At 41.9% G+C, this 113721-nt stretch carries 124 protein-coding genes (2 of these 124 only partly in view); 87 read left to right on the forward strand and 37 right to left on the reverse strand.

The window, feature by feature from the left end:
• From SNR28_RS10305 to SNR28_RS10405, 21 genes are all read left to right on the forward strand, one after another.
• Positions 1–348 carry the 3' end of an O-antigen polymerase gene (locus SNR28_RS10305; RefSeq protein ID WP_375752249.1) on the forward strand. Its footprint begins 846 nt before the window's first position, so 348 of the gene's 1194 nt are visible here — the last part of the coding sequence; its start codon lies beyond the left edge, outside the window; the stop codon is at positions 346–348.
• 8 nt (positions 349–356) lie between these two features.
• The gene (locus tag SNR28_RS10310) at positions 357–1490 is read left to right on the forward strand and encodes a glycosyltransferase (protein ID WP_375752250.1); all 1134 of its coding nucleotides are present in this window, start codon (positions 357–359) and stop codon (positions 1488–1490) included.
• A gap of 3 nt (positions 1491–1493) precedes the next feature.
• Positions 1494–2753: a hypothetical protein gene (locus tag SNR28_RS10315; RefSeq protein WP_375752251.1), complete on the forward strand. Its 1260-nt coding sequence runs from the start codon at positions 1494–1496 to the stop codon at positions 2751–2753.
• Entirely contained in the window at positions 2754–3614 is an 861-nt protein-coding gene (locus SNR28_RS10320) for an AAC(3) family N-acetyltransferase (protein ID WP_375752252.1), read from the forward strand.
• On the forward strand, positions 3611–4684 hold the full coding sequence (wecB, locus tag SNR28_RS10325; protein WP_375752253.1) for a non-hydrolyzing UDP-N-acetylglucosamine 2-epimerase: 1074 nt from the start codon (positions 3611–3613) through the stop codon (positions 4682–4684). The genes SNR28_RS10320 and wecB overlap by 4 nt, the downstream gene beginning before the upstream one ends.
• A 19-nt stretch (positions 4685–4703) precedes the next feature.
• Positions 4704–5339, forward strand: a complete 636-nt coding sequence (locus SNR28_RS10330; RefSeq protein ID WP_375752254.1) for a PIG-L deacetylase family protein — start codon at positions 4704–4706, stop codon at positions 5337–5339.
• A complete protein-coding gene (locus SNR28_RS10335) occupies positions 5327–6580 on the forward strand; it encodes a phenylacetate--CoA ligase family protein (protein ID WP_375752255.1) in 1254 nt (417 codons plus the stop codon). Before SNR28_RS10330 ends, SNR28_RS10335 begins: the two co-directional genes overlap by 13 nt.
• The gene (locus SNR28_RS10340) at positions 6568–7527 is read left to right on the forward strand and encodes a DapH/DapD/GlmU-related protein (protein WP_375752257.1); all 960 of its coding nucleotides are present in this window, start codon (positions 6568–6570) and stop codon (positions 7525–7527) included. The genes SNR28_RS10335 and SNR28_RS10340 overlap by 13 nt, the downstream gene beginning before the upstream one ends.
• An 11-nt stretch (positions 7528–7538) precedes the next feature.
• Positions 7539–8627 carry a hypothetical protein gene (locus SNR28_RS10345; RefSeq protein ID WP_375752258.1) on the forward strand — a complete coding sequence of 363 codons (1089 nt, stop codon included), beginning with the start codon at positions 7539–7541 and terminating at the stop codon, positions 8625–8627.
• A gap of 11 nt (positions 8628–8638) precedes the next feature.
• Positions 8639–9856, forward strand: a complete 1218-nt coding sequence (locus SNR28_RS10350) for a glycosyltransferase family 4 protein (RefSeq protein WP_375752259.1) — start codon at positions 8639–8641, stop codon at positions 9854–9856.
• A 17-nt stretch (positions 9857–9873) separates the two neighbouring features.
• The gene (locus SNR28_RS10355; RefSeq protein WP_375752260.1) at positions 9874–10470 is read left to right on the forward strand and encodes a sugar transferase; all 597 of its coding nucleotides are present in this window, start codon (positions 9874–9876) and stop codon (positions 10468–10470) included.
• A complete protein-coding gene (locus SNR28_RS10360; RefSeq protein ID WP_375752261.1) occupies positions 10463–11083 on the forward strand; it encodes an acetyltransferase in 621 nt (206 codons plus the stop codon). Before SNR28_RS10355 ends, SNR28_RS10360 begins: the two co-directional genes overlap by 8 nt.
• Before the next feature lie 15 nt (positions 11084–11098).
• On the forward strand, positions 11099–12274 hold the full coding sequence (locus SNR28_RS10365) for a DegT/DnrJ/EryC1/StrS family aminotransferase (protein WP_375752263.1): 1176 nt from the start codon (positions 11099–11101) through the stop codon (positions 12272–12274).
• 36 nt (positions 12275–12310) lie between these two features.
• Positions 12311–14245: a hypothetical protein gene (locus SNR28_RS10370; RefSeq protein WP_375752264.1), complete on the forward strand. Its 1935-nt coding sequence runs from the start codon at positions 12311–12313 to the stop codon at positions 14243–14245.
• A 16-nt stretch (positions 14246–14261) separates the two neighbouring features.
• Complete coding sequence (locus tag SNR28_RS10375) at positions 14262–15296, forward strand: glycosyltransferase family 2 protein (protein ID WP_375752266.1); 1035 nt, start codon at positions 14262–14264, stop codon at positions 15294–15296.
• A complete protein-coding gene (gene asnB, locus SNR28_RS10380) occupies positions 15296–17155 on the forward strand; it encodes an asparagine synthase (glutamine-hydrolyzing) (protein WP_375752268.1) in 1860 nt (619 codons plus the stop codon). Before SNR28_RS10375 ends, asnB begins: the two co-directional genes overlap by 1 nt.
• 84 nt (positions 17156–17239) lie before the next feature.
• A complete protein-coding gene (locus SNR28_RS10385) occupies positions 17240–18013 on the forward strand; it encodes a class I SAM-dependent methyltransferase (RefSeq protein ID WP_375752270.1) in 774 nt (257 codons plus the stop codon).
• Positions 18010–18939 (forward strand): lysylphosphatidylglycerol synthase transmembrane domain-containing protein, encoded by a 930-nt coding sequence (locus SNR28_RS10390; protein ID WP_375752271.1) that lies wholly within the window; start codon positions 18010–18012, stop codon positions 18937–18939. Before SNR28_RS10385 ends, SNR28_RS10390 begins: the two co-directional genes overlap by 4 nt.
• Positions 18940–18945: 6 nt before the next feature.
• Entirely contained in the window at positions 18946–20235 is a 1290-nt protein-coding gene (locus SNR28_RS10395) for a hypothetical protein (protein WP_375752272.1), read from the forward strand.
• Positions 20235–21812, forward strand: coding sequence for a hypothetical protein (locus SNR28_RS10400; protein WP_375752273.1), 1578 nt, complete (start codon positions 20235–20237; stop codon positions 21810–21812). The genes SNR28_RS10395 and SNR28_RS10400 overlap by 1 nt, the downstream gene beginning before the upstream one ends.
• A gap of 1 nt (position 21813) precedes the next feature.
• Positions 21814–23022 carry a DegT/DnrJ/EryC1/StrS family aminotransferase gene (locus SNR28_RS10405; protein WP_375752274.1) on the forward strand — a complete coding sequence of 403 codons (1209 nt, stop codon included), beginning with the start codon at positions 21814–21816 and terminating at the stop codon, positions 23020–23022.
• Positions 23023–23136: 114 nt separating this feature from the next.
• Here SNR28_RS10405 and SNR28_RS10410 read toward each other — a convergent pair whose 3' ends face one another.
• From SNR28_RS10410 to SNR28_RS10430, 5 genes are read right to left on the reverse strand one after another with little or no spacing between them, the layout of a single operon-like run.
• Entirely contained in the window at positions 23137–24468 is a 1332-nt protein-coding gene (locus SNR28_RS10410; RefSeq protein WP_375752276.1) for a fatty acid--CoA ligase family protein, read from the reverse strand.
• A 1-nt stretch (position 24469) separates the two neighbouring features.
• Positions 24470–25243, reverse strand: a complete 774-nt coding sequence (locus SNR28_RS10415) for a class I SAM-dependent methyltransferase (protein ID WP_375752278.1) — start codon at positions 25241–25243, stop codon at positions 24470–24472.
• The gene (locus SNR28_RS10420; RefSeq protein WP_375752280.1) at positions 25243–25941 is read right to left on the reverse strand and encodes an SDR family oxidoreductase; all 699 of its coding nucleotides are present in this window, start codon (positions 25939–25941) and stop codon (positions 25243–25245) included. Before SNR28_RS10420 ends, SNR28_RS10415 begins: the two co-directional genes overlap by 1 nt.
• A gap of 3 nt (positions 25942–25944) precedes the next feature.
• Positions 25945–26235 (reverse strand): hypothetical protein, encoded by a 291-nt coding sequence (locus SNR28_RS10425; RefSeq protein WP_375752281.1) that lies wholly within the window; start codon positions 26233–26235, stop codon positions 25945–25947.
• The gene (locus SNR28_RS10430) at positions 26204–26839 is read right to left on the reverse strand and encodes a hypothetical protein (RefSeq protein ID WP_375752282.1); all 636 of its coding nucleotides are present in this window, start codon (positions 26837–26839) and stop codon (positions 26204–26206) included. The genes SNR28_RS10425 and SNR28_RS10430 overlap by 32 nt, the downstream gene beginning before the upstream one ends.
• A gap of 440 nt (positions 26840–27279) precedes the next feature.
• On the opposite strand from SNR28_RS10430, the gene SNR28_RS10435 reads away from it, so the two are divergent.
• A complete protein-coding gene (locus tag SNR28_RS10435; RefSeq protein WP_375752283.1) occupies positions 27280–29208 on the forward strand; it encodes a polysaccharide biosynthesis protein in 1929 nt (642 codons plus the stop codon).
• A 168-nt stretch (positions 29209–29376) separates the two neighbouring features.
• Here the strand turns inward: SNR28_RS10435 and SNR28_RS10440 are convergent, their stop codons facing one another.
• Positions 29377–30117, reverse strand: coding sequence for an SDR family oxidoreductase (locus SNR28_RS10440; RefSeq protein ID WP_375752284.1), 741 nt, complete (start codon positions 30115–30117; stop codon positions 29377–29379).
• 273 nt (positions 30118–30390) lie between these two features.
• Between SNR28_RS10440 and SNR28_RS10445 the strand changes: the two genes are divergently transcribed.
• The 4 genes from SNR28_RS10445 (at position 30391) to SNR28_RS10460 (ending at position 35423) form a co-directional block, all read left to right on the forward strand.
• The gene (locus tag SNR28_RS10445) at positions 30391–31812 is read left to right on the forward strand and encodes a mannose-1-phosphate guanylyltransferase/mannose-6-phosphate isomerase (RefSeq protein ID WP_375752285.1); all 1422 of its coding nucleotides are present in this window, start codon (positions 30391–30393) and stop codon (positions 31810–31812) included.
• Positions 31813–33198: a phosphomannomutase CpsG gene (locus SNR28_RS10450; RefSeq protein ID WP_375752287.1), complete on the forward strand. Its 1386-nt coding sequence runs from the start codon at positions 31813–31815 to the stop codon at positions 33196–33198.
• A 155-nt stretch (positions 33199–33353) separates the two neighbouring features.
• Complete coding sequence (locus SNR28_RS10455; RefSeq protein ID WP_375752288.1) at positions 33354–34700, forward strand: MBL fold metallo-hydrolase; 1347 nt, start codon at positions 33354–33356, stop codon at positions 34698–34700.
• Between the two features lie 87 nt (positions 34701–34787).
• The gene (locus tag SNR28_RS10460; protein WP_375752289.1) at positions 34788–35423 is read left to right on the forward strand and encodes a TetR/AcrR family transcriptional regulator; all 636 of its coding nucleotides are present in this window, start codon (positions 34788–34790) and stop codon (positions 35421–35423) included.
• An 80-nt stretch (positions 35424–35503) separates the two neighbouring features.
• On the opposite strand, the gene metJ is transcribed toward SNR28_RS10460, so the two are convergent.
• Positions 35504–35824, reverse strand: a complete 321-nt coding sequence (gene metJ, locus SNR28_RS10465) for a met regulon transcriptional regulator MetJ (RefSeq protein WP_375752291.1) — start codon at positions 35822–35824, stop codon at positions 35504–35506.
• A 272-nt stretch (positions 35825–36096) separates the two neighbouring features.
• Between metJ and SNR28_RS10470 the strand changes: the two genes are divergently transcribed.
• The 3 genes from SNR28_RS10470 to metF all read left to right on the forward strand — a co-directional run bounded on the left by SNR28_RS10470 (position 36097) and on the right by metF (position 40828).
• Positions 36097–37263, forward strand: a complete 1167-nt coding sequence (locus SNR28_RS10470; protein ID WP_375752292.1) for an O-succinylhomoserine (thiol)-lyase — start codon at positions 36097–36099, stop codon at positions 37261–37263.
• Complete coding sequence (locus tag SNR28_RS10475) at positions 37264–39669, forward strand: bifunctional aspartate kinase/homoserine dehydrogenase II (RefSeq protein ID WP_375752294.1); 2406 nt, start codon at positions 37264–37266, stop codon at positions 39667–39669.
• A 271-nt stretch (positions 39670–39940) separates the two neighbouring features.
• Positions 39941–40828 carry a methylenetetrahydrofolate reductase gene (metF, locus tag SNR28_RS10480; protein WP_375752295.1) on the forward strand — a complete coding sequence of 296 codons (888 nt, stop codon included), beginning with the start codon at positions 39941–39943 and terminating at the stop codon, positions 40826–40828.
• Positions 40829–40912: 84 nt separating this feature from the next.
• On the opposite strand, the gene SNR28_RS10485 is transcribed toward metF, so the two are convergent.
• The 3 genes from SNR28_RS10485 to argE all read right to left on the reverse strand — a co-directional run bounded on the left by SNR28_RS10485 (position 40913) and on the right by argE (position 45772).
• Positions 40913–41452, reverse strand: a complete 540-nt coding sequence (locus tag SNR28_RS10485) for a PadR family transcriptional regulator (protein ID WP_375752297.1) — start codon at positions 41450–41452, stop codon at positions 40913–40915.
• A 372-nt stretch (positions 41453–41824) separates the two neighbouring features.
• Positions 41825–44458, reverse strand: coding sequence for a phosphoenolpyruvate carboxylase (gene ppc / locus SNR28_RS10490; RefSeq protein ID WP_375752298.1), 2634 nt, complete (start codon positions 44456–44458; stop codon positions 41825–41827).
• A 177-nt stretch (positions 44459–44635) separates the two neighbouring features.
• Entirely contained in the window at positions 44636–45772 is a 1137-nt protein-coding gene (argE, locus tag SNR28_RS10495) for an acetylornithine deacetylase (protein WP_375752299.1), read from the reverse strand.
• A gap of 179 nt (positions 45773–45951) precedes the next feature.
• Between argE and argC the strand changes: the two genes are divergently transcribed.
• The 4 genes from argC to argH all read left to right on the forward strand — a co-directional run bounded on the left by argC (position 45952) and on the right by argH (position 51073).
• Entirely contained in the window at positions 45952–46956 is a 1005-nt protein-coding gene (gene argC, locus SNR28_RS10500; protein ID WP_375752301.1) for an N-acetyl-gamma-glutamyl-phosphate reductase, read from the forward strand.
• Between the two features lie 9 nt (positions 46957–46965).
• Positions 46966–47754: an acetylglutamate kinase gene (gene argB, locus SNR28_RS10505; RefSeq protein WP_375752302.1), complete on the forward strand. Its 789-nt coding sequence runs from the start codon at positions 46966–46968 to the stop codon at positions 47752–47754.
• A gap of 99 nt (positions 47755–47853) precedes the next feature.
• The gene (locus tag SNR28_RS10510) at positions 47854–49068 is read left to right on the forward strand and encodes an argininosuccinate synthase (RefSeq protein ID WP_375752304.1); all 1215 of its coding nucleotides are present in this window, start codon (positions 47854–47856) and stop codon (positions 49066–49068) included.
• Between the two features lie 130 nt (positions 49069–49198).
• Positions 49199–51073 (forward strand): argininosuccinate lyase, encoded by a 1875-nt coding sequence (gene argH / locus SNR28_RS10515; protein WP_375752306.1) that lies wholly within the window; start codon positions 49199–49201, stop codon positions 51071–51073.
• Positions 51074–51245: 172 nt separating this feature from the next.
• Here argH and SNR28_RS10520 read toward each other — a convergent pair whose 3' ends face one another.
• Entirely contained in the window at positions 51246–51506 is a 261-nt protein-coding gene (locus SNR28_RS10520; RefSeq protein WP_375752308.1) for a DUF3624 domain-containing protein, read from the reverse strand.
• Positions 51507–51679: 173 nt separating this feature from the next.
• Here SNR28_RS10520 and SNR28_RS10525 point away from each other — a divergent pair, with 173 nt between their 5' ends.
• From SNR28_RS10525 to SNR28_RS10535, 3 genes are all read left to right on the forward strand, one after another.
• On the forward strand, positions 51680–51970 hold the full coding sequence (locus tag SNR28_RS10525; protein WP_004733324.1) for a co-chaperone GroES: 291 nt from the start codon (positions 51680–51682) through the stop codon (positions 51968–51970).
• Positions 51971–52030: 60 nt separating this feature from the next.
• The gene (gene groL, locus SNR28_RS10530; RefSeq protein ID WP_277825338.1) at positions 52031–53677 is read left to right on the forward strand and encodes a chaperonin GroEL; all 1647 of its coding nucleotides are present in this window, start codon (positions 52031–52033) and stop codon (positions 53675–53677) included.
• Between the two features lie 425 nt (positions 53678–54102).
• Positions 54103–54942, forward strand: coding sequence for an isopenicillin N synthase family dioxygenase (locus SNR28_RS10535; protein WP_375752311.1), 840 nt, complete (start codon positions 54103–54105; stop codon positions 54940–54942).
• Positions 54943–55131: 189 nt separating this feature from the next.
• On the opposite strand, the gene SNR28_RS10540 is transcribed toward SNR28_RS10535, so the two are convergent.
• From SNR28_RS10540 to SNR28_RS10565, 6 genes are all read right to left on the reverse strand, one after another.
• Entirely contained in the window at positions 55132–55815 is a 684-nt protein-coding gene (locus SNR28_RS10540; protein ID WP_375752312.1) for a DNA-3-methyladenine glycosylase I, read from the reverse strand.
• A gap of 309 nt (positions 55816–56124) precedes the next feature.
• Positions 56125–56757: a cAMP-activated global transcriptional regulator CRP gene (gene crp, locus SNR28_RS10545; protein WP_004410522.1), complete on the reverse strand. Its 633-nt coding sequence runs from the start codon at positions 56755–56757 to the stop codon at positions 56125–56127.
• A 243-nt stretch (positions 56758–57000) separates the two neighbouring features.
• Entirely contained in the window at positions 57001–57870 is an 870-nt protein-coding gene (locus SNR28_RS10550) for a phosphoribulokinase (RefSeq protein WP_375752314.1), read from the reverse strand.
• A gap of 85 nt (positions 57871–57955) precedes the next feature.
• A complete protein-coding gene (locus tag SNR28_RS10555; RefSeq protein WP_375752315.1) occupies positions 57956–58171 on the reverse strand; it encodes a YheU family protein in 216 nt (71 codons plus the stop codon).
• A gap of 42 nt (positions 58172–58213) precedes the next feature.
• Complete coding sequence (locus SNR28_RS10560; protein ID WP_375752316.1) at positions 58214–59185, reverse strand: hydrolase; 972 nt, start codon at positions 59183–59185, stop codon at positions 58214–58216.
• Positions 59182–60573 carry a PLP-dependent aminotransferase family protein gene (locus SNR28_RS10565; RefSeq protein ID WP_375752317.1) on the reverse strand — a complete coding sequence of 464 codons (1392 nt, stop codon included), beginning with the start codon at positions 60571–60573 and terminating at the stop codon, positions 59182–59184. Before SNR28_RS10565 ends, SNR28_RS10560 begins: the two co-directional genes overlap by 4 nt.
• A 128-nt stretch (positions 60574–60701) precedes the next feature.
• Here SNR28_RS10565 and SNR28_RS10570 point away from each other — a divergent pair, with 128 nt between their 5' ends.
• Positions 60702–61298, forward strand: coding sequence for a LysE family translocator (locus tag SNR28_RS10570; protein WP_375752318.1), 597 nt, complete (start codon positions 60702–60704; stop codon positions 61296–61298).
• 24 nt (positions 61299–61322) lie between these two features.
• On the opposite strand, the gene SNR28_RS10575 is transcribed toward SNR28_RS10570, so the two are convergent.
• Both SNR28_RS10575 and SNR28_RS10580 read right to left on the reverse strand, forming a co-directional pair.
• Complete coding sequence (locus tag SNR28_RS10575; protein ID WP_375752319.1) at positions 61323–61790, reverse strand: TIGR02444 family protein; 468 nt, start codon at positions 61788–61790, stop codon at positions 61323–61325.
• Positions 61791–61794: 4 nt separating this feature from the next.
• On the reverse strand, positions 61795–63711 hold the full coding sequence (locus SNR28_RS10580) for an ABC transporter ATP-binding protein (RefSeq protein ID WP_375752320.1): 1917 nt from the start codon (positions 63709–63711) through the stop codon (positions 61795–61797).
• Positions 63712–63850: 139 nt separating this feature from the next.
• Here SNR28_RS10580 and kefG point away from each other — a divergent pair, with 139 nt between their 5' ends.
• The 4 genes from kefG to slyD all read left to right on the forward strand — a co-directional run bounded on the left by kefG (position 63851) and on the right by slyD (position 67221).
• Positions 63851–64432, forward strand: coding sequence for a glutathione-regulated potassium-efflux system ancillary protein KefG (kefG, locus tag SNR28_RS10585; RefSeq protein ID WP_375752322.1), 582 nt, complete (start codon positions 63851–63853; stop codon positions 64430–64432).
• A gap of 1 nt (position 64433) precedes the next feature.
• Positions 64434–66230 carry a glutathione-regulated potassium-efflux system protein KefB gene (kefB, locus tag SNR28_RS10590; RefSeq protein ID WP_375752323.1) on the forward strand — a complete coding sequence of 599 codons (1797 nt, stop codon included), beginning with the start codon at positions 64434–64436 and terminating at the stop codon, positions 66228–66230.
• A 21-nt stretch (positions 66231–66251) separates the two neighbouring features.
• Complete coding sequence (locus SNR28_RS10595; protein ID WP_375752325.1) at positions 66252–66446, forward strand: YheV family putative zinc ribbon protein; 195 nt, start codon at positions 66252–66254, stop codon at positions 66444–66446.
• Between the two features lie 175 nt (positions 66447–66621).
• The gene (slyD, locus tag SNR28_RS10600; RefSeq protein ID WP_375752326.1) at positions 66622–67221 is read left to right on the forward strand and encodes a peptidylprolyl isomerase; all 600 of its coding nucleotides are present in this window, start codon (positions 66622–66624) and stop codon (positions 67219–67221) included.
• 195 nt (positions 67222–67416) lie between these two features.
• Here slyD and SNR28_RS10605 read toward each other — a convergent pair whose 3' ends face one another.
• Positions 67417–67638 carry a SlyX family protein gene (locus SNR28_RS10605; protein WP_375752327.1) on the reverse strand — a complete coding sequence of 74 codons (222 nt, stop codon included), beginning with the start codon at positions 67636–67638 and terminating at the stop codon, positions 67417–67419.
• The gene (locus SNR28_RS10610; protein ID WP_375754069.1) at positions 67631–68593 is read right to left on the reverse strand and encodes a WD40 repeat domain-containing protein; all 963 of its coding nucleotides are present in this window, start codon (positions 68591–68593) and stop codon (positions 67631–67633) included. The genes SNR28_RS10605 and SNR28_RS10610 overlap by 8 nt, the downstream gene beginning before the upstream one ends.
• Before the next feature lie 154 nt (positions 68594–68747).
• Between SNR28_RS10610 and fkpA the strand changes: the two genes are divergently transcribed.
• From fkpA to rplQ, 39 genes are all read left to right on the forward strand, one after another.
• Positions 68748–69533, forward strand: coding sequence for an FKBP-type peptidyl-prolyl cis-trans isomerase (fkpA, locus tag SNR28_RS10615; protein WP_375752329.1), 786 nt, complete (start codon positions 68748–68750; stop codon positions 69531–69533).
• Positions 69534–69688: 155 nt separating this feature from the next.
• Entirely contained in the window at positions 69689–70411 is a 723-nt protein-coding gene (locus SNR28_RS10620; RefSeq protein WP_375752330.1) for a transcriptional regulator, read from the forward strand.
• Positions 70408–70800: a sulfurtransferase complex subunit TusD gene (gene tusD, locus SNR28_RS10625; RefSeq protein WP_375752331.1), complete on the forward strand. Its 393-nt coding sequence runs from the start codon at positions 70408–70410 to the stop codon at positions 70798–70800. Before SNR28_RS10620 ends, tusD begins: the two co-directional genes overlap by 4 nt.
• Positions 70797–71153, forward strand: coding sequence for a sulfurtransferase complex subunit TusC (tusC, locus tag SNR28_RS10630; protein WP_375752333.1), 357 nt, complete (start codon positions 70797–70799; stop codon positions 71151–71153). The genes tusD and tusC overlap by 4 nt, the downstream gene beginning before the upstream one ends.
• 8 nt (positions 71154–71161) lie before the next feature.
• Positions 71162–71437: a sulfurtransferase complex subunit TusB gene (tusB, locus tag SNR28_RS10635; protein ID WP_375752335.1), complete on the forward strand. Its 276-nt coding sequence runs from the start codon at positions 71162–71164 to the stop codon at positions 71435–71437.
• A 157-nt stretch (positions 71438–71594) separates the two neighbouring features.
• Entirely contained in the window at positions 71595–71969 is a 375-nt protein-coding gene (gene rpsL / locus SNR28_RS10640) for a 30S ribosomal protein S12 (protein ID WP_005417208.1), read from the forward strand.
• A 121-nt stretch (positions 71970–72090) separates the two neighbouring features.
• A complete protein-coding gene (gene rpsG / locus SNR28_RS10645; protein ID WP_375752338.1) occupies positions 72091–72561 on the forward strand; it encodes a 30S ribosomal protein S7 in 471 nt (156 codons plus the stop codon).
• A 96-nt stretch (positions 72562–72657) separates the two neighbouring features.
• Positions 72658–74754 (forward strand): elongation factor G, encoded by a 2097-nt coding sequence (gene fusA, locus SNR28_RS10650; protein WP_375752340.1) that lies wholly within the window; start codon positions 72658–72660, stop codon positions 74752–74754.
• 170 nt (positions 74755–74924) lie between these two features.
• Positions 74925–76109 (forward strand): elongation factor Tu, encoded by a 1185-nt coding sequence (gene tuf / locus SNR28_RS10655; protein WP_375751777.1) that lies wholly within the window; start codon positions 74925–74927, stop codon positions 76107–76109.
• Positions 76110–76407: 298 nt separating this feature from the next.
• Positions 76408–76599 carry a (2Fe-2S)-binding protein gene (locus tag SNR28_RS10660; protein WP_375752343.1) on the forward strand — a complete coding sequence of 64 codons (192 nt, stop codon included), beginning with the start codon at positions 76408–76410 and terminating at the stop codon, positions 76597–76599.
• 77 nt (positions 76600–76676) lie between these two features.
• Positions 76677–77162: a bacterioferritin gene (gene bfr, locus SNR28_RS10665; protein ID WP_375752344.1), complete on the forward strand. Its 486-nt coding sequence runs from the start codon at positions 76677–76679 to the stop codon at positions 77160–77162.
• 367 nt (positions 77163–77529) lie between these two features.
• Positions 77530–77841, forward strand: coding sequence for a 30S ribosomal protein S10 (rpsJ, locus tag SNR28_RS10670; protein WP_031495630.1), 312 nt, complete (start codon positions 77530–77532; stop codon positions 77839–77841).
• 14 nt (positions 77842–77855) lie between these two features.
• Complete coding sequence (gene rplC, locus SNR28_RS10675) at positions 77856–78485, forward strand: 50S ribosomal protein L3 (protein WP_277825381.1); 630 nt, start codon at positions 77856–77858, stop codon at positions 78483–78485.
• A gap of 16 nt (positions 78486–78501) precedes the next feature.
• Entirely contained in the window at positions 78502–79104 is a 603-nt protein-coding gene (gene rplD, locus SNR28_RS10680) for a 50S ribosomal protein L4 (protein ID WP_375752345.1), read from the forward strand.
• Positions 79101–79403 carry a 50S ribosomal protein L23 gene (rplW, locus tag SNR28_RS10685; RefSeq protein ID WP_277825385.1) on the forward strand — a complete coding sequence of 101 codons (303 nt, stop codon included), beginning with the start codon at positions 79101–79103 and terminating at the stop codon, positions 79401–79403. Before rplD ends, rplW begins: the two co-directional genes overlap by 4 nt.
• A gap of 16 nt (positions 79404–79419) precedes the next feature.
• On the forward strand, positions 79420–80244 hold the full coding sequence (rplB, locus tag SNR28_RS10690; protein ID WP_277825387.1) for a 50S ribosomal protein L2: 825 nt from the start codon (positions 79420–79422) through the stop codon (positions 80242–80244).
• 21 nt (positions 80245–80265) lie between these two features.
• Positions 80266–80544 carry a 30S ribosomal protein S19 gene (gene rpsS / locus SNR28_RS10695; RefSeq protein ID WP_004736729.1) on the forward strand — a complete coding sequence of 93 codons (279 nt, stop codon included), beginning with the start codon at positions 80266–80268 and terminating at the stop codon, positions 80542–80544.
• A 10-nt stretch (positions 80545–80554) separates the two neighbouring features.
• A complete protein-coding gene (gene rplV / locus SNR28_RS10700) occupies positions 80555–80887 on the forward strand; it encodes a 50S ribosomal protein L22 (protein ID WP_277825776.1) in 333 nt (110 codons plus the stop codon).
• Positions 80888–80904: 17 nt separating this feature from the next.
• On the forward strand, positions 80905–81603 hold the full coding sequence (rpsC, locus tag SNR28_RS10705) for a 30S ribosomal protein S3 (RefSeq protein ID WP_275130909.1): 699 nt from the start codon (positions 80905–80907) through the stop codon (positions 81601–81603).
• Positions 81604–81614: 11 nt separating this feature from the next.
• Positions 81615–82025 (forward strand): 50S ribosomal protein L16, encoded by a 411-nt coding sequence (gene rplP, locus SNR28_RS10710; protein ID WP_084888990.1) that lies wholly within the window; start codon positions 81615–81617, stop codon positions 82023–82025.
• Entirely contained in the window at positions 82025–82216 is a 192-nt protein-coding gene (rpmC, locus tag SNR28_RS10715) for a 50S ribosomal protein L29 (protein ID WP_277825389.1), read from the forward strand. Before rplP ends, rpmC begins: the two co-directional genes overlap by 1 nt.
• Entirely contained in the window at positions 82216–82470 is a 255-nt protein-coding gene (gene rpsQ, locus SNR28_RS10720) for a 30S ribosomal protein S17 (protein WP_277825391.1), read from the forward strand. The genes rpmC and rpsQ overlap by 1 nt, the downstream gene beginning before the upstream one ends.
• A 170-nt stretch (positions 82471–82640) precedes the next feature.
• Entirely contained in the window at positions 82641–83012 is a 372-nt protein-coding gene (gene rplN, locus SNR28_RS10725; protein WP_006075569.1) for a 50S ribosomal protein L14, read from the forward strand.
• Between the two features lie 11 nt (positions 83013–83023).
• Positions 83024–83341 carry a 50S ribosomal protein L24 gene (rplX, locus tag SNR28_RS10730; protein WP_375752350.1) on the forward strand — a complete coding sequence of 106 codons (318 nt, stop codon included), beginning with the start codon at positions 83024–83026 and terminating at the stop codon, positions 83339–83341.
• Between the two features lie 24 nt (positions 83342–83365).
• Positions 83366–83905: a 50S ribosomal protein L5 gene (gene rplE / locus SNR28_RS10735; RefSeq protein WP_277825395.1), complete on the forward strand. Its 540-nt coding sequence runs from the start codon at positions 83366–83368 to the stop codon at positions 83903–83905.
• 17 nt (positions 83906–83922) lie between these two features.
• A complete protein-coding gene (gene rpsN / locus SNR28_RS10740) occupies positions 83923–84228 on the forward strand; it encodes a 30S ribosomal protein S14 (RefSeq protein ID WP_277825397.1) in 306 nt (101 codons plus the stop codon).
• 29 nt (positions 84229–84257) lie between these two features.
• A complete protein-coding gene (rpsH, locus tag SNR28_RS10745; protein WP_277825399.1) occupies positions 84258–84650 on the forward strand; it encodes a 30S ribosomal protein S8 in 393 nt (130 codons plus the stop codon).
• Between the two features lie 12 nt (positions 84651–84662).
• Entirely contained in the window at positions 84663–85196 is a 534-nt protein-coding gene (rplF, locus tag SNR28_RS10750; RefSeq protein WP_375752353.1) for a 50S ribosomal protein L6, read from the forward strand.
• 9 nt (positions 85197–85205) lie between these two features.
• The gene (rplR, locus tag SNR28_RS10755) at positions 85206–85559 is read left to right on the forward strand and encodes a 50S ribosomal protein L18 (protein ID WP_375752355.1); all 354 of its coding nucleotides are present in this window, start codon (positions 85206–85208) and stop codon (positions 85557–85559) included.
• A 15-nt stretch (positions 85560–85574) separates the two neighbouring features.
• Positions 85575–86081: a 30S ribosomal protein S5 gene (rpsE, locus tag SNR28_RS10760; protein WP_375752356.1), complete on the forward strand. Its 507-nt coding sequence runs from the start codon at positions 85575–85577 to the stop codon at positions 86079–86081.
• Positions 86082–86087: 6 nt separating this feature from the next.
• Positions 86088–86264 carry a 50S ribosomal protein L30 gene (gene rpmD, locus SNR28_RS10765; RefSeq protein ID WP_004398455.1) on the forward strand — a complete coding sequence of 59 codons (177 nt, stop codon included), beginning with the start codon at positions 86088–86090 and terminating at the stop codon, positions 86262–86264.
• Between the two features lie 5 nt (positions 86265–86269).
• Positions 86270–86704 carry a 50S ribosomal protein L15 gene (gene rplO / locus SNR28_RS10770; RefSeq protein ID WP_277825407.1) on the forward strand — a complete coding sequence of 145 codons (435 nt, stop codon included), beginning with the start codon at positions 86270–86272 and terminating at the stop codon, positions 86702–86704.
• Positions 86705–86724: 20 nt separating this feature from the next.
• A complete protein-coding gene (secY, locus tag SNR28_RS10775; RefSeq protein WP_375752358.1) occupies positions 86725–88059 on the forward strand; it encodes a preprotein translocase subunit SecY in 1335 nt (444 codons plus the stop codon).
• A gap of 46 nt (positions 88060–88105) precedes the next feature.
• Positions 88106–88219 (forward strand): 50S ribosomal protein L36, encoded by a 114-nt coding sequence (rpmJ, locus tag SNR28_RS10780; protein ID WP_039969906.1) that lies wholly within the window; start codon positions 88106–88108, stop codon positions 88217–88219.
• Between the two features lie 148 nt (positions 88220–88367).
• A complete protein-coding gene (gene rpsM, locus SNR28_RS10785; RefSeq protein WP_375752360.1) occupies positions 88368–88724 on the forward strand; it encodes a 30S ribosomal protein S13 in 357 nt (118 codons plus the stop codon).
• Positions 88725–88743: 19 nt separating this feature from the next.
• Positions 88744–89133, forward strand: a complete 390-nt coding sequence (gene rpsK / locus SNR28_RS10790) for a 30S ribosomal protein S11 (protein ID WP_004398450.1) — start codon at positions 88744–88746, stop codon at positions 89131–89133.
• Between the two features lie 32 nt (positions 89134–89165).
• Complete coding sequence (gene rpsD, locus SNR28_RS10795) at positions 89166–89786, forward strand: 30S ribosomal protein S4 (RefSeq protein ID WP_277825409.1); 621 nt, start codon at positions 89166–89168, stop codon at positions 89784–89786.
• A 24-nt stretch (positions 89787–89810) separates the two neighbouring features.
• Positions 89811–90803, forward strand: coding sequence for a DNA-directed RNA polymerase subunit alpha (locus SNR28_RS10800; protein WP_275130922.1), 993 nt, complete (start codon positions 89811–89813; stop codon positions 90801–90803).
• A gap of 26 nt (positions 90804–90829) precedes the next feature.
• Complete coding sequence (gene rplQ / locus SNR28_RS10805) at positions 90830–91210, forward strand: 50S ribosomal protein L17 (protein ID WP_375752363.1); 381 nt, start codon at positions 90830–90832, stop codon at positions 91208–91210.
• Between the two features lie 347 nt (positions 91211–91557).
• On the opposite strand, the gene SNR28_RS10810 is transcribed toward rplQ, so the two are convergent.
• From SNR28_RS10810 to SNR28_RS10820, 3 genes are all read right to left on the reverse strand, one after another.
• On the reverse strand, positions 91558–92826 hold the full coding sequence (locus SNR28_RS10810; protein ID WP_375752365.1) for an O-acetylhomoserine aminocarboxypropyltransferase/cysteine synthase family protein: 1269 nt from the start codon (positions 92824–92826) through the stop codon (positions 91558–91560).
• 119 nt (positions 92827–92945) lie between these two features.
• Positions 92946–93458, reverse strand: coding sequence for a DUF2780 domain-containing protein (locus SNR28_RS10815; protein ID WP_375752367.1), 513 nt, complete (start codon positions 93456–93458; stop codon positions 92946–92948).
• Between the two features lie 129 nt (positions 93459–93587).
• Positions 93588–94208 carry an FKBP-type peptidyl-prolyl cis-trans isomerase gene (locus tag SNR28_RS10820; RefSeq protein ID WP_375752369.1) on the reverse strand — a complete coding sequence of 207 codons (621 nt, stop codon included), beginning with the start codon at positions 94206–94208 and terminating at the stop codon, positions 93588–93590.
• 223 nt (positions 94209–94431) lie between these two features.
• On the opposite strand from SNR28_RS10820, the gene SNR28_RS10825 reads away from it, so the two are divergent.
• A complete protein-coding gene (locus SNR28_RS10825) occupies positions 94432–94998 on the forward strand; it encodes a LysM-like peptidoglycan-binding domain-containing protein (protein WP_375752370.1) in 567 nt (188 codons plus the stop codon).
• Here SNR28_RS10825 and SNR28_RS10830 read toward each other — a convergent pair whose 3' ends face one another.
• The 4 genes from SNR28_RS10830 to SNR28_RS10845 form a co-directional block, all read right to left on the reverse strand.
• Entirely contained in the window at positions 94999–95865 is an 867-nt protein-coding gene (locus SNR28_RS10830) for a DMT family transporter (RefSeq protein WP_375752372.1), read from the reverse strand.
• Positions 95866–95874: 9 nt separating this feature from the next.
• Positions 95875–96327: a GNAT family N-acetyltransferase gene (locus SNR28_RS10835; protein WP_375752373.1), complete on the reverse strand. Its 453-nt coding sequence runs from the start codon at positions 96325–96327 to the stop codon at positions 95875–95877.
• 73 nt (positions 96328–96400) lie between these two features.
• Positions 96401–96970, reverse strand: a complete 570-nt coding sequence (locus SNR28_RS10840; protein WP_375752375.1) for a Crp/Fnr family transcriptional regulator — start codon at positions 96968–96970, stop codon at positions 96401–96403.
• A 96-nt stretch (positions 96971–97066) separates the two neighbouring features.
• Positions 97067–99028: a bifunctional 2',3'-cyclic-nucleotide 2'-phosphodiesterase/3'-nucleotidase gene (locus SNR28_RS10845; RefSeq protein ID WP_375752377.1), complete on the reverse strand. Its 1962-nt coding sequence runs from the start codon at positions 99026–99028 to the stop codon at positions 97067–97069.
• Positions 99029–99301: 273 nt separating this feature from the next.
• Between SNR28_RS10845 and cobA the strand changes: the two genes are divergently transcribed.
• On the forward strand, positions 99302–100177 hold the full coding sequence (cobA, locus tag SNR28_RS10850) for a uroporphyrinogen-III C-methyltransferase (protein WP_375752378.1): 876 nt from the start codon (positions 99302–99304) through the stop codon (positions 100175–100177).
• Here cobA and SNR28_RS10855 read toward each other — a convergent pair.
• Positions 100174–101082 carry a TIGR03899 family protein gene (locus SNR28_RS10855; protein WP_375752380.1) on the reverse strand — a complete coding sequence of 303 codons (909 nt, stop codon included), beginning with the start codon at positions 101080–101082 and terminating at the stop codon, positions 100174–100176. The genes cobA and SNR28_RS10855 overlap by 4 nt on opposite strands.
• 275 nt (positions 101083–101357) lie before the next feature.
• Here SNR28_RS10855 and SNR28_RS10860 point away from each other — a divergent pair, with 275 nt between their 5' ends.
• Complete coding sequence (locus tag SNR28_RS10860) at positions 101358–101480, forward strand: hypothetical protein (protein ID WP_375754180.1); 123 nt, start codon at positions 101358–101360, stop codon at positions 101478–101480.
• A 20-nt stretch (positions 101481–101500) separates the two neighbouring features.
• On the opposite strand, the gene SNR28_RS10865 is transcribed toward SNR28_RS10860, so the two are convergent.
• From SNR28_RS10865 to SNR28_RS10890, 6 genes are all read right to left on the reverse strand, one after another.
• Positions 101501–102025 (reverse strand): DUF3299 domain-containing protein, encoded by a 525-nt coding sequence (locus SNR28_RS10865; protein WP_375752382.1) that lies wholly within the window; start codon positions 102023–102025, stop codon positions 101501–101503.
• A gap of 21 nt (positions 102026–102046) precedes the next feature.
• Entirely contained in the window at positions 102047–103306 is a 1260-nt protein-coding gene (locus SNR28_RS10870) for an ABC transporter permease (protein WP_375752384.1), read from the reverse strand.
• Position 103307: 1 nt separating this feature from the next.
• Positions 103308–104021, reverse strand: coding sequence for an ABC transporter ATP-binding protein (locus tag SNR28_RS10875; protein ID WP_375752385.1), 714 nt, complete (start codon positions 104019–104021; stop codon positions 103308–103310).
• Between the two features lie 77 nt (positions 104022–104098).
• On the reverse strand, positions 104099–104770 hold the full coding sequence (locus SNR28_RS10880) for a DUF2796 domain-containing protein (RefSeq protein ID WP_375752387.1): 672 nt from the start codon (positions 104768–104770) through the stop codon (positions 104099–104101).
• 58 nt (positions 104771–104828) lie between these two features.
• The gene (locus SNR28_RS10885) at positions 104829–105107 is read right to left on the reverse strand and encodes a DUF2607 family protein (RefSeq protein ID WP_375752389.1); all 279 of its coding nucleotides are present in this window, start codon (positions 105105–105107) and stop codon (positions 104829–104831) included.
• A gap of 147 nt (positions 105108–105254) precedes the next feature.
• Positions 105255–105806, reverse strand: a complete 552-nt coding sequence (locus SNR28_RS10890; protein WP_375752391.1) for a YtfJ family protein — start codon at positions 105804–105806, stop codon at positions 105255–105257.
• 280 nt (positions 105807–106086) lie between these two features.
• On the opposite strand from SNR28_RS10890, the gene SNR28_RS10895 reads away from it, so the two are divergent.
• Positions 106087–106296 (forward strand): DUF1107 family protein, encoded by a 210-nt coding sequence (locus SNR28_RS10895; protein WP_375752392.1) that lies wholly within the window; start codon positions 106087–106089, stop codon positions 106294–106296.
• Here SNR28_RS10895 and msrA read toward each other — a convergent pair.
• Complete coding sequence (gene msrA / locus SNR28_RS10900; RefSeq protein ID WP_375752394.1) at positions 106293–106928, reverse strand: peptide-methionine (S)-S-oxide reductase MsrA; 636 nt, start codon at positions 106926–106928, stop codon at positions 106293–106295. The genes SNR28_RS10895 and msrA overlap by 4 nt on opposite strands.
• A gap of 145 nt (positions 106929–107073) precedes the next feature.
• Between msrA and SNR28_RS10905 the strand changes: the two genes are divergently transcribed.
• From SNR28_RS10905 to SNR28_RS10915, 3 genes are all read left to right on the forward strand, one after another.
• Positions 107074–108789 carry an autotransporter assembly complex family protein gene (locus tag SNR28_RS10905; RefSeq protein ID WP_375752395.1) on the forward strand — a complete coding sequence of 572 codons (1716 nt, stop codon included), beginning with the start codon at positions 107074–107076 and terminating at the stop codon, positions 108787–108789.
• The gene (locus tag SNR28_RS10910) at positions 108786–112550 is read left to right on the forward strand and encodes a translocation/assembly module TamB domain-containing protein (RefSeq protein ID WP_375752396.1); all 3765 of its coding nucleotides are present in this window, start codon (positions 108786–108788) and stop codon (positions 112548–112550) included. Before SNR28_RS10905 ends, SNR28_RS10910 begins: the two co-directional genes overlap by 4 nt.
• A 109-nt stretch (positions 112551–112659) precedes the next feature.
• Positions 112660–113013: a gamma-glutamylcyclotransferase gene (locus SNR28_RS10915; RefSeq protein ID WP_375752397.1), complete on the forward strand. Its 354-nt coding sequence runs from the start codon at positions 112660–112662 to the stop codon at positions 113011–113013.
• Between the two features lie 47 nt (positions 113014–113060).
• On the opposite strand, the gene fbp is transcribed toward SNR28_RS10915, so the two are convergent.
• A protein-coding gene (gene fbp / locus SNR28_RS10920; RefSeq protein ID WP_375752399.1) for a class 1 fructose-bisphosphatase crosses the window boundary here: on the reverse strand, positions 113061–113721 show its 3' portion. It continues 356 nt past the right edge of the window; 661 of the gene's 1017 nt are visible here — the last part of the coding sequence; its start codon lies beyond the right edge, outside the window; its stop codon occupies positions 113061–113063.

The raw sequence follows: 113721 nt of genomic DNA on the forward strand, positions 1-113721 counted from the left end.
AACTTGTTAGATTCTCCTTACTCAATGAGTATTCCATATTTAATTGCATATAATCAGTTTGGAGAAGTTGATATGGCTGCAAATACAGGCTGGATTGGAGCAGGATATGCTAACGCAGGATACGTTGGTATGATATTGTATGCATCATTAGTCGGGTTGATTTTTTCTATTCTAAACTCATTGGATAAGAAATTAGGTAAAAAACTAGTGACGGCAGCATCATTACCTTTGGTTTTCTCTATGATTACATCAAGTGATTTGTTGACAGTTATTCTTACTCATGGGTTAGTCATCTTATTCTTAGTTCTTATAGTATTAAAGGCTAGGCGTTATGAAGTTCAATATTAGGTTAAAAAATGAAAATAAATAAAAAGTCTATTCATATTCTTATGAGTGAGTATAAAGTTGACTCTCGGGTTAGAAATGAAACAGAAACTCTAAATGAAATTATGAATGTAGAAGTTTATTGTTTGAAAGATGAATCTGGCAACTTCTTAGAAAATCGCGCAGGAATTACTCTTAAACGATTTGGAATTAGGACAAATAACAAATATATAAGCTTTATTAGTTCTTATTTAGGTATGATGGTTCACTCTTTTAGTAATAAAATAGATATTGTCCATGCTCATGATTTGAATGCATTGTTGGTTGGTTATATCATATCTAGAATTAAAAGGGCAGAACTTGTATATGATTCTCATGAGTTATGGTCCGAATCCAAGCACGGAAACTACCCAAACTGGCTATTAAAATTAGTAAAGAATATAGAGGTATACTTTGCTAAAAGGGCAGATCATATAATAACTGTATCAGATTCTATCAAAAAACACTTGGTCAAGTTGTTTTCTAATGAAAAAGTAACAGTGTTACGAAATGTTCCCTCTTATACTCACGAAGGATCATTTGATTTATTTAGAGAGATGCTCGATATCGAGAAAGGAGCACCTATATTTTTATATCAAGGTTTAATATCTGAAAGTAGGGGGGTTTTTCTTATTTTAGATGCTTTAGACTTAATTCCTAAAGATAGTAAATTTCAGTTTATTTACTTAGGAGATGGTCCGGATCAAGAAAATTTGAAGAAAAAAATTGTTCAAAAAAAATTAAGCCACTATGTTCATGTGTTAGATGCAGTTTCACAAGATGATTTACTTAAATATACGAGTAGTGCGGATATAGGAGTACATGCCTTAGATAATTCATGCCTTAATCATGATTATTGTTTGCCTAATAAAATTTTTGAGTATGTAAATGCTGGAATTGGAGTTATTTGCCCGAATTTAACAGAACTAAAACGTTTTATAACCAAAGAAGACGTTGGTAGTTTATATGAAACCGGGAATGCAAAAGCTTTGTCTCAGCAGATAACGTACTGCATTGAGTACCCTGATCGAATTATTGAATATAAACGAGCTAGTGCCAAGTCAAGAAAATCTTTGAATTGGGATGTAGAGAAGCAGAATCTAATAAAGGTTTATGAAGGACTTTGAGTTTTGATTAAATTTGATTTTTTAAATATAGACTTAACTCCGTCAGATGATAAGTATGATCTAGCAGGATTCGGCAAAAGGGACTTGTCAGAAGTTCAGTTTGGTGTTAGAGAAGTTAGAATGAGGTTGGTTTGGTTTAAAACTCATAGCTCAGACGATTTGATTGTTGTTAGCCTCGATACATTATATTTTCCAACTTGGTTAGCTGATGAGATTTATCGTTATTTTGAAGAAGCTTATGGTATTGATTCTAGGTTTATTATTTGTAATGCCACTCATACTCACTCTTCTCCTAATTTAACTATTGAGTTGTTTGGTAATGTAGACACTGTGTTTAAAAATCATATTTTAAATACTATAAAAGATAAGATGCCAAAATTGGGTTCTAACTTTATCAAATCTAGACTTATATATTCGTCTTGTGATCTGGGAAAAGACTTACTTATAGGTCGGAGAAAGTGCGTTCCAGATTACTTTAATTTTACATTCAAAAAAAAAGCTTTGTTTCTCCCAAACGAACATCAAGTCATAGATAATGGTTTGAGGGTGTTATCCGTAACTGATGAATCGGGGAGAGTTGTTTCAACGATTTTTAATTTATCTTGCCACCCTGTTTTTGCCTCGAACACGAAAATATCTTCAGATTTTCCGGGGGTTGTATCTAAAAATTTGGAAAGATCAGGGGCTGTTTTTTCACTTTTTCTTCAAGGCTTTTGTGGAGATGTTAGACCTAAGGTTGTAACGAAGGGATTCTTTAAAGGAACTCTTAGGCAACGTGTTAAGTCTTTTCTCTATGGCGATGTGTTTGGGGTGCCAACTACTAACGATCTAGAATGCTTTTCAGAAAGAGTAGCTGATAAAGTTCAAGAGGTTGCAAAGAGTGGGGTTGAACTAACCTCAGAATTTAAAGCCAAGGTATTCGAGTTAACTTTAGTTAGCGACACCGGCGCGTATAAGAAACTCATTAAAATTAAATTAGTAAGACTTGATTCCGTTATATTAATTTCTATTCCAGCTGAAGTTCTTTCACCATACCTGTTGATACTAAAAGAAAAATTTCCCGAGTTTGAGTTTTTACCATTAGGTTTTGCTGATGATATGATAGGCTACTTGCCATCTCCTAGGCAGTATCTCGAGGGGGGGTATGAGGTTACTTCCTCTATCAACTATGGCTGGGACTCTCCTATTAGCGAATCCAGCCTTAGAGCTTTAGTAGATAGTTTATGCGAAAATGTCAGTGATTTACTTAGGGAGGCTAAATAGATGTATAGTAAAGAGGATTTGGTTAGACATCTAAAAAACTTGGGTGTTGAGAAAGGAGACACCGTACTTGTTAGAGCTTCGTTAAGTAACATCGGAAGAATCGAGCGACCTTCAAAAAAAGTGATTATTGATGCATTACTTGAGTCTGTTGGTTGTGAAGGAACTATTGTTGGCCTTGCATTTACTGAGACTTTCGTTCGAAAATCGAATGATTCTCAAAATATAATATTTACAAAAGATACCAAGCCTAACACAGGGGCTTTAGCTAATCTAATGTTGAAACATCCTCAATGTAAACGCAGCAAACATCCCACTAACTCATTTGTCGCAATTGGTAAAAATGCAGAATTTGTAGTTAATGGGCATGATGAGTCTTCTCTGTCATATACGCCTATTTCGAAGCTAATGGAGTTAGATGGAAAAATGCTCCTTATTGGATGCGTAAAAGACAGTCCAGGTTTTACTACTGTACACTATGCACAACAGGTTCTTGGCTTAACTAAGCTAAATTTGATGAGTGGTCTTTTTAAATCTTATTACTTGAAAGAAGGCAAGAAAATACTATTTAAGAGACCTGATGTGGGTGGATGTAGTGGGGGATTTGGGAAGTTTTATGCTGACTACATTAAAGAGGGTATTTTAAAAGTAGGAAGTATTGGAGATGCTAACTCAATATTGATAAATGCTAATGATGCATATGATGTCGATTTTAAAAAAATTTCTGAGAACAAGAAAGCGTTTATGTGTGATGACCCTTTATGTATAACTTGTAGAGCTACATGGCTTTTTAACATACAAGAGCTTCCTTTTTACATAGTGCGTAAAGCGGTTGATGTTTTTGTTAATAAGGTTAAAAGATGAAGATAGTAACTATTATTGGAGCAAGGCCCCAATTTATTAAGGCAGCAGTAGTTAGTAAAGAAATAAAAAATAATAAAAAAATCAATGAAGTGATTGTACACACAGGGCAGCATTTTGATAGTAACATGAGTGACATTTTTTTTGAGCAGATGGGAATACCAAAGCCCAATTATCAGCTTGAGATTTCAGGACTAACTCATGGTGCTATGACGGGACGTATGTTAGAAGAAATCGAAAAGATATTGTTAAAAGAGCAGCCAGATTATGTGATGGTATATGGCGATACTAATTCAACTTTAGCAGGAGCGTTAGCTGCTTCTAAACTCAATATCAAAGTTGCTCATGTAGAAGCTGGATTAAGAAGTTTTAATATGAGTATGCCGGAAGAGCAAAATAGAATCTTAACAGACCGCATTAGTTCAGTATTGTTTTGTCCAACAAAATCATCGTTAATTAACCTTGACTCTGAAGGGTATGAATCACTAAATATTGATATCCTAAAAGTTGGTGATGTAATGCAGGATTCAGTACTATTTTATAAGAACTATTCCAAGTCACCAGATGATATTGATGTAGATAAATTTGACAATGGCTTTATCTTATCAACAGTTCATCGGGCTGAAAATACAGACGATCCTGATAGATTAAGATTTATAGTGAGTGCACTAAATAAAGTACATGAATCAACACCTGTTGTCCTTCCTTTACATCCTAGAACGAGAAATAAAATTGCAGCTTTAGGACTTGATTTGGAAGTCCATGTGATAGAGCCGGTTGGATATCTTGAAATGTTGTACTTGTTGGATAACTGTTCAATGGTAATGTGTGATAGTGGTGGTCTACAAAAAGAGGCTTACTTCTTTGGAAAACCATGCATCACAATGAGAGATGAGACTGAATGGGTGGAATTAGTTGAAGTAAATGCAAATGTTATCGTTGGAGCAAGCTTTGAGAAGATAACTTCTGCTTACGAAAAGATGAAAAATGTCGAAGTGACAGATGATGAACATCTATATGGAGGCGGAAACGCGTCAAAGGCAATAGTTGATTACTTTTGTAATCAAAGGTAATGCAACTGAGGTTAGAAATATGCTAAGTAATTTTAGGAATGTTCTTGTATTAGCTCCCCATACTGATGATGGAGAACTGGGGGCTGGTGCAACTATTTCAAAGTTAATAGAGGCTGGCTCAAAGGTTACCTATGTAGCCTTTTCAACTGCAGAAGAGTCTGTCCCAGAAGGCTTTCCTAAAGATGTGTTGAAAACAGAGGTTCAGAGGGCAACATCAGTTCTTGGAATTGATAAAGATAACTTGTTAATACATAATTTTCAAGTGCGGAAGCTGAACTATGTTAGGCAAGAAATATTAGAAGATCTGATTAAGTTAAGAAATGAAAATTCATTTGACCTAATATTGACTCCTTCTCTTCAAGATATTCATCAAGACCATGCGACAATTGCCCAAGAGTCTTTGAGGGCTTTTAAAAACACAACGGTTCTTGGATATGAGCTGATATGGAATAACCTTTCGTTTGATACAAAGTGTTTTGTTAAGCTTGAAGAGCAACATGTCGCTCTTAAATCTAAGTCTTTAATTGAGTATAAATCTCAAGGTAATAGAGATTATCTATGTGAAGATTTTATTTATTCTTTGGCTCGAACTCGTGGTGTTCAGGTTGGAGCTAAGTATGCAGAGTGTTTTGAGGTGATTCGTTGGATACTTTAAACAATATTTTAAGTGAGCTCAACCAGAGAGCAATTCCTTATTATGTCCAAAAAGCAAAGGACAAGAAGTCCTTTGTTGACATTCCTTTTACTAGCAAAAAGGATTTATTGAAGTCACAGCTAAAATATCCGCCCTATGGAGATTTTACTGACTCTGCCTATAGCATAAAGCAAATATATAGAACAAGTGGCACGACTGCAGAGCCGTTATTGTTGGCTTTTAGCGAAGAAGATATCGAGTTTATCACTGATGTTGGTGCAGATTGCTATAGTTATAGCGGCATGGGGGAAGTTGGCAACCAAGAAGTTGTGATAAACTGTCTAAACTTATCAATGTGGGCTGGAGGTTTTTTAGACTCTCAATCAATGTTGAAAACTGGTGCGCAAGTTATTAATTTTGGTACTGGTAACACAACAGAATTAATTAAGCTAGTTATCAAAATGTCTCAAACCTATAAGGTGTCTGTGCATTGTACACCATCGTACTTGCCAGCCATAAAAGCAAGGTTAGAGAAAGAGTTTAATATGGGTCCTGACGAGCTGAATATATGGAAGTTCTATTTGGGTGCTGAAGGTGGATTGCAGAATAACGAGTTTAGAAATAAGTTACAATCAGAATGGGGCTGCATAGTTCTTAATGCCAATTATGGTATGAGCGAAGTTTGCTCCATCATGGCTTCAGCTAATGAAAATAATATACTTAGATTTTCACCTTTGTATTTAATTAATTATGTTAATGAAGTTAAGCTCCCATCTGGCGAAGTTTGCTTACTTGAAACTTTAAAGGTGGGTGAAGAGGGTGAGTTGGTAGTTAGTTCTCTTCGAAAACAGTGCCAACCAGTAATACGATACGAAACGAAAGAAAATATCAGAATTGTAAATATTTCTGATGGCGAAATTTTCTTTGAAATCGTCGGTCGAAAAGATGACATGATCGTTGTAAAAGGGATTAATTTTTTCCCAGAGCAAGTTAGAGCTATAATAACAAAGTTTGTAGAGTTAACTGGTGCCTATAAAATACAAGCAACGAAAAAAGATAATTTGATTACGCATTTAAATCTTCTGTGCGAAATAAATGCTAATCAGAGTAGTAATAATGATGATTTGAAAAGAAGAATTATCAAAGCCATTCGTGATGAACTAACTGTATCTATGGAAGTCAACTTTGTTTATGAGATACCATTAGTAGGAAATAAAGTTAAAGTACTGGATGTCATCGAGGAGGACACATGTACAAAATAAAATCGTTTGAATTTCTCGCATCTGAGATTGCGTCAATAGTTGAAGCTGAGCTAGTTGGAAAGGATGTATCAGTTACTGAAATAAAAAATATTAGTGAGCCAAGTTCGGGCGCACTGATGATGTGTTATCCTAAAAATAAAGATCTATTAAAGGATATAGATAAACCTTGCTTGGTATTTTGTACAAGTGAAACTGTTATTGAAAATGAATTCGTGTCTTATATTGTAACAAATACCCCTAAATTCGATTTCTTTGACTTTATTAATAATTATCTGATAACAGAAACTACTAACTGGATTGCACAAACAATTTCAAATCATAGTGAGTTTTATCCTGGAGTGGAGTTCGGATATAACGTTAAGGTTGGCAAAAATACTATAATTGCCCCAGGAACGAAAATTGGTTCTAATACTGTTATCGGTTGTAATGTGGTTATTCGAGATAGCGTATCTGTTGGTAACGGGTGCATTATAAAAGATAATACTGTGATAGGTTCAGAAGGCTTCGGGTATACCAAGAAAGAAAATAAAGTTATTCATGTACCACAACTAGGTTGTATTAACATTAGTAATAATGTGGTTATAGGGTCTTGTTGTACAGTAGAGCGTCCGGCTCTTGGAGCGACTACTATTTCCGATAATGTAAAAATTGATGATCTTGTCCAAATTGGCCACAACCAATTTATTGGCGAAAACACTATGATCGCAACCGGCTTCAAAGCAGTGGGTGGTTGTACAATTGGTGCAAACTGCTTTATTGGTATCGGGGCTGTAATTACCTCTAAAAACGTTACGATTGGTGATAATTGTTTGATTGGTGCGGGAGCAATTATTACAAAACCATTAAATGATCACTCCGTAGCATACAACAAAGTGGAATTAGTTGTAGAACAAGATAAAACTAAGCTAGATAACCTCTTGGGTACTCCCAAAGTTAATAATGCGTAAGTGAGGAAAGCATGGCAGGTTTATTAATAAAAATCACTGAAGAGCAAAAGCCTAAAGTTAGTTCGTACGTAGACCAACTTCTTCAGAAAGCGATTGATGAGTTCGGTGTAAACTCTTCTGCTTATAAAGGCATTTATAACCAATACTTTAAGATGCCCGTGCAAGAAAAAACAGGTTTAGTCAACAGAAGGCATTATGAAGCAGAAATGGTTGGTGATGATCTTCCTAAAGGTTTAGAAAGGTTGTACAAACGGGTTACCGTAATAGACTTACTATCTACTTGTGCAAGTGAGTGTGTATACTGTTTACGAGGCTATTATCAGAAGTTTGCGTTGTCAGATGAAGATATTCAGAAGATAGCGGTATTTTGTGGTAAAGACCCACACTTAAAAGAAGTGTTGATTACCGGTGGAGATCCATTTATTTCTCCCAGAAAACTAAAATATCTAATTACTGAACTCGCAGATCATGCTCCTAATATACAGTTTGTGAGAATAGGGACCCGTTTACCTGTTCAAGCTCCCAATAAGTTTGATGAATCCCTTTATGAGTTTTTTGAAGGCTTAAAAGATCGTTTCACTTTTGAAGTCGCTTGTCAGATCAACCACCCGTTTGAGCTTCAGCCAATGACAAGAGATATTTTAACGCGCCTTCAAAAGTCAGGGTGTCGCATATATAGCCAAAACGTATTGCTAAAAGATGTTAATAATAACATCGATACTTTAGTTGAGCTTTACGACGAGCTCAGATATTTGGGGATAACACCACATTATTTTTTCCATGCGGTCCCTATGAAAGGAACTGATAACTTTAGGACAACGGTCTTGGAAGGTTTGGAACTAATTAAGCAGCTTACGGCGATGGGTCACCTGAGTGGCCGTGCTAAACCGCAATATGCTTTAATGACAGATATCGGGAAGGTAACTCTTTATCATGATAGTATCATTGGAAGGGAGGGGCCACATTTGATTATTAAAACCGCATTTACTCTGGAAGAGAGATTAAAGTGGAATCCATATTACCAACTACCGGACTCTGCAATTGTTAATGATGATGGAACATTAAGTGTACGGTATTTGGACGGCCAACAAGGTCAATAGGAAGAGATAAAGTGCACATTTGGTATATGAATCATTATGCCGGTTCTAAGAGCTTCCCTAAAGAGGGGCGCTCTTATTTTTTGGCAAGAGGTCTACTTAAAGCTGGTGCTACATGCTCTGTTATTGCTGCGTCTTATCACCATTTGCAGAAAGGTGTTCATCATGAACAGAGTTTAGGAATCGAAAAGGAGAACGTAGAGGGTATACCTTTCTTGTGGTTGAAAACTCCAAAATATGTTGGAAATGGTTTTTCGAGAATAAAAAACATGCTCGCGTATTCTTACGCTTGTTGGAAAACAAACTTTGTTAGTTCAGGTTTTTTGGAAAAACCTAATGTGATCATCGTTACATCAGTACACCCATTTCATATTTTTTCAGGGTATCGATGGGCAAAGTATTTCGATGCCAAGCTTGTATTTGAGGTGCGAGACATTTGGCCTCTCTCGCTGAACCTACTGTTGGGGTTGAAGAAATGGCATCCACTATATTTGTTATTAGCATTTATGGAGAAGTTTGGTTATAGAAACGCGGATCTTGTGGTATCTGTTTTACCTAATGCTTTAAAGCACATGGAACCGAAAGGAGTTGAACCTGAAAGGTTCCTTTACCTACCAAATGGCTTTATTTCTGACTTTCCTTGGAAAAAAACTAACAAATATAAAAAGGAGCTTGCAGTAATAAGATCGAAATATTCTAGGGTGATTATGCATACCGGAAGTATGGGTAAACCCAATGGATTGGAGATGCTGATTGATGCTGCTAATGAGCTGGCTGAACGGAAGGATATAGCTTTTGTATTTATCGGAAGTGGTTCTTTAAAGGATGAGTTAGTACTTAAAAGTAAGTCGCCAAATATTTTTCATTTTGATCCTATAGATAAAGATGAAGTTATGTCCGCATTATCGTATTCAGACATCTGTTATTGTGGCTCTCAGGACTTAAGTGAACTGTATAAATTTGGTATCAGCCCAAATAAAGTGTTCGACTATATGTTTGCAAAAAAAATGATTTTGCTAGGAATTGATTCTCCAAATAATCCAGTCGAAGTAGCAAATGCGGGATATTGCTTTTCCCCATCTCAGCACCAACAATTGCATCATATTATCAGTGATATTGCAGATGAAGCTGAACCGGTACTGCGCTCTAAAGGGCTGTCTGGTTATGATTACCTGATTAATAACCATGATTTTGATGTACTGGCTCAAAAGTTACTAACGCGGTTATCTTAATTTATAAGTAGTTATTGATGAAAAGATTATTTGACATACTGGTATCATTAACTTTGCTTATTGTTCTTGCTCCCTTACTGGCTTTTGTTACATGGAAAGTTAGTTCAAATTTAGGCTCTCCTGTCCTATTTAGGCAGAAGCGCCCAGGCAAAAACGGCAAAGTGTTTGAGATGATTAAATTTCGAACAATGAAAGATGCTCTGGATAAAAATGGTGTGATGTTACCTGATTCGGAGCGCCTTACTCCTTTTGGAAAAAGGCTCAGAAGTACAAGCTTGGATGAGTTGCCTGAATTATGGAATGTATTAAAGGGAGATATGAGTTTAGTTGGTCCTCGCCCATTATTGATTGAGTATCTGCCACTTTATAATGCATTTCAAGCTAGGCGACACGAAGTTAGACCAGGAGTAACAGGCTGGGCTCAAGTGAATGGGCGAAATACCATTAGTTGGGAGGATAAATTTAAACTTGATGTGTGGTATGTCGATAATGCAACCCTTTGGACAGACATTAAAATACTATTGTTAACGGTTAAAAAAGTACTCATAAAAGATGGTGTGTCGTCTGAAGGGCATGTGACGACAGAACCATTTAAAGGTAACTCTAGTGAGTAAATGTGCGATTGTAGGGGCTGGAGGGCATGGAAAGGTTGTTGCAGAGTTAGCTGAATTATGTGGCTATACCGAGATTCATTTCTTTGATGAAAAGTGGCCGGAAACCAATGCATTAGAACATTGGGAAGTGGTTGGTAAGCTGCAGAGTCTGAAAGAGAATATCCACGGCTATGGCAATATCGTAGTTGCTATAGGTAATAATGCTACCAGACATAGAATACAACAAAGCTTAAAAGAAGCTGGTGGCGTTTTTTGTAAACTAGTACACCCGAAAGCAATTGTAAGTAAATACTGCTCTATTGGTGAAGGAAGTGTTGTAATGGCCAATGCAGTCATTAACCCATTCGCCAAGATAGGTAATTGTTGCATTATAAATACCAGCGCTGTTATTGAGCACGAATGTGATATTGACCATGCGGTACATGTTTGTCCTTCTAGTAGCTTAGCGGGAAATGTAAGAGTAAATATGGAAAGTTGGATCGGTATAGGTTCACAAGTCAAGCAATGTATAAACATTGGGGAGAATGTTATTGTCGGAGCGGGAGCTACCGTAGTAGAGGACGTTCCATCAAATACAACGGTGATAGGTACACCTGCTAGACCAATTTTTTAAGTTGAGGAATATATAGTGTTAAATACCCCATTTTCTCCCTGGCCTTCCTATACAAAGGAAGAAGCAGGTGCTGTAAGCCAAGTATTATTATCTAATAAAGTGAATTATTGGACTGGCAAAGAGTGTCGAGAATTTGAAAAAGAGTTTGCAGCTTGGATTGGTTGTGAGCATGCAATAGCGGTCGCGAACGGAACTTTAGCATTAGATTTAGCATTAAAAGCCTTGAAGGTTGGTGAGGGAGATGATGTTATCACTACTCCTCGTACTTTTTTGGCTAGCGCTTCTTCCATTGTTACTGCGGGAGCAACCCCGGTTTTTGCTGATGTTGACCTTAATACTCAAAATATATCAGCGGAAACGATTAAAGCAGTAATTACTCCTCAGACTAAAGCTGTAATAGTTGTTCACCTAGCTGGTATGCCAGCAGAGATGGATAGCATAATGGAGCTATCAAAAGAGTACGGGTTTTACGTAATAGAAGATTGTGCACAGGCACATGGAGCTAAATATAAAGGTAGGCCTGTTGGTTCAATAGGTCATATCGGAGCTTGGTCATTTTGTCAGGATAAAATTATGACAACTGGTGGTGAAGGTGGAATGGTAACAACTAATGACAAGCAACTTTGGTCCGATATGTGGTCATATAAGGATCATGGGAAAAGTTATGATGCAGTATACAATAGACCTCATCCTCCTGGTTTTAGATGGTTACACGAAAGCTTTGGTACAAATTGGCGCATGACCGAGATACAAGGCGCTATCGGAAGAATTCAACTGCGCAGAATGGCTGATTGGACATTGAAACGTCAGCAGAATATGAGTTTGATTAATGATGCTGTAAAAGATCTACCGTTAGTTCGTCGTGTCAGCGTTCCTGAGTATATCTGCCATGCAGGCTATAAACATTACTTGTTTATTAATCCTGACGTGCTCAAAGATGGTTGGTCAAGAGATCGAATAGTCGATGAAATACAAGCTTGTGGGGTTCCAGCATACCAAGGTAGTTGTTCTGAAGTATATCTTGAGAAAGCCTTTGATCATACCAAATGGAGACCAGCTGAGCGTTTGCCTAATGCAAAGTTACTCGGTGAGACAAGTCTAATGTTTTTAGTTCATCCTACATTGATCGAGTCTGAGCTGGACAAAATGTGTAAAGAAATAAGAAATGTTCTTATAAAAGCCACAAAGTGAGTAATTCTCTCAATGAGATTGTTAAGGCATAGATAAGTGGAAATTACAAAAAAACTGGTATTAGTATTTTTTTTATCAACGATGTTACTATTTGCGGTATACGTGCATGCGTTTTGGGGAGATTTAGACTTATATATTGCTTATTATGGTGTTTCAGCAATAGATTTCTCTAACTCTATAAATCTTTCTGATAATTTTATTGATGACTTTCCAGGTGGGGCTTGGTCTACAGGAAAATCATTATTATCTTGGATGCACCCTGCTTTAAATGGTTTAGGTGTTGATCCGATGATATCTATGTATTTAATGATCTCATTAGAGATTGCCGTTTTATCTTTGGGTGTGTATCTTTTTAGTAAATCTATAAATAAAAAAGAGTATAAGCTTGTATTTATTTTATCTGTACTGCTATTTATTTTTAGTTGGAGTAGACTACCCAATTTAGCTAAGTTCAATAATCCATATTTTCATGGTCAGTTTTACGGTTTTTCTGATGGGTTAGTATTGATAGCTATTGCATATGCTCTTAGTTATACAAATAAGTTCTTTATCCCTCTGACATTATCGTTCATTATTCATCCAATAAAGTCTTTATTTGGTTATGTTGCTACGACTATTTTATTGTTATCTAAGAGTATACAAAATAATAGTATTGAGTGGAAAGGCTTTATTGCTTTATTCTTGTCATCAACAATATCTATATTATGGTTCTTTGTTTTTATATGGTCTGGAAATGAAGAGCAGATGAGTCAAGCAGACTTTTTCTTTTACACTAAGCTTCTTAATTTTCATTGGTTTCCTGAGAAAGTAGCAATGTTTAGTGATATGTATTATAGATACTTTGTTCCCTATCTATCTGCTAATTTGGTTTTTATTTCAATATGTGCATTTAGTGATTCTCTAGTTAAGAGAGTTAAGTCTGAACTTTTTATTATAATTGTAACTTTAAACGTAATGGCATTAATTGGGTTACTTAACTCATACTTAGAGTTTAGCACTTTTTTGACAAAGGCTTCAATTCAGAGGTCATCTGTATTGGTGTTATCAATCATTACAGTTGTTTTTGTTAATGAAGTCGTTGCAAGTTTAGCTAGAAAAAAGTATATAAAACTTGTTTTTGAAGTTTTAATTATATCTGTAATTTTTTTAGAAAAGACATCATGGCCTATACTTTTATGCCTAAGTTATACACTGTTTTACGTACTTGACTCAAATAAAGGTAATTTGTATGGAAAAGTAATCGTATTATTTTTGGCAGTTTTCTTGTTTGCTATAGACCAATATTTTAACTATAAATTCAATAGTGCGACTTGGTTATATGATGTTCAGCTTTCTTATTTATATAAAGCGTTTCCTTATTTTATTTTTGCTATGTTAATATTGGTTCTGTCTAAGCTCGAATTTGTCAAGATAACTGAAAGTAAATATTTTGATTATTTTAATATGTGTGCTCTGTTTCTAGTGATAGCGAATCTAAGTTATTCATGGTCTGAGCGAAATCGGATTTTAAAGCCAAAGTTTAAAAGTAAAGCACAGAGTTTTTTAGATGTACAATTGTGGTCAAAAACTAATACTCACCCTACTAGTTTATTTATACTTGAGCCATGTTCATTAGGATGGAGAGATTTTTCAGAAAGAAGTTCATTTGGAACTGTGAACGAGTGGTTGAAAACTGCTTGGTTGTATACCGGGAGTCGTCATTGGCTAGATGAGGGACTTAGTCGTGCTAAGATATTTGGGATTAATAAAGAAATTATAAACGAATATAAAGATGAGTTAAGCTCTACTTCGACAGATAAGTATTGCGGTTTAGCTGAAAAAACATTTTACAAAGATAGCTTTAATTTTGAGAAGCTGAATAAAGAGTATAGTGTTGACTATATTGTCTCCTCTAAGCCTATTAACAATAGTACAGCCGGACAATTAGTATACAAAAATGACGCATACTTTGTTTATAAAATAGATTACTAATTAATAGGTATTAGATATGGTAAATCTAAGTGTTGTTGTTCCAGCATACAACGAATCAAAAATTATTTTAAGTCATATGGATGAGCTATCGAACTGGCTTGAAAGACACGTCACCTCTGAATTTCAAATCGTGGTTGTCAATGATGGTTCTACTGATGGTATGGGAGAACTACTTGAAAACAATTTAGAAAATAGGCCCTGGCTAAAAGTAGCACATCATAAACATAATTCAGGCAGAGGGAAGGCAATTAGAACTGGCTTAAGTTGCTCAGATGGAGATTACATTGTATGTATGGATGCTGATTTATCGTATTCACCAGAAGTAATACCAGACCTTCTAGAAGACTTAGTATCAGGCAAAGCAGACATTACCTTGGCATCTACACATCACCCAGAAGGTGAGATGATTAATGTTCCAGCGCAACGTGCTGCCCTTTCAAAATGGGGCAACCGAATGTTAGGAGCTGGGTTTGATAAAAAATACTATACCGTAACGTGCGTTGTGCGTGGTTATACTAAGCAAGCTGTAGAGTCACTAGAATTAGTTAGCGATGGAAAAGACCTTCACTTAGAAGTAATTCAAAAGGCCGAGCTGCTAGGGCTTCATGTAAAGGAAGTTCCTGCCATACTAAATTGGCGAGACAAAAGTCGAGGAAAGCGCGAAGATAAGGGGATAATGCCTGAGATCGCGCTATTTAAGATGCGTAAAACGGTTGTGTCTCATTTGATTTTCAATTTTATCACTAGCCCTGGGATGTTACTATTTGTTCCGATTATAAGTTTGATATTGGTTGTTTTATCCAGCTTGTTAATGTTGGTTAGTTCATTTTTCCTAAAGTTAGGCGATGGCCTGAGTCTATATGTAGCTTTAAGAACCACTTTTGTTGATGGTCAGCTTTCTTTATTGATTTTTCTCTTTTCTACAGTCATGTTGATGATTTTCATGATGTTTTACTTCTTGTCTTCTCAAAATAAAAGGTATTTTGATGAGTCGTATACTTTGATGATGCGCATGAACTCACGAATAAAAAAATTAGAGGATAAAAAATAGTGTGTGGAATCGCTGGAATTATCCCTAGTGATAATTTGAGTAAAACTCGTATTCAATCAATGCTTTCTTTGATGTCTCATCGAGGGCCTGATGGTTCAGATATATGGGAAGATGAGTTTGCGGCAATAGGGCACTGTAGATTGGCAATTAACGACCTTTCTGATACCGGTCGTCAGCCGATGGTAGATTCTCATAATGGTATTGTCATATCTGTAAATGGAGAAATATATAATTATCTTCAGTTAAAAAGTGAGTTAGAAGAGATAGGTTATAAGTTTAAATCAACTAGCGATAGTGAAGTTGTATTATATGCTTGGAATGAGTGGAAGGAAGATTGTTTTGTCAAGTTCAATGGTATGTTCGCGATCGCTATATATGACAAATCAATAAAATCACTCATCTTAGCAAGAGACCGATTAGGTATAAAGCCCCTTTATTACTCAACTTCATCTAATCGTCAGTTTAGCTTTGCAAGTGAAATTAAGGCGCTAAGAAGCTTAAACTACTCTAATAGTGTGGATTTTGAAGGGTTTAGGCAATACTTTACCTACCAAAACTACTTTGATGGTAGGACATTAAATGAAGGAATTTCAAGCCTTAAACCAGGTTCTTTCATGGTTATTGATAGAAATGGAGATATAGAAGAAGCCGAATACTATAAGCTCAATTTCTCATATGATACGACATTATCATTTGATGATGTTGTCGAAAAATATAGGGAATGTCTAGACAACGCCGTTGAAAGACATCTCTTAAGTGATGTACCTGTAGCTAGTTATTTGAGTGCAGGGTTTGATAGTGCAAGTGTAGCAAATAGAGCTGGAAAAATAGGCTCTAGACCAACTTGTTTTACTGGTCGGTTTAGTGAGTCGGGATGGTATGACGAAACTTCATTTGCGAAGAAGCAAGCTGATTCTGATGGGGCTAAACATGTAGCAGTGGATATATCCTACCATGATTTGCCTAGAGTTTTTGACAAGTTAGTTTACCAATTAGATGATCCGATGATGGGAATGGGGGCATTTTCTCAATATTGTGTCGCAGAGAAAGTGGCTGAAACTCATAAGGTTATTCTAACAGGACATGGTGGTGATGAGTTATTTTCTGGGTATCCGGTATTTAAGCTTGCCTATATCTTAGATAGCCTTAAATATAATTACGGTAGAGGATTAAAAGGGCTTGGAGTTAGGGCTTCAGAGTTGCCACATATAGTTTTTTTCATTCTTCAACAGTTTAGAAGTAATGAGTATCGACAATTTTTTCCTGTCTTAAATGATCCAAGTATTATGGAACAAGCTTTAAACAAAAACTCATTAGAAAATGTATCTGCTTATAAGTCTGATTCTTGGACCATTGGAGCTCGAAATAAACAGGAGTTGTTGTATACAAACTATTTGAATCACTATCTAAATGGATTGTTAACGGTTGAAGACAAAATATCAATGGCTCATTCACTAGAATCCAGAACGCCATTACTTGATAATGAGATGCTTGATCTTAGCCTTCAAGTACCATGGAGTTTGAAGCTGAATGGAGGAACTTTAAAATCAGTTATTAAAGCTGGAGCTGTTGGAAGACTTCTACCAGAAATCTATCAACAACCTAAACGAGGCTTCCCAACCCCTTTAAGGTTTTGGTTAAGAGGACCGCTAAAAAAATGGTTCGAGACGAGATTAACAGGGGCCGATAGTGGACTAAGGTTGCTATTTAATGAAGAGTGGCTTATCAAAGTTTGTAGTAGTTATTTAAACTCTCCAAAACAACATATAAGGCCATTGGATGAAATACAATCTCATCGTATGTGGCAATTGCTTTGTATAGAAAGCTGGATTAGACAAAACATTAATGTCAATACCTAGCATTACTGGGAACTATAAGATTTGCCTCCATTAGAGGTGTATGTTTTCAATTCCTGACTAACGAAATTGTGATAAATGGTAACTATGGCAAAATACACAATAGAGAGATTACTCCCTAAATTTATTAAAACAAAATTGTTTGGGGAAAGGGACAAGTATGGATATGTGCCAGTTGAAGGGGACTCTTGCTGGGTCGAGTGGCAGAAAAACCACCATAAATTTTACGAGAGTACTCAAAAAAATGGTGTGGGAAAGGTAGTAAATGATGCAGGATATCAAATACTGAAGGATATAGATCTTGAAGGGAAAAGAGTTCTGGAAATAGGGCCTGGAGCTTTAGCACATAAACATTACTGGAGTACGATACCTAAAGAGTATGTGTTAGTTGACATTGATGATGATTTTTTATCCAAAGCTGCTAACGTATTGTCCGAATCTGATATCAAATATAATAAAGTATTAGTCTCTCGAGATGATGGATTCAAATTGCCTTTTAAAGAGCAGGAATTTGACATAATAATTTCATTTTTTTCTCTTGAACACTTATATCCAATAGAAAGTTATTTAAGTGAGTTTTATAGAGTTCTTAAAAATGAAGGTGAGTTAGTTGGAGCTATACCTAGTGAAGGTGGATTTGCTTGGGGATTAGGTAGATACTTAACGTCACGACGTTGGCTGTTAAAAAATACTACTATAAACCCGGATAAAATTATCTGCTGGGAACACCCAAATTTTGCAAATAAGATACTAAATGAGTGCAAGAAAGTATTTGGTAATGGCAATACTAAATACTGGCCATTAAAATTACATGTAATTGATATGAACTTGGTTATAAAGTTTAGATATAAGAAGATATGAAGTATATTATAATAATTCTTCTTGTTCTACTTTCCTCTGTGGGGTTGATATATAACTTTCCACAAATTTTTGATGCTATTGTCGCAACATTTATTCCGTTAATATTTGTCAATCTCATTAACTCTCAAAGAATGAATGCTTACTCCTCTGGGAAAATTGGAATGTGGAATGCCTTTAAAGGCAACTCTATATCATTATTGTTTTCGATAGTTTTACCTGCTAGGGTGTCAGAGCTAATTAAGCCGGTTTACTTTAAAAGTAAACTAAAAATTCCCTATTCAATGGGAGTATCAGTGGTATTCTTGGAGCGGTTTTTTGACATTGTAGCATTGTTTTTGATTTCATTAGCGGTACTGTTTTTTTTACCTCTCCCCGAAGGAGGATATCAATCATTAAGATGGTTTTTGATCACCTCTTCCATTTTTGTTTTTGCTATATTTATTTTGTTTTTATGTTTACCTTTTGAATTAGAAAAACTAGATAAAAAATTACCTAATTTCATCTATAAAAGCTATATTTTATCAGCTCTCTCACATATAAAGAACAATTTTAAAAGTGGCTTGAGTATCTATCAGGTTTTGTTGGTCACGTGTGCCTGGTCTGGTTCAATGTTTGTATATTGGGTATATTTTCAGTTTGATAATACTATGGTATTAGATACTACTCAAATAATAATTGTATTTATAGTGGCTACTTTAGGTTTATCTATTTCGGTTACACCAGGCGGAGTTGGGAGTTTTGAAGCTATTGTTTCATCGTTACTTGTGTCTTTTGGCTATGAACTAGATGATGCTTTAATTTCTGTATTAGGTCTTAGAGTCGCTCTTTTTTTACCAGTTTTTTTCGTTACTTTACTCGTTACAATTTTTGAAGGCCCAAGTTTTTTTAGGTTGCTGATGCAATCAATAAACTTAAGAAAAAGGTAAACTATTTTGCTTTCCCAAGAACTATTTTTAAGTAGCGGTTTTTATTGTGAAAAATCAATTGAGTTAGTTCAGAGACTACCTATACCAGATTGCTTTGATGATAAGCCGATAGATAATAACGTTGTAAACGTTGATCTCCCTGATTGGTACTCTTGTCCTGGGGGGGTATCTTATATACCGGTTCCTAAATGTATGATTCCTGAAGGGAAAGATATCGTATGGAATAATGTGGATTGGTTTACTACTGCTTATTTAATGTCTACAAATACAATGGAAAGACTATATGAAAATGAAGTCGGAAGTATACACTCTTTTAGCCATAAGCTTAATGTTAAGTTAGATTGTTCTTATGCATGGGTAAACCGAATATTTTTGTTCCTTAGAAAGTGGTATTGCCATTTATATTTAGTTAATGAAGATGATGTTTTTCCTAAATTGCCCAAGCCTAAAATATATTTAACACACGATGTAGACTATGTAAGAAAGACTTTACCTTTAACAATAAAGTCGAGTGCGTTTAATATTTTTAATTCTATTCGATTTCTTAAAAGGCTTGATATTTTGGGTTTTTTTAAAACAATTTCATCCTTAATTAAAGGTATCTTTGATAAACCCGATTATTGGCAGTTTGAAAGTATTCTAACCTTAGAAGAAAAATATAATGTGACTAGTCAATGGAATTTTTACAGCAAAACTAAATATAATAATAAGCTCAGTCTATGGCTGTTTGATCCATCCTACGATATCAATAGTAATAAAATCAGTAACATAATTAAAAAACTGATCCTTAAAGGTCATAGTGTCGGCCTTCATCAAAGTTATGGCTCTTGGAACGATAAACAGCGTATGCAAGAGGAAAAAGATACCTTAGAATATATTGCTAAATCACAGATAGTTACATGTAGGCAGCATTGGTTAAGGTTTTCGTTTAAAGACACTTGGCACACGCAGGAACGTTGTGGCTTTACGTTAGATACAACGCTGGGCTTTAACGACAAACCCGGATTCAGAAACTTCACTGCGTTTAAGTTTCCAGCATTTATAGACGTAGAGAATAGGTTTTCTGCTTCTTTGAAATGTCTACCTTTAATTCTGATGGACTCACATCTATATGACTATGAGCAGCTTACCCAAGAACAAAGGTATAGCCTAATAGATCATTACTTAGACGAGCTCGAATCTGTTTGTGGACAGGCCTCTGTTGTTTGGCATCAAAGGGTATTTCATAAAAACTATGGATGGTGTGAAAGTTACGAGTATTTACTCAGACAAGCTACAATCAGGGGAATGCTATAATGAATGTGTTTTTGGATCAGGTGCACCGTAATCTACCGAGGCTTTTGGCTTTGTTCAACAACGATACATCTAGTGCAACCTATGGTGTTGGAGACCGATATTATTGGGGATGGAAACTTATTGATTTCCCTAATGGTACATTTCAAGCTGCAGTTGGTGGGCTGTCTTCTTTAATTAAACATAATATGCTCCCTGATTATATTAACGAAGAGCGACTTATTGAACGTATTGACTCGTTGTTTTCGGGTACTCGGTTTATTCTTAACAAGAACGGTAGCCTTGATGAAGCGTTACCCAACGAGTATTCTTTTTGTGTTACGGGCTTAGTAGCGGGTGAACTAATACTTGCAGCAGAAAATCTAAAAGATCGCGTTGACCCTACGGTATTACAACGTTGGGTATCGATTATTTCCCCTATGATTGATTTTCTCGAAAAACAAGATGAACACCATGGAGTTATCTCTAACCACTTAGCAACTAATGCTTTGGCGTTGGTGAGATGGTCTGACTTTACTGGCGAAAATAGAGATGTTCGAGCAAAAATTTGGGTAAATCGTATCTTGCAGCACCAGTCTGAAGAGGGTTGGTTCAGCGAGTATGGTGGAGCAGACTTCGGTTATCAAACGTGGTGTACGTCGAGCTTAGTAGAAATTTTTATTCGAAGAAAGAAGTGGCAGTTAGGGGATCCAATCGATAAATCTATAACTTTCCTGGCTCACGGGGCTATTCCCGGTGGTTTGTGGGGGGGGGTTTATGGCAGTCGTATGACACGATTTGTTTTTCCCTCTGGTGTTTACCGCTTATCAAACAAGAGTGTTGTTGCAAACAAGTTATCAAAATTTTTCTACAAATCTATTTTGGATCAACAATCAGTTACTTTAGATGTTATTGATATGGGAAATTTCGTCCCGATGTTTAATGACTATGTCACTTGTGCAGTAGAGTTCAACCGAATTTCGACGATTAAAGAGGTGTGCACGCTCAAACAAGAATACCTTTTGCCTTGTGAAAGAATTGAATATCGAAGAGTATTTTCAGAATCAGGATTGCTAATTGATAGCGGTGAAGATCACTATACACTGATAAACCTCAAAAAGGGAGGAGTTGGCATTCATTCTTCAAGTTCATCTGGTTTATTTGAAATACCTGCATTTGTTGGTAAAACCAAGAACGGCTCTATTATTTCTAATCAATTATTAGATGACAACGCAACCTGGTATATTGACGATGGTAAAGTTACACTCAAAAGTGAAACTTTTTATGTAGATAGACCCCTTCCTTCTGCATTTAAATTTATTGTCCTAAGGGGGATGAGTTTAACGATATTTAGATCTTTGAAGTTAGGAAATATGGTAAAAATATTACTAGCTAACTTATTAATATCTAGAAAGCGAAGAGCTAAAATTAAGGTAGAAAGGCAAGTAATATTAGGTGGTGATATTCAAGTTTACGAGTCAGTTGAGAATGCGACTCGGCTCCATGTTAACAACTTTAAGCAAATTCATATGGCTAGTATGGGATACTGGCAAAAAAGCGACGAAAGTATATATACATTACCTATAATAGTTAAAAACTAAGATGATGATACCTAGACTTAAACCAAAATTGAGAATCATAGCTATATTGGGAGCTGTTTTAAGATCTAGATTCCGCACAGATTCCCTTGAGCGTTTTGAAAGGAAGTTTGCTAATCTAGCAAGTAGCAAACACGCGATAGCAATGCCATATGGCAGAACAGGATTGTATGCTTTACTTAAAGTACTAATTGACAAAGAGGAAGGTGAAGTTATCTGTCCTGCATATACGTGCGTTGTGGTTCCTCATGCAATCGTGACTTCTGGATTTAGTCCTGTATTTGTAGATTCATCTAAGTCAGCCTATAACATGGATTTAGACTTAGTTGAGAATGCTATAACTAAAAATACAGTTGCAGTTGTTCTAACTAGTATTTTTGGTAAACCTTTAAACTTGGACAAAGTTAATCGCATGCGAGAGCGGCATAAAGATATCATTTTTATTCAGGATTGTGCCCATAGTTTTTTTTGTAGTTGGGAAGGTAAACTTGTACATAAAACAGGGGATGCTGCAATTTATGGACTGAATATCAGTAAAATTATGACATCGATATTTGGTGGAGTTGTCACTACGGATTCAGATAAAATAGCCCATAAATTAAGAGCATATCAAATAAGCGATCTGGATGAAAGAAACCTCAAGAAAGATATATATAGTTTCGCCTATGCCTGTGCTATATACCTATCATTTAATCGATGGGTGTACAAAATTGTGAATATATTAGAGAATGCCGATTTGCTCAATAAGTTTGTTAAGTATTTTGATGAGTCAAAAATTGATATGCCTGATGATTATTTGGTACAAATGTCACCATTTCAAGCGGAGATAGGTTTGTCACAGTGTATTGAATACGAAAATATTGTTGAGCATAGAAGAAAGGTCGCTGCTATTTATAAAAGTAGACTATCAAAAAATAACATACTTCGTATTTTAGAAGAAAACCGAGGTGCAACATACTCTCATTTTCCAATTAACACCCATTTAGCTGATGAAATTATAAAGCAATGTGCTAAGGAAGGATATCAACTAGGTGAACTAATAGATTATCATATACCATCTATGAATGCATACCGTGAATATAAGTATTATAGTATTGGAGTGTCAGAAAAATATCCTGGTAATATGATTAATCTACCTGTCCATAGCTCTACTACGGTTAAAGATGCGATTAAATTATGCGATATAATAGAAAAAATCATAACGGAAGGATAGTATTAAAAATGCTCAGGATTAAGCACAACTATAGTACAGCCGAACCTGTTCAGATTCGGCATAATATAGGGTTAAACGCGCCCAATATCGAGTGATTCTGTTAAATTATAATGACTACCTTCTGATTTTTTTAAACCTATCTGTAAAGTTTGTTTTTTCTACCAAGTTTACTTTGGTTGGAATTTTGTAACTGTCTAGCCTATCAATACAGTATTTTCTGATGGTTCTTTTAAGTATGCTTTTATTTAGGCTAGATACTACATCACATACTACTGTTTGCCCCGTAATAGGATTGTTTTTTCCATAAACCATAACGTCATCAATTTGGTCCATCTCAATAATAACTGATTCAACTTCATTCGGTAGTACTTTTTCCCCTCCAACATTTATTACTTCTTTATTTCTACCTATAATCTTTATAAAACCATCTGTTGTTTCTTCGACTAGATCACCTGTTTTAAACCAACCATCTTCTGTAAAACTATCCATCGGAGAATTAAGGTAACCCAAAATTTGAGTTTTGCTTTTAAGCCATAGTTCTTGATTAACAACCTTATATTTGAGGTCAGGGTCATCAATTTTCATAAAAGTTGAGCTTGAGGATTTCGAAAATGTATTAGCGATACCAGTTTCACTTGTCCCAAAAGTTTGTAAAAACTTAACACGCGGAAATATTGACTTGAGTTTTGTAAGTAAACTTTCTGGCATTGTTTCTGTGCCATAAGTTATCATTCTTAAACTTGTTAAGTCATATTTTTCATAGGCTTTGCTAATTAGCATAAGGTTAAGGAAAGTAGGGCTCGAAGGAAGAACCTTAATACTATACTCTTGAAGCAATTGACAAACATCGTCAGCATTCCTATTCATGGGAATGACTAGAGTAGAGCCGATTGACAGTGCGTTTAGCATGGTGTTGATACCACCAATGTGATCGAACATTAAAAATAAAATAATGTTCACTGTTTTTGGCTTTTTTAATTTGTAATGATCAACTAGATCATCAAAATTATGTATCATAGCTTTAGGCTTTCCGGTGCTTCCACTTGAAAACAAAATCAAACCAGAACATAAGTCTCTTTGAAGACATTTGATAATATGATGCTTGTCTGCAGCCTGTCTTGGCTCGACAACGTATCTCCCATCAATAATTGTTATTGATTTATCCGAATAAGACTCGGATATTTTTTCCTCTTGTTCAGATTCAATCTTTGTTGCAATCGGAGCTATTATGTTTTTGTTCTTATAAAGTGCAAAAAACAAAGCAATTGCTTCGAAACTGTAATCAGATATTATAGATACTACTTCACTTGGCTTTATTTTATGGATAATATTTTCGCTAATGTAATTTATTTCTGATAGTAGTTCTCGATAAGAATATTTTCTCTGATTAAATACAATGGCGACTTTATCATCATAATTCTCAAAGTTGCTTATGAACTGGTTCATGCTATTTTTTCTTCGCAATTATGTAAAAATTAGGGCTGTAGGTAAAAGAAAAGTTTGATAAAATATCAAGAGTTTTGCTCATAACCCAATTATGTTCAGGTATTCTTTTTGATATCTTTAGTATTTCATAGTCTTTTTGCAAGAACTTTGATAACTCCTCTACATCAATTCCAGGTTCAAAATTATTGTGGTACTCTGCTATATCTTCAAGTTCATGTAATGAGTTTTTTTCTGTCTTAGTGTCAAACAGCTTTCGCCTTAATTTAATAAGTTTGCTTAGTTTGTTTTGAAACTTTCGGTTTGGTTCAAAGTCAAAGTAGATTACTCCACCTTTTTTTACTACTCTAGTAACTTCTTTTAATACTTCATAGTAATCAAAAAAGTGATGTAACACAGAATAACCAGCAACGACATCTATACTATTATCTTCGAAATCAAGTTTTGTAACATCACCCACTTTAGCGATAAATTTAGGGGATTTCACTTCGGAATTAAATAAAGCCACCTGTTCTTCTGATATGTCTATACCGGTTCCCTTTTGGAGTAAGTCATTTCTAGAAACTAACTTACTTAAGAAACCTGAACCACAGGCCAAATCGAGAAATTGTTCATTGCCCTCACTATTGCTTACACTATAGTGCAAATTATTCAATACGTCAGCTTGAATGTTATTAGTATATGCATAATATTCATTTTCAAGATATTCTTTTGCTTCTAAGTTGTAGAACTCTTTATTTGCATTAACAACATCTGATTTTGATATTTCTTTTTTCACTAGCTAACGCCTCCTAAGTATATTACTTGCCCAGTGATAAATTTACTCTTTTTATCTACGAAAAAATCTATAACATTTATAATATCTTCAGTATTACCAAGCCTCTTTATGGACTGTTTATCGATAAGCTCATTAATTTTATCTTTTGGGACGGCCTTAATTAGATCTGTCATTGTAGGAGTTGGTCCTATAGCATTTACCGTTATTCCATATGGCGCAACTTCCTTGGCTGCTGTTCTAGTAAAGCTCTCAATAGCACATTTGCTAGCTGCGTATATAGACTCACCTTCTAGGTCTAAGGCACTAGCTACTGTGGAGTAGTTAACAATTCGACCACTTTTTTGTTTCATCATGACCTTGGATACTTCTCTAGAAAACAAAAATGTACCAAAGAAATTAGTTTGAAAGACGTTTTTTACGGTAGTTAATGGTGTTGTGAGGAAATGGTTCATAGAAGCTATTCCAGCATTATTCAGGAGTATGTCTATTTTGCCAAACTCTCTTTTTGTACTTCTCACCATTTTAACAACATCTTTTTCGTCAATTACGTCAAGCTTATAATGCCTATAATTATCGTGGACTATCGATTGCCTTCCTCTGCTACATCCTATAACTATATCTCCTTTTTTAAGGTAATACTCGCTTAGTTCTTTACCTATGCCTTTTCTAGTTCCGGTTATGACAATAACTCTACTCATGGTTTACTCATTAGTAAGGGAATAAATATAGTTTAATAATGAATCAATATCTCTAAAAGGTGATGTTTGTTGGCTCATTGCCTTTTCATCAACTAGCACTATATCCACCTCAAGTTCGTCAGATAATCTTTCTTCTAGATCAGTGATAAAAGAAACTAATGCAACACTGTCTAACACCCCATTTCTCCCATAGAGCTTGGTTTGTAAAGAAATATTTTTTAATTCTTCACTTTTTAACTCCTCATTAATATCTTCAAGTAACTCAACGATAATGTTCTGTAGTGCTGACTTCATTTTTCTTTTCCTTAATTGCTAAATAAATATTTTCTGGATATGATTCTATTTCCAGAATAGAACTCATTCCTTTACTTTTAAGCATTCTTAGTGATTTGTTATTACTGACTCTACAACTTCCCCAATAGGTACTCGAGTACTTTTCTAACAGCTTTATATTTCTAGCGTAAGCCTTTGATAGCTCAATTGCTACAATTGGTTTTTCTGAGTAAGATATGTCAATAACGAAAGCGCCAACATAGAAATCATAAGTGTCTATGTCTAAATAATTACTAAATTTTTTGGTTTTTGCTGATTTGTACACTGATTGTATTTTTTTTAGGTTGAAAATGTGTCTAATTAAAAAAAATAGAATCGAAGTAAAGCTTTTTATTTTGATTTTTTTTTCAAAATCGGAGTATTTTAAAAAAACTGTACTGAATGCTGAAATTACATCGTTAATTACAACAACATTTATATTTGAGTTGCAGTCACTAAGTATTAATTTATAAAAATTTCTAACAAAATTCCGACCTAATATGATAGATAGTTCGTTACCATCAAAGTTCTGCATGTGAATCTCAACCAATCTATCTAGATCATTAATATTTGCTTTTCTTATCATTCATCGTCACCCTAATATTGTTTCCTATTTATTGGGCATTAAAAGTCAATGGATATTATAGCTCAACCGTGATTTGAGAGCCTTTCGGGTTAGATGAGCATACCTCGCCAGTGATGTCGCAGGTTCTATAGAACTACAATTCTTTAACCTCGGAAAATTGTACTAGATTGTGTGCATCAAAACCAGATAGGAGAATGTTATTTAAGTATTAGCTAAACTGGCAATCACTAGCTTACAGAGAGTATGGTTTGATTGTACAACTATTAGGCGGTAAAGGTGACAGCACCACTTACTTACAACTGGCACTCATGATACTATCTTTTAGTTTCGGTGGTATGTAACAAAGGTATCACACTGTCAAAAGGTGCTTTTTTGTATCAAGTTCAATAATATCACTTTTTGTGTAATGTTCGTTCGTCTGTTTAGAATATAAAAGTATTATGGCTAGATTAAATTTTATCTGGAATTTATCCCGAGTTAAGAAGCGCTTGATAAGCGTGATTCTGGATACGTTGTTTATCATTGCTTCGTTTTATGGCGCCTATTGGACAAGAATTGGTCACATAGGGTCGCTTGAGGATCCTGTAACTAGGTATATTCTAGCTGGAACGGTTGGAATTACGGTTTTTACTTTTATCAGACTTGGCCTTTATAGAGCTATCCTCCGTTATTTAACTTTTCATGCTTTAGCCGTAATCGCCTTAGGTACTATTGTGTCAGCTGCATCTATTAGCTTACTTGCTTTTTATTTTAATGCAGAGGTACCACGTTCGGTTCCAATTATATATGGCGCATTTTTGTGTATTTTGAGTGGTGGTTCTCGACTTGTGGCAAGATCATTGTATTCTCAGATTAACCATAAAGGTAAAAAAAACGTTTTAATTTATGGTGCTGGTGCTGCCGGACGACAGTTAGCATTCGCTTTACGCTCTTCTGAATCATATAAAGTTGTCGCCTTTATTGATGGCGATAGTACTTTGGAGAACACGATAATACTAGGTCTAAAAGTCGAGAATATCACTAAGGCAGAGAGCCTAATAAATAAGTATAATGTTAGCCAAATTTTTCTAGCAGTCCCAAGTGCAAGTAGAGCTAGAAGAAAAGAAATTTTAGATAAATTAGTACACTTGCCTACAGAAGTGTTAACTGTTCCTGATATGACCGATATAGTCTCCGGAGTCGCTAAAATCGACGAACTAAAAGACGTGCCTATTGAAGACTTATTAGGTAGAGATCCAGTGTCTCCTCAACAATCTTTGCTTGAAGGTAATATCCTCAATAAAGTTGTAATGGTTACTGGGGCTGGGGGATCGATTGGATCCGAATTGTGTAGGCAAATAGTAAGACAAAAACCATCAACCATTGTTTTGTTTGAGATATCAGAATTTGGTTTATATCAAATCGATAGAGAATTAAATGCATTGGTATATGAAGGGCAACTCGACGTTAAGATTGTCCCATTATTGGGCTCAGTACAGAGAATTAACCGTATGGCAATGGTTATGAAAAGCTTTAACGTCCAAACGGTTTATCATGCGGCTGCTTATAAACACGTTCCTTTAGTTGAGTATAATGTCGTAGAAGGTGTTAGGAACAACGTCTTTGGTACGTATTACACAGCAAAAGCCGCGATAGAATCAAATGTGGAGTCTTTTGTTCTTATATCAACTGATAAAGCTGTTAGACCAACAAATATTATGGGTACTACGAAGCGACTGGCAGAGCTTGGACTTCAAGCTTTATCTCAACAAGAAAATCAAAAGGAGCGAAGTACTAGGTTTACAATGGTCAGGTTTGGAAATGTGTTAGGCTCTTCTGGCTCTGTTATTCCTCTATTCAAGAAACAGATAGCAAGTGGGGGACCTGTAACGGTTACTCATCCTGATATTATTCGTTATTTTATGACTATCCCTGAAGCTGCTCAGCTAGTGATTCAGGCCGGAGCAATGGGTAAAGGTGGGGATGTCTTTGTATTGGATATGGGCGAACCTGTCAAGATAGTAGATCTAGCTGAAAATTTAATTAATCTTTCGGGTTTAGAGGTAAAAAGTAAAGAAAACCCATACGGAGATATTGAAATTAGATTTTCAGGGCTTAGGCCAGGGGAAAAATTATTTGAAGAGTTACTCATTGGAGATAATGTCGAAAAAACAGCACACGAACGAATTATGACTGCAAATGAAAGTTATTTGCCGTTTAAGAACTATAAGAAATTATTAGACGAGTTGGACTTAGCTTGTCACAACTTCGAACACGAGAAAATTAGGCAACTATTACTGGATGCTCCGACAGAATTCAATCCAACTGACGAAATCGGAGACTTAGTTTGGAAGCGAAATAGTGAGTCGATTATTTTTGATAATAAGTAAGTAATTGTTGCTATTTAATAATAATATATTCTATTTTAAGATTTATAGATATTGTTAAATAGCGACAAACACTTAGTTAAATTATGCTTATATTTAATCCGTGTGATTAACGGAAGTGGAATTATGAATTTTTATTAAAATTTAGTGAAATAATAATATGTTTTTATATTATTGCATATACAGGCCACCATTAATGGATATGGTTTCACCAGTAATATAAGCACCAGACTTTCCAGCCAAGAAACTAACTGTCATTGCTATTTCTTCAGGAGTTGCTAATCTATTTAAAGGAACTTGTTTTTTTATTTTATCTAATACATCAATTTTCATATTTTTAACCATTTGAGTAGCTGTATAGCCAGGAGCTACGGTATTAACGGTCACACCATATCGTGCTCCTTCTAAAGCTAATGATTTTGTAAACCCGATCATTCCAGCTTTAGCCGCAGAATAGTTTGTTTGGCCATACTGTCCTTTTACACCGTTGACGGAAGATATATTTATTATTCGGCCAGAGTTTTGATTGCACATTGCTCCAAATAGCGGGTGGGTTACGTTATAGAGGCTGTTGAGGTTTGTGTCAATCACGCTTTTCCAGTCTGATAGAGACATGTTTTTAAATAATACGTCTTTTGTTATTCCAGCATTATTTACTAATACGTCAATATTTTCATATGAACTCAGTACCTTATTTAGCTTATCTTTACAATCTTCGGTATTTGTAACATCTAGCTCTAAAAGCTCTATTTGATGATCTTTAAACTCGTTTTGTTGGTACCACTGAGCAGCTTTTTCCAAGTGTCCTGAGTGGTAGGTTGCGATAACCTTGTACCCCTCTTTTATAAGTTGAACAGTGATTGCGGAACCAATTCCACCAATTGCACCGGTAATAATAGCTATTTTATTCATATATTATAATACCTATAAGTTATAAGCTGTTGATACCATAAGGTTTTTTTACTTTTATTAATGCGATCTATTGTTGCATAGCTATTGTAGTGTATATTAATTCTGGCTGTATGGAGGGATGTTACGAAATGTGGTGCAAAGTGAATGTAATGAAAAATGTTAAGTTATAAATAGGATCAAGCTCAATACTTTAAATAAAAACTGTAGAACAAAGTACGTGTTAGCTTACCCTAAAGTGAAGGCTACTTTTACAAAACTGCCTTAAGGTCTTTTATGAAAACAATAATCCTCCCTATACTAATGGCCGGCGGCTCAGGCTCCCGCCTTTGGCCTATGTCCAGAACTCATTTCCCTAAACAGTTTTTGGCTCTTACCAATACAACAACTATGTTGCAAGATACCCTTGGAAGGCTAAGCGGAATCGAGCACAGCCCTGCGTGTGTCATTTGTAATGAAGAACATCGCTTTTTAGTTGCAGAGCAACTTCATTCATCTGGGCATAAACATAGCGGGATTATACTTGAACCTGTCGGCAGAAATACTGCCCCTGCTGTTGCATTGGCTGCATTGAAAGCTGTTGAGCAAGGTGATGATCCTACCTTATTGGTTTTAGCCGCCGATCATCTTATTAAAGATGAAGAAGCATTCTGTAGAGCAGTAAGTTATGCCGAAAGCTTTGCAGCCGAAGGTAAGCTTGTAACATTTGGTATTGTGGCTACCGCTCCTGAGACTGGTTATGGCTATATTAAGCGAGGAAACTCTGTTTGTACCGAAGAGGTCGCTTTTAGCGTTGACTCATTTGTAGAGAAACCAAACCTGGAAACCGCAAAGTCGTATCTAGATGATGGTAGCTACTATTGGAATAGTGGCATGTTTATGTTTAAAGCATCCCGTTATATAGAGGAATTAAGCAAGTACCGCCCAGATATCTTGTCTGCTGCTAAAACTTCTATAGAGAATGCTGTTAATGACCTCGACTTTATCCGAGTTTCTGAGAAAGATTTTAGCCAGTGTCCTGATGATTCAATTGACTATGCTGTGATGGAGCAAACATCTGAAGCCGTAGTTGTGCCTATGGATGCAGGATGGAGTGATGTCGGTGCCTGGTCATCTCTTTGGGAGGTGAGTGATAAAGATGAAAATGGCAATGTACTGCATGGAGATGTTATCCCTGTAGACACAAACAATACCTATGTGATGGCGCCTGAACGTTTAGTTGCTACAGTTGGGACGGAAGACCTGGTTATTGTGGACACAAAAGATGCATTACTAGTAGCGCATCGAGAGAAGGTCCAGGATATTAAAGCTGTCGTGAACCAGCTTAAAGAGCAAGACCGTTGTGAGTTTTTACATCATAGACAAGTCTATCGCCCCTGGGGGCACCACGATCATGTCGCAGAGGGTGAGCGTTACCACGTTAAGAAAGTATTCATGAAGCCTGGTGAGCGAACAGCTATGCAGGTTCACTATCATCGTTCGGAGCATTGGATAGTGGTGTCCGGTACGGCTCGTATCTATAAAGGGGATGAAGAGCTGATTGTGAGTGAGAATGAATCAATATACATCCCGGTAGGTGTTAAGCACTGCTTCGAAAATCCAGGTAAAGTGCCCTTAGAGATTATTGAGGTGAGAACCGGTGGTTATCTTGGTGAAGATGATATTGTTCGGATCGACGATGATGGGGAAGGTTATTAAGTGTCCGTAGAAAAACTAAGCTGTTTTAAAGCCTATGATATACGCGGCAAATTAGGAGATAACTTAACTCCAGAGATTGCTTACAGAATTGGTCGGGCATTTGGTCAGCACCTGAAACCAGAGAGCATTGTAATTGGTGGCGATATTAGGCTTACGTCTGAAGAGTTTAAATCAGCGCTAGCTAATGGCCTTGTGGATGCTGGTGTCGATGTCATCGATATTGGCATGACAGGTACTGAAGAAATCTACTTTGCCACTAAACACCTTGGAGTCGATGGTGGTATTCAGGTAACAGCAAGCCATAACCCTATGGATTACAATGGCATGAAATTGGTTCGAGAAGAAGCGAAACCAATCAGCGGTGATACGGGTTTAAGAGAAATACAAATACTTGCAGAGCAAAATCAATTTGAGCTGGTAGAAAAGGGTGGCAACCTCGTTCATCAATCCAATCTCCCAGCATATATAGATTGTCTAATGAGCTATATCGAGCCCGCGAATCTAAAACCTTTGAAGCTGGTTGTTAACTCTGGCAATGGCGCGGCTGGGCATGTAATTGATGAACTGGAAAAACGATTTGAAGCGTTAGGTGTTCCCGTTGAATTTATAAAAGTTCACCATGAGCCTGATGGCCATTTTCCAAATGGTATTCCCAATCCAATTTTGCCCGAACGTAGAGCGGACACGTCCAATGCGGTAAAAATGCATGATGCGGATATGGGTATCGCATGGGATGGTGATTTCGATCGTTGTTTCTTGTTTGATGAAAACGGGGAGTTTATCGAAGGTGCGTATATTGTTGGCTTACTTGCGGAGGCATTTCTAAAGAAAAATCCGGGCGAGAAGATTGTTCATGACCCTCGGGTTTATTGGAATACGGTTGATATCATTAAGGCAAATGGTGGTACTCCAGTGATGACAAAGTCTGGTCATGCATTTATTAAAGAGAGAATGCGTCAGGAAGATGCGATTTATGGTGGAGAGATGAGTGCTCACCATTATTTTCGTGACTTTGCCTATTGTGACTCTGGCATGATTCCATGGTTGCTTGTTGCCGAACTACTATCAGTGAAAGGGCTCTCTTTATCGGAAGCGGTTAATGAGCGAATTAATGCTTACCCTGTCTCCGGAGAAATTAACTCTAAGCTAGAAAACCCGAGCTTGTCGATTGAAAGAGTGAAAACTAAGTACGAGCCGTTGGCTACGAAAGTAGACTTCACTGATGGGTTGAACTACGAGTTTTCGTCAGAACAAGGTGATTGGCGATTTAATTTGCGTAGTTCAAATACCGAACCAGTTGTCAGACTAAACGTCGAAGCTCGTGGAAACAAAGCCCTTTTGGAGCAAAAAACGGCAGAAATACTCGAGTTGCTCCGTCAATCATAAGTATATTTAAGAGGCTCAGCGATATAGCTAGCCTCTTTCCTCTCATCGTTTTTCAGTATCAAATATCTAGATATCCCTCGACAAAATACCTAATCATTACTCAAACATTTAAAGCTATTGATATCGTGATTTCTCAATTGAGATGAGGAATCGATATGCGCTTAATTCATCACGGTGGCAAAGATAAAGTAACCGGTTCATGTCATGAACTTCGATATAACAAGCAAAGTATTCTTGTAGATTGTGGCCAGTTTCAGGGAAAGGACTCAAAGCCGTTAGATATTGATTTTCCGGTAAAGCATATTCAGGCTTTGGTTGTTACTCACGCTCATATCGATCATATAGGCCGGATTCCTTGGCTTTTGGCTGCTGGATTTAAAGGCCCAATCATCTGTACTCATGCGACAGCGGAACTTATCCCCTTAATGCTTGATGATGGTTTGAAGCTCAACCTGGGTATGAAAAAGGTAAATAGAGAGAACGTTCTTAGCTTAGTTAAGTCGAGAATGTTTCCAATAGAGTACAACAAGTGGCACCGTATAAAGGGTTGTCACCTAGGTCAGCAAAGTAATGATCAGAGTCTCTATTGTCGCTTTCAGCCAGCAGGCCACATTCTTGGTTCCGCGTATGTCGAAGTAAAACTGCCCAATAATGAGATAGTAGTATTCTCTGGTGATCTAGGGCCGTCTAGCACTCCACTGTTGCCAGATCCTATCTCTCCGAAACGAGCTGACTATCTTGTTCTGGAATCGACGTATGGAAATAGGAACCATGAAAGCGTTGCTCAGCGTGCAGGACGACTTAAAGAGATAGTTAATCGCTCTTTGTCAGATGGTGGCGCAATCATTATTCCTGCTTTTAGCATTGGTCGTACTCAGGAGTTATTGTTTGATATTGAATCCCTATTCCATTCTTCAGGGATTAGTAATGACATTCCGATTATTCTCGACTCACCAATGGCCGCAAAGGTTACTAAGTCCTATCGAAGGTTTAGGAAACTTTGGGGGAAAGAAGCGAAACAAAAGTTAGCAAAGCGACGTCATCCATTAGCTTTCGAACAGTGCACAGTTATCCATGACTACAAACAGCACCTATCTGTAGTAAACCGACTAGCATCCACAGGGGAAGCTGCGATAGTGGTTGCAGCATCAGGTATGTGCGAAGGGGGCCGTGTAATGGAGTATCTCAAGGCTCTGTTACCTGATACAAGAACAGATATTATTTTCTCTGGGTATCAAGCTGAAGGTACTCTTGGAAGGGAAATTCAATCTGGAGCTAAGACGGTTGTAATAGACAATAAAGAAACCCATGTGAATGCTCAGATACACACAATGTCTGGTTATTCTGCCCACGCGGATAAGGATGATCTGCTAGCTTTTGTTAAGGAGATTAAATATCCGCCAAAAGAAATACATCTTATACATGGTGATTATGTGTCGAAAAATGCGTTACTTCAGACTCTTGTTAGAGAGGGCTATACTCAAGGGAGTATCTTCATTTAAAGTAAATATTCAGTATTCGTAATATATTCTTTTAGTTCTATGATTTTGTTCATATACTTAACTTAACACACTGAAGTAAGGGATATTATGAAGACGCGTGAGAAGATTGTACTTGCCGCGCTTGAGTTATTTAATGAGCATGGTGAAAGAAATATCACTACAAACCATATCGCTGCTCATATAGATATTAGCCCGGGGAACTTGTACTACCATTTCCGCAATAAGCAGGAAATTGTAAGAGAGATTTTTGAAAGCTATTCAGAAGAGCTTTTGGAAAGGTTCACTCCTGTAGGCACTCAAGAAGAAAGCTTAGTGCTTTTAAAGAGATATATGGATTCCATATTCGCTTTGATGTGGAAGTATCGTTTCTTCTATGCCAATCTTCCGGAAATCCTTCAGAGAGATACTATTCTGCATCAAAAATATCTTGCTGTTCAGGAAAAAATGCAGGCAAACATAGCCTCTATTTTTGAGATGTTTAAGCAAAGAGAACTGTTGAGTGTAGATGATGCCGATGCAAGAACATTGGTGACATCATTGCATCTGGTGGCGACCAGCTGGTTGAGTTATCAGGCGGCTATGTCTCAGGGTGCAAAAATTACCGAGCAGATTATTCATCAAGGTGTGTTGCAGTTACTATCTATTGTGAAACCACATACTACGGCTTCGGGGTTGGAACAGGTTCATTTAATAGAAGATGGCATAAAAGCAATGCATGCTTAATTATTCATTTTGCTTGTAGTAAACAAAAATGCCCTTGTACATATTGGTAAATATACAAGGGCATTCTTTAAGCTCGCAATTTACTCTTCATCAAAAGCTTCGAACTCGATGCCCATTTCGGTCATCAGCCTCTTCACTTCTGCAGGAATATCATCAGGGCGATCTTTGCGCAGATCTTCATCTGTTGGTAAGGGCTGACCAGTGTATGCATGTAGAAATGCTTCGCATAGAAGTTCACTGTTTGTCGCATGACGCAAGTTATTTACCTGCCTACGGGTACGCTCGTCGGTTAGAACTTTAAGAACCTTAAGTGGGATCGAAACAGTGATCTTTTTAACTTGCTCGCTCTTCTTTCCATGCTCTGCATAAGGGCTTATGTATTCGCCATTCCAGTCAGCCATTGCACACCTTTACTAATTTTATAATTTGATAAAAAGTCTAAAGCTGAATTTTAGCGGGATTTACCGCCATAAGCAAAGACATTTGGACGTCTAGAAGTATTGACGGCTGAAATTGTGAGGGGTAAAGTAACAAGTATTCTCTGATATGAGTAACTCGGAAGAAGGAAAGGTTTAAGATAACTCAGGTTGTATAAATCTCCTATTATTAAGAGTTAGTTTATAAAATAACTTCTAAACAGAATGTAAGTCGTATTAAAAAGGAAAATCACTACATGTCTCAAAGGAAACCTTCAACTATTGCTGTTCGTACAGGTATCGAGTCGGACACACAATATAATGCGGTAGTCCCACCTATTTACCTTTCTACCAACTACAGTTTTCCGGAATTTGGTGATGTGCCTAAATACGACTACACCCGCTCAGGAAATCCTAATCGCGGGTTGCTAGAGCAGGCACTGTACGAGCTTGAATCTGGTAAAGGTGCGGTAGTGACCAATTGCGGCACATCGGCTCTAAACCTGATGGTTTCTGCTTTCCTTGGTCCTGATGATTTAATCCTTGCTCCGAACGATTGTTACGGAGGCACTTACCGATTATTTAATACGCGCGCTCAGAAAGGTGATTTTAAAGTTCAGTTTATTGATCAGACCGACGATGAAGCTTTTGATGCTGCCATAGCTCTCAAACCTAAGCTTATCCTTCTAGAGACCCCTTCTAATCCATTGGTACGCGTCGTTGATATTGCCAAAGCCTGTGAAAAAGCGAAGGCTGTTGGTGCACTCGTCGCAGTGGACAACACTTTTTTGACTCCTATCTACCAAAAGCCAATTGAACTTGGTGCAGATTTAGTAATCCACTCAATGACCAAGTACCTGAACGGTCATTCAGATGTCATTGGCGGTGTTATTATTACTAAATCTGAAGAGCATGCAGAAGAGTTGGGCTGGTGGGGGAACTGTATTGGTGCCACTGGAACGCCTTTTGATAGCTACATGACCTTGCGTGGTCTTCGTACACTTGGTGCAAGAATGAAAGCTCATGAAGAGAGTTCTCTAGCTGTTTTAGAGTTTTTGAAGAAACAGCCTCTCGTAGGCAGTATTTATCACCCAAGCCTTAAAGATCACCCAGGCCATGAGATAGCTAAAAAACAGCAAACTGGCTTTGGTTCTATGTTGAGTTTTGAGTTTGCTGGTTCATTTAAACAGTTAAAACAGTTTGTGGGAGAGCTCCAGTTGTTTTCCCTGGCGGAATCTCTTGGTGGTGTTGAAAGTTTAATTTGTCATCCAGCTTCAATGACACATCGTGCGATGGGAGAAAAAGCTTTGGAAGAGGCGGGAGTATCTCAGAGCTTACTGAGGCTTTCTGTTGGCCTCGAAGATAGTGTAGATTTAATCAACGATTTGGAAAATGCATTTAATACGGTTGTGGAGGAAGCTTAAATGACCGTTTCTCGTCAGTTACATAAGTTTGGTGGTAGTAGCTTAGCAAACCCGGATTGCTACAAACGAGTCGCTAATATTCTTAAAGAATACTCAGAGTCGGAAGACTTAATTGTTGTGTCAGCTGCAGGTGATACAACGAATCGCCTGATTGAGTGGATCGAAGCGCTTGAGAAAGATGGCCGGATCGCACATGAATCATTGATGTCCTTACGAGATTTTCAAAGCCAACTGATTGAAGAACTGCTGGAAGACAGCGGTACTTTGTTAGATGCTTTACACACTGAAATTTCAGCGCTTGGTGAGTTAGAAGCTCCTTTATCTGAAGCTCAGAAAGCAAGTGTTCAGGGGCATGGTGAAGTATGGTCTTCAAGATTGTTAGCGGCTCTACTTACTCAACAAGAACTACCGGCAATTGCTATTGATTCGAGAGATTTTTTAAGAGCAGAGAGAGCGACTCAACCAGAGGTAGACAGTGCTCGTTCATGGCCTTTGGTTAAGGAAGTTCTTGCACAGCACTCTCACCATCGCCTAGTTATCACAGGATTTATGGCGCAAAACCTGGCTGAGGAAACGGTGCTTCTTGGACGAAATGGTTCGGATTACTCTGCAACTATTATAGGTGCACTGGCAGAAGCCGAGCAGGTGACTATCTGGAGTGATGTTGCTGGCGTTTATAGCGCTGATCCAAGAAAAGTAAATGATGCATGCCTGCTTCCTTTGTTGCGCCTTGATGAAGCGAACGAGCTCGCACGCTTAGCGGCTCCGGTTTTACATAGTAGAACATTGCAGCCGGTTGCTCAAAGTGCAATGAACATGGAACTAAAGTGCAGTTATCAACCAGAATCAGGTTCAACCCGAATTGAACGAGTATTGGCATCAGGAAGAGGGGCAAAGATAATCTCCTCTCTGGAAGAGGTTCTCATCATTGAACTCAATTTCTCTCACGGACACGATTTCGAGAGATTGCAATCAGACGTAATGGGTAGGCTGCAAAGAGCGCAACTTCAGCCACTGGCGTTTGATATTCAGCCAGATCAGGGTGAGGTGTTACTCGCTTACACCGCAGAGATGGCTGAGGGTGTTCTTGAATATCTTCAGGATGCGGGAATAGAAGCAGAAATCCATCTTCGCGAAGGTTACTCAATGATTGCCGCTGTAGGGGCAGGAGTCACTAATAACCCAATTCATAGTCACGGGATCTATCAGCAGCTAAAAAATGCTCCAGTAGAGTTTATGTGCGAAGCTGAATCCGGATTAAGCATGGTTGCAGTACTGCGCCGTACAGAAACTAACTTATTAGTTAACGCTATCCATAAACAGTTGTTCCAGGCTCAGAAACGAATCGGCTTGGTGTTGTGCGGAAAAGGCAACATCGGGTCTAGCTGGCTTCAGCTATTTACAAGTCAAAAAAATGAGTTAGAGAAACGTCACGGCATGAGCTTTGAGCTTGTGGGTGTAGTTGATAGCCAGACATATTGGATGGATTACGAAGGTATTAATCCAGACGATGTGTTAAATCGGTTTGATGACGAGGCTGTACCAAATGTTGAGAATGAGTGGCTTGATAAACTAGCTCACCATCAGGGTTACGATGAAATCATTATATTAGACGTTACAGCTAGTGAACCATTGTCGATGCTTTACCCTCAGTTTGCTGAGAAAGGACTACACCTGATATCCGCGAACAAGGTAGCAGGCTCGGCTTCGGGAGAGTTTTATCACCGTGTGCAAGATGCATTTGAGAAAACAGGCCGACACTGGTTATATAATGCTACTGTTGGGGCGGGGTTGCCAGTCAACCATACCGTTCGAGATCTGCGCGAAAGTGGTGACACCATAGTTGCATTGTCAGGAATTTTCTCTGGAACGCTATCTTGGTTGTTCCAGCAATTTGATGGTTCTATTCCATTTATGGAGCTGGTGGATTTAGCCTGGCAACAAGGCCTTACAGAGCCAGATCCTCGGTCTGATCTGGATGGCTCAGATGTCATGCGTAAGCTTGTTATTCTTGCGCGCGAATCTGGTCTTTCAATTGAGCCTGAAAACATTAAAGTTGAATCGCTTGTACCTTCAGAGCTTGAAGAGCTGAGCTTAGATGAGTTTTTCGAGAAGGGTAATATACTAAGCACAGACTTGGCGGAAAGGCTGGAGAAAGCCCAAAGAGAAGATAAGGTCTTACGCTATGTAGCAAGACTGGAACGCAATGGAAAAGCATATGTTGAAGTAGAAGCTTTATCTCGTGAGCATGCGCTTGCTAACCTTCTACCTTGCGACAATATCTTCGCAATAGAAAGTGCCTGGTACAAAGACAACCCTCTAGTGATTCGCGGTCCTGGAGCTGGTAAGGAAGTTACTGCAGGTGCCATTCAATCGGATATTAACAGGTTAGCTGGCCTATTGTAGTGACGATAATTTTAAGAGCCTCCTTTGCTTGCAAAGGAGGCTCTTTTTGTTTGTGTGAGCTTGACTCACCCTTATCATGAAAAATCCTCATGTTATCTCTATTGACATAAAATCCAATTCATTACATTCTACAGACATATAGACGTCTAAACGTCAGAAGATTAATAAAACACAACATCGCTGGTGCAGATTTCTGTTTTCATAGGAATGACGAAAAATGTGGCAGACAGAATATAATTACTAAGGTGGTCTTCACCTCAGGGAGATTGGAATGGGTTATACACACGCAAGTCACTTAGACGCTCTGAATCAGAATATTGCCGAGCTTGGTGATATCAATGTATCTTTTGAGTTCTTTCCACCGAGTAGTGAAAAGATGGAAGAGACACTGTGGAACTCTGTTCATCGCCTTAAAAAGCTTGAGCCGAAGTTTGTATCGGTAACTTATGGTGCAAACTCTGGAGAGCGCGACAGAACTCATTCCATCATCAAAGAAATCAAAGATCAAACAGGCCTTGTCGCTGCTCCGCACCTTACTTGTATTGATGCTTCCCGTGAGGAGCTGATAAATATTGCAGATGACTATTGGGCAAACGGCATCAAAAATATTGTCGCTCTGCGTGGTGATATTCCTCCTGGTGGTGGTGCACCTGATATGTATGCGTCGGATTTGGTTGAGTTACTTAAAGCACAGCATGATTTCGATATTTCTGTTGCAGCATTCCCAGAGGTTCATCCAGAAGCGAAGAGTGCACAAGCTGATTTGTTGAATCTAAAGCGTAAAGTTGAAGCGGGCGCCAACCGCGCGATTACTCAGTTCTTCTTCGATGTTGAGTCTTATCTTCGATTCCGTGATCGTTGTGTATCTGCTGGCATTGATGTTGAGATAGTTCCAGGGATCCTTCCGGTCTCTAACTTTAAGCAAGCCTCTCGTTTTGCTGCAATGAACAATGTAAAAGTTCCTGGCTGGATGGCGCAGCAGTTTGAAGGCTTAGATGATGATCCAACGACTCGCCAGCTAGTAGGCGCGAGCCAGGCAATAGATATGGTTCGAATTCTAAGCCGCGAAGGGGTGAAAGACTTCCACTTTTATACACTTAATCGTGCTGAAATGACGTTTGCTCTTTGCCATACACTAGGTGTTCGTCCCAAGGCTTAATTATCGAAGAACATAACGAGTAAAAAAGAAAAGGTTGAGGGGGAATCCGCTCAACCTTTTTCTATTTCATCGATACAGAACTTTTTAGTTCATAGTTTCAAGTTCACTACGAACTTCTTGTGCCCACTCTATCCATGCCTCGCGCATTAGTAAGTTTCTTCTCAATGTCAGCCTTTCCAGTCTGGCATGCTTAGACATAGTTTGAGAGGACGAGTAATATTTTGTTTCTATGTCTTTGTAGTGATGAACGAGTTTCTGTGCTTCTTCTATTAGTCCAGTCAGCTGATCTTTGAATATTGTTGGCTCTTCTATATCACAGGCCATTAATTTAGCTGCTAATTCATCGCGTATTGTTGGCTGAGCAGTAGGCTGTGCAAACCACTCTCCAAGTGCGGTGCGTCCGCTCTCGGTTATTGAGTAAACTTTTCTGTCGGGTTTGCCTTCCTGAGGCTGAAGTTTACATGTGACGAGGTTGTTTTGCGCCATCTTATTAAGTTCCCGGTAGACTTGTTGATGGCTGGCTTTCCAGAAGTACCCAATACTATACGAAAACTCTTTCGTAATATCGTACCCGGTAGCATCGCGCGTGCTTAAAACGGTAAGGATTACGTGTGGTAATGACATGTCTTAAATCCAATATTAAAAAACTGCAAAACTCTTGGTTTAACCAATATTTGTGCTTCTGTGTCACTGAATAATATTGACGATTAAACCGACCAGTATAACTCCCCATACTCGGTGTTGTTATGTTCCCATCTAGCCTGGACATCACCTAGATAGTCTTAGAGTTTTTTCCCCTAAGAGCCAATTAATTTATAAGTTTAGACAATATTATATTGGCGGAGCGTAAGAATATCTTAATTATTAAGTATTAAGTAGAATAGAAGGGTATTTTGTCGCAAAAAGCTAACAAATGACTGCACTTTGTTTTATTTGCAATAAAAAAGACCGATCTAGTCGGTCTTTTTGTCTCTTTTATGGTGTTATGTTCTGTTTTTATCCGGTATTTCGCATTCCGGCAGCGATCCCAGCGATAGTAACCATTAATGCTTCCTCTAATTCTTGAACCGGTGTCTCATTTTGACGGGTGCGATAGAGTAGTTCAGCTTGAAGAATATTCATTGGTAGCACGTAAACGTTACGTAACTTGATGGACTCGAGACCCCATGGATCACTTTGCATCAGGTTCTCGTTGTTCTCTACTGTTAGTACCGCCTGGATATCCTTTTGTAGTTGGCCGCGTAGTCTGTCACCAAGACGCCAGAGCGACTCATCGGTCAGTCTCTGATCGTAGTAGCGAGAAATTTCAAGGTTACACTTGGTGTAAACCATCTCCAGCATACCAAGACGAGTAGAGAAGAATGGCCACTCGCGACACATCTCTTCAAGTAGAGCAAGGTGACCTTTATCGATGGAGTACTGAATCGACTCACCAGCACCTAGCCATGCAGGAAGCATAAGTCTGTTTTGGCTCCATGAGAAGATCCACGGAATTGCGCGCAGACTTTCGACACCACCTTTCGGGTTTCGTTTAGATGGACGAGAACCAAGAGGCAGTTTACCCAGCTCTTGTTCAGGTGTCGCTGCTCTGAAGTAAGGGACGAAGTCTGGCTCACCACGAACAACATCTCGATAAGATTCACAAGAGACATCTGAAAGCACGTCCATCAGATCGCGCCATTCTTGCTTAGGTTCTGGTGGTGGTAGAAGGTTTGCTTCCAGTATTGCGCTTGAATACAGATTTAAGCTGTTAACAGCGACATCTGGCAGGCCAAGCTTAAAGCGAATCATCTCGCCTTGCTCAGTAACCCGCAGACCACCTTTCAGGCTCTTTGGTGGCTGAGATAGAAGGGCTGCGTGTGCAGGAGCACCACCGCGGCCAATAGTACCGCCGCGACCATGGAATAGAGTTAGCTCAATACCTGCTTCTTCAGCGACTTTAACCAGTGAGTCCATAGCGCTGTACTGCGCCCATCCGGCTGCCATAGCGCCAGCATCTTTTGCAGAGTCAGAGTAACCAATCATGACCATCTGATGACCTTGAATAAATCCACGGTACCAGTCGATAGAAAGAAGCTGCTTGATAACGGCTTCTGAGTTGTTCAGGTCGTCTAGTGTTTCGAACAGTGGACAAACGTCCATGCGGAACTGACAGCCAGATTCCTGAAGCAGAAGGTGTACCGCAAGAACATCAGAAGCGGTTCGCGCCATAGAGATGACGTAAGCACCAAATGCTTCGCGAGATTGGCTTGCTACTATCTTACAGGTATCCAGAACTTCCTTAACCTGCTCAGATGGTTCCCAGTCTCTAGGAAGCAGCGGGCGCTTGGAGCTAAGTTCTTTCACAAGGAATGCGACTTTGTCCTGCTCACTCCACTGGTCATAATCACCGATACCAAGGTAGCGAGTTACTTCAGAAAGTACATCCGAATGGCGAGTACTTTCCTGACGAATATCCAGTCGAACCAGATGAACACCAAATGCTTTGATTCGACGGAGTGTATCTAGCAGAGAGCCATCAGCAATTACACCCATACCACATTCATGCAGAGACTTGTAACAAGTCAGTAGTGGTTTCCATAGCTGGTCAACAGACTCTAGAATCGCCTTGTTTGGCACATCCTTAAGGTTGATATCTGCATCCAATACTTCCAGTGTGTCTCGAAGAAGAGAACGTAATGGTTTCAGTACTGCACGATATGGTTCGTGAGCGTCTCCCGCAAGCTCTCTTAGCCCGTCATTACAGTTGATCATCGATAGTTCAGTGATCAGTTCCTGAATGTCACCAAGGTAAAGGTCTGCGGCCTTCCAGCGGGAAAGAAGCAATACTTCACGGGTAATTTTATGAGTCACGAATGGGTTACCATCACGGTCACCACCCATCCAGGATGAGAAATGTACAGGCTGCGCATCGATAGGCAGACCTTCACCAAGATAGTCGGTTACTTTTTCGTTCAGTTCGCGAAGGAAGTCTGGAACTGCCTGCCATAGCGAGTTTTCAACAACCGCAAAACCCCACTTAGCTTCATCCAGGGGTGTTGGGCGTTGCTTACGCATATCATCTGAGTGCCATGACTGAGCAATTAGCTGCTCAAGACGACGTTCAGTTTTTTGACGTTCTTTAACTGAAAGATCGCTAAGCTCAAGCTGTGATAGGCATTTGTTGATCTTAACCAGTTTGTTGATCATGGTACGGCGCGCAATTTCAGTCGGGTGCGCAGTCAGTACCAGCTCAATACTCAGATCTTTAATCGCCTGAGCGGTATCTAACTTACTAACTTCTTTCTGGTTAAGTCTTGCGAATAGCGTGTTTAACGCGTCTGGCTGACAAACGTTCGCATCACAGTGGCGGGAAATTGTATGATACTGCTCCGCCATGTTTGTCAGATTTAGAAATTGATTAAATGCACGGGCAACCGGATTCAGTTGCTCGTCGGTCAGATTTGAAATCTCTTTAATAAGCTCTTCGCGGGCTTTGGTGTCGTTATCGCGTTCTGCCGCTTTAGACAAGGTTCGGATCTGTTCAACCTTCTCTAGAATCTCTTCACCGTGCGCATCCTTGATAGTGTTACCAAGTAGATGGCCCAGCATTCGCACATTGCTTTTTAAAGCAGAGTATTTCTCAATCATTCTCGTCCTGCCTGTAAATAAATTACATCTTTTATCCTTGTTATTCAGACAATCTAGCCAAAATCTGTTGTCTGAGTCAAATAATCCGATGGTGTAAATGAGTTTTATGGCCTTAAATTGACTTTGGTCACTTTATAAACAGTAAATGAAATGCTGTTTGTGAAACTTTATTTCACATTAAAAGCAATATTTCCTGATTGATTTGGTAAGAACATCAATTGTCGGATCAATATACTCAAAAGCAAGATACTCATCTGGTTGATGTGCCTGCTCTATAGAACCTGGACCTAATACCAGTGTAGGACAGAGTTCCTGTAAAAATGGCGCTTCGGTACAATAGTTAACAGTTTCCGACGGTTTTTCACAAACTTCTTCCATACCTTTTATAAAAGGATGATCGTGTTGGCACTCATAGCCCGGAATGGGGTCGTGCAGCGGTGTAACCGAAATTCGTCCCTGCCATTTTGCTTCCACTTCTTTTAACGCTTCACGTAGCATATTGTCCAGCCCATCTAAGCTAATTCCCGGTAAAGGACGAACATCATAGTGTAGTTCACAGCATCCACAGATTCGATTCGCACTGTCTCCGCCATGAATACAACCAAGGTTTAGTGTCGGAGAAGGAATAGCAAAGCCAGGGTGATGGTACTCTTTTATTAACTTGTCACGCAGTTGCATCATTGCGTAGAGAATTTCATGCATCACCTCAATGGCATTCACGCCATAAGAAGGATCAGATGAATGTCCGGATTTACCGGTAACCCGAATAGCATTTGCGACATGGCCTTTATGGGCGCGGATCGGAGTCAGACTTGTAGGTTCACCGATAATGCAGTAATCCGGCTTGAACGGTGCATCCTGTGTAAAGTGCCTTGCACCCAGCATGGTTGTCTCTTCATCACAGGTGGCAAGAACATAGACTGGTTTCTTCTGATCTTTCCAGTCTATCTTTTTTACTGCTTCCAGAATAAAAGCAAAGAAACCTTTCATATCTGCAGTGCCTAAACCATAAAAGCGGTTATTGGCTTCTGTTAGAGCATGTGGTTCGAAATTCCATCGTCCCTCATCGAACGGGACGGTATCAGTATGGCCAGAAAGCAGAAGGCCACCTTCACCATTGCCTCGTTTAGCTATTAAGTTATGTTTGCCTTTCTCGACCTCAACCACTTCTGTTTCAAACCCCAGGTCTGTAAACCAGTCAGCCAAAAGCGCGATTACGTCTGCATTTCCTTCATCCCAGGAAGTGTCTGATGAGCTGATAGAAGAGGTAGAAATTAGCCCTCTGTATACATCGGTAAATTTTGGTAATTGCATATTATCTTTACTTCTCCTATTGACAGATAACCGATAAGAAGTTAAAAAGCATATTAAATCAGTATTTATGAATAGAAAATCAAAATTTAGCTATTTTTAAGTATTAATAATCATTTTTGGCTTATCGGTTTCTGATGAAACAATAAGCAATTTAACTCCCAGATTTCGGATGTGATGAGATGTTGAAAACCACAATTATTGGCGCTAGCGGTTATACAGGAGCCGAACTGGCCTTAATGGTGACAAAACACCCTGAGCTCACGCTAACAGGTTTATATGTTTCCGCCAATAGTGTGGACGCAAATAAGCCAATAGGCGAATTGCACGGCAAGTTAGCTGGGGTTGTTGATATGCCAGTGCTTCCGCTAACTGACCCTTCAGCAGTAGCACAAGAGTGTGATGTTGTATTTCTGGCAACTGCACACGAAGTTAGCCATGACTTGGCTCCGCAGTTTCTGGAGCAGGGTTGTCAGGTGTTCGACCTTTCTGGTGCATATCGTGTTAAAGCAGACAACTTTTACCAGAAGTTCTACGGTTTCGAGCATAAATATTCAGATTTACTTGATGCGGCTGTTTATGGCCTTGCTGAGTGGAATGAAGACGAGATTAAAAATACAGATCTTGTCGCAGTAGCAGGTTGTTACCCAACAGCATCTCAGCTGGCAATCAAACCTCTGGTTGAGCTTAACTTTCTAGACTTAAACCAGTGGCCGGTAATTAACGCAACAAGTGGCGTGACCGGTGCAGGCCGTAAAGCAACAATGACCAACAGCTTCTGCGAAGTAAGCCTTCAGGCATACGGTTTGTTTAACCACAGACACCAGCCAGAAATTGCCTTTCATCTTGGTTGTGACCTTATCTTTACACCGCATCTGGGTAACTTTAAGCGTGGCATCCTGGCAACAATCACAATGAAGCTGAATCAGGGTGTTACTGCAGAAGATGTACAGATGGCGTTTGAAAAAGCATACAAAGATAAGCCTGCTGTGCGCCTTAAATATCATCAGAGCCCTAAGATTCAGGACGTTGAGTTTACGCCTTTCTGCGATATCGGTTGGAAGATCGAGGGTGAGCACATCATCGTAGTGTCTGCTATCGACAACTTACTTAAAGGTGCATCCAGTCATGCGATGCAATGTTTAAACATTCGTAACGGCTTCTCGCCGCTTACATCACTGCTGTGAGGAACGGTTATGAGTAACGAATTAAAGCCATTAGTTATTAAGTTAGGTGGCGCAGCACTGGAAAATTCTGAAACGCTAGGAAAGCTGTTTAATGCAATTCAGGAGTATCAGGCACAAGCTAAGCGCGAAATGGTGATTGTGCATGGTGGCGGTTATCTGGTAGATGATCTGATGAAAGGGCTGCAACTAGAAACGGTTAAGAAAAATGGTCTGCGTGTAACACCATACGAGCAGATTCCGGTCATTGCGGGTGCGCTTGCGGGTACGGCTAACAAAATGCTTCAGGGTGAAGCCATCAAGAATGGAATTAATGCGGTTGGCCTTAGCCTGGCTGATGGTGGTCTTTGTCAGGTTGAAGAGCTGGATCCAGAACTAGGTGCTGTTGGTAAAGCGGCATCGGGTGATGCAACTGTTGTTAAAGCAATACTGACTTCTGGTGCTGTTCCTATCATCAGTTCTATCGGCCTGACATCAGAAGGTCAGATGATGAATGTTAACGCAGATCAAGCAGCAGTAGCTGTAGCAGGTGCACTGGATGCTGAACTGGTTCTGCTTTCAGATGTAAGTGGTGTGCTGGATGGAAAGGGGCACCTACTACCAAACCTGGATAAAGAGCAGGCAGAAGCACTGATTGAAGGTCACGTTATTACCGACGGAATGATTGTGAAAGTGCAGGCAGCACTTGAAGCAGCAGAAGAACTGGGCAGGCCAATTGAAGTTGCAACCTGGCGATACCCGGAAAAACTGAACGAACTATTTTCAGGTAAGAGCATCGGAACACAGTTCTTACCTCAATAAACGAATTAAGTCACAAACAAATTACCTGGAAAACTATTTATATAGAAGAACCCGAGTCACTGACCGCCAGAGCAGTCCGGGAAATTGGAGAGAAGCAAAATGAGCAAGGTTGAAGTTAAAAAAGTAGTAGTAGCCTATTCCGGCGGTCTGGACACATCAGTGATCATTCCGTGGCTGAAAGAGAGCTATAACTGTGAAGTTGTTGCATTCGTAGCGGATGTAGGTCAGGGCGCAGAAGAGCTGGAAGGTGTAGAAGAGAAAGCTATCGCATCAGGTGCTTCAGAAGTATACGTAGCAGACCTGAAAGAAGAGATGGTAGCTGAATACATCTACCCATCACTTAAAACTGGTGCTCTATACGAAGGTAAATACCTACTGGGTACTTCTATGGCTCGTCCTATCATTGCAAAAGCGCAGGTAGAATGTGCACGTAAAGTAGGTGCTGACGCACTATCACACGGTTGTACTGGTAAAGGTAATGACCAGGTTCGTTTCGAAGGTGCATTTGCTGCACTGGCACCGGATCTACACGTAATCGCACCTTGGCGTGAGTGGGATCTTGTAAGTCGTGAGCAGTGTCTTGACTACCTAGCAGAGCGTAACATCCCTTGTTCAGCATCTCTGACTAAGATCTACTCTCGTGATGCAAATGCATGGCACATCTCTACAGAAGGTGGTGTTCTGGAAGAAACATGGAATGCACCGAACGATGATTGCTGGGCATGGACTAAGAGCCCTGAAGAAGCGCCAAACGAAGCTGAATATGTCACTATTAAAGTAGAGAAAGGCGAAATCGTTGCGGTTGACGGTGAGACAATGACTCCGTACAACGCGCTTATGTATCTTAACGACAAAGGTGTTGAGCACGGTATTGGTCGTATCGATATCGTTGAAAACCGTCTTGTTGGCATGAAGTCTCGTGGTTGTTACGAAACTCCGGGGGGTACAATCATGATGGAAGCTCTTCGTGCAATTGAACAGCTAGTACTTGATAAGAGCTCATTTGAGTTCCGTGAAGAGTTGGGTATTAAAGCTGCACACCTAATTTATGATGGACGTTGGTTCACTCCTCTATGTAAATCAATCCTTGCAGCGACTGAAGAGCTAGCGCAAGATGTGAACGGCGAAGTAGTTATCAAGCTTTACAAAGGTATGGCGACAGCAACTCAGAAGCGTTCTGACAACAGCCTGTATTGTGAAGCGTTTGCAACCTTCGGTGAAGATGAGGTATACGACCAGAGCCACGCAGAAGGCTTTATCCGTCTTTACTCACTGGCAAGCAGAATTCGTACGCTAAACTCTCAGAAAAAATAACAATAGCGTTTAGAAATACGACGTTCTCTGGTAAAAGGGAACGTCTTCGGGGATAACCCAATTAACCCTCCCAACTTAGGGAGGGTATTACACAAATAGCAATAGCACAGATTCGAGCGGGAGATTAACAATGGCATTATGGGGCGGCAGATTTACCCAGGCAGCAGATACACGGTTCAAAGACTTTAACGATTCGTTGCGCTTTGATTACCGATTGGCTGAGCAGGACATTGTTGGTTCTATCGCCTGGTCTAAAGCTTTGCATTCAGTTGGTGTTCTAACTGAAACAGAACAGCAGAAGCTAGAGCTTGCTTTAAATGAGCTAAAGCTTGAAGTGATGGAAGATCCTGAGCAGATCCTGAAATCAAACGCTGAAGATATTCATAGCTGGGTTGAACAACAGCTTATTGCTAAAGTTGGCGATCTAGGTAAGAAGCTTCACACTGGTCGTTCACGTAACGACCAGGTTGCTACTGACCTTAAGCTTTGGTGTCGCCAGCAAGGCCAGCAACTGCTTATTGCTCTTGACCGTCTTCAGGATCACATGGTTGAAGTTGCATCTCAGCATCAGGGAACCGTTCTTCCGGGCTATACGCACCTACAACGTGCTCAGCCAGTTACCTTTGCTCACTGGTGTCTTGCTTACGTTGAAATGTTTGAGCGTGATTACTCGCGTTTGAGTGACGCAATCAATCGCCTTGATACCTGTCCGCTAGGATCTGGTGCGCTGGCTGGTACTGCTTACCCAATGGATCGTGAAGAGCTTGCTCACAACCTTGGCTTCCGCAGAGCGACTCGTAACAGTCTTGACTCGGTTTCAGATCGTGATCATGTGATGGAGCTGATGTCTGTTGCTTCTATCTCTATGCTTCACCTATCTCGTCTTGCTGAAGATATGATCTTCTACAATTCAGGCGAATCTAACTTTATTGAGCTGGCGGATACAGTAACTTCAGGCTCATCGTTGATGCCACAGAAGAAAAACCCGGATGCGCTAGAGCTTATTCGTGGCAAGTGTGGCCGTGTCTACGGCTCAATGGCTGGCATGATGATGACGGTAAAAGCGCTTCCTCTTGCATACAACAAGGATATGCAGGAAGACAAAGAAGGCCTGTTCGATGCACTTGATACCTGGAACGACTGCATGGAAATGGCAGCGCTTTGTTTTGATGGCATTAAGGTTAACGGTGAACGTACGCTTGAAGCCGCTAAACAAGGTTACGCGAACGCAACTGAGCTTGCTGACTATCTTGTAGCGAAAGACATCCCATTCCGTGAAGCACACCATATCGTTGGTGTGGCGGTTGTAGGCGCGATTGCTAAAGGCTGTGCGCTTGAGGAGCTTTCTATTGCTGAACTGAAAGAGTTCTCTGAGGTCATAGATGAAGATGTATACGACATCCTGACCATCGAATCTTGTCTGGACAAACGAAGCGCGCTTGGTGGCGTATCGCCTAAGCAGGTGGCTTACGCGGTTGATCAGGCTCAGCAACGTCTTGAGAAGCGTGACACCTCAGGTATTAAAGTACGTGTTGCAAGACTTACCGATATCGATGCTCTGGAAGGCATGGTGGCTTACTGGGCAAACCTTGGTGAGAATCTGCCAAGATCGCGTAGCGAGTTAGTTCGTGACATTGGTTCTTTTGCGGTGGTTGAGCATCAGGGCGAAGTGACAGGCTGTGGTTCTCTATACGTATACGACTCAGGTTTAGCAGAGATTCGCTCTTTGGGTATTGAATCGGGCTGGCAGCGTCAGGGGCAGGGTAGTGCAATCGTCCAGCATTTGATGAAGAAAGCCAAGCAGATGGCGATTCAGAAGGTGTTTGTCTTAACTCGTACTCCAGAGTTCTTTATGCACCACAACTTTATTCCGACATCGAAGAGTTTGCTGCCTGAGAAAGTAATGAAAGATTGCGAACAGTGCCCTCGAATTCATGCTTGTGATGAAGTTGCATTAGAATTCGATCTTTCTGAGCAAACGATCATCAGAACGAGTATTGCCTAACTGGCTGAATATTAATTAGAAGGTCATTATTTAGAAAATAATTGAAAAAATTCTGATCTTTTTGGGAACATTTTAGAAAAAGCACGGTCCTAATAAGTACCACTGCTTTTTCTTAGAAGAATCTAAGAAGGCCCCTAATCAGAAATTGATTTAGGGGCTTTTTTCTTTTTAGCTAATCGTCTTTATCAAGCCCATTTCGCCTTCTATACGGAATCACCACAAACCTGAACCACAAATGTAAAAACAGCAGCCCATTAAAAGCAAAGCCTGCAAAAATCAGAGCAATGGATTCGACACTGAACATGTTATCTCTGAATCCAAACCACCAGACTATCCAGCACAAAACCGAGAGCACGGTTAACTGATCCATGCAACGCTGACAGCGGCCGATCTTTTTCCAGAACCAGTTCTCTTTACAGTATTTACAAGCCATTAATTGATGAAACCTCAAATTCTTATGTAATCAGTATCTAATACTTAGGTATTTATCGCAAAAAAATCCCACTTACCCCTTGTTATCCCAGCGCTCGCCCCCCACATAAATTTCAACCGCCGAAAAACGGCAATAATCAAATCAAATGGAAAAATAATCAGGAGAGACGACCAATGAATATTCGTCCTTTACATGACCGTGTTATCGTTGAACGCCAGGAAGTGGAATCTAAGTCTGCGGGCGGCATCGTTTTAACTGGTTCTGCTGCAGAGAAATCAACTCGCGGTACTATTCTGGCTGTGGGTAAAGGCCGCATCCTAGAAAATGGCTCAGTACAGCCATTGGACGTTAAAGTTGGTGATACTGTTATCTTCTCTGAAGGCTACGGTACTAAGACTGAAAAGATCGACGGTAAAGAAGTTCTTATCATGTCTGAAAACGACATCATGGCTATCGTTGAATAAGCACTCGTTGAGTAATTCACTTTTCAACAGAAACAGAATTAAAGATTAAAGGAAATAAAGATGGCTGCTAAAGACGTTAAATTTGGTAACGACGCACGAGTTAAAATGCTAGAAGGTGTAAACGTTCTGGCTGATGCTGTAAAAGTAACACTTGGCCCTAAAGGCCGTAACGTAGTACTGGACAAATCTTTCGGTGCTCCGACTATCACTAAAGATGGTGTTTCTGTAGCGCGTGAAATTGAACTGGAAGACAAGTTCCAGAACATGGGTGCACAAATGGTTAAAGAAGTTGCATCTCAGGCAAACGATGCAGCGGGTGACGGTACAACAACAGCAACTGTACTGGCACAATCAATCGTAAACGAAGGTCTTAAAGCGGTAGCTGCGGGTATGAACCCAATGGATCTTAAGCGTGGTATCGACAAAGCAGTTGCAGCAGCAGTTGAAGAGCTAAAAGCACTTTCTGTTCCATGTGCAGATACTAAAGCAATCGCGCAGGTTGGTACTATCTCTGCAAACTCTGACGAGACTGTAGGTAACATCATTGCTGAAGCAATGGAAAAAGTTGGCCGCGACGGTGTTATCACTGTTGAAGAAGGTCAGGCTCTACATGATGAGCTAGACGTAGTAGAAGGTATGCAGTTTGACCGCGGTTACCTTTCTCCTTACTTCATCAACAACCAGGAAGCGGGTTCTGTTGATCTGGAAAACCCATTCATCCTTCTGATTGATAAGAAAGTATCAAACATCCGTGAACTTCTTCCAACTCTGGAAGCAGTAGCAAAAGCATCTCGTCCTCTTCTAATCATCGCTGAAGATGTAGAAGGTGAAGCACTAGCAACTCTAGTTGTGAACAACATGCGCGGTATTGTTAAAGCTGCAGCTGTTAAAGCGCCTGGCTTTGGTGATCGTCGTAAAGCAATGCTTCAGGACATCGCTATCCTAACTGCGGGTACTGTTATCTCTGAAGAAGTTGGTCTGGAACTTGAGAAAGTAACTCTTGAAGATCTAGGTCAGGCGAAGCGCATCACAATCACTAAAGAAAACACAACTATCATCGATGGTGTGGGTGAAGAAGCGATGATCAACGGCCGTGTTACTCAGATTCGTCAGCAGATTGAAGAAGCAACTTCTGACTACGACAAAGAGAAGCTACAAGAGCGTGTTGCTAAGCTAGCTGGTGGTGTTGCAGTAATTAAAGTTGGTGCAGCAACTGAAGTAGAAATGAAAGAGAAGAAAGACCGCGTAGAAGACGCACTTCACGCAACTCGCGCAGCAGTTGAAGAAGGTGTTGTTGCTGGTGGTGGTGTCGCTCTTGTTCGTGCAGCATCTAAAGTTGCTGGCCTTGAAGGTGCAAACGAAGAGCAGAACGTTGGTATCCGCGTAGCACTTCGTGCAATGGAAGCACCACTTCGTCAAATCGTTGCCAACGCAGGTGATGAAGAGTCTGTGGTAGCTAACAATGTTAAAGGTGGTGAAGCTAACTACGGCTACAACGCAGCAACTGGTGAATACAACGACATGATCGAGATGGGTATCCTAGATCCAACTAAAGTAACTCGTTCAGCTCTACAGTTCGCAGCATCTGTTGCTGGCCTGATGATCACTACAGAAGCTATGGTTACTGACATGCCTGCTGGCGACGCTCCAGCAATGCCTGATATGGGCGGCATGGGTGGTATGGGTGGCATGCCAGGCATGATGTGATAATTGATTTTGTATCGTCGCTGTAAGGTTTTATTACTGCGTCGGTCATGCTCATGTACTAACGTACACTGCGCGTGACCTCCTTGTCCTAAAACCGTACAGCTTAGCTACAAATCAATTATTTGCTTAAGAGAAACCAGAGTTTCGGCTCTGGTTTTTTTGTATCTGCTAATCAGGTTAAAGAGCTTTTGGGTTCCAGTAACCCTCCCTCCTTAAAAGCTGTACGTGTGTAGCTAAAATAGCTTTTGAGTACCTGTAACCCTTCCTTGCTTAAGGCTAATTGAGCACCAAATATATGTACGTTAATTGTTGAAAATTGCAGGTTTTACACAAAATGCGTTATTTGATTTAGTAAAGATTGATTTACATATATTTAACATTTAAAGTCCGCAGTTCCACCAATAACAATGATAAGAAGTAAAGTTATGAAACTGGAAACTGTCGATTACCTTGCAGAAGATGCTGCTCAACAATTTGTAAGCTCACTACGTGATACTGGATTTGGTGTACTTAAAAATCACCCGATCCCCAAAGAGCTTGTCGAGTCCATATATGAAAACTGGTACAAGTTTTTTACCTCAGAGCGTAAGAAAGATTTTCACTTTAACTCGGAAACTCAGGATGGATATTTCCCGCCATCGGTATCTGAAATTGCTAAAGGTCATACTCATAAAGATATCAAGGAGTATTTTCATGTCTATCCTTGGGGACAGATTCCGGAAGAGCTAGAAGAACAAATACTTGATTACTATCAGAGAGCAAACGCGTTTGCGGAAGAGTTGCTAGGTTGGGTTGAAGAGCACGCTCCAGTAGATGTAAAAGAACGTTTTTCTATTGCTCTTTCAGAAATGATTAATGGTAGCCAAAAAACCTTGTTGCGAGTACTGCACTATCCACCGATGACAGGTGATGAAGAGCCGGGAGCAATACGAGCTGCAGCCCATGAAGACATTAACCTTCTAACAGTTTTACCTGCTGCCAATGAGCCAGGTTTACAGGTTCTTAGTAAAGAGGGGGATTGGTTAGATGTACCTTGTGACTTCGGCAACCTGATCATCAATATTGGTGACATGCTTCAGGAAGCATCCGGAGGTTATTTCCCTTCTACGACCCACCGTGTAATTAACCCAACGGGTGAGCGTCAGGAGCATTCGCGTATATCACTACCTTTATTCCTGCATCCAAAGCCGGAAGTAGTGCTATCAGAGAGATACACAGCAGACAGTTATCTGATGGAACGCCTAAGAGAGCTAGGTGTTATATAGTCCAAGCGTTTGAGCTGGAAAGTAAAACCCGAAGTCACTACTTCGGGTTTTTCCGTATGTAAATAGCTTTAAAAGCTTTTGGGTACCAGTAGCTCAATAGGTCAAAAAGCTGATCAGTACAGCAATTCGAGCTTTTGGATACCTATGATCCTTCCTTAAGGATAGCTGTACAAGAGCAATAAAGAACAGCTAAACAACCCGATTATCACCACAGCTAAAGGCGATAGTCTGGCTAATCTCTGCCAAAGAACGGCCTGATTCCTGCTGCCACTCTGCGAATGCTTTGCAAGCGGCATTCTGGGCTTTTTTTGTCCTTCTACCAGAATCGATAACACCAATATTGCGCAGATGCGACTCCACATCAGAGGAAAGAATAAAAGTATCAATACCAAGCGTTCTAAGCGCGTATGGACCGGTATTTCCACCTAAGCGGCTACCATTCTTCTTGAGATACTCCCATAAGCCTGTAATGTCTTCTGAAGGCCAATTTGCAACCATCTCACCAAACGAACCGTGCTCAATAGAAGCAGAGTGAATCATGTCAGCATTAGCAGGAATCGACATCACTTTTGTAAGGTGACGGATAATAGCTGGGTTCTTAGCTTTCTCTTCCCATTGTTCGTCAGAAAGCATAAGCAGTGGTTCAACTTTAAAACCAAAAAATGCCTCTTCAAAGTTAGGCCACTTCTTACGTACCACATCCCATGAAATACCACACTGAAAAACTTTCATCGTGAATGCTGATAACCAACGGTCATTGGGTATGGCTGCGACTTTTTCCTTTGTTAATGGTTTACTAAGAAGCTCTTCAAGGCGTTGCTCACCGCCTTTTCTTTCTGCGGCTCTATGATAAATAGACTCAAACTTTTCCATTGCTTTCTTCCACTAGGGTTCAATGATGGCTTGTACGCTTGTACGCTTGTACGCTTGTACGCTTGTACGCTTGTACTTTGTTTACTGGGTGTGCTCGATGGAATGAACAATCCAAAATCAGATTGAACTATTAGAGGTTAGTGGTTGTGGTCGATGGAACGAACATGCTAACTGCTGAAATTAGATTATTAAGTGTTAGCCAGTTATGCGGTTCGTGTAAGCGACTTCATCCACTAACTTAACCATTCGATAAATACAAAAAACGCAGCCGAAGCTGCGTTTCTAATATCTGTAACAGACTCGAGATTATTAACGAGTACCGTATACCACGATAGTTTTACCGTGTGCAGAAATCAGGTTCTGCTCTTCAAGCATCTTCAGGATACGACCCACAGTCTCACGTGAACAACCCACGATCTGACCAATTTCCTGACGAGTGATCTTAATTTGCATACCGTCTGGGTGAGTCATCGCATCTGGCTGCTTAGCCAGGTTCAGAAGAGTCTGAGCGATACGACCAGTTACATCAAGGAATGCCAAGTCACCAACTTTCTGGCTTGTCACCTGCAGACGACTTGCCATCTGAGCTGAAAGACGCATTAGGATATCTGGGTTTACCTGAATTAGCTGACGGAACTTCTTAAATGAAATCTCTGCAACTTCACAAGGAGATTTAGCGCGAACCCAAGCTGTACGCTCCTGGTCTTCTTCGAACAGACCTAGTTCACCAATAAAATCACCTTGGTTAAGGTAAGAAAGAATCATCTCTTTACCTTCTTCATCCTTGATTAGGACAGCAACAGAACCTTTAACAATGTAGTAAAGAGTTTCGGCCTTTTCACCAGCATGAATCAAAGTACTTTTTGATGGGTACTTATGAATATGACAGTGTGAAAGAAACCACTCTAACGTTGGATCGGTTTGAGGTTTACCTAGAACCATAATTATCTCACTTTATCTGCAGGGCCTGATGCTCAGCAGCGTCCTCTGCTACTGAACCATTCTTGTAGGTCGAATAGCATAGGTTTTCTTATCAATGGCTGCAAGCATCTTGTATTTCGTTATGAATATTATATCTTTTTGCAAACGATTTCTTGATTTTGATCGCTCGCGAACTCCGATTTTTTAAGCAAAAATGTGCACATTATCACGGTCTAACAACTAACCTGTGATATGGCTTATAAATTAACCTATTTTGCCGGTTTCAATGAGCTGCTGAAGAGCCGGACGAATAATGAGCTCCATAGCAAAACTCATCTTTCCCCCCGGTACTACAAGCGTGTTGTGTCTTGACATAAATGAGCCATCTATCATTGCCAAAAGATAAGGGAAGTCCACGTTTTTGATACCCCTAATGCGGATAACGACAAAGCTCTCATCCAGACTAGGAATTCCTTTTGCATTTAGGGGATTTGATGTGTCGACGGTTGGTACGCGCTGAAAGTTGATGTGCGTGCGTGAAAACTGCGGAGTAATATAGTTTAGGTAGTCGTCCATAGAGCGAACAATGGAGTCCATCACCGCTTCACGTGAGTGTCCTCTGTCTCTGGTATCGCGAACGAACTTCTGAATCCACTCCAGGTTTACGATTGGAACCATCCCGATGAGCAGATCGACATGCTGCGAAGCATTCACGTCTCCCCACTTTACACCACCATGCAGGCCTTCGTAAAAAAGGACATCACTGTTTTCAGGTAGGTCATGCCAGGGAGTGAATGTGCCGGGCATTTGATTGTAGGGAACGGCTTCATCAAATGAGTGTAAGTATTTTCGGAACTGTCCTGTACCTTCATCACCATATTGGCGGAAGAATTTTTCCAGCATCACAAAGTCGTTGGCTTCGGGGCCAAAGTAACTGATGTGTTTTCCCTGCTCTTTCGCTTTTCGAATTTCGGTATCCATTTCTGGACGAGTGAAACGGTGAAAGCTATCACCTTCAACCCACGCAGGCTTGAGGTCCATGATATTAAACATTTTCCTGAAAGCTTCGGTGGTTGTGGTTGTACCGGCTCCGGATGAACCTGTTACAGCAATGATGGGGTGTTTAGCTGACATGACAATCCTTGTCTGTTTGTTAACTACAGTTGTACAGTCTATGAGATTGCGATAAAACGTCAATCAATCCATTGGAAATCTGTGGTTAAGAGAACTCTCTTTTTAGCTTGATATCAACGGTTTCATGCAACTCTGAAAAAACGATAACGGCTTCACCTGACTCGATTTGCGCCTTAACCTGATCGACTTTATCTTGCAGTGAAAACTCTACGTCACCGTAGTCGGTTCCTTCCCGTAAAATAAATGCCTGGATTAGGTTTTCCAATGTGTCTGTTTCTAGTTCTTCCCAGGGGACAATCATAAATACTTCTCTCTTTTACGACAGGGGCTCGGTGTTGGATGTTTAAAGGTACATATGACGGTAATAGCTTGGCATGGCACTTTCAAGCCAGAACTTTGGTTTGCGGATGGAACCTGACAAGAACCCCACATGGCCACCGCGTTTAAATAACCGATAATGTATGTTCTCATTAAGTTTAAAGTCGGGAATGACTTTTTGAGTCATAAAAGGATCGTCTTTAGCATGAATAACCTGAAGTGGGATTGACACTTGGTTCAGTACAGGCAGCCCAGAACATTTTGCATAATACTCGGCAGCATTCTTAAATCCGTGTAGCGGTGCTGTAATTGTGTCGTCAAACCCGTAAAGCGTTTTAACGCTTTTAATTGCAGCAGAACTGATACCCAGGGCTTCACTCAACTTATTGCCTTTTTTCAGCGCGTTATCTTTTAGTGAGCTTAGAAGGTAATTTCGGTATACCTTAGAAAATCCACTTTCGATTCTTTTCGAGCAGGCTGCCAGATCAAGTGGTGCGGATACCACGGTTGCTGCATTCAGTATTGGGTTATCACGATAGTGCGCCAGATACCGGACTAACATGTTTCCCCCGAGTGAAATGCCTATCGCTACTTTAGGTTGATTCGGGAACATCTCGTTAAGGTAGTTCAGGAAGAATCGGGCATCTTCCGTTTCTCCGGAATGATAAGCTCTGGCTAGCCGGTTCGGTCTACCACTACAACCACGAAAATGCATCATCACTGATAGCCAGCCGTTATCCGAGAAAGCTTTCATTAGCCCGTTAGCGTAGGGGCTGTAAAAACTCCCTTCCAGGCCATGAAACAGTACAAATATGGGTTTGTCATTTGCCGAGTCTGAACTCTTATCTTCACTCCATGCGAGGTCTAAGAAATCCCCGTCGGGCAATTCCAATGATTCCCAAATCGGCTCAAAGAGTGCGGACTTGCGAATCAGGCGCGGAACAATAGTTTGTAGGTGAGGGTTATTTAACCCTTTTGCAGGCTCAAAATTGGTCATAATGCAAAGTTACTTATCGGGTTGGTTTCCAGTAGCTGCTTTAGCTTCTCCAGGCCAAGCTTTAGTTCAGCTTGGTTTAAAGGAGAGCTTAATGCAAGCCTTACTGCCGGAACGACATTTCCGGCTGGTGGCGTAAACAATTCTGCGGATTTAACGACAACATTGTTGTTTTTAGTGGCTTCAACAAAATCGCTTAATCGCCAGTGTTCAGGAAGTGAAAGCCAGACATGAAAACAGTGCTTCTTGTATCGAATATCGAAGTTACCTAAGTATTGCAGGGTTAACTCAAGTCGCTGCTCCATCTCTTGTCGAATGGCCAGCAAGGTTTGATCTGCTTTTTGGCTTTGCATTAACTCACAAGTGAGTGCTGTAAGCAGAGGGCTTATCATCCAGCTATGGTTTTGTAGAGCAATGCTCAAAGGCTGATAAAGCTTTTCTGGAGGCTGAATGTATCCAACTCTTAAGCCTGGAGCTAACCACTTAGAAACCGCACCAATATGGATCACTTGCTCGGGCGCCAGATTCACTAGTGGAGGAGAGAGGTTCTCTGGTAGCAAGCCATTCACATCATCTTCGATCACATACAGGTCGTATTTTTTACAAATTCTCAGAATCTCTTTTCTTCTTTCAAGAGACATGGTTGCAGTCGTTGGGTTCTGAAGGCTTGGAGTCAGATAGATGAATCGAGCCTGATACTGGCGACAAGCAGCATCAAGCGCATCTGGAAGTATGCCTTCTTCATCCATTTCAACTCCTTTAATGGAGAGTTGCTTTTGCTTCGCCAGACTTATTAATCCTGGGTAAGTCAGCTTCTCAACTAAAATGGTATCTCCGGCTCGGGTTAAGGCATCTAATACCATTTGGACACCATGCTGAGCCCCAGAACTAAAAAGCATCCGTTCTTCGTTAAGTTCGACACCTTTCTCTCTGAGCCACTTAGCGACGATACTTCGATGAGATTCAATTCCCGTCGGCTTTTGATAAATCATAAATTGATTGAGTGCCTGAGGAGAGCGAGACAAAGCTTCCATCGCTTCGCGCAACATATCGCTACGGTCAACTAAAGGAGGGATATTAAATCCCAGATTAGACTCACCTTCCGCTCTTTGTTCCGATTGATCAAATGCCCAGTAAGCTTTTTGGGCGTCCACGACAAAGGTGCCTGCGCCAACACGAGCTTCGACTAAGCCTCTGCGTTCAGCTTCTGCGTAGGCTCTGGTGACTGTCCCAACGGTTACCGATAGCTGATCTGCAAGATTTCGGTGAGTGGGTAATTTGTCGTTTGATCTTAATTCTCCCTTTGTGATCTTTTCTTCTATCAGATCAGCAATCTGCTTGTATTTGGGTGAACTGTCTTGAGGGCAGAGTTCAAATGTAACGATTGTCATGGTGACAATAAACCTTTTGATCTTATTTGCATCGATTGTTATGGTTATTTTGTGCGCACAATAGTAACAAGTCAATAAGATATATGAAATTGTACCGATACAATTTCTGCTGCGTGAGGAGATTTAAAATGGAATGGCAATTCTTTCTGTCGGTATTGGTGTTTGCGATTGTGATGACAGGCACTCCGGGGCCAAACAATGTGATGTTGACGGCATCAGGGGCTAACTTTGGCTATAAGCGCAGTATTCCACACTTTTTGGGGATTAGCTTAGGTTTAATTAGCATGATCTTTATGCTGGCTGCAGGCTTGAGCGCGATTTTTAAAGCCTACCCGGAGATACAGGAAGCGATGAAGTGGTTAGGGAGTCTCTATATTCTCTATTTGGCGTATAAAATTGCTAACACAGGCCCTGCATCCATAGAGGGTGAAAAAGAGCGCAAACCTATGACGTTCTTGGAGGCGGCTTTTTTTCAGTACGTTAATCCCAAAGCCTGGATGATGATGGTGACTGCAATAGGTTCTTTCTCGCTGGCGGGTGAGGGTTATTGGCTATCGGTGGCTTATATTGCGCTGATTTTCTTTATCACTCAGCTACACACTTCTTCTATATGGGTTGGATTTGGTGCGCTGATTGGCAAATGGCTTTCAGGTGCGACAGCATGGAAACGCTTTAACGTTGGAATGGCCGCACTTACTGCAAGTTGTGTCGTCTTTATGTGGTGATGCGAATCGAAGGTGCTTTCACCATCAACTTTTATAAAACTTCTTGGAGAAAGCTTCAAAAAGATGGTCTGCACTAAGTTGTTCGCAGTAAAGCTTAGTTAGCGGCTCGTCGGTGTTCTCAGACAGCTGCAGAGAATTGATGCAATCAACAAGGTCCGATTGCTGCTGTTTTTCCAAAAGTAACTCAAACTCAAGCGACTCTCTGTATAGAGAGTCGGGCAGGTTACTTTTTAGTTTCTTTCTGAGTTCGCGGTAGTGCTGAAGAAGTTGTTCGCTGCGTAAGATACATCTTTGCACATCAGTCCACTCTTCATGTTTAAACGTCAGATTGTGCTCGTCCAGCCACTTGAGCATCAAAAGCAGGTTTACGTTGCCATGAAACTTGTTCTGTAGGTTCAGACACGCCTCTTTTACTTCTTTCACGCTGTAATACTGCAGGCTGAACTGCCACAGTCGTTCAATAGTGAGGTTAAAAGAAGAGTCTGACGCCATAAACCTACATCCTTTCCAGCTCCATTTGCTCCAGAGTTTCCTGAATATCCATCCACTCCATTTCCACGTCTTCAAGCTCTGCTTTGGAAGTTGCTTGTTCCGCTAAAACTTTATTAAGTTTAGCTTTATTTTCAGACTGGTACAGTGAAGTATCTGTTAATTGCTGCTCAATTTCCGCCAAAGCCTCGTTCAGCTTATCCATTCGCTTCTCAAGTTTTTCCAGATTTTTCCTGAGTGGCGCTGTCTGCTTACGGAACTCTGCTTCACGACGCTTTTGCTCTTTTCGGGCCGCTGCGCTATTGGTTGTATCCTTTGGTGGCGCATCCTGTTGTGCTTCTTTTCGCTCAGCTTTACTTTGATCAGTTAGCCATTTGTAGTAATCATTCAGATCACCGTCAAAAGGGGCGACCTGACGATCATGTACCAGATAAAGGTCATCGGTTGTTGCTCTTAACAGGTATCTATCGTGGCTGACAATGACCATTGCACCTTCAAAGGTCTGCAGGGCTAAAGTGAGCGCCTGACGCATATCTAGGTCAAGGTGGTTGGTTGGTTCATCGAGAAGCAGCAGGTTTGGTTTTTGCCACACGATAAGAGCCAGAACCAGACGTGCTTTTTCACCACCTGAAAACGGAGCAACTTTCTCAAGTGCTTTATCTCCATGGAAACCAAAGCTACCCAGATAATTTCTTAGCTCTTGTTCCGTTTTCTCTGGTGCGATTTGCATCATATGTTGAAGAGGCGTCTCTTCTGGATGCAAAGTTTCAAGCTGATGCTGTGCAAAGTAACCAATCTTCACCCCTTGAGAATAAGTTAAATCCCCGCCTTGCGGTTTCAACTCGCTAGATAGAAGTTTAATCAGTGTCGATTTACCCGCACCGTTACGCCCGAGCAAGCCAATTCGGCTGCCAGGAACCAGGTTCAGACGGATTTTCTCCAGAATAAGGTTGTCGTCATACCCGGCAGAAACCTCGTCCATCATAAGAATTGGGTTTGGCAGTGCAGAAGGCTCTCTAAACTCGAAGCTGAATGGGTTATCAAACTGAGCAGGCAGCACCTTTTCCATTTTCTCAAGTGCTTTTATACGGCTTTGAGCCTGACGCGCCTTAGAGGCTTTATAGCGGAATCGATCGATGTAGCTCTGCATGTGTGCCATTTGTTTCTGTTGCTTCTGAAACATAGCTTGTTGCAGAACCAACTTTTGAGCGCGTTGTGTTTCAAAAGATGAGTAGTTACCGGTGTACTCGTTTAATAACTCGTTCTCTATATGGATGATGCGTCCAACAATAGGATCCAGAAAATCCCGGTCATGCGAGATCAAAATTAGCGTTCCTGGATATGATTGTAACCAGCGCTCCAGCCACATAACCGCATCTAAATCTAAGTGGTTGGTTGGTTCATCGAGAAGTAGCAGGTCAGAACGGCACAACAGAGCCTGAGCCAGATTGAGTCGCATACGCCAACCACCAGAAAACTGAGTCAGATTCCAGCTCATCTGATTCTGGCTGAATCCAAGGCCGTTAAGCAGCTCGGCTGCTCTGGCACGTATAGTGTACCCACCAATGGTTTCTATCTTCCCGTGAATCTCAGCCGCTAGCGTGCCATTGTCGGCTTCTTCTGCTTTAGTTAGCTCTGACTCAAGTTGACGATACTCTCTGTCACCATCAATAACGTATTCAAGGGCATGACGTTCAAGTGCAGGTGTTTCCTGCGTAACCCAAGCCAGTTCCCAATGTGACGGCATTTGGAAGTTACCAGCATCTATAGAAAGTTCATCTTTTAACAGAGCAAACAGCGTAGATTTACCACAACCGTTTTTACCTACCAAACCAACTTTGTCTCCAGGGTTGATAGATGCAGTAGCCTGATCGAGTAGCGGTTTTCCGCCTCGTAATAACTGAATGTCTGAGAAAGTAATCATAGAAATCTTATAGAAGTGGTAAGAACAAATTTTACCGGGGCATAGTATCAGATGTTATTGATACTCGCATCTTGAGTTACTTTAGGTATATCATGGTTTCATTAACAAAGTTAAAACATATGGATACTGAGTTCAGGGAATGAATCTAGCAGAACATCAAACGCCCAAGATTTTGGTGATTTACGCTCATCCGGATCAGGGAGCATCAATTGCCAATCAGGTGATGATTCGTAAAGTCAGCGATTTGGCTCATGTCACCGTGCATGATCTCTACGCTTGCTATCCCGACTTTTTTATCGATATCCAGCATGAACATCAGTTGCTGCTGTCCCACGATATTATTGTTTTTCAACACCCTCTCTATATGTATTCATGCCCGGCACTTCTGAAAGAGTGGATGGATAGAGTGTTAGGCAAAGGCTTTGCTTTTGGGGAAGGTAGTGCTTTGAAGGGGAAATACTGGAGAAGTGTTATTTCTACCGGAGGTGCAAAAGAGGCTTTTGGTCATTCAGGCTATAACAAATATCCATTACAAGAGATTCTCCAGCCATTTGAATTAACAGCAGCCCTTTGTCAGATGAACTGGTTTAAGCCTCTAGTGTTGCACTGGGCTCGGCATGTTACTGATATCGAGCGCTATGAACATGCTGAAAAGTATAGAACCTGGCTTAAAAATCCATTTGGTGAAAAGTCGATTATCTTTTCAGATGAGGAGGAATAGCATGGCAGCAACAAGTGAGTTCCTTCAAACTGGTGTGATATTTCTTACTTCCGCAGTGGTTGCGGTTCCTCTGGCTCAGCGCATGGGGCTGGGGTCTGTCCTTGGATATTTGCTTGCAGGCTTGGCTATTGGCCCGTGGGGATTTGGGTTGATCAGTGATGTCGACGCGATACTGCATTTTGCAGAGTTTGGCGTTGTGTTGCTGCTCTTTCTTATTGGGTTGGAACTTAATCCCAAAAAGCTTTGGCAAATGCGAAATCCAATTCTCGGATTGGGCGGCGCTCAGGTTGTTGTCACGACCATTATTATCGCGGCAATCACCAGTTTATTCGATTTATCCTGGCAAAGTAGCCTTGTAATTGGTATGGCGCTGGCGTTGTCTTCGACCGCCATTGCACTCAAAGTGATTGAAGAGCAGGAGCTTGCCGGGTCTGAAACCGGGCAGTCAGGTTTTGCAGTTTTGTTGTTTCAGGATATCGCGGTTATTCCGATGTTAGCCATGTTGCCGCTGCTTGCTGGCAATGTCGGGGGAGACTGGCGAGACGCACTGCTTATGCTCGGTAGTATTGTGGTGTTTTTAGTGGGTGGTCACTATTTGCTGAGGCCGCTATTTCGTTATGTCGTGATGAGCGGTGTCAGGGAGCTATTTACTGTTGCTGCGCTTTTATTGGTAATCGGTATTGCTGTCATTATGCAAAAGCTCGGATTGTCGATGGCGTTGGGAACTTTTCTGGCCGGTGTTCTTCTGGCAGAAAGTGAGTACCGACATGAGCTTGAAATCGCAATCGAACCATTCAAAGGATTATTGCTTGGTTTGTTCTTTATCGCTGTAGGCATGGCCGTAAATCTGGGGTTATTGGCGTTGGAGCCAACCAAGATCCTTATCGCGGTGGTTGGTTTAGTTGTGATTAAAGGGCTGATCCTATACATACTGGCACGTTTGTTTGGCACCAGGCCAAAAGCGCGTAGCCAGATGGCCGCTATTTTGAGTCAGGGTGGTGAGTTTGCATTCGTACTGTTCACCGCAGCTCAGGCTGAAAATCTGCTAGATCAGGATTTAGTTGAGTTTCTGCTGGTGGTCGTGAGTTTATCTATGGTTACGACACCACTTCTATTGCTTGCTCAGAAAAAATGGTTCTCCGCGACGATAAACCTTTCAGACGCTTCCAGTAAACCCCACAAGGTTAAAGACAAGAAACCTAGAGTTATTATCGTTGGCTTCGGTCGGTTTGGTCAGATTGTTGGTCGTTTGATGTATGCCAATAAAGTTAAGGTGACGGTTTTGGAGAGTGATCCAAGCCAGATCCAGTTGCTAAGAAAGTATGGCTATAAAGTTTATTATGGTGATGCGACTCAATTGGATTTGCTTCGAGCTGCGGGGGCAGAAAAGGCAGAGGCGATAGTCATCTGTACCGATAATCCAGATGAAGTCTTGGCTGTTGCTGAGATGTGCCATCACCATTTCCCGAATATGAAGGTTTTGGCGCGAGCCCGAAGTCGTGTAGAAGCCTACCAACTGTTAAATCATGGCGTACCAAACTATTCTCGTGAGATGTTCTTAGGTGCGCTTGACCTTGGACGTCAGACTCTGGTCGAGTTGGGCTTTCACCCTTACCAGGCGAAAAGAGCAGAGTCGCACTTTAGAAAGCTTGATGCGGCTATGTTGCAGGAATTGTTGCCTCAACATCAGGATGATAAGAACTTAGCGCTTCGTGCCAAAGAAGCGAGAAAGGAACTTGAAGAAATATTTGGTAGAGAGATGGAAACGGATAATCACTCTATGGATCACTGGAAATAGAACAATAAAAAGATACAGATAATGAAAAGAAGATTTATTGCCGGAGCAACCTGCCCAAGCTGTCAAAGTTCAGACTCTCTGCGTTGGTGGGTAGAGAATGATATCGAATTAGTTGAATGTGTTGATTGTGATTACAAAGAGCAACGTCTTCCAAAGGCTGTTGAACAGAGTGAACATAATGGCCAAGAGATGATCGGAGTCTTTAAGCCCGAGTAGAGATACGAGGCAACAGTAGAAGTGCGAGATAACTTTGATGCTGAGAAAAATTCTCAACAAAGTTTGTATGGAATAATTGAGTTTATATATTTTGCCCCCATAATGTGTGGAGATCCTGATTTTTGGAAAGCAATTCAAGCAGGGCAATTATTTCAATACATCCTCCGGAGTTATCATGAAAATTGAAAAGAACGTAGTAGTAAGCCTTGCTTACCAGGTAAAACTTGAAGACGGTGTAGTCGTTGATCAGTCAACAGTTGAAGCTCCACTGGATTACCTTCATGGTCACAACAACCTGATCACTGGCCTTGAAAAAGAGCTGGAAGGTAAAGAAGCTGGCGATAAGTTCTCTGCAACAGTTGCTCCGGATGATGCATACGGTGAACACAACGACGCACTAGTTCAGCGCGTACCTGCAAACGTATTTCAAGGCGTAGAGCAAATTGAAGTTGGCATGCGCTTCCTTGCTGATACAGATCAGGGTCCAATCCCTGTAGAAGTAACAGAAGTAGATGGCGATGAAGTTGTTGTTGATGGCAACCACATGCTAGCAGGTCAGACACTGACTTTTGATGTTGAGGTGGTAGCAACACGTGAAGCAACTGCAGAAGAAGCTGAGCACGGCCATATTCATAAAGCTGGTGGCTGCTGTGGCGGTGAAGGCAAAGGCGACGATCACGAATGTTGTGGTGGCGAAGGTCACGGCCATGGTCATGATAAAGAAGAAGGTTGCTGTGGTGGCGGCAACGGTGGCGGCTGTGGCTGCTCGCACTAATAAGCGTTAGCTTAGGATTCTGAGGTGGTCATGTAGACCACCTTTTTTATGCCCGTCGTTCCGTATCGCTAGGCACGATTTTAGTACGGAATCTAGTCGACGGATGCGCAGAGGTTAGATTCCGTATATTCGCTAAGGCTAATTCTGGAGTGACAATGATTTGAGTGCAGTGTCGTCAAGAGAGAAAATCAAAAGTTAATAATGTGGCGGTGGTGTTTCTTCTGATTCATCAGCCAGATTTGAACGGTTACTTCCCTTTATCTTTTCAACCATAAACTTCATCTGCTCTTGCATCTTAGAAATCATTACTTGTTGTTGGCTTAGGGCGTCATTGAGTTCGTCAATGGTTTGCTCCTGAAACGAGTTTTTGATTTCCAGATCATTGATTCTCAGTTCAAGCTCTTCAATTTTAGTCATTTTCTATTTTCCAGGCCTGGGCGATACCTGCAGATGTTGCAGATATAACTCTATTCTCGTAATCAAAGGCAGCATCATACACGACTGCACGTGGAGGGCGAGTTTCTTTTAGAGGCTCCACTTCCCACCAGTCCAACCGCTTACCTGTATTTGAATTCCATAGTTGAACTCTGCCGGAAGGTGTACCGGTTACAATCATTTGCCCGTCATCAGAAAATCTTGCTGTCGAGAACACAAGCTGTCTGGAAAGTGACTTTAACTCAGATATTTTTTTTCCATTGGCGAGATCCCATACGAAGCTATCGTTAGAACCATCGGATGTGAATGCCAGCTTACCGTCTCTTTGCAGGGCTACACGGTTTATACGTGCATCGTGTTCAAACATATACAATGCTTGCCCGGTGGTGGTATCCCAAAAATAGGCTTTATAGTCGTTTCCACCAGAAAGGGCATACTTTCCATTGGCAGATAACGCAACGGTATTAACTTTTTCTCTGTGAGCAAGGAACTCCATGCGTCTTCCAGTGACTAAGTTCACATATATTGCTTTACCGTTAGATAACCCCAGCAGTACTTGTTCGCCATTACTACTGACATCTACATCGCGGATCAGACCATCGGATATGGACCAGAGCCCTTCGGCTTTTGACCATGCGAGATCCCAGACCGCAAAGTTTAGTTGAGTCGCTGTAACGGCATAACGGCCGTTGTCGGAGATTTTGATTGTGGAAACTGTATTTCCTTCCGGGTCTTGTTCACCAAGCTCTGCAAGTTGATTGTTTTCTGCCAAATCCCAAAGAACTAAATGGTGCTCTTTTGAGTAAAGCAATGCGAAGCGTCCATCTCTGCTAAGAGCAAAGCTGGTGGTGCCTTTGGGTTCTAGATCCCATCTTTGGTCGTTTTTGCTGGAAAAAAAACAGCCATTTAACATGGTTATGACAAAGGCTAATGTCATTAAGTGTGAGAATGTTCGCTTCACTAGGCTCAATCCGGTTTGTGTCGACAGGCATATACCTAGTATATTGATGCAACAAGATATTTGCATGTCTCTGTTTATAAATGAGGTGTGTATCAAAATGAAATGGCTTTGCCGTTAATTGGAGTATTAGATGAAACCTTTCTTTAAAGTGTCACTGCTTGCAGCGACAGTCATGTTGGCAGTGGGTTGTCAGAAAGAGGAAACCCCAAAAACTGAAACCGCTCCTCAGGTTGAAGAGCAAGTGCAAGTAGAAGCTTTTGCTACTGAAGACGAAAAAGCGTCATACGCTATTGGTCTTTCTTTTGCGAATTACCTTGCTGATAGCATTGAAAAGCCATCTGAGTTTGGTATAGAGCTGAAAAAAGAATTGGTTCTTAAAGGTATTGAAGACGTATTCGCTGGTAACCCAAGCTTGACAGAAGAAGAAGCTCGTGTTGCTCTTGAAGAGCTTGATAAGCGCGTAGCGACTAAGATGCAGGAAGTTGCAGCAGAGAAAGCAGCTGCAGCGAAAAAAGAAGGTGATGACTTCCGTACTGAGTTTGAAAAACAGGAAGGCGTAACTAAGACAGAATCTGGTCTTCTTTACCAGGTGATGACTTCTGCTGAAGGTGATAAGCCTGCTTCAACTGATACAGTAGAAGTTCACTACAAAGGCACATTGATTGACGGTACTCAGTTCGATAGTTCTTACGATCGTAATGCACCAGCAACTTTCCCGCTAGATCGCGTGATTCCGGGATGGACAGAAGGTGTTCAGTTAATGCCTGTAGGTTCTAAGTTCAAGTTTGTTATTCCACCTGAGCTAGCATACGGTGAACAGGATACTCCAACGATTCCTGCAAACTCTACGCTTGTGTTTGAAGTAGAGCTTCTAAGCATCGACAACGGTGAAGCTGCTGAAGAAGTAACTCAGTAATTGCTGCCAAAGCTATGTATTTGAGCCTCGATTTATATCGGGGCTTTTTTGATCTTGAGGATACTTGGGTATAATTATTGACCCAAAACGATGCGTGATTAAAATTTTCTGATAAACTTGCGGTAATTAGTTGATTTATTAACCGAGGCCCTCAAGTGACGACGACGGAAGCAATGCACGCAGATGCATTAATGGAAATGGATTCGGTTGTGGTTCAGCCTTTTTCTGAACACGACCAGATAATATTAAAGTCTTATGAAGCAGTGGTTGATGGACTCGCTGGCCTGATTGGCCCATTTTGCGAAATTGTTTTGCACTCGCTGGAAAACCTGGATACCTCAGCAATCAAGATTGCTAATGGTGAAAATACGGGACGTCATGTAGGCTCACCAATTACAGACATGGCGTTAAAAACGCTAAAAGACATTGAAAGTTCTGAGAGGAACTTCTCGCGTGCTTACTTTACCCGTGCGAAGGGTGGGGTACTGATGAAGTCGGTGACTATTGCGATTCGAAATGGTGAAAATCGTGTAATAGGCTTGCTATGTATTAACGTAAACCTTGATGCTCCTTTCTCTCAGATTCTGCAATCTTTCATGCCTACAGAAGAAGCGAAAGAAGCTGCTTCAACAGTTAACTTTGCAAGCGATGTTGTTGAGCTGGTGGATCAGACTGTTGAACACACTATCGAAGAGATCAATGCAGATAAATCGGTATCTAACAATACCAAGAACCGTCAGATAGTGATGGAGCTGTATGACAAAGGTATCTTTGATATTAAAGATGCAATAAACCGAGTTGCAGAACGACTGAATATCTCTAAGCACACTGTATATCTTTATATTCGCCAACGTAAAACCGAGGATGGCGAGAAGTGAGCCTAAGCTATACGCTTGTTGTTAACGGGGCTGGCTACGGAAGCCAGTCCTCCAGAACAGCACTACGGTTTGCACAAGCGCTTCTTTCTCAGGGACACACTCTTAGCAGTGTGTTTTTTTATCAAGATGGTGTGACGAATGGTACTGCTTTAGCCGTGCCAGCCAATGACGAAGTGAATGCTACCAAAGCATGGCAGAAGCTAGCGATTGATCATCAAGTTCGTCTGGAAACATGTGTAGCAGCAGCTTTAAGGCGAGGTATTGTTAGCCCGAGTGAAGCGCAGCAACATGGGCTAGAGAGTCATAATATTGCCGATGGTTTCCATCAGGCGGGGTTAGGGAGCCTTGCTGAGGCGATGTTAACTCAAGATAGAGTGGTGCAGTTTTGAGCCAACTAACTTATCTATTTCAGACAGCCCCTCATGCCTCTAGCTCTGGTCGCGAAGGTGTAGATGCATTAATGGCGGCTTCAGCATACTGTGAAGATATCACGGTCATTTTTGTTGGTGATGGTGTGACGCAATTGCTACATGGTCAGCAACCAGAAGAGATACTAAGTAAAGATTATGCTCCGATGTTTAAGTTGTTTGATCTTTACGATATAGAGCAAGTATTTGTTTGTGAGCAATCTTTGGTTGAGCGTGGACTGGCAAATGCAGACCTGGTAATCGCTGCTGAGAAGCTCACGGTTTCAGGGGTTGCTGGTAAGCTTAATCAGGCTGGCAAAATACTGACTTTTTAGGTTCGACTATGTTACATATCATTAAAACATCTGAAGCTATCGCTCAGGCGACGCGTTATGCCAAAGACGGTGATGAGTATCTCTTGATAGAAGATGCGGTATACGCAACGAACTCTCAGCACTTTGCTTTTGCAAGCCTTCCTAAACAAAACGTATTTGTACTCATTGCCGATTGCGCCGCAAGAGGTATTGACCAACGTGTTTCTCCTTCTATTAATAAAGTCGATTATGATGGTTTTGTTGGCTTAACAGTGTCGCAAGATAAATCGGTGACCTGGAGTTAGCTACGCGAACTATTGGTTAAAAAAGATCCTTTTATTTCTTGACACACTTCTCATTCCTAAATAGAATTTTGCGTCCCTAAATGTACTTGATGATTTCAGGAACGTTAGGGAAATAGATTTTTCACAAAGCTAATTTCAGCAAATCAGGAGCTAGTTAATGGCAACTATTAACCAGTTGGTACGTAAGCCTCGTGCAAAGCAAGTTGTTAAAAGCAACGTGCCTGCGCTAGAAGCGTGCCCACAAAAACGTGGTGTATGTACTCGTGTTTACACTACTACACCTAAAAAACCTAACTCAGCACTTCGTAAAGTTTGTCGTGTACGTCTGACAAACGGTTTTGAAGTGACATCGTACATCGGCGGTGAAGGCCACAACCTTCAGGAGCACTCAGTTGTTCTTATCCGTGGTGGTCGTGTTAAAGACCTTCCAGGTGTGCGTTACCACACTGTTCGCGGTGCACTTGACTGTGCTGGCGTAAATGACCGTAAGAAAGGTCGTTCTAAGTATGGTGTGAAGCGTCCTAAGTCTTAATGCCCCTTTTCTGTAAAAAGAAAGGCGTTAAGTAAGGCCAAACACTGAATTTTCATTTTTTATTTTTTTGAAGAAACTGAAAAGTTTTGGATAACCTGAAGAAGACAACGGAGAATTATCCATGCCACGTCGTCGCGTTATTGGTCAGCGTAAGATCCTTCCAGATCCTAAGTTCAAATCTGAATTGCTGGCAAAATTCGTTAACATCCTAATGGTTGACGGAAAGAAATCTACTGCAGAAAAAATCGTTTACACTGCACTAGACACTATGGCTGAGAAATCTGGTAAAGATCACTTAGCTGTATTTGAAGAAGCTCTTGAAAATGTTCGCCCAGCGGTAGAAGTTAAGTCTCGCCGTGTGGGTGGTTCAACTTACCAGGTACCTGTAGAAGTACGTCCGGTTCGCCGTAACGCACTTGCTATGCGTTGGTTAGTTGAAGCTGCGCGTAAGCGTGGTGAAAAATCTATGGCTGCACGCCTAGCTGCTGAAATGCTAGATGCGTCAGAAAATAAAGGTACTGCTGTTAAGAAACGTGAAGACGTTCACCGTATGGCAGACGCGAACAAAGCATTCGCACATTACCGCTGGTAATATACCTTCAGTGCTGCGAGGCTCTCTCGCAGCACTTATTCTTTTCTCTAAGATAACCTTACTTACAAGGCAACTTAGCTACAGAGGGATACAATCGTGGCTCGTAAAACTCCTATCGAGCGCTACCGTAACATCGGTATTGTTGCTCACGTAGATGCAGGTAAAACAACCACATCCGAGCGTATTCTGTTCTACACTGGCCTTTCTCATAAAATCGGCGAAGTGCACGATGGTGCTGCTACCATGGACTGGATGGAGCAGGAGCAAGAGCGTGGTATTACTATCACATCTGCTGCTACTACAACCTTCTGGCGTGGTATGGAAGCACAATTCGACGAACACCGCGTTAACATCATTGATACTCCTGGACACGTAGACTTCACTATCGAAGTAGAGCGTTCTTTGCGTGTACTTGATGGTGCAGTTGTTGTGTTCTGTGGTGCATCAGGTGTTGAACCTCAGTCTGAAACTGTATGGCGTCAGGCCGATAAGTACAGTGTTCCTCGCATGGTATTCGTTAACAAAATGGACCGTGCAGGCGCAGACTTCCTACGCGTGGTAGACCAAATTCAAGACCGTCTTGGTGCGAATCCGGTTCCAATCCAGTTAAACATTGGTGCGGAAGACGAGTTCAAAGGTGTCATCGACCTTATCAAGATGAAAGCGATCAACTGGAATGAAGCCGATCAGGGCATGACCTTCACATATGAAGATATTCCGGCTGACATGCTAGAGCTAGCCGAAGAGTACCGCACCAATATGATTGAAGCGGCAGCTGAAGCTAACGAAGAATTGATGGAAAAATACCTTGAAGAAGGTGAATTAACAGAAGAAGAGCTAAAAGAAGGTCTTCGTACTCGTACACTAAATAACGAAATTGTACTTGCCACTTGTGGTAGTGCATTTAAGAACAAAGGTGTACAGGCTGTGCTTGACGCAGTTATCGAATATCTACCTGCTCCTGTTGATGTTCCTGCTATTAAAGGTGTTGATGAGGACGAAAATGAAGTCGAGCGTCATGCCGATGATAATGAACCGTTCTCAGCACTTGCATTTAAGATCGCAACAGACCCGTTTGTAGGTACACTGACATTTATGCGTGTATATTCCGGTGTAGTTAACTCCGGTGATACCGTGTACAACTCAGTGAAACAAAAGCGTGAACGCTTTGGCCGTATTGTTCAGATGCACTCGAACAAGCGTGAAGAGATCAAAGAAGTTCGTGCGGGTGATATTGCAGCAGCGATTGGTCTGAAAGAAGTGACCACAGGTGACACTCTGTGTGATATGAACTCTAAAGTAGTTCTTGAGCGTATGGAGTTCCCTGATCCGGTAATTCAGATTGCAGTAGAACCTCGCTCTAAGGCTGATCAGGAGAAAATGGGTATTGCACTAGGTAAACTAGCTGCAGAAGACCCATCTTTCCGCGTTGAAACTGACGATGAAACAGGCCAGACATTGATTTCTGGTATGGGTGAACTTCACCTGGATATCATCGTTGACCGTATGAAGCGTGAGTTCAGCGTTGACTGTAATGTTGGTAAACCTCAGGTTGCTTACCGTGAAACTATTCGTGGTAAGACTGAAGTTGAAGGTAAGTTCGTTCGCCAGTCTGGTGGTCGTGGTCAATATGGTCACGTATGGCTTAAGCTTGAGCCATCAGAGCAAGGTGAAGGCTTCGTCTTTGTAGACGAGATTGTGGGTGGTGTTATTCCGAAGGAATACATCAGCTCGGTATCTAAAGGTATCGAAGAGCAGATGAACAATGGTGTTCTTGCGGGCTATCCTGTACTGGATGTTAAAGCAACACTATTTGACGGCTCTTACCACGATGTCGACTCAAATGAGATGGCGTTTAAGATCGCCGGCTCAATGGCATTCAAGAAAGGTGCTCTAGAAGCGCAACCTGTTCTTCTTGAGCCAATGATGAAGGTTGAAGTAACCACTCCTGAAGATTGGATGGGTGATGTTGTTGGTGACCTTAACCGTCGCCGTGGCATTATCGAGGGTATGGATGAAGGACCTGCTGGTCTGAAGATTGTTCGTGCTCAGGTACCACTTTCAGAAATGTTTGGCTACGCAACCGACCTACGCTCTGCAACTCAGGGACGTGCATCGTACTCAATGGAATTCTCCGAGTACGCTGAAGTTCCTAAGAATGTTGCTGAAGCAATCATTGCTGAGCGTGTATAAAGAGAAATTGGACGTTTTTTGACGAAAGTTAAATAGATCTTCAGTTAAATTTGTAAGATCAATGCGTCCAAATATTGCGCTAACGGAAGTTGGCGCATAGAATAGCAAATTCTGGCGCGCCCTGACCGTTCATGAGCGGGGCGAATCATAACTAGGTAAGGAACACGATCGTGTCTAAAGAAAAATTTGAACGTACGAAACCGCACGTAAACGTTGGTACTATCGGCCACGTTGACCACGGTAAAACAACTCTAACTGCAGCTATCTGTACTACTCTTTCAAAAGTATACGGCGGTGAAGCGAAAGACTTCGCATCAATCGATAACGCTCCAGAAGAGCGTGAGCGCGGTATCACAATCGCAACTTCACACGTAGAATACGATACTCCAACTCGTCACTACGCACACGTAGACTGCCCAGGACACGCTGACTATGTTAAAAACATGATCACTGGTGCTGCGCAGATGGACGGTGGTATCCTTGTAGTAGCTGCGACTGATGGCCCAATGCCACAGACTCGTGAGCACATCCTACTAGGCCGTCAGGTTGGTATCCCATACATCATCGTATTCATGAACAAATGTGACATGGTTGACGATGAAGAACTACTAGAACTAGTAGAAATGGAAGTTCGTGAGCTTCTATCTGAGTACGACTTCCCAGGTGATGACCTACCAGTAATCCAGGGTTCAGCTCTAGGCGCACTAAACGGCGAGAAAGAGTGGGAAGACAAAGTAGTAGAGCTTGCAGAAGCACTAGACTCTTACATCCCAGAGCCAGAGCGTGCTGTAGACCAGCCGTTCCTAATGCCAATCGAAGACGTATTCTCAATCCAGGGTCGTGGTACAGTAGTAACTGGCCGTATCGAGCGTGGTATCCTAAACGTAGGTGACGAAGTAGAAATCGTTGGTATCAAAGAAACTGTTACAACTACATGTACTGGTGTAGAGATGTTCCGTAAGCTGCTTGACGAAGGTCGTGCGGGTGAGAACGTTGGTGCACTACTACGTGGTACTAAGCGTGATGAAGTTGAGCGTGGTCAGGTTCTAGCTGCACCAGGTTCTATCAACCCTCACACTAAGTTTGAGTCAGAAGTATACGTACTATCTAAAGATGAAGGTGGTCGTCACACACCATTCTTCAAAGGCTACCGTCCACAGTTCTACTTCCGTACAACTGACGTAACTGGTGACATCCAGCTACCAGAAGGCGTAGAAATGGTAATGCCAGGTGACAACGTACAGATGACTGTAGAGCTAATCGCACCAATCGCGATGGACGAAGGTCTACGCTTCGCAATCCGTGAAGGTGGCCGTACAGTAGGTGCTGGTGTTGTTGCTAAAATCTTCGACTAATATCGAATGATTTTGCGGTAATACGCATTTATAGAAAAGGGAAGCTTCGGCTTCCCTTTTTGCTTTCTTGCTTACCTTGAAAGGTTCATCAGGAATGCTTAATTCCATGAACCGCTCAAATCAAGTTTTAACTTCAATAGCATAATTATGTGGGCCGCATGTTCATTCCATTAAGCACACCTGACAAACCTCCCTCAATTTACATGGAAAAATAATAAGCTTGAATTATTGATATTGATCAATTGTAATGATAACGATTATCGTTTATATTCTTGTCGGTTGTTTTGTGAGGTTAGTTATGTACGTTTGTCTTTGCCACGGTATTTCTGAAAAGAAACTTAAGAAGGTTGTAATAGAAAACAACTTTACGGATATGCGCGAAATTAGGCGTTGTACAGCTCTAGGCTCCCAATGTGGAAAGTGCGTAAAACATGCGAAGGAGATTCTAAACGAGTCAGTTCCAGCTATGAGTTTTAAGCAAGCTAGTTGATAAACTAGTTAACCGTCTTTTTGACACCTTCTTAATTGGTTCTACAGTTAAAAGAGCCAAAGAGGAGGGCTATTGTTATGAAAGGCGATCCAATCATTATTCAACATCTCAACAAAGTTCTTGGCAACGAGCTCGTTGCAATCAACCAATATTTCCTTCATGCAAGAATGTATAAAGACTGGGGCTTAAAGCACCTGGCGCATAAAGAGTATGAAGAATCCATCGACGAAATGAAGCACGCGGACCATCTTGTAGAACGCATACTATTTCTTGAAGGGCTGCCAAACCTGCAAGATTTGGGTAAGTTGATGATCGGTGAAGATACGAAAGAAATGCTCGAATGCGATCTAAAGGTGGAGATGGCAGCAGTTCCTGATCTGAAAGATGCCATCGCATATGCTGAAGATACTCGTGACTATGTATCTCGTGATCTGTTCCAGGATATTCTCGAAGATGAAGAAGAACATATAGACTGGCTTGAAACGCAACTTGGTTTAATCGAGAAGGTTGGAATAGAAAACTATCTGCAAGCTCAGTTTGTAGACGATGATGAAGACGACTAATTTATCATGACTTTACTTGCTCCCGCGGTTCTCCGCGGGGGGACTTACCACTAACATTCGATTATTTTCCAACCACCTCTTGCATCCAATTCTGTGATCTGTATAATGCCCCGCACTGACTTAAGTCAGTTGTGAACCAATGAGCACTGAGGAGCTTGTTAAAGCTTGCTTTAAACAAGGTAATGTATACTCAGCTTATGTTCGCGGTTAATAAAATATTAACGATATAGTTAATTCAAATTTAACTGACAATGCTTCCTGATTTTGGAGGCTACGGTTTCACATAAATCAATCGGCATTCCCTCGTCTTTACGAGTGTGAGTGGCGATATTGTTTGTGTAATTTATTATTATTGGAGCTCTGTCTCATGCAGAACCAACGTATTCGTATCCGCCTTAAAGCTTTCGATTACAAGCTAATCGATCAGTCAACTGCGGAAATCGTAGAAACAGCAAAGCGTACCGGCGCACAGGTTCGTGGTCCAATTCCACTACCTACTCGTAAAGAGCGTTTCACTGTTCTTATCTCTCCACACGTAAACAAAGATGCGCGTGACCAGTACGAAATCCGTACTCACAAGCGTCTGATCGACATCGTAGAACCAACTGACAAGACTGTTGATGCTCTTATGCGTCTAGATCTTGCTGCTGGTGTTGATGTTCAAATCAGCCTAGGTTAAGGGAGATTAGAAGAATGATTGGTCTAGTCGGACGTAAAGTGGGTATGACCCGCGTATTTACTGAAGAAGGCGTTTCTATCCCAGTAACAGTTGTTGAAGTAGAAGCTAACCGCGTTGCTCAAGTTAAAACTCTTGAGAACGATGGCTACGCTGCTATCCAGGTAACTGCTGGCGGTAAGAAAGCTAACCGTGTATCTAAGCCAGAAGCTGGTCACTTTGCGAAAGCAGGTGTTGAAGCTGGCCGCGGTCTTTGGGAATTCCGTTTAGAAAACGGCGAAGAGTTTGAAGTTGGCGCTGAGCTAAACGTAGAACTTTTCAACGAAATTAAAAAAGTAGACGTTACTGGTACATCTAAAGGTAAAGGCTTCCAAGGCGCTGTTAAGCGTTGGAACTTCTCTACTCAAGATATGACTCACGGTAACTCATTGTCTCACCGTGCTCCGGGTTCAATTGGCCAGTGCCAAACTCCAGGTCGCGTGTTTAAAGGCAAGAAAATGGCAGGTCACATGGGTGCTGAGCGTGTAACGACTCAAAACCTTGAGATCGTACGTGTTGACGCTGAGCGTAATCTGCTTCTTATCAAAGGTGCAGTACCAGGGTCAACTGGTGGCGACGTGATCGTTAAACCAGCTGTTAAAGCATAACGTCTAGGAGTAAGTAATGGAATTGATGGTTAAAGGTGCTGATGCACTAACTGTTTCCGAAACTACTTTCGGACGTGAGTTCAACGAAGCTCTTGTACACCAGGTAGTTGTTGCATACGCAGCAGGTGCTCGTCAGGGTACTCGTGCTCAGAAGACTCGTTCTGAAGTATCAGGCGGTGGTGCTAAACCATGGCGTCAAAAAGGTACTGGCCGTGCACGTGCTGGTACAATTCGTAGCCCAATCTGGCGTACAGGTGGTGTTACTTTTGCTGCGAAACCACAGGATCACAGCAAGAAAGTAAACAAAAAAATGTACCGCGGTGCTATGAAGAGCATTCTTTCTGAGCTTGTTCGTCAAGAGCGTCTAATCGTTGTTGATAACTTCTCAGTTGAAGCACCAAAAACAAAAGAGCTAGTAGCTAAGCTTAAAGAACTTGAGCTTAATGATGTTCTGATCGTAACTGGCGAAGTAGATGAAAATCTATTCTTAGCTGCTCGTAACCTATACAAAGTTGACGCACGTGATGTTGCTGGTATTGACCCAGTAAGCTTGATCGCGTTCGACAAGGTTCTAATGACAGCTGAAGCTGTTAAGCAAGTTGAGGAGATGCTGGCATGATCACTGAAGAGCGTCTACTAAAGGTTCTACGTGCTCCACATATCTCTGAAAAAGCAACTATGGCTGCAGAGAAAGCGAACACTATCGTTTTCAAAGTAGCAAAAGATGCAACTAAGAAAGAGATCAAAGCAGCAGTAGAAAAGCTATTTGAAGTTGAAGTTAAGTCTGTAAATACTCTTGTTCTTAAGGGTAAGACCAAACGTCAGGGTATGCGTGAAGGCCGTCGCAGCGATGTGAAGAAAGCTTACGTAACTCTGAAAGAAGGTCAGGATCTTGACTTCATTGGCGGTGCGGAATAACAGGAGTAGTTGAACAATGGCTATTGTTAAATGTAAGCCGACTTCCCCTGGTCGTCGTCACGTAGTTAAAGTTGTTAACGCTGACCTACACAAGGGTAAGCCATACGCTCCACTTCTAGAGAAAAACTCTAAGAATGGTGGTCGTAACAACAACGGTCGTATCACAGTACGTCACATCGGCGGTGGTCACAAGCACCACTACCGTGTAATTGACTTTAAGCGTACTAAAGACGGTATCCCAGCGAAAGTTGAACGTATCGAATACGATCCAAACCGTAGCGCAAACATTGCTCTAGTTCTGTACGCAGACGGTGAGCGTCGCTACATCATTGCACCAAAAGGCATTCAAGCTGGTGATCAGATCCAGTCTGGTGTTGATGCGCCTATCAAAGCAGGTAACACTCTGCCAATGCGCAACATCCCAGTAGGTTCTACTGTTCACTGTGTTGAACTGAAGCCTGGTAAGGGTGCACAAATTGCTCGTTCTGCAGGTGCATACGCACAGATCGTCGCTCGCGACGGTGCATATGTAACTCTACGCCTACGTTCTGGCGAAATGCGCAAAGTACTATCTGAAGGCCGTGCAACAATCGGCGAAGTAGGTAATGCTGAGCACATGCTACGTGAACTAGGTAAAGCTGGTGCTACGCGCTGGCGTGGTGTTCGTCCAACCGTTCGTGGTGTTGTGATGAACCCAGTAGACCACCCACACGGTGGTGGTGAAGGCCGTACATCTGGTGGTCGTCATCCAGTATCTCCTTGGGGTCAGCCTACTAAAGGCTTTAAGACTCGTAAGAACAAGCGCACTGACAAGTACATCGTACGTCGTCGTAACAAGTAATCTATTTAAAGAGGATAAGCCATGCCACGTTCTCTCAAGAAAGGTCCATTTATTGACCTACACTTGCTGAAGAAGGTAGAGAAAGCGGTGGAAAGCGGAGACAAGAAGCCTATTAAGACTTGGTCCCGTCGCTCAATGATCATTCCTACAATGATCGGTTTGACCATCGCTGTCCATAATGGTCGTCAGCACGTACCAGTATTCGTAACCGAAGAAATGATCGGTCACAAGCTGGGTGAATTTGCACCAACTCGCACTTACCGCGGCCACGCTGCGGATAAGAAAGCTAAGAAGAAATAAGGAGTAGATGATGGAAGCTATCGCTAAACATAACTTTGCTCGTATTTCTCCACAGAAAGCTCGCTTAGTTGCTGATCAAATTCGTGGTAAATCTGTAGACCAGGCTCTAGAACTACTAACTTTCAGCAACAAAAAAGCTGCTGTACTAGTTAAGAAGGTTCTTGAGTCAGCAATCGCTAACGCAGAACACAACGAAGGTGCAGATATCGACGATCTTAATGTAGCTAAGATCTTCGTAGATGAAGGCCCTATCATGAAGCGTATTATGCCTCGTGCTAAAGGTCGCGCGGATCGTATCTTGAAGCGTTCTTGCCACATCACTGTTGTTGTAGCAGACGCTTAAGACTAGGAGAGTAAGCAATGGGTCAGAAAGTACATCCAAATGGTATTCGTCTTGGCATCGTTAAGCCTTGGAATGCTACATGGTTTGCTAACACCAAAGAATTCGCTGACAACCTAGACGGCGACTTCAAGGTACGTCAGTTCCTTACTAAGGAACTTTCGAAAGCGTCTCTTTCACGTATCGTTATCGAGCGTCCTGCTAAGAGCATCCGTGTGACTATTCACACTGCTCGTCCAGGCGTTGTTATCGGTAAGAAAGGTGAAGACGTTGAGAAGCTACGCGCAGCTGTAGCTAAAATTGCAGGTGTACCAGCGCAAATTAACATCGCTGAAGTACGTAAGCCTGAGCTAGACGGTCAATTAGTGGCTGATAGCATCGCGTCTCAGCTAGAGCGTCGTGTTATGTTCCGTCGTGCTATGAAGCGCGCAGTACAGAACGCAATGCGCCTAGGTGCGAAGGGTATCAAGGTTGAAGTAAGCGGCCGTCTTGGCGGTGCTGAAATCGCGCGTACTGAATGGTACCGTGAAGGCCGTGTGCCACTACACACACTACGTGCTGACATCGATTACGCAACTTCTTCGGCTCACACTCAATACGGTGTGATCGGCATTAAAGTTTGGATCTTCAAAGGTGAGATTCTAGGCGGTATGCCAGCTGCTAACGCAGTAGAGCCAAAGGCTGACAAGCCTAAGAAGCAGCGTAAAGGCCGTAAATAAGGAGTCGACTGATGCTACAACCTAAACGTACTAAATTCCGTAAGGTTCAGACTGGTCGCAACCGTGGTCTAGCTAAAGGTACTGATGTAAGCTTCGGTACTTTTGGTCTTAAAGCAGTTGGCCGTGGCCGTATTACTGCTCGTCAGATCGAAGCGGCTCGTCGTGCGATGACGCGTCACGTTAAGCGTCAAGGTCAAATCTGGATTCGTATTTTTCCAGACAAACCAATCACTGAAAAACCACTAGAAGTTCGTCAGGGTAAGGGTAAAGGTAACGTTGAGTACTGGGTAGCCCAAATCCAACCTGGAAAGGTTATGTACGAAATGGACGGTGTACCTGAAGAGTTGGCGCGTGAAGCGTTCCGCCTAGCGGCACGTAAACTGCCAATCAAAACAACATTTGTAACTAAGCAGGTGATGTGATGAAAGCACAAGATCTACGCGAAAAAAGCGTTGAAGAGCTAAATGAAGAGCTACTGAATCTACTGCGCGAGCAGTTCAACCTGCGCATGCAGGCTGCGACTGGTCAGCTACAGCAGACTCATACTCTGAAAGCTGTACGCCGTGATATCGCACGTGTGAAAACTGTTTTGACTGAGAAGGCAGGCGCATAATGAGCGACAAAATCCGTACTATGCAAGGCCGTGTAGTTAGCGACAAGATGGACAAGTCTATCGTAGTTGCTATCGAGCGTATGGTTAAACACCCAATTTACGGCAAGTTCGTAAAACGCACGACTAAACTACACGCACATGACGAAAACAACGAGTGTGGCCTAGGCGATACTGTTGAGATTCGTGAATGTCGTCCACTGTCTAAGAAGAAATCTTGGACTTTGGTAAAAGTTCTAGAAAAAGCGAAAATCTAATTTAGATTATTGCATATTTATCTAGGCTAAAAAGCGGCCCCAAATTTTTTTTGGGGCCGCTTGTTTTTTGTCTACCCAATCACAAAAAAGGGTGGTACAATTCGCAGCCCTTATAAAGAGGCAGCCCGACCCGAGAGGGTCTAGTTTTTAATATTTAGCGGAGCACTAACATGATCCAAATGCAAAGTACACTTGACGCAGCAGATAACTCTGGCGCGCGCAAGGTAATGTGTATTAAGGTTCTGGGTGGCTCACACCGCCGTTATGCACATATCGGTGACATCATCAAAGTTACAGTTAAGGAAGCAATTCCTCGCGGTAAAGTTAAAAAAGGTGATGTTCTGAAGGCGGTAGTAGTGCGCACCCGTAAAGGCGTACGTCGCCCTGACGGTTCTGTCATTCGCTTCGACCGTAATGCTTGTGTATTGTTGAACGACACTACTGAGCAACCAGTCGGCACACGTATTTTTGGCCCAGTGACACGTGAACTTCGTAACGCGAAATTCATGAAGATTGTTTCACTGGCTCCAGAAGTTCTGTAAGGAGCACAATAATGGCAGCTAAAATCCGTCGTAATGACGAAGTAATCGTTCTTGCCGGTAAAGATAAAGGCAAGCGCGGTAAAGTAACTAAGGTTCTTTCTACCGGTAAAGTTATCGTTGAAGGTATCAACCTTGTGAAAAAACACCAGAAGCCTGTACCGGCAATGGGTGTACAAGGTGGCATCGTTGAACAAGAAGCAGCAATTGACGCTTCTAACGTTGCAATCTTTAACGCGGCTACTGGTAAAGCAGACCGTATCGGTTTCCGTTTCGAAGAAGGCAAAAAAGTGCGTTTCTTCAAATCAAACGGCGAAACTGTTTCTAACTAATAGAATGTAATTTGGAGTTCTACTATGGCGAAACTGCATGATTACTACAAGTCGTCTGTAGTGGCTGAGCTTACCAAAGAGTTCGGCTATACAAGCGTCATGCAAGTCCCTAGGATTGAAAAAATCACCCTAAACATGGGCGTTGGTGAAGCAATCAACGATAAGAAACTGCTAGAAAACGCAGCAGCTGATATGGCAACGATCTCTGGTCAGAAGCCACTTATCACTAAAGCGCGTAAATCTGTTGCAGGATTCAAAATTCGTGAAGGCTACCCAATTGGTTGTAAAGTAACCTTGCGTGGCGAACGTATGTGGGATTTTCTTGAGCGTCTGATTAATATCGCTCTTCCACGTGTACGTGACTTCCGTGGCGTTAGCGCTAAGTCTTTTGACGGACGCGGTAACTACAGCATGGGCGTTCGCGAGCAAATCATCTTTCCGGAAATCGACTACGATAAAGTCGATCGTGTGCGCGGTCTTGATATTACTATCACGACATCTGCTGCAAACGACGAGGAAGGCCGTGCTCTGCTGGCTGCCTTTAACTTCCCATTCCGTAAGTAAGGTGAAGGGTTACTGTTATGGCTAAACAATCAATGAAAGCACGTGAAGCAAAACGTGCAAAGCTAGTTGCTCGATTCGCTGAAAAGCGTTCAGCACTAAAAGCTATCATCAGCGATGTAAACGCATCTGAAGAAGATCGTTGGAATGCAGTTCTTAAATTGCAATCTCTTCCACGTGATTCGAGTGCATCACGTCAGCGCAACCGTTGCAACCAAACTGGTCGTCCACACGGTTACCTACGTAAGTTCGGTCTAAGCCGTATCAAAGTTCGTGAAGCTTGCATGAAAGGCGAGATTCCTGGACTTCGTAAGGCTAGCTGGTAATTGCCACTTAATCATTTGGAGAGAAATCTATGAGCATGCAAGATCCGATTTCGGATATGCTGACCCGCATTCGTAACGGTCAGTCAGCAAATAAAGTTGCTGTAAAAATGCCTTCTTCAAAGCTTAAAGTTGCAATTGCTACTTTGCTAAAAGCTGAAGGTTATATCGCTGACTTCGCTGTAGAAGGCGAAGCAAAACCAGAGCTAGAAGTTACACTTAAGTACTTCCAAGCTAAACCAGTAATCGAGCAAATCCAACGTGTTTCACGTCCTGGTCTGCGCGTCTATAAGAACAAAGACTCGCTACCTTCTGTGATGGGCGGTTTGGGTATTGCTGTAGTGTCCACTTCCAAAGGTCTTATGACCGATCGCGCTGCACGTAAAGCCGGTCTTGGTGGTGAAATCATCGCTTACGTAGCGTAATAGGAGTAGAAAATGTCTCGTGTTGCTAAAGCACCTGTCGCTATTCCAGCTGGCGTAGAGGTGAAACTAAACGGCCAAGAAATCACTGTAAAAGGTGCTAAAGGCGAACTATCTCGCGTTCTTAACGACGCAGTAGTTGTAGCTCAGGAAGAAAACAACCTAACGTTCGCACCTGTTGAAGGTGTTGCAAAGGCTAATGCTCAAGCAGGTACTGCTCGTGCACTAGTTAACAACATGGTTGTTGGTGTTACTCAAGGCTTTACTAAGAAGCTAATGCTTAAAGGTGTTGGTTACCGTGCTGCTATCAAAGGCAAAGCTGTATCACTAACTTTAGGCTTTTCTCACCCTGTTGAGCATGAGCTACCTGAAGGTATTAAGGCTGAATGTCCAAGCCAAACTGAAATCGTACTAACTGGTTGTGATAAGCAGCTTGTTGGTCAGGTTGCAGCTGACATTCGTTCTTACCGTGAACCTGAGCCGTACAAAGGCAAGGGTGTTCGTTACGCAGATGAACTTGTGCGTACTAAAGAAGCTAAGAAGAAGTAAGGTAACACTATGGATAAGAAAGCATCTCGCATCCGTCGTGCTACACGTGCACGTCGTAAGATTGCAGAACTTCGCGTTGAGCGCCTAGTTGTACACCGTACTCCACGTCATGTGTACGCTCAAGTAATCGCAGCGAACGGCTCTGAAGTAATCGCAGCCGCTTCTACTGTAGAGAAGGCGATCCGTGAAGAAGTTAAGAATACTGGTAACGTTGACGCTGCTAAAGCTGTAGGTAAAGCTATTGCTGAGCGCGCTATCGAAAAAGGCATCTCTAAAGTTGCATTCGATCGTTCTGGTTTCCAATACCACGGCCGCGTTGCTGCGCTAGCAGATTCTGCTCGCGAAGCTGGTCTGAAATTCTAAGGTAGGGTTTGGAAGATGGCTAAAGAACAAGCACAAGCACAAGCTACAGATTTGCAGGAAAAGCTAATCGCAGTTAACCGTGTTTCTAAAACGGTTAAAGGTGGTCGTATTTTCAGCTTTACTGCTCTGACAGTAGTTGGTGACGGTAATGGTCGTGTAGGTTTCGGTTACGGCAAAGCTCGTGAAGTACCTGCTGCGATCCAAAAAGCAATGGAAAAAGCGCGTCGTAACATGATTACTGTTGCGCTTAACGACGGTACTCTTCACCACGCGGTGAAAGGTCGTCACACTGGCTCTAAAGTTTACATGCAACCAGCTGCCGAAGGTACTGGTGTAATCGCAGGTGGTGCGATGCGTGCAGTACTTGAAGTTGCAGGTGTACACAACGTACTTGCGAAAGCATACGGTTCTACGAACCCAATTAACGTTGTACGCGCAACTATTGACGGTCTGAGCGGCATGAAGTCACCAGAAATGGTTGCAGCTAAACGTGGTCTAACTGTTGAAGCGATTTCGGAGTAAGAACACATGGCAACTATTAAAGTAACTCAAACTAAAAGCTCAATTGGTCGACTACCAAAGCACAAAGCTACTTTGCGTGGTCTAGGCCTTCGTCGCATCAACCACACTGTAGAACTTGAAGATACGCCATGTGTACGTGGCATGATCAACAAAGTTTACTACATGGTTAAAGTTGAGGAGTAATCAGAATGCGTTTGAATACTCTATCACCGGCTGCGGGTTCTAAGCCTTCTAAGAAGCGTTTAGGTCGTGGTATCGGTTCAGGCCTTGGTAAAACTGGTGGCCGTGGTCACAAGGGCCAAAAGTCACGCTCTGGCGGTAAAGTTCGTCCAGGTTTCGAAGGCGGTCAGATGCCTCTGAAACAGCGTCTACCTAAGTTCGGTTTCACTTCTCGTAAGAGCCTAGTGAGTGCTGAAGTTCGTCTAGCTGAGCTAGCGAAAGTAACAGGTGACGTGGTTGATCTAAACAGCCTTAAAGCTGCTAACGTAATCACTAAGAACATCGAGTTTGTAAAAGTTGTTCTTTCTGGCGAACTTAGCAAAGCTGTGACTGTTAAAGGTCTTCGCGTAACTAAAGGCGCTAAAGCTGCAATCGAAGCTGCAGGCGGTAAAATCGAGGAATAATCTCGAGGAACGAGGTACAGATGGCTAAGAAACCAGGACAAGATTTTAGAAGTGGACAGAGCGGCTTGGCTGAATTGAAGTCGCGTTTACTATTCGTAGTAATAGCGTTATTAGTATTCAGAGCTGGTTCTTTTGTACCGCTACCTGGTATTGACGCAGCTGTACTTGCCGATTTGTTCGAACAGCAAAAAGGCACCATTGTAGAAATGTTTAATATGTTCTCCGGTGGTGCTCTTGAGCGTGCATCTATATTAGCGTTGGGTATCATGCCGTATATTTCGGCATCGATCGTAGTCCAGCTGCTAACAGTAGTTCATCCAGCGTTAGCTGAACTCAAGAAAGAGGGTGAAGCAGGGCGTCGTAAGATCAGCCAATACACACGCTACGGCACGCTTGTGTTAGCAACATTCCAGGCAATTGGTATCGCAACAGGATTACCAAACATGGTCGACAATCTGGTTGTAATAGACCAAACCATGTTTACCCTGCTTGCAACCGTGAGTCTAGTAACCGGCACCATGTTCTTGATGTGGTTAGGTGAACAGATTACAGAGCGTGGAATTGGTAATGGTATCTCGCTAATTATTTTTGCAGGTATCGTTGCTGGATTGCCTTCAGCAATCGGACAAACAATCGAGCAAGCGCGTCAAGGTGAACTGCACGTACTTCTATTATTGCTAATTGCGGTACTATCTTTTGCTGTAATTTACTTCGTTGTTTTCATGGAACGTGGTCAACGTCGAATCGTTGTTAACTACGCGAAGCGTCAACAAGGTCGTAAAGTATTTGCAGCACAAAGTACTCATTTGCCACTTAAGATAAATATGGCAGGTGTAATACCAGCGATTTTTGCATCGAGCATTATTTTGTTCCCAGGAACACTAGCTCAGTGGTTTGGTCAAAATGGTGAGAGCAGCTCATTCGGTTGGTTAACTGATGTGTCTTTGGCTCTAAGCCCAGGTCAACCTCTGTATGTTATGCTTTATGCAGCAGCAATAATTTTCTTCTGTTTCTTCTATACTGCGTTGGTTTTCAACCCACGTGAAACAGCAGATAATTTGAAGAAGTCCGGCGCGTTCGTACCCGGCATCCGCCCAGGTGAGCAGACAGCGAAATATATCGATAAAGTAATGACTAGACTTACCCTAGCAGGTGCTCTATATATTACCTTTATCTGTCTGATTCCCGAGTTCATGATGGTCATGTGGAACGTACGTTTCTATTTTGGCGGTACATCACTACTAATCGTAGTTGTTGTAATTATGGACTTTATGGCACAGGTACAGACTCATCTGATGTCACAACAGTATGATTCTGTGTTGAAAAAAGCGAATCTGAAAGGCTATGGCCGCTAATTTAGCGGTTGTAGTTTGATAAGATTCCCATTTACGGAGTTTAGCAATGAAAGTTCGTGCTTCCGTTAAAAAAATCTGCCGTAACTGCAAAATCATCAAGCGCAACGGTGTTGTTCGCGTGATCTGCAGTGAGCCAAAGCACAAGCAGCGCCAAGGCTAATTAAGCAGAAATTTTTACTTGAAATTATGAGGTTGGTCGAGTATATTGCTCGGCCTACCTTTTGCGTGCAAAAGAAGTAGTATGCCGCAGCGTATCCTCTACGGGCTTTGCTGCGGATAATTCTTTATATAAGTACTAGGAGTGAATAGTGGCCCGTATAGCAGGCATTAACATTCCTGATCAGAAACACTCTGTAATCGCACTTACTGCGATTTACGGTATCGGTAAAACTCGTGCTAAAGCTATCCTAGCTGAAGTGGGTATTGCTGAAAGTGTTAAGATCAGTGAACTAACTGAAGAGCAGATTGATCAACTGCGTGATGGTGTAGCTAAATACACTGTAGAAGGTGATCTTCGTCGTGAAGTGTCAATGAACATCAAGCGTCTTATGGACCTTGGCTGTTACCGTGGCCTTCGTCATCGTCGCAGTCTACCTCTACGTGGACAGCGTACTAAAACCAACGCTCGCACCCGTAAGGGTCCGCGCAAGCCGATCAAGAAATAGTCGGGAGAGGTAAAGTACAATGGCTAAACAACCAACTCGCGCTCGTAAGCGCGTACGCAAGCAAGTAGCAGATGGCGTAGCGCACATCCATGCTTCTTTCAATAACACAATCGTTACGATTACAGACCGTCAAGGTAACGCACTAGCTTGGGCTACTGCAGGCGGTTCAGGTTTCCGTGGTTCTCGTAAGTCTACTCCGTTCGCAGCACAGGTTGCAGCAGAACGCGCAGGCGAAATGGCTAAAGAATATGGCCTGAAGAATCTGGAAGTTATGGTTAAGGGCCCTGGTCCTGGTCGTGAGTCTACTATCCGTGCTCTAAACGCAGCTGGATACCGCATCACAAACATCGTTGATGCAACTCCGATCCCTCATAACGGTTGTCGTCCACCTAAGAAACGTCGCGTGTAACGTTTCGTTTCTAGGATAATTGGAGAAGAAACATGGCAAGATATTTGGGTCCTAAGCTGAAGCTTAGTCGCCGCGAAGGTACTGACTTATTCCTTAAGTCTGGTGTTCGCGCGATCGATACCAAGTGTAAAATCGATAACGCTCCAGGCGTACACGGTGCTCGTAAAGGCCGTCTGTCTGAATATGGCGTTCAGCTTCGTGAGAAGCAAAAAGTTCGTCGTATCTACGGCGTTCTAGAAAAACAATTCCGTAACTACTACAAAGAAGCTGCTCGCCTTAAGGGCAACACAGGTGAAAACCTTCTTCAGCTTCTTGAAGGTCGTCTTGATAACGTAGTTTACCGCATGGGCTTTGGCGCAACTCGCGCAGAAGCACGTCAGCTAGTTAGCCACAAAGCTATCCTAGTAAACGGTAAAGTTGTAAACGTTCCTTCATTCAAAGTTGCGGCTAACGACGTTGTTTCAATTCGCGAGAAAGCTAAAACGCAAGCTCGTATTAAAGCGGCTCTAGAAGTTGCTGAACAACGCGAAAAACCAACTTGGATTGAAGTAGATGGTGGCAAGATGGAAGGTACATTCAAGCGTATGCCTGAGCGTTCTGATCTATCAGCTGACATCAACGAACACCTGATCGTCGAGCTTTACTCTAAGTAAGGTTTAAACTAAAGAGAGGACACAATGCAGGGTTCTGTAACAGAATTTCTTAAGCCACGTCTTGTTGACATCGAACAGATCAACACGACACATGCGAAAGTAACTCTTGAGCCGTTAGAGCGTGGCTTCGGTCATACTCTAGGTAACGCGCTTCGTCGTATTCTTCTATCTTCTATGCCGGGTTGTGCCGTAACAGAAGTTGAGATTGAAGGCGTATTGCACGAGTACAGCACAAAGGAAGGTGTACAGGAAGATATTCTTGAAATCCTTCTAAACCTTAAAGGTTTGGCAGTACGCGTTGCAGAAGGCAAAGATGAAGTGTTTATTACACTGAACAAATCAGGCTCAGGCCCTGTTGTTGCAGGTGACATCACCCATGATGGTGATGTAGAGATCGCTAACCCTGAACACGTTATTTGTCATCTAACTGATGACAACGCTGAGATCGCTATGCGCATCAAAGTAGAGCGTGGTCGTGGTTATGTTCCGTCTTCTGCTCGTATCCATACTGAAGAAGATGAGCGTCCAATCGGTCGTCTACTTGTAGATGCAACTTACAGCCCAGTAGACAAAATTGCCTACTCTGTAGAAGCAGCTCGTGTAGAACAGCGTACTGACCTGGACAAGCTTGTTATCGATATGGAAACGAATGGTACTCTGGAACCTGAGGAAGCTATCCGTCGCGCAGCTACTATTCTAGCTGAGCAGTTGGATGCATTCGTAGATCTTCGTGATGTACGTGTTCCTGAGGAGAAGGAAGAGAAGCCAGAATTCGATCCGATCCTACTGCGTCCTGTAGACGATCTTGAACTAACAGTTCGCTCTGCTAACTGTTTGAAAGCAGAAGCGATTCACTACATCGGTGATCTTGTACAGCGTACTGAAGTGGAGCTTCTTAAGACTCCTAACCTTGGTAAGAAATCTCTTACTGAGATCAAGGACGTTCTTGCTTCACGCGGTCTTTCTCTTGGCATGCGCCTTGAAAATTGGCCACCAGCGTCAATCGCTGAAGATTAATCGATACTAGTTAGAAGGATTAGGTCATGCGCCATCGTAAGAGTGGTCGTCAACTCAACCGCAACAGCAGTCATCGCAAAGCGATGTTCAGCAATATGGCTAGCTCTCTTGTACGTCACGAAGTTATCAAAACTACCGTGCCAAAAGCAAAAGAACTACGCCGCGTAATTGAGCCTTTGATTACACTAGCTAAGACAGACAGTGTTGCTAACCGTCGTCTAGCATTTGCTCGTACTCGTGATAACGAAGTAGTAGCAAAACTATTTAACGAACTAGGTCCACGTTTCGCTAGCCGTCAAGGTGGCTACACTCGCATTTTGAAGTGTGGTTTCCGTGCTGGTGATAAAGCTCCAATGGCTTACATTGAGCTTGTAGATCGCCCAGAAGCTGAAGAAGCTGCTGAGTAATCAGTTCGAAAAAATGAAAAAGCCGAGCATTAGCTCGGCTTTTTTGTATCTTGAATTCTGTATCAAAGGACTACCAGGTATGCTCTATTCCATGAAGCCACTTTGTATTAGCGATTTTGTTCACGGCTAGTTTCTACTAGCATGTTCACTCCATAGAGCACACCTAGCAGCCCACCATTATTTGATACATCCCATTGCGTCAAACGCGTCATTCCGCTAGCCGCGCGCCTGCGAAGGCAGGAATCTTGTTTATGTGAATGGCAGAAGTCACTTTGGGAAAGGTTCAAACCCCCGTTCTCCCAGACCCCACAGGACGAAGTCCGTCCCGAGGGTCTAGAGCCGAAGAATTAAGCTTTAAGAGCCTGATCCAAATCTTCCAAGATATCGTCAATATGCTCGATACCAACAGACAGACGAATCATCTCCGGAGTAACCCCCGCTTGTTTCTGTTCGGCTTCGTCTAGCTGGCGGTGTGTAGTAGAAGCTGGGTGACAAGCTAGTGATTTAGCGTCACCAATATTAACTAGACGCTTAAATATTTGCAGAGCGTCATAGAAACGAACACCAGCTTCATAACCATCTTTCAGACCGAATGAAAGAATAGAAGACGGTTTACCTTTCATATATTTCTGCGCCAATGGGTAGAAATCGGAATCTTCCAGGCCCGCATAGCTAACCCAGCTTACTTTCTCATGGTTCTGCAGGAACTCCGCAACTTTCATTGCGTTCTCACAGTGCCTTTCCATACGAAGAGAGAGTGTTTCCAGACCATTCAAAAGCATAAATGCGTTCATTGGAGACAATGCTGAACCCGTATTACGAAGAGGTACTGTACGAGCACGACCGATAAATGCAGCTTCGCCGAATGCTTCTGCATAAACAACACCATGGTACGATGGTTCTGGTTCATTAAACTCTGGGAAGCGTTCTTTATGTTCTGCCCATGGGAACTTTCCTGAATCAATGATCATGCCACCCAAGCTTGTACCGTGTCCGCCAACGTATTTTGTAAGCGAGTGAACCACGATGTCAGCACCAAATTCTATGGGCTTACAAACTGCCGGGGTTGCTACTGTGTTGTCGACCACAACAGGTACACCTTGAGCGTGAGCCAGATCAGCAACTTTTTCTAGATCAATGATGTTACCTGCCGGGTTACCGATAGACTCGCAGTAAACTGCTTTAGTTTTTTCATCGATAAGTTCTGCCAGGCTTTCTGGTTTGTCATCTTTTGCGAAACGTACTTCGATACCCATGTTCGGGAACATGTGCGCAAATAGCGTATAAGTTCCACCGTACAGCTGAGGAGTTGATACGATATTGTCGCCAGCTTTGGCAAGAGTCAGAATCGCATAGTGAATTGCGGAACTACCAGCGCTCACTGCTAATCCTGCTATACCGCCTTCAAGTGCAGCCATACGTTTCTCTAGAACGTCATTTGTCGGGTTCATGATACGGGTATAGATATTGCCCGGAACTTCCAGGTTAAACAGGTCAGCACCGTGTTGAGCATTATCAAACTCGTAAGCAACAGTCTGATAGATTGGTGTTGCTACTGATTTGGTTGTTGGGTCTGTCTCGTAACCATAGTGGATGGAAAGGGTTTCGTCTTTCATTCTTATTTTCTCGTCCATGTGTTGTGTTTGATAAAACAGAATGGCACAAAACCAGCGAGATAGACAAGTATAAGAAAGGCGGTATTTAACCGCCTTTATAGATAATGTGCCTTCTAACTTTATTTTGTTCCCCACAGGGAACTCAGGGAACCTAATAACCCTGAAGAAGCGCCCTGACCTGTAAGGTATTGCAAAATGATGGGAGCAAATTGGCTAACCATAGAAGCATCTAATCCAAGCGCGCCGAATACATCGTTAACAGCGCCCATATTATTTGCCATGCTCATCAAGCCGGGTGCTGATTCTTGCAACGAGCTTAACCCAGGGATTAGGTTGGATAACTCACTCGCGTTAGAACCGGACAAAGAGTTTGAGGCAAGGGCTAATAGTGCTCCAGCGCCTCCAGTTGCCTGTTCGGGAGTGACACTAAGTTGGCTGGTTAAGGCATCAACAATTGGAGAATTCTCCTGCGCTTGAACTTGCCCGGAAAGAGATTGGGCCATTGAGGTGAGAGCTCCTACATCTAATTTGCTATCTGAGTCCGAAGAGCCTCCAAGACTCTTGAGAAAAGCGTGGCTGGGCATAGATGCGATTAAGGTGAGAGCGAGCAGAGATACTTTTATTGTTTTCATAATCATTCCTTGAAGCTTATTGTTTTGCGAACGCAACGTTAGTCAAAACCTAGTTTAAGCGACAAGGAACAAAAAAAGCGATGCACAGGCATCGCTTATTCAATAGTTGTTCGTATATGAGACGAGATATTAAAGAATATCTAGTAGCTCAACTTCGAATACTAGAGCTGCATATGGAGGGATAGCTGCACCAGCGCCACGCTCACCGTATGCTAGATCTTGTGGGATGTATAGTTTCCACTTAGAACCAACAGGCATTAGTTGAAGTGCTTCAACCCAGCCTTTGATTACGCCAGTTACAGGGAATTCAGCTGGCTGGCCACGAGATACAGAGCTGTCGAATACAGTGCCATCTGTTAGCTCACCGTGATAGTGAACACGTACTTGCTTGTCTGAAGTTGGGATTTCACCAGTACCTTCAGTGATTACTTCGTACTGAAGACCAGATTCAAGAACAGTAACTTCTGAGCGTAGAGCGTTGTCTTTCAGGAACGCTTCACCGTCAGCTGCTGCAGCTTTTGCTGCTTCTGCACGTACAGCTTCAGCACGCTGGTGTAGTTCTTGTAGAGCTTTGTTGATTTCGTCTACTTCGATTTCTGGCATGTCGCCAGTCAATGCAGTTGCGATACCTTTAGCAATAGCGTCAACATTAAGGCCTTCCAGACCACTTCCTGCAAGCTGCTGGCCCATCTGCAGACCAATACCGTAGCTAGCTTTTTGCTCTACAGTTTCTAGTTTGATGTCAGACATTGTGTCTCTCTTTATTTTGGTAAATAAAGGCAGAAGGATATCAGTATTAGTAGGGTGAAGAAACCTTAGTACCCAAGATAGTGAGATAAACACGGCATCATCGAAAAGAATCGTTACAAAAGTCAGATTAATGTCTGAATTGGTATATTTCCTATATTCTTTTCTCAGGAAAATTTATAATCTTGAGTATCTGTATTTGCGGATTATCTAAGGACTTAATGGCATGGGCCGTCGTAACAGGAAGAAAAAGCAGATATCTTTTCTCGACGCTATGAAAGCACACTTATCTTCAATTAATTTTGATAAAGACAGGCTACTTTCGTATTGGCAGGTATTGCCTCCGTTTCATCAAAAAGCATTGAAGGTGTTAGTGCCTTTATTTGCTATTTTGCTGATCATTCCCGTTCCTGATTCCGACAACGAAGTTAAGCCTACTGTCAAAACAGGGGAACCACAACGTGTTGAAGTTGGTGTTAATACGACAGGCCTGAGTGAACAGGGCGGTGAGAAGCAAGTCGTTGTTCAAACAGCCGACTGGCAAGAATACATTGTTCAGTCTGGAGATACTTTATCTAAGGTATTCAGAAGCAATGAACTTCCTATTACTGACCTGAATGCTCTAGTGGCTATTGAGGGATTAGATAAGCCATTAAGCAAGATAAAACAGGGACAGTTAATCCGTTTCAAACGCACCCCTGAAGGCGGTCTGGATATTCTTCAACTGGAGAAAAAAGGAACGTCAGTGATGTTTTTCCGTTTGTCTGATGGTGGTTTTGGCAGAAGTAAGTAACTACTTCTGCTTTACTGTTTTCAACTTGGGTGTTTGTTGTTTATAGATGATTGGTACAACGATCATCCCAATACCAATTGCTGTCAGCCAGTTAGGCACTTCATCGAACCAGATAACTCCGAACAGAGTGACAAAAATCAATCCGCTGTACTCAACTAAAGCGACTTGATTCGCTTCCGATTTTTTATACGCATAGACAGCTAACCCGTTATACCCAAGTATGGCGATTGAGCTGAATACGATCCATATTAGCTCCTCAGAATGAATGTTTTGCCAAACCGTTGCTGCCAGAAATGCTGATACTGGGAGTGAAAACACACTAGTCCAGAATAGCGTGTGTATGACGGATGTTTTCGTTGGAATCTTTTTAACTAGGATATGGAAGACAGCGAGCGTTATTGCTGTTCCTAGAGCAAACAACGCTGCCCAGTGAAACTGAGATGGACGCAATACAATCAGCACTCCGATGAACCCTATTACAGTTGCTATTATCTTCTCTTTTTTTGGTGTTTCCTTGAGAATCCAAACTGAAAGCGGGAGCATCAACAAGGGAGCTGCATAGAATACAGCGTTGGCTGTTGCCAGTGGCAAGTGTGTAATGGCGACAACCATACATGCCGCACCAATAAGAATGAGCTGCCCCCGGATAAAGTTTATCTTAGCGTTAGATAGATGCTCGCTGAGCGTTTTTTTTCCCGAAAACCTTAGATAAATAGGGGTAAGAACTAAAAATGCGACTAGCTGACGAATAAATACGTACTGAAACGAAGGGATGGCTCCATCCAGCAACTTGACCGCTACATCTGAAAGAGAGGCGAGTAAGTTGCCGAAGACCAGAGCTAATACAGCTAAGATGTATGTATTCAATGTAAGTACTTACTTAGCAAGGCGCATGTCAACATGTGGGATATCGTCTTCCAAATAACTTTCACTATAGGTTACAAATCCATACTGTTGATAGAAGGCTTGAAGGTGTTCCTGAGCCTGAATATCGATGCTTTCTCCAGGCCAGACAGACTCACAGTATTCTAAGGCCACCCTCATTAACTCATGACCTAAGCCGTTTCCTCGAGCTTCTTTTTTAGTCGCAATTCTACCAATAGATACATGTTCGAAACTAATGCCCTTTTTTAACAGTCGAGCACAAGCGACAAGTTCTCCACTCTGATATCCAAGTAACTGATATACGCCTTCTTTAAGGTCCTTGTTATCAAGCTCTGGGTATGGACAGGTTTGTTCGACTACGAAAATATCAACTCGTAATCGAAGTAACTCATACAATTGGTGTGTGGTGAGTTGGTCAAAAGTGAAAAGCTTCCATTCTGTCATTGTTTTTCTGAACCTGATTGTTGTCTGAAGGCTTAAAATTAACAATGAAACTCGCTGAAAGCATTAACTTTTGTTAATTCTTCTCTTTGATTCGGCCTTTAATTCGGCACAAGCTTACAGGGGTGATTCCTAAGTATGCTGCAATCTGGTTGTCGCTTAGACGCGTTTCCAGGTCGGGATAGCTTTGACAGAAGAGTTCGTAACGTTCCTGAGGCGTGTAAAGCAGCATAAAGCGTTCTTTATTCTCTTTGTGCATGAGCTGAGTTTCCAGCAACTTCAGATAAAGAGGGTTGTTCTGAGTTCGCCAGTGTTTCAGAGAGTCAAAGGGAATACAAAGCAGCATTGCTGGCGTGAGGGTTTCTAGTAAAAATGGGGAAGGAGAGTCGTTAATAAGGCTCTCAAATCCGATAACCCAATCCTGTTCCCAGTAGAACTCTTTGCTGAACTGTTTGCCATCGTTGGTTAAGTAGCTGGCGTGACAAAGGCCTTCCAGAACAAAATAAAAATGGGTAGGTGTATCCCCTTGATTGACCAAAATATGGCGTGTAGGAAGATCGAGAGGTGTTACCAGCTCAGAAAGCTCTTCTATTTCATTCGTGGTGAAGTTGTGGCTTTCAAGTTGCTCAAGGAATGCTTTGTTCATTTGTTTCGTTCAAAAAAATGCCGTACTCATAGAGTACGGCATTTTATACTTTACGTCATTCTTGCGCTGTGTCGAAACACCCGCAAGCGTAAGCAGTTACTTCTGCAGGTCGATTTGGTAAACCGCAAAGCCTACCTCATCAGTCGCTACTTGCTTCATAGGATATTGCGCTTTGTCTTTAACAAACTTAGCTGCTTTCTCACTTGGTGAAGTTTCGAAGCGGATATCCAGTTTCTTATCAGACATAATAGGAGCGAATGACCAGTTATTATCCGCACTTGGTGTTACTTCACCTTTCTCTTTACTTACTTCAGAGATGTAAGCAGCAAGAATACTGCGGTTTTCATCTGGCGCGTCAAACGCAATGAACTCAGAACCAGTACCAGCGAACTTCGCACCGTATGCACGGTAGTTGTTACTTGCGATGATGAAGTCCTGCTTCAGATCGACAGGCTTACCATTGTAAGTCAGGTTCACGATACGTGATGAGTCTGGGTTAATAACTTTACAGCTACCGTCGTATTTAGGTGGTTGAGTTACGTCAATCTGGTACTCAACGCCATCAATCACGTCGAAGTTATAAGTACGGAAGTCGTCCCACTCTAATAGCGACTGAGGAGCAGTGCTGTTTACGTCGATCTGTTTAAACTGACCAGCAGAACACTCAAGCCACTCTTTCACTTCGTTACCTGTTACTTTCAGAGCAACAAGCGTGTTTGGATACAGGTAAAGGTCCGCTGCGTTACGGAAAGTTAGCTGACCAGATTCTACTTCTGTATAGCCAGAAGGATCGTTCTTACGGCCACCCGCTTTAAATGGCGCTGCTGCTGAAACAACCGGGATGCCATCTAGATCAGGGTCACCTTGAATGAACTTCTCTACATAGGCTTTTTGTGCCGCGTTCACGATCTGGATAGTTGGATCGTCCTGTACAAGTGCCAGGTAGCTGTACATTACGTCGTTTGCTTTACCGATAGGCTGGTTAACAAAGTCACGAGTAGCGTCATGATCCGCTTTCAGTGCTTTGTCCATATCCATATCAACTGCTGCCAGGGACTTCTTGTTCGCACGGTCATAAATAGGGCGAGCTTCTGCTTTACCAGAAACCACTTCCCACTCATCACCTTGCTTCTCAAGAACAAGATCCATTACACCTACGTGACTACCCCAGCGGCCAGGCATAACAGCTGTAACGCCATTGATTGTACCGTTCTTGTTGTCTACGCCTTGAATGCCGTCAAAGCCTTTGCCCGGGAATACAGAGTGAGCGTGACCGAATGCGATTGCATCAATACCTTCAACTTCTGAAAGGTAGAAAGTCGAGTTCTCAGCACCTTTTTTGTAAGGGTCAGAAGAGAAGCCTGAGTGAGGGATAGCGACGATAACGTCAGCACCTTCCTGCTTCATCTGTGGAACCAGCTTTTCTGCTGTTTCTTTGATATCTTCCGCGTACACCTTACCTTCAAGGTTCTTCTTATCCCAGGTCATGATTTGCGGTGGTGTAAAGCCAATGTAGCCTACTTTGATTACGTGGATCTTACCGTCAGTATCGGCAACGCGAGTCTCTTTAATCAGGTATGGCTTGAATAGGTGCTCACCTGTTTCTTTGATATAAACGTTCGCGTTTACATATGGGAAATCAGCATCATTCAGTGATTCAGCAAGGAACTCAAGACCATAGTTAAACTCATGGTTACCGATGTTGGCTACATCGTAATCCAACTGGTTCATTGCTTTATAAACAGGGTGTACTTCATTTGGCTCAATACCTTTTGAGGCCATGTAATCACCCATAGGGCTACCCTGAATAAGGTCTCCGTTATCAACAATGACGCTGTTTGCTGCTTCTGCCTGTGCTTGTTTAACCAGAGTTGCCGCGCGTGTCAGACCAATTTTCTTTGACGCTCTGTCTTTGTAGTAGTCATAAGCCATGACGTTAGCGTGGATATCAGTGGTCTCGATAATTCGTAGGTTTACTGTTTCTGCTAGTGCAGAACCAGACATAGCTAGCATGCCAGTAATAACCGCTGCAGCTATAGGGGAAGTTCTGGTTTTCATCTGTTTCTCCAGTCCATGTGGGGTTGTTTCTTGTTGACTTTATCAGTTTTTTTGTAGTTATTTGTTTTTAATTTGTATTAATGCTCACTTTTTAACAATCAATACTCAATTCTGTTAACGTAATCGATAATATCTCAGTGTAGCCTCTTTATCTCCGTGTGATTTAGTCACAACTTATATTTCTTTTTGGAATAAAAAATTAATTATAGAACTTTATAGTAATAAAAAGAGAAGGGCATAATGCTCTCAGACTTATTATCCAGAGGCACTCCAATGGCAACTACCGTATCCTTGAATGAAGTCAATATCGGCAAGCCTAGACTGATATATGACAGTCATGCCCCAGTTTTGAATAAAAGTAAATTTAGAGCCGGAGAAGTTGCGCTAATAGGTGCTGGTCCTGGAGATCCAGAGTTACTTACTATCAAGGCTCTGAACTTTCTCCAGCAAGCCGATGTGGTTTTATACGATTATTTGGTCTCGGATGAAATAATGTCTCTGGTCCCGTCTGAAACTATTCTCGTGTGTGTGGGAAAAAGGGCAGGGCATCATAGCGTCCCTCAAGAGAAAACAAACAAACTGCTTGTTGATTTTGCAAAGCAAGGGTACAGAGTGGTCCGAATAAAAGGTGGTGATCCTTTTGTGTTTGGTCGGGGTGGCGAAGAGCTGGAAACTCTGTTTGATGCTGGTGTTTCGTTTCAGGTTATTCCGGGAATAACCGCTGCTGCAGGCGCAACTGCTTATGCAGGCATTCCACTCACGCACAGGGATTACGCTCAATCTGCATTGTTTGTCACTGGTCATCTGAAAGATGAGGCTAATAATCTGGATTGGTCTACACTCGCTCGAGGAAATCAAACGCTGGTTATCTATATGGGGCTGATGAAGTCACAGTATATTCAGCAACAACTCATTGAGTATGGACGAAGTAGTGATACGCCCGTAGCTATTGTTGAGCGTGGCACTCAAAGCACCCAAAAGGTGCTAAAGGGGAGTTTGTCAGATTTATCAGAGCTGGCTAAGAATGCGGAATCACCCGCTCTGATAGTTGTCGGTGAAGTTGTCAAACTGTCGGATAAGCTAGCCTGGTTTCAGGGAGAGCAGAACCATCCCAATGATCAGAGTGAAAGAGCCTCACTTAGTGCTTAAACGACTTGATCGACGGAGTTTCCTTTTGCGGCCTCTGTTTGAACAGTAAACTTCTGGCTAAGTAAGCCAACAAGTTGGTCGTAATACTGCATGTTAGGTTTGTTGCCTAGTAGCTTACATAACTCATTGCCTACGGGACTGAAGCGATAGTAAATCAGCCTCGAACCTTTGCCCATTGGCTGTAGAGATATCACCTTACCCTGATAGTTAAGGGTAAGTGCCGGATCAAATTCGATCTCTCCCGACTCCAGTTCTGTTCCCAGAATTAATCCTAATTCAATCAGATGCAACAAGCTGGAGTACGGAAGTTTGTAATTTCCCAGGTTAACCGTATTGGTTTTGTCTCTGCGGTTGAAGCTGAAAATACCTGCTTGAGTACGAAATCCCAGAAGTAGTTTTTTAGAGTTGTCAGCACCGAAGCTGCACGCCAGTGATGCTGCTCTTTGAAGGTTTTGGGCTTCCTTTGGCGTCATATCCTTGAGAGCCTGAAGTGCCTTCATCGAAGTGGAACCCGGGTTGGTTATCTCAAGCTTTAACACTTGAGCCCATAGCCTTTGCATTGAGCTGTTGTGGATATCCTGAGCCATATCGAAGAAACGGTACAACCAGTCCTGATCTGGATCTCCGGCCGTTTCGTCTTTGCAGAAGGTGTGGGAGTACTTAACAATTTGTTCCAGGTTTTTTTGTCTCTGTTCCTGGCGTCTTTTCTCGCGGTTGATCGCACGATCAAGTAGCGTTTTGTTGTTGTCTTTACTTGGCTGCAACATGGCATCCAACCCAAACGTTTGAGCAATATTAATTACTCTGCTTGCGCTGTCTTTTATCGAGCTTTTTCTTCCTGAATAACTGTTTTGATTCTGTGAACCATTTTGTTCGATGGTAACAGGTGCTCTTTTCTCAGCCATGCGTTCTCTATTCCTATCCCACTGTTGTAACAGAGAATGTAACCAGAATTAAAAGTATTTACCACAAGAGAGAAAATAATCGTGACCGATTATCAGAAAAAATAGATAAAGAGTTCCCTGAGGTTATGCAACAGATGTTAATTTCTCTAATTAATGTTTAACTAAATATAAACTTGTCATTAATCAATAATGTAAATGGCAAATGGCACTAAAATCTAGGGCGTTCATTCGCAAAGTGTAATTTTTCTGATATTATTGATAACAGGATGTTAAAAATGTTAAGTGAAAGCATTATGGAACAACGTGAAGAGAGTAGATTGAAGAAGCAGATTTCAATCGCGTTGCTGGCAGTGGTTTATGTTGGCGTGCTCGCTTATCTATCAAACTATATCGTGTAACAGATAAGCGATAATAAAACTTACATATCGTCGTAATCTTCCAGTGCGACCCCTTCGATTACGTAACCTGCTTCAGCCGCAAACTCATCATTGAAAACTGTCTCTGTCTTAAGTGTCCCAACGATATAAACAACATCCCAAAGCTGTGTTACTGGTGCTCCGTCTTTGAATCTTACATAGATAATCTGGTTCGCTGGTGGTGGTGGAACATGAATACACGCACCGAGAAATGGCACCAATAAAAACTCTGTTACCAGATCGGCCGTTCCTTCAAGAGGTATAACAAAACCAGGAATCTTCACCTGGCTACCGTTCAGTTCTTGCCGAACCGTACCAAGCTCTTGTTGTTCTGCGGCTAGCCCGCTGTGATCCATGACTGGCATGCCCATATTGTTGAACATGTTTCGTTCTTTTTCGGGAATGAGATCCAGCCAGTCCAGTTCCAGTATTTCTTCTGTATTTGCTGAAGTTGCATCATTTGCTGCAGCGAATGATGGGAATGCTATTGTTAGCATCAACCCAAGTATAAACACCAACTTTTTCATCTTAATCCTAGTTTGAAACTGTTAAATTCTAATCGTCATACCATCCGAAAGTGACTGTCGGTATGCTCTGAACGCGGGTATGAAACCAATTAATATCCCTGCCAGTTGAACCAACCCTAGCAGCATCCATTCGTAGCTGCTGATCGGCGATAGTACGATACTGATTCCATACAACTGCTGTAAGACAGGTTGAATGACAGCTAGCAACGCGTATAGGAGCATAACGCCCAGAGTTATACCGGCAAAAGTCAGAAGGCTTGCTTCGCTGACCAGTAATACAAAAATATGTCTGGGTCTGGCTCCCATAGCTCTCAGTATTGCCATCTCTCGGCGTCTTTCCTGGAGGCTTGTCAGAAGACTGCTCAGCATTCCAAGCAACCCAGCTACAACGACAAACACCGATACTGCCATCAATGCTTGTTCAGCAACCGACATCATACCCCACAACTCATGTAGAGCGATTCCCGGTAAAATAGCACTTAACGGTTCCTTTCTATAGGTATTTATCTCTCTTTGTAATCTAAAGGTATGAATCTTTGATTTTAACCCAAGCATAAAAGCGGTGATCTGCTGGGGATGAAAGTCTCTTTGTTGTAAAACTTCTGCGGTAGGCAAGTTGCCCATATTTGTACCAGTTTCCCAACCTACATGGATAGCTTCTATTGCTTCAAGCGATACGTGAACGGTTTTATCTACTGGAGTTCCTGTTGGTGCCAATATCCCGACTACGGTAAACGGTAAAGTATCGTGGCGGCTAAAGCTAACGTCACTGATTCCGTGAGCGATGATAATTTCGGTTCCAATTTCATACCCCAGCTCTTTAGCAACATCAGAACCAAGCACTGTTTCAAACAGGCCATCAAACTCATGTCCCTGAGCAAGCTCCAGAGGCTGTTTTTGACCGTATTTGAAATGCTCAAAGTAATCCTGATTGGTGCCCATAACACGAAAGCCTTTGTGTGAATCACCAAGCGAAATTGGAATGGCCCATTTTACGGATCGGTCATTGCTGAACTCTTCAAAGCTTTTCCAGTCAATATTGGCTGTCGCATTTCCTATTCTAAATACTGAGTAAAGAAGGAGATTAACCGAACCAGAGCGTGCTCCGACGATTAAGTCAGTACCTGATATTGTGTTAGCGAAGCTCTCTTTTGCCTGGGTGCGGATTCTTTCCACCCCCATAAGCAATACAACTGAGATAGCGACGGTAAGAATGGTAAGCACTGCGGTTGCTTTTCGGTTTAGTAAGCTCTTCCAGGCCAGATGTGCAGTTGCTTTCACGTTATACCTCCGCCATGTTATTCAGAGCTTTTTGATTGAGTTCGTTAAGATGTATGCTCCGATCAAACAGAGACTCAAGCGTTGGATCATGGCTTACGAAAACTAAAGTAGAGCCAGCGCTTTCTGCCTCTTCCATCAGTAGTTCAATGAATGCCGTTCTATTATCAAAATCGAGTGCAGAGGTGGGTTCATCTGCAATGAGCAATTCTGGTTTGCCTATCAGAGCTCTAGCAGCTGCTACCCTTTGTTGCTGACCAATGCTTAGTTCAATAACGGGCTTTTCTAACAGGTTGCTTGGTAAGCGAAGGCGATCGAGCAGGTGTTTTGCCGTTTTCTGAATATCTTCGCCTGCCCGTGATTTTCTGGCTGAGGAGAAGTGACAAGGAAGAACGACATTCTCAAGTACTGACAGATAAGGAAGTAGATTAAACTGCTGAAAGATATACCCAACATGGTCTGCGCGAAAGCTATCTCTGTGGTTCTGCTTTAACTTGGCAATGTCTGTTCCCAGAATAGAAACACTACCTTGCTGGGGAGAAAGAATGCCAGTGAGTAACCCTAGAAGGGTGGATTTACCGCTTCCGCTAGGCCCTTTAATAAAAACGTGCTCTTTTTGATTGATGGTGAGTTGATCGAATAATAGAGTTGGGCTCTGTTTTTCATCCCAGCTGAAACTAATATCAGAAAGCGTCACAACCTCTGTTAACTTACTCATGTTACTACCCGCATGACATTGAAGCAGAGGCCGAACGTTCAGCCTCTGCTAGTATTAATAGCAAGAAATCTTCTTACTTAGAACTTGATGACAGTTTTGTTTTTGTTAAGTTCCGCTGCAATCTGTGCGTTGTCTGTCAGCAGGTTTACATCAATCTCTTCTGTAGTCGGGAAGTGCTTAAACCATGTTGTATCGATCTGGTTTAGCTTACTGATGTCATCACATTCAAAGTGATACTCGATAGTAAACTCACCATGAGAGCCATGTTCCTCACCATGGTCATGGCCTTCGTGCTCATCATGGTCATGATCTTTGTGTTCATCGTGATCATGTTTGTCGTGATCGTGGTCCGCATGTTCGTCATGATCGTGCTTATCGTGGTCGTGACCCTCATGTTCATCATGGTCGTGACCTTCGTGTTCGTCGCCCTCAAGAGTATTGCGAACTTCTGCATGCTCAACCTTACAGCCAGCAGCAGCACTTAACAGAATGATATCTGAAGCATTTTTCAGAGCTTTTTCTGCATCTTCGATTTTATGGTGCTGTGCTTCATTTTCAGGCGCGTGTTCAAATCCAACCACATCTGCACCTGGTGCCGTGATTTCAACCAGAAGTTCTTTGCCATCTTGAGCAACATTGAACTCAACGTGACCATGGACGTGTGCACTATGCTGGCGAAACTCTTCTGCTTGTACACCACCCGCAATAACCATGCTTGCCAATAGGGAGTATTTAAATGTTTTGTTCATGTGGAATCCTCGTTCTTATCAATTTAATTAAACTTTGTTTTTGTTGAATGGGTGGGATTCACACCGGAGGAGAACGGGCTTTTTCTACTGGTCTCACCCTTGAGATGAAAATTGAAGAAAATTCGAAGTGCTTCGGTGCGCTCTGAACGGATATTCCCAAAACCGGGACACTTGGTTTTACACCGTGGCTGGTTGCGGAAAACTGTTCGCAGCTATGATGATTATGATGCTCGCTTTCAAAATCAGATAAATGTTCCGCAGAGGCATAACTCAACCATAGCGTTAATGCTAAAGTCAGATAGACGATTCTTCGGAGATGGATGGAGCACCTGCTCATTGATGACAAGCCTAAATGAGATGAATTTTCATAACGAGTTAATGTAATAACATAACAATATGGCTTCAAGTAAAAAATGCAGAATTTTGTTTTAATTTATGACGAGAAGCTCTCCTTACCAGAGAGCTTTCTTATGCTGTGAGTGAACTATAGGTTTGATTTTACTAAACCAAGAACCGTCTGAATTTCACCTTCACTTAACGCACCTTCTTTAACAAAAAGTACTTTCCCTGATTTGTCTAAAACAATGATTGCAGAGCTTTCTTCCGCGAGTTCCCATGCTTTGGCCACACTTCCATCTTCATCCAATACGATTGATGACCAAGGAAACTCTTTTTTGCTGTCTTGTGCTGATGACTTTACAAATGAGCCTGTTCCCCACATGGCATCATCCTGATTGATGATCGATGTTGTCTGGTAGCTATCTTCCGGGAATTTTGCCTCTCCGATAGCGGTCATAAGAGGTGCGTTCAACTTTTTAGAACTTTTTCGTCCGGCAATTGCCTGAATAATACGAACTTTGCCGAGCATTTCATTGTTGTTCCACTCTTGGTAGGCAACGTCATCACCCTTCAGGGTGATTTCGCCATGTTTAGCGACAGTAACATTCGGTAGAGTGCTACCTACAGAGAGATTATGCGCTATGCTCACAAATGGGGCAGTGCACAGCGATAAGGCGATGAGAGACTTTAATTTCATGTAATTTTTTCCATATATATCGGTTCTTTATAGTGAGAGGCCGGTTATTGACGCTGAACCTTTCTCCTCAGCCTTCAAGGTTAGTAGATGTTAATGAATATTTACACTTTAGTGGCGTTAAAATTGCATTTATTCAAGCGAGCGTCATAAAAGTTACGTAGTTATAAGGTAAATTGCGTACGCCCTTGAGGGTAACGCGAACATAAAAACGAAATTGGCTAGTTAGTATTCTCGAGAAGAGAATCAATATAAATAGATAACAAAGGATATATAAATCGTTATGTTACGAGAGTTTTCAACTTACAGGCCTCAGCAAATTGCTAAGTTTGTATTAACGCTTTTTAAAGGCACTTTCTCGATTGAGGGGATTGGTGTTTTTTACTTCGATAAGGGGAAGGTGTTGCTTCCTAACCTAAAAAATCGGCAGATGCTTACCGTAAGAAAGGAAATCAACCAGATGATTGATTCCCTTTCACCGCAGCTTAGTTAACTTAATTCTGGCGGGAAGCAAACGCCTGTCCCGCCTAGGCCGCAATAACCCTCTGGGTTACGTGCAAGATACTGCTGGTGGTAGGTTTCTGCAAAGTAGTACTCACCAGCTTTAGCTATTTCCGTTGTGATTACCCCTTCGTTTTCCTGATTTAGTGCCTTTTGGTATTTCTGTTTGTTGTCTTGGGCTGTCTGCATTTGCTCATCTGAGTAAGTGTAAATCGCAGATCGGTATTGTGTGCCCAAATCATTGCCTTGCCGCATACCTTGAGTTGGGTCGTGTCTTTCCCAAAAATGGCAGAGTAAATCATCTAGCGAAATTGTTTGGGGATCAAAGACAACCCGAACAACTTCAGTATGGCCAGTTTTACCTGTGCATACTTCATCGTAAGTAGGATTTGGAGTGTAGCCGCCGGAGTATCCGACAGAGGTTGAAATAACACCGTCTAACTGCCAAAACAGTCGTTCTGCACCCCAGAAACATCCCATACCCAATAGTATGGCTTCTTGTCCTTCTGCAAGCGGAGCATTTAATATAGTGCTGTTTACATAGTGAGGTTCTGTAACCGGCATTGGTGTTGAGCGACCAGTTAGAGCTTCGTTACGATGAACCAAAGAGGGATTGCTTTTCATAATTCAACTATCCTTTATTTGATGCTTTTCTTTCTCATTATTCATATAGCTTATTATCAATGAGATTTTGAGTATATTACTTTTGTAACAATATGATTTTTGGTAGTTTAACGCGGTTCATTTTGGGTGTGGTGTTTCTGTTACGATGATAAAAAGAACAGTTCCTTTATTAGTTTTGTCTTTGACGTGTATTCAGTCTCTGCAAGCTGCGACCTCATTAGATATTAAAGGGTTGGAAGGGGCGTTGTCTGAAAATGTGAATGCCTATATCTCCGCTATTCCTGAGGGAGACTATTCTACTTCGTTGCGCTTTCGCTCTCAGGTTCAGGACAACATTATCAACGCACTTCAGGCGTTAGGATACTACGAGCCAGAAATCTCATTTGTTGTTTCAGAAGATGAGAAATCGCTGACAGTAAATGTAGACCCGGGAGAGCCGGTAAAGTTAGAAGTTGTCGACATAAAACTAATTGGCGCAGCAGAGGGTGACCCAGAGTTCCAAAAGCTTCTTAAATCAAGCAAGTTAAAGAAAGGTGCCGTACTCAATCACGGTGACTATGAGCTGATAAAGTCTGGCATTCGCAACCTTGCGTTAGCCAGAGGCTACTTTGATGGTGATTTTGCCGAAACAAGATTAGAAGTATCTCCAGAAGTAAAACAGGCCTTCGTGCACCTCTATTACGACAGTGGTGACAGGTATCATTTTGGTGAAACCACAATCGAAGGAAGTCAGATAGATGAAGAACGGGTTAGATCGCTTGCTCCCTATGAATCAGGGGAACCTTATCTCTCCTCTAAAGTCGGCTTGTTTAACCAACGTATGTCTAATACTGACTGGTTTTCTTCGGTATTTGTAAAGCCGGATTTGGAGCATGTCGGCAAGCAGCGTCAACTGCCAATGAGAGTTTCTCTAGCACCGCAATCTAAGAATCAGATAGAGACAGGTTTAGGTTACTCTACGGATGTTGGTGTCCGGGGAACGCTTAAGTGGAAGAAGCCGTGGGTGAACAGACGTGGACACAGTTTTGATTCTAACCTTTCGCTCTCTGACCCAGAACAACTAATTACCTTCGGTTACGAAATACCGTTGGAAGACGTACTTCGTGACTACTATCGAATCGAATATGGTATGAAAAACGAAGAGAACAACGATACGGATAGTTTCGAGTCCAGCCTGTCTTTGGAGAGGCATTGGGTGCTTGATAGTGGCTGGCACAGGACGGCTTCAGTTAGAATTTTGCATGAAGACTTTACCCAGGGTGTTCAAGATGACGATATTGCGATGATTTTACCGGGCATCTCTTTTTCCAGAACGCAGACGAGTGGTGGTTCAATGCCAATGTCCGGCAACAAGCAGACTATTGCTTTTGAAGTGTCGGATAAAAATATTGTATCCAGAGCAAGATTAGCGAGAGTCTTGGGTAGAACCGCATGGATCCGTAGCGCAGGTCAAAATCACAGAGGATTAGCACGGGCTGATTTTAACGCTAACTTTGTTGAAAATATCGAGGATGTTCCACCTTCGATTCGATTCTTTGCCGGTGGTGACAATACCATCAGAGGCTATGACTATGAGTCAATTTCCCCTAAAGATTCAAGCGGTAAGTTGATCGGTGCAAAGTATATGGTAACAACCAGTCTGGAGTACCAATACCGCATTAAAGGTGACTGGTGGGCAGCCACCTTTGTCGATTATGGTGACGCCTGGAGTGAAGATCTTCCTGACGGAAAGATGGGTACTGGTGTCGGTGTTCGTTGGGCATCACCCGTCGGGCCAGTCAGATTGGATTTTGCCTGGGGGCTACAGTCAGATCCCGGAGAAAGGTTCCGTTTCCATTTCACTTTGGGGCCTGAGCTATGATGCGAATAGCCTCAAAATGGCTAAAACGGATTTTGATAAGTGCGCTGGTTTTAGTTTTACTGATATCGCTATTCTTGGCAGGAGCACTATTTACAAATGCTGGATTAAAAGCAGTATTGTGGGGTGCCCAGAAAGCACTTCCCGCTTTTTCGGTTGATAACGAGAAGACTGAAGGTGCCTTATTTCCGAGATTCTCTTTATATGATGTGGGTTTTAAAGATAAGCAGCTGACGGTTGATATGCAGCTTGATTCTTTGACGCTTGCTATCAATCCTCATTGTTTTTTAAAACCTTCCGTTTGTGTTGATGACCTAAAACTCACTGGACTTCAGTTTGAACTGGCAGAGCTCCCACCTTCCGAAAGTGAACCTGAAGAATCTCAGGAGACATCGGCAGAGATAGACCTGCCAATTGCTATCCAGATTAGCAATGTAGAGTTCGATAACATCGCTTTGAATATCTTGGGCCACAAGATTGACTGGAAGCGTTTCTCGACACGTATTTCAATGGAAGGGAGAACCCTGACCATCGCTCCAACTCAATTGCACAATATTAACGTTGAGTTAGCAAAAACTGAGAGCAACGAGAAGAGCGAGAAAGTAGACAACTCAAAGCCCTCATCAGAACCTATAACATTGCCGGAAGTGGATATTCCACTGGAAATCGATTTACAGCAATTTGAGTTGAAGGATTTTACGCTTAAGGGTGACTCACCTGTTGTTGTGAACTCTTTAATTCTGGAGGCACACGCTGATCACTATGATGTGGATGTACAGAAGCTTGAGCTGGATGTTCCTCAGGCAGACCTTAAGCTAAACACGAAAGTCAGCCTTAGAGATGATTATCCGTTGGAATTGTCTGCAAAAGCAGATGTAAAACAAACCGATCTGAAAGGGCAAAAGCTTTTGCTATCCGCAGATGGAAGCGTAGGTGAACTGAATCTCAAGGCGACACTGTCAGAGGTTATTGAAGCATCGATTGAAGGTAAGCTTGAGCCTCTTGATCCTAAGTTACCGTTTGATATCGCTTTAGGTAATGGGTACGTGAAATGGCCTTTTACTGGTTCGCCTGAGTATTTTGTCGATGTTGATGCCTTGCAAGCAAACGGTTCGTTAGATGGATACAAACTGCTTCTGGACACCAAAGTTGAAGGAGAGGCGATACCAGACCTTGAGCTGAAGCTGGCAGGAAAGGGCGATCTCAGCCAGGTTGAGCTGGAAAGTATGACTCTTAATACGCTCGGTGGTGAAGTTGTTGGACAGGTTATGGCTAACTGGGAAGCCCCAATCAATTGGCAGGCGACACTAGGTTTGTCTGATATACAGCCGGGACTGCAATGGGAAGAAGCTGAAGGGAGTATTAGCGGCTCTTTGGTCACTTCAGGTAATTTGACTGAAAGTGGTGGTTGGCATGTACTTGTTCCTGAGCTTGATATTCAGGGAAACATTAGAGATTACCCATTAGAGCTCGAAGGGGATGTCGAAGCTTTAGACCAAAACGGAAAAGGTGATATTCAGGTTAATACTAATGGCCTGACTGTCCGGCATGGACCAAATGGAATCTATCTCTCAGGCAATATTGATAAGTCATTAAATCTGGATACCAAAATTGATTTTCCTGATATCGCAAAGTCTGTTCCGGACTTAAAAGGTAGCTTATCGGGAGTGATTAATCTTCGGGGAGAGTTAACTGAGCCCAAATTGGAAACTGAGCTAACTGCACACCACATCGCTTATCAGGATATTGCCAAGATTGATGATGTCAGCCTGGTAGGTGATTTATCTCCATTACCTGTGCCTGAAGGTCAAATTAGTCTCTCTGTCGTGAATATAGAAGCTCAGGATAAGGTCATCGATTCTCTGGATATATCTTTCGCTGGTACTCAGGAAAAACATGGCCTGAGTGTTTCTATGCTTTCTGAGATGATGAACCTGAGTTTACATATTGCTGGTGGCCTGGAAGAAAAACCATCTATGAAATGGGTTGGAAGTTTGGACAAAGCTGACTTCTCAACGGAGCAAGGGCCCTGGAGTCTGGACCATCCTGTCGCGCTTAGCTTCTTACTCAAAGAGCAGATTGCGAAAATTCAAGCTCACTGTTGGAGTCAGGCAAATTCAAGTGTTTGTCTGACTAAAGACATTACTGCAGGAAAATCAGGTGAAGCTGAAGTTGCGATTAAGAACTTCGACTTTGAACAGGTTGATATGTTTTTGCCAAAGGAAACGGAGTTACATGGTGCCGTAGACGTGTTCAGTAGCGCAAAATGGTCTCCTGATACAGATCCGGAAGCAAAGGTTCAGGTTAGTCTGTCAAACGGTAAGGTTGTTCAACATGATGAGCAAAATGTTGAGTTGGGCTGGGACAAAATTACAGCTAATGCGCTTCTAAAGAATAACAAATTAAGTCTGGATTGGTTGTTCGATCTTACCGACAACGGCGTGATCTCAGGTGATGCATTAATTCCAGATGTTAAGGCTAAAGAGCAAACTCTGGATGCGAACCTTGTCATCCAGAAAGTTACCATGGAGATGATTGAACCCTTGTTAGGCGAATATAGCCAGCTCGATGCTCAGGTTGACTCAAATCTGAGTATTTCTGGACCTATTCTGCATCCAGCTATAAAAGGTGAGCTTTCTTTGCATGATATTGTCGTTCTTGGCGAAATTACTCCCATTGATGTACAGAAAGGGCGAGTCAACTTAACGTTCAGTGGCTATGAAGCCTTGCTGGATGCTGATATTGAAAGCGCAGATGGCTTGCTTACTATTGATGGTGATGCTGGTTGGAAGGATATGGCGGCCTGGCATACAAACATCAAAGTCCACTCGGATGAGCTGAATGTTGATTTACCACCAATGGTGAAAGTGCGGGTTAAGCCAGAGATGACCATATCAGTTACACCAACGTTAGCCCGGATTGATGGTGATATTTATCTCCCTTGGGGACGTATAAGTGTTGAGGAGCTGCCTCCTAGTGCGGTGAGTGTTTCTTCTGATCAGGTCATTTTAGATAAAAATCTGAAGCCCGTTAAGGAAAGTACTCAATTACCTATGGCGTTAGAAACCGACGTAAATATTCATATTGGGGACGAGTTCAAGCTATCTGCGTTTGGCCTTAAAGGTGGATTGAAGGGGCAACTGAATGTTAGTGAAAAAGACAAAGGACCATTTATTGTTGGTGAGATTAACGTAAAGAATGGTACCTATCGCTCTTTTGGACAGGATTTGATCATCAAAGAAGGCAAAATTCTGATGAATGGGCCTGCGGACTTGCCTTACTTGCAAGTTAATGCGATCAGAAACCCTGACAATACCACAGATGATGTCACGGCTGGTATCAAGGTTACTGGTCCTGCTAGTGAGCCGATAATCGAGATCTACTCGACCCCTGCGATGCCACAGCAAAATGCACTGTCTTATTTGCTCAGAGGCCAGGATATTGATGGGGAGTCAGGTGGTAATGCCATGACTACTGCGCTAATAGGACTAAGCCTTGCGAAAAGCGGGCAAGTCGTAGGAGAGATCGGTGAGGCATTTGGTGTTAGTGATTTACAGTTGGATACAGCAGGCTCCGGTGATGATTCTCAGGTGACAGTAAGTGGTTACATACTTCCAGGGCTTCAGGTTAAGTATGGTGTTGGTATCTTTGATTCGTTTGGTGAGTTTACAGTTCGATATCGCTTAATGACCGACCTTTATGTTGAAGCTGTGTCTGGAATGGATAGTGCGGTTGATCTTCTGTATCAATTTGAGTTCGATTAATCTTTGAATAGCTTCCAGTTTGTGATTAAAAAATAGACATTGTCGGGTTGGGGTGCTATCTACAATAACAAGCCTGTAGGGAAATAGGACTATTCGTATCGGAGGAAGTATGCAGCATCTGGTCTTTGTTTATGGAACACTTCGTAAGGGGGAGTGTAATCATCACTTACTGGAACGCAGTGAATATCTTGGCATGTATGAAACTGAACCCAACTTTCAGCTGTTTGACCTAGGGCAATATCCGGGCTTAACAGAAGGTGGCCACAGTATTATTGGTGAAATTTACCGTGTAGATAACGAGACGCTTGCGCAGTTGGATATACTGGAAGATATTCCTATTGAATATCGTAGAGAAAGTATTGAAACGCAGTTTGGACAAGCATGGATATATATCTATCAACAGTCTGCGACACCGGAGCAGGTGATTGAATCAGGGAATTGGCTAAATCGACTTCCACAATAATAAAAGGCACCATCTCGGTGCCTTTTGGGTAACTATGGTCGAAAGAATTACTCTTCGTCTGGGTGTCGCTCCAGGAACTCTTCAACCTTTTGAACCATCTTCTTAGAGCCGACAAAGAAGGGTACACGCTGGTGTAGCTCGGTTGGTTTCAATTCCATAATTCTTCTTACACCATCGGAAGCGACACCACCAGCTTGCTCAATCAGGAATGCCATAGGGTTGCATTCGTATAACAGGCGAAGCTTGCCGTTAGGGTGACTTTCTGTGCTTGGGTAGAGGTATATACCACCCTTAAGAAGGTTTCGGTGGAAGTCTGCAACCAGAGAACCGATATAACGCGATGTATATGGACGGTTATCTGCCGGTACATTTTCCTGGCAGTACTTAATGTATTTTTTTACACCCATAGGGAAACGAATGTAGTTCCCTTCGTTTATTGAGTAGATCTTGCCGTCTTCCGGGATCATCATGTTTTCATGTGACAGACAGAACGAACCAATCGATGGGTCATAAGTAAAGCCATGCACACCGAACCCTGTTGTGTACACCAACATGGTTGATGAACCGTAAATTACGTACCCAGCCGCGACTTGTTTTTCGCCTGGCTGAAGGAAATCTTCTTCTGTTGGAGGGGTGCCAACAGGAGAAACACGTCTGTATATGGAGAAGATGGTACCAACTGAAACATTAACGTCGATATTTGAAGAA

Origin of the sequence: Vibrio iocasae (assembly GCF_042245395.1) — a bacterium.
Lineage (GTDB): Bacteria > Pseudomonadota > Gammaproteobacteria > Enterobacterales > Vibrionaceae > Vibrio > Vibrio iocasae.

Excerpts from the sequence above, each read along its gene's own strand:
- SNR28_RS10345 (WP_375752258.1), top strand. The coding sequence starts at position 7,539 with ATGGCAGGTTTATTAATAAAAATCACTGAAGAGCAAAAGCCTAAAGTT.
- SNR28_RS10425 (WP_375752281.1), bottom strand. The coding sequence starts at position 26,235 with ATGAAGTCAGCACTACAGAACATTATCGTTGAGTTACTTGAAGATATT.
- secY (WP_375752358.1), top strand. The coding sequence starts at position 86,725 with ATGGCTAAGAAACCAGGACAAGATTTTAGAAGTGGACAGAGCGGCTTG.
- SNR28_RS10565 (WP_375752317.1), bottom strand. The coding sequence starts at position 60,573 with ATGACAATCGTTACATTTGAACTCTGCCCTCAAGACAGTTCACCCAAA.
- SNR28_RS10550 (WP_375752314.1), bottom strand. The coding sequence starts at position 57,870 with ATGTCAGCTAAACACCCCATCATTGCTGTAACAGGTTCATCCGGAGCC.
- rpsS (WP_004736729.1), top strand. The coding sequence starts at position 80,266 with ATGCCACGTTCTCTCAAGAAAGGTCCATTTATTGACCTACACTTGCTG.
- rpsG (WP_375752338.1), top strand. The coding sequence starts at position 72,091 with ATGCCACGTCGTCGCGTTATTGGTCAGCGTAAGATCCTTCCAGATCCT.
- SNR28_RS10445 (WP_375752285.1), top strand. The coding sequence starts at position 30,391 with ATGAAAACAATAATCCTCCCTATACTAATGGCCGGCGGCTCAGGCTCC.
- SNR28_RS10885 (WP_375752389.1), bottom strand. The coding sequence starts at position 105,107 with ATGAGCAGGTGCTCCATCCATCTCCGAAGAATCGTCTATCTGACTTTA.
- SNR28_RS10895 (WP_375752392.1), top strand. The coding sequence starts at position 106,087 with ATGTTACGAGAGTTTTCAACTTACAGGCCTCAGCAAATTGCTAAGTTT.
- slyD (WP_375752326.1), top strand. The coding sequence starts at position 66,622 with ATGAAAATTGAAAAGAACGTAGTAGTAAGCCTTGCTTACCAGGTAAAA.
- SNR28_RS10420 (WP_375752280.1), bottom strand. The coding sequence starts at position 25,941 with ATGAGTAGAGTTATTGTCATAACCGGAACTAGAAAAGGCATAGGTAAA.
- SNR28_RS10905 (WP_375752395.1), top strand. The coding sequence starts at position 107,074 with ATGATAAAAAGAACAGTTCCTTTATTAGTTTTGTCTTTGACGTGTATT.
- rplE (WP_277825395.1), top strand. The coding sequence starts at position 83,366 with ATGGCGAAACTGCATGATTACTACAAGTCGTCTGTAGTGGCTGAGCTT.
- SNR28_RS10825 (WP_375752370.1), top strand. The coding sequence starts at position 94,432 with ATGGGCCGTCGTAACAGGAAGAAAAAGCAGATATCTTTTCTCGACGCT.
- bfr (WP_375752344.1), top strand. The coding sequence starts at position 76,677 with ATGAAAGGCGATCCAATCATTATTCAACATCTCAACAAAGTTCTTGGC.
- metJ (WP_375752291.1), bottom strand. The coding sequence starts at position 35,824 with ATGGCTGACTGGAATGGCGAATACATAAGCCCTTATGCAGAGCATGGA.
- SNR28_RS10400 (WP_375752273.1), top strand. The coding sequence starts at position 20,235 with ATGAATGTGTTTTTGGATCAGGTGCACCGTAATCTACCGAGGCTTTTG.
- SNR28_RS10800 (WP_275130922.1), top strand. The coding sequence starts at position 89,811 with ATGCAGGGTTCTGTAACAGAATTTCTTAAGCCACGTCTTGTTGACATC.
- SNR28_RS10595 (WP_375752325.1), top strand. The coding sequence starts at position 66,252 with ATGAAAAGAAGATTTATTGCCGGAGCAACCTGCCCAAGCTGTCAAAGT.
- SNR28_RS10435 (WP_375752283.1), top strand. The coding sequence starts at position 27,280 with ATGGCTAGATTAAATTTTATCTGGAATTTATCCCGAGTTAAGAAGCGC.
- SNR28_RS10610 (WP_375754069.1), bottom strand. The coding sequence starts at position 68,593 with ATGACATTAGCCTTTGTCATAACCATGTTAAATGGCTGTTTTTTTTCC.
- SNR28_RS10385 (WP_375752270.1), top strand. The coding sequence starts at position 17,240 with ATGGCAAAATACACAATAGAGAGATTACTCCCTAAATTTATTAAAACA.
- rplW (WP_277825385.1), top strand. The coding sequence starts at position 79,101 with ATGATCACTGAAGAGCGTCTACTAAAGGTTCTACGTGCTCCACATATC.
- rpmJ (WP_039969906.1), top strand. The coding sequence starts at position 88,106 with ATGAAAGTTCGTGCTTCCGTTAAAAAAATCTGCCGTAACTGCAAAATC.
- SNR28_RS10405 (WP_375752274.1), top strand. The coding sequence starts at position 21,814 with ATGATGATACCTAGACTTAAACCAAAATTGAGAATCATAGCTATATTG.
- rpmC (WP_277825389.1), top strand. The coding sequence starts at position 82,025 with ATGAAAGCACAAGATCTACGCGAAAAAAGCGTTGAAGAGCTAAATGAA.
- SNR28_RS10430 (WP_375752282.1), bottom strand. The coding sequence starts at position 26,839 with ATGATAAGAAAAGCAAATATTAATGATCTAGATAGATTGGTTGAGATT.
- SNR28_RS10570 (WP_375752318.1), top strand. The coding sequence starts at position 60,702 with ATGGAATGGCAATTCTTTCTGTCGGTATTGGTGTTTGCGATTGTGATG.
- rpsD (WP_277825409.1), top strand. The coding sequence starts at position 89,166 with ATGGCAAGATATTTGGGTCCTAAGCTGAAGCTTAGTCGCCGCGAAGGT.
- SNR28_RS10875 (WP_375752385.1), bottom strand. The coding sequence starts at position 104,021 with ATGAGTAAGTTAACAGAGGTTGTGACGCTTTCTGATATTAGTTTCAGC.
- rpmD (WP_004398455.1), top strand. The coding sequence starts at position 86,088 with ATGGCAACTATTAAAGTAACTCAAACTAAAAGCTCAATTGGTCGACTA.
- SNR28_RS10575 (WP_375752319.1), bottom strand. The coding sequence starts at position 61,790 with ATGGCGTCAGACTCTTCTTTTAACCTCACTATTGAACGACTGTGGCAG.
- rpsJ (WP_031495630.1), top strand. The coding sequence starts at position 77,530 with ATGCAGAACCAACGTATTCGTATCCGCCTTAAAGCTTTCGATTACAAG.
- SNR28_RS10535 (WP_375752311.1), top strand. The coding sequence starts at position 54,103 with ATGAAACTGGAAACTGTCGATTACCTTGCAGAAGATGCTGCTCAACAA.
- rplB (WP_277825387.1), top strand. The coding sequence starts at position 79,420 with ATGGCTATTGTTAAATGTAAGCCGACTTCCCCTGGTCGTCGTCACGTA.
- SNR28_RS10880 (WP_375752387.1), bottom strand. The coding sequence starts at position 104,770 with ATGAACAAAACATTTAAATACTCCCTATTGGCAAGCATGGTTATTGCG.
- argE (WP_375752299.1), bottom strand. The coding sequence starts at position 45,772 with ATGCAATTACCAAAATTTACCGATGTATACAGAGGGCTAATTTCTACC.
- SNR28_RS10580 (WP_375752320.1), bottom strand. The coding sequence starts at position 63,711 with ATGATTACTTTCTCAGACATTCAGTTATTACGAGGCGGAAAACCGCTA.
- rplQ (WP_375752363.1), top strand. The coding sequence starts at position 90,830 with ATGCGCCATCGTAAGAGTGGTCGTCAACTCAACCGCAACAGCAGTCAT.
- SNR28_RS10860 (WP_375754180.1), top strand. The coding sequence starts at position 101,358 with ATGTTAAGTGAAAGCATTATGGAACAACGTGAAGAGAGTAGATTGAAG.
- ppc (WP_375752298.1), bottom strand. The coding sequence starts at position 44,458 with ATGATTGAGAAATACTCTGCTTTAAAAAGCAATGTGCGAATGCTGGGC.
- SNR28_RS10810 (WP_375752365.1), bottom strand. The coding sequence starts at position 92,826 with ATGAAAGACGAAACCCTTTCCATCCACTATGGTTACGAGACAGACCCA.
- SNR28_RS10485 (WP_375752297.1), bottom strand. The coding sequence starts at position 41,452 with ATGTCATTACCACACGTAATCCTTACCGTTTTAAGCACGCGCGATGCT.
- SNR28_RS10540 (WP_375752312.1), bottom strand. The coding sequence starts at position 55,815 with ATGGAAAAGTTTGAGTCTATTTATCATAGAGCCGCAGAAAGAAAAGGC.
- rplF (WP_375752353.1), top strand. The coding sequence starts at position 84,663 with ATGTCTCGTGTTGCTAAAGCACCTGTCGCTATTCCAGCTGGCGTAGAG.
- SNR28_RS10915 (WP_375752397.1), top strand. The coding sequence starts at position 112,660 with ATGCAGCATCTGGTCTTTGTTTATGGAACACTTCGTAAGGGGGAGTGT.
- SNR28_RS10835 (WP_375752373.1), bottom strand. The coding sequence starts at position 96,327 with ATGACAGAATGGAAGCTTTTCACTTTTGACCAACTCACCACACACCAA.
- SNR28_RS10910 (WP_375752396.1), top strand. The coding sequence starts at position 108,786 with ATGATGCGAATAGCCTCAAAATGGCTAAAACGGATTTTGATAAGTGCG.
- SNR28_RS10865 (WP_375752382.1), bottom strand. The coding sequence starts at position 102,025 with ATGAAAAAGTTGGTGTTTATACTTGGGTTGATGCTAACAATAGCATTC.
- rpsN (WP_277825397.1), top strand. The coding sequence starts at position 83,923 with ATGGCTAAACAATCAATGAAAGCACGTGAAGCAAAACGTGCAAAGCTA.
- SNR28_RS10410 (WP_375752276.1), bottom strand. The coding sequence starts at position 24,468 with ATGAACCAGTTCATAAGCAACTTTGAGAATTATGATGATAAAGTCGCC.
- rplV (WP_277825776.1), top strand. The coding sequence starts at position 80,555 with ATGGAAGCTATCGCTAAACATAACTTTGCTCGTATTTCTCCACAGAAA.
- rplD (WP_375752345.1), top strand. The coding sequence starts at position 78,502 with ATGGAATTGATGGTTAAAGGTGCTGATGCACTAACTGTTTCCGAAACT.
- SNR28_RS10815 (WP_375752367.1), bottom strand. The coding sequence starts at position 93,458 with ATGAAAACAATAAAAGTATCTCTGCTCGCTCTCACCTTAATCGCATCT.
- fkpA (WP_375752329.1), top strand. The coding sequence starts at position 68,748 with ATGAAACCTTTCTTTAAAGTGTCACTGCTTGCAGCGACAGTCATGTTG.
- kefG (WP_375752322.1), top strand. The coding sequence starts at position 63,851 with ATGAATCTAGCAGAACATCAAACGCCCAAGATTTTGGTGATTTACGCT.
- argB (WP_375752302.1), top strand. The coding sequence starts at position 46,966 with ATGAGTAACGAATTAAAGCCATTAGTTATTAAGTTAGGTGGCGCAGCA.
- SNR28_RS10320 (WP_375752252.1), top strand. The coding sequence starts at position 2,754 with ATGTATAGTAAAGAGGATTTGGTTAGACATCTAAAAAACTTGGGTGTT.
- SNR28_RS10440 (WP_375752284.1), bottom strand. The coding sequence starts at position 30,117 with ATGAATAAAATAGCTATTATTACCGGTGCAATTGGTGGAATTGGTTCC.
- argH (WP_375752306.1), top strand. The coding sequence starts at position 49,199 with ATGGCATTATGGGGCGGCAGATTTACCCAGGCAGCAGATACACGGTTC.
- tusB (WP_375752335.1), top strand. The coding sequence starts at position 71,162 with ATGTTACATATCATTAAAACATCTGAAGCTATCGCTCAGGCGACGCGT.
- SNR28_RS10660 (WP_375752343.1), top strand. The coding sequence starts at position 76,408 with ATGTACGTTTGTCTTTGCCACGGTATTTCTGAAAAGAAACTTAAGAAG.
- metF (WP_375752295.1), top strand. The coding sequence starts at position 39,941 with ATGGGTTATACACACGCAAGTCACTTAGACGCTCTGAATCAGAATATT.
- rpsC (WP_275130909.1), top strand. The coding sequence starts at position 80,905 with ATGGGTCAGAAAGTACATCCAAATGGTATTCGTCTTGGCATCGTTAAG.
- rpsH (WP_277825399.1), top strand. The coding sequence starts at position 84,258 with ATGAGCATGCAAGATCCGATTTCGGATATGCTGACCCGCATTCGTAAC.
- rpsK (WP_004398450.1), top strand. The coding sequence starts at position 88,744 with ATGGCTAAACAACCAACTCGCGCTCGTAAGCGCGTACGCAAGCAAGTA.
- SNR28_RS10330 (WP_375752254.1), top strand. The coding sequence starts at position 4,704 with ATGCTAAGTAATTTTAGGAATGTTCTTGTATTAGCTCCCCATACTGAT.
- SNR28_RS10470 (WP_375752292.1), top strand. The coding sequence starts at position 36,097 with ATGTCTCAAAGGAAACCTTCAACTATTGCTGTTCGTACAGGTATCGAG.
- SNR28_RS10855 (WP_375752380.1), bottom strand. The coding sequence starts at position 101,082 with ATGGCTGAGAAAAGAGCACCTGTTACCATCGAACAAAATGGTTCACAG.
- SNR28_RS10455 (WP_375752288.1), top strand. The coding sequence starts at position 33,354 with ATGCGCTTAATTCATCACGGTGGCAAAGATAAAGTAACCGGTTCATGT.
- SNR28_RS10355 (WP_375752260.1), top strand. The coding sequence starts at position 9,874 with ATGAAAAGATTATTTGACATACTGGTATCATTAACTTTGCTTATTGTT.
- SNR28_RS10520 (WP_375752308.1), bottom strand. The coding sequence starts at position 51,506 with ATGGCTTGTAAATACTGTAAAGAGAACTGGTTCTGGAAAAAGATCGGC.
- SNR28_RS10555 (WP_375752315.1), bottom strand. The coding sequence starts at position 58,171 with ATGATTGTCCCCTGGGAAGAACTAGAAACAGACACATTGGAAAACCTA.
- rplX (WP_375752350.1), top strand. The coding sequence starts at position 83,024 with ATGGCAGCTAAAATCCGTCGTAATGACGAAGTAATCGTTCTTGCCGGT.
- rplC (WP_277825381.1), top strand. The coding sequence starts at position 77,856 with ATGATTGGTCTAGTCGGACGTAAAGTGGGTATGACCCGCGTATTTACT.
- wecB (WP_375752253.1), top strand. The coding sequence starts at position 3,611 with ATGAAGATAGTAACTATTATTGGAGCAAGGCCCCAATTTATTAAGGCA.
- crp (WP_004410522.1), bottom strand. The coding sequence starts at position 56,757 with ATGGTTCTAGGTAAACCTCAAACCGATCCAACGTTAGAGTGGTTTCTT.
- rplP (WP_084888990.1), top strand. The coding sequence starts at position 81,615 with ATGCTACAACCTAAACGTACTAAATTCCGTAAGGTTCAGACTGGTCGC.
- SNR28_RS10310 (WP_375752250.1), top strand. The coding sequence starts at position 357 with ATGAAAATAAATAAAAAGTCTATTCATATTCTTATGAGTGAGTATAAA.
- msrA (WP_375752394.1), bottom strand. The coding sequence starts at position 106,928 with ATGAAAAGCAATCCCTCTTTGGTTCATCGTAACGAAGCTCTAACTGGT.
- groL (WP_277825338.1), top strand. The coding sequence starts at position 52,031 with ATGGCTGCTAAAGACGTTAAATTTGGTAACGACGCACGAGTTAAAATG.
- rplR (WP_375752355.1), top strand. The coding sequence starts at position 85,206 with ATGGATAAGAAAGCATCTCGCATCCGTCGTGCTACACGTGCACGTCGT.
- SNR28_RS10390 (WP_375752271.1), top strand. The coding sequence starts at position 18,010 with ATGAAGTATATTATAATAATTCTTCTTGTTCTACTTTCCTCTGTGGGG.
- rpsQ (WP_277825391.1), top strand. The coding sequence starts at position 82,216 with ATGAGCGACAAAATCCGTACTATGCAAGGCCGTGTAGTTAGCGACAAG.
- SNR28_RS10475 (WP_375752294.1), top strand. The coding sequence starts at position 37,264 with ATGACCGTTTCTCGTCAGTTACATAAGTTTGGTGGTAGTAGCTTAGCA.
- SNR28_RS10890 (WP_375752391.1), bottom strand. The coding sequence starts at position 105,806 with ATGAAATTAAAGTCTCTCATCGCCTTATCGCTGTGCACTGCCCCATTT.
- argC (WP_375752301.1), top strand. The coding sequence starts at position 45,952 with ATGTTGAAAACCACAATTATTGGCGCTAGCGGTTATACAGGAGCCGAA.
- SNR28_RS10340 (WP_375752257.1), top strand. The coding sequence starts at position 6,568 with ATGTACAAAATAAAATCGTTTGAATTTCTCGCATCTGAGATTGCGTCA.
- rplO (WP_277825407.1), top strand. The coding sequence starts at position 86,270 with ATGCGTTTGAATACTCTATCACCGGCTGCGGGTTCTAAGCCTTCTAAG.
- SNR28_RS10840 (WP_375752375.1), bottom strand. The coding sequence starts at position 96,970 with ATGAACAAAGCATTCCTTGAGCAACTTGAAAGCCACAACTTCACCACG.
- SNR28_RS10605 (WP_375752327.1), bottom strand. The coding sequence starts at position 67,638 with ATGACTAAAATTGAAGAGCTTGAACTGAGAATCAATGATCTGGAAATC.
- SNR28_RS10510 (WP_375752304.1), top strand. The coding sequence starts at position 47,854 with ATGAGCAAGGTTGAAGTTAAAAAAGTAGTAGTAGCCTATTCCGGCGGT.
- SNR28_RS10560 (WP_375752316.1), bottom strand. The coding sequence starts at position 59,185 with ATGACCAATTTTGAGCCTGCAAAAGGGTTAAATAACCCTCACCTACAA.
- kefB (WP_375752323.1), top strand. The coding sequence starts at position 64,434 with ATGGCAGCAACAAGTGAGTTCCTTCAAACTGGTGTGATATTTCTTACT.
- SNR28_RS10375 (WP_375752266.1), top strand. The coding sequence starts at position 14,262 with ATGGTAAATCTAAGTGTTGTTGTTCCAGCATACAACGAATCAAAAATT.
- SNR28_RS10820 (WP_375752369.1), bottom strand. The coding sequence starts at position 94,208 with ATGTCTGACATCAAACTAGAAACTGTAGAGCAAAAAGCTAGCTACGGT.
- rpsL (WP_005417208.1), top strand. The coding sequence starts at position 71,595 with ATGGCAACTATTAACCAGTTGGTACGTAAGCCTCGTGCAAAGCAAGTT.
- SNR28_RS10525 (WP_004733324.1), top strand. The coding sequence starts at position 51,680 with ATGAATATTCGTCCTTTACATGACCGTGTTATCGTTGAACGCCAGGAA.
- rplN (WP_006075569.1), top strand. The coding sequence starts at position 82,641 with ATGATCCAAATGCAAAGTACACTTGACGCAGCAGATAACTCTGGCGCG.
- cobA (WP_375752378.1), top strand. The coding sequence starts at position 99,302 with ATGGCAACTACCGTATCCTTGAATGAAGTCAATATCGGCAAGCCTAGA.
- SNR28_RS10460 (WP_375752289.1), top strand. The coding sequence starts at position 34,788 with ATGAAGACGCGTGAGAAGATTGTACTTGCCGCGCTTGAGTTATTTAAT.
- rpsE (WP_375752356.1), top strand. The coding sequence starts at position 85,575 with ATGGCTAAAGAACAAGCACAAGCACAAGCTACAGATTTGCAGGAAAAG.
- SNR28_RS10845 (WP_375752377.1), bottom strand. The coding sequence starts at position 99,028 with ATGAAAACCAGAACTTCCCCTATAGCTGCAGCGGTTATTACTGGCATG.